The sequence below is a fragment of the Mesorhizobium sp. M8A.F.Ca.ET.202.01.1.1 genome (assembly GCF_004791595.1).
Lineage (GTDB): Bacteria > Pseudomonadota > Alphaproteobacteria > Rhizobiales > Rhizobiaceae > Mesorhizobium.
This window is the reverse complement of sequence record NZ_SRUN01000008.1, coordinates 1-113,471: the sequence shown is the minus strand read 5'-3', so window position 1 is coordinate 113,471 and position 113,471 is coordinate 1. Positions and strand designations below refer to the sequence as shown.

Below are 113,471 nucleotides of genomic sequence, written 5' to 3'. Positions count from 1 at the left end.
TCGTGGAACTCGACCCCGGCGGGAATGCCCTTGCGCATTTCATCGACAAAGGCGGCAAGCGCTTCGGGTTCATAAAGCGGCTCGCCCTGCGTGTCCCATTCCTGGATACCCCGGGAAGGCAGGATGAAGGCAGAGCGCCCTTTCGAGGCGGCGAGCTTCCCGGCGATGGTCCGGGCGACCTCGCGGCGGTCATCCGCATCGACGGTAACCGAGGCAATCAGCCTGTTGTGGGCGTGGAACGGGCGTTCGGAAAATTTAGCCGGCAAATCCTGCCAGGTCGGCAGGTCGACCATGTCGATCGCGCCGGGTGCCGCGATCTGCGGGACGCCGCGGGCGCCGGCATTCTCAAGCCGGTCGGCGCCGGAGCTGACGACGGAGCCGGCCAGATGGTTGGTGATCTCCTGCAGGCTGAAATCGAACACCGCGCAGAAATGATCCTGACCGGCGATCGATTCGAAGGCACGACCGCCCATGCCGGTGGTGTGGAAGACGGCGACGTCATAGCCGCGCCGTTCCAGCGCCGGCTTCAGCGTCTTCATGTAGCGCAGGCAGGAGCTGCCGAGCGAGGTCATGCCGACGGTCGGGCCTTTCGCCGGCGCGGAGGCGCGGGTTTCAAGCATCATCTTCGTCGCGCCGACGACCGCGCCGCAGGCCTGCGACAGGACGAGCTTGCAAATGGTGTTGAGGCCGTACAGCCCACCCGCCCAGAGGATCATCATCAGGTCTGGCGCGACCCGCTCGGGCGGGATCAGGTGCGAATAGGCGATGGTCGAGACGACGAATTTCGGCACGCCGAGCGGCAGGCAAAGCGCGACATCGAGCGCCAGATCGGTTCCCATCGAGCCGCCTATGGCGATGAAGGCGTCGATCTCGCCGTCTTGCTGGAGCTTGCGCACCAGTTGCACCGCACCGCCCGCCATCAGCGTCATGGCGGTGTTCTCATCGCCGCTGGAGATGATCTCGGCGATGGTGACATCCACGGCGCGGGCGACCGCGTGCTTGTCGTGATCGGGGCTGTAGGGCGGGTCGCCCAGCACGCTGACATCCAGCATAACGGCGCTGCCGCCCGATGCCTCGATGCATGCTTTCATGAACAGCAGTTCTTCGGCCTTGGTATCGCCGGTGCCGATGACCAGGATGCGGGGTTCGGACATCAGGCCTGCCTCCTCAGCGCTTGCAGATTGTCGCCATTGAGCCGCATCGAAATCTCGCGCGCGGCGGCCACCGCCGCAAGTCCCCGCTCGGCGATGTCGACCGCCGTCGTCCTGGCCTTCGGAGCCGCCACAGCGATGGTGCCGAGCGCGAACCCATCCGCCGCCAGGATTGCCGCCGCGACTGATATGACGCCTTCTTCCAGGCCCTGGTCGCAGATCGAATAGCCGCGCTCGCGCGCCTCGCCCATGGAGCGCGCGAGCGCGGCCGGTTCGGTCAGCGTATGCGCGGTGAAGGCCTCCAGGGGAGTGGCCAAACATGCCTTGACGGCCTCGTCCCTGGCGAAGGCCAGATAGATGATGCCGGAGGCGGTCGAATGCAGGGGCAGGAGTTGACCGATATCGACATTGACCCGGTTTGCCCGCGCCGGATGCTCGACATGGACGGTGACCAGCCGGTCGATGCCATACTCCGACAGATGCACGGTCTCGGCCGTGGCACTTGCCAGATCCCGCACCAGCGGCACCGCGGTCTGCAGGAAGGGAAAGCGGGCCTCGCGGATGCGCGCCAGCCGCGACAGGCCGGCGCCGAGCCGGTAGAGCCGCGTGACGGCATCCTGCTCGACGAGACCGTGGCCGGTCAGCGCCACCAGCAGGCGCCGCGTCGTCGCCTTGTCGAAACCCGACCGGCGCGCCAAGTCCGACAGTCCGAGCTCGGGCTCGGCCACGGTGAACAGCTCCAAGAGTGAAATCGCCTTGCCGACCGTACTCAACGCATTCCTCCCAGCAATGTGCGCCCCATAAGCGGCAATCAATTAACGTGTGAATTAACTTGACAGGAAGCCGCTTTGTTTGCAAGTCTATATTCAAAATAACGGTTCAAATAATGAACCATATCCAGAGCGTATGGGACAGGCCATTCGGCCGGCAAGCCAACCGGTTTGCAAACAGGAGGGACAAATGTCAGCAGTTTCGGAAGCGGCGCCGGCCAACAGGCTGCGCAAGAACAGTCTCGGCGTCGGCGCCATCACCTTCATGGTGATCTCGGCCGCCGCCCCGCTCACGGCGGTCGCCGGCGGCACGCCGCTCGGCATGCTGATGGGCAACGGCGCCGGCTTTGCCGGCACCTATCTGATCGTCACGGTGCTGCTGCTTCTGTTCGCGGTCGGCTATGTCGCCATGTCGCGCCATGTTGGCAACGCCGGCGCCTTCTATGCCTATGCCGCGCGCGGCCTGGGCGGCCTCGCCGGCGGCGCCACGGCGCTGATCGCCATCCTGTCCTACAATGCCATGCAGATCGGCGTCATGGGCCTGCTCGGTGCGGCAACCTCCGGGCTGTTCGCCAGCTGGGGCATCAACCTGCCCTGGTGGGTGTGGAGTTTCATCGCCATCGCCATCGTCGCCGTGCTCGGTTACCGCCAGGTCGACCTGTCGGCCAAGATCCTGACGGTGCTGGTGCTGTGCGAATACGCCGTGGTGCTGATCCTCGACCTGGTGATCCTCAAGACCGGCGGCGACAGCGGCCTCTCGGCGACCCCGTTCAGTTGGAGCCAAATCACCTCTGGCGCGCCGGCGATCGCCATCCTGTTCTGTTTCGCCGCCTTCATCGGCTTCGAGGCGACGACGATCTACGCCGAGGAAGCCCGTGATCCCAAGGTCACCATTCCGCGCGCCACCTACTTCTCGGTGCTGCTGATCGGCGTCTTCTACATGGTCACCGCCTGGCTGATGGCGGTGGGCGCCGGCGTCGACAAATTGCTGCCGGCGCTGCAGGGCCTGCAGGACCCGACCACCTTCCTGTTCGGCCTCTCCGACCGCTATGCCGGAACGCTGCTCACGCACGCGATGAGCATCCTGTTCGTGTCGAGCCTGTTTGCCGGCGTGCTGGCGTTCCACAATGCGGTTGCCCGCTACATCTATGTCTCCGGCCGCGAGAAGCTGTTGCCGCAGGCGATCGGCGTGACGCATTCGGCGCACCAGAGCCCGCATGTCGCTTCGGTGATCCAGAGCGTGCTGGCGGCTGTCGTCGTCGGGCTGTTCGCCGTGCTCGGGCTCGATCCGGTGCTGGCGCTGTTCTCGTGGCTGACCAATGTCGCGACGCTCGGCGTCATCGTCATGATGGCGGTCGCCTCGCTCGCCGTGGTGATGTACTTCCGCGCCAACCCGTCGGCCCAGGAGAACGCGCTCAAGACCACGATCCTGCCCGGGCTGACCTTCATCGCCTTCGTCGTCATCATCTACCTGATCGTCATCAATTTCGGCAGCCTGTCGGGGGCCGGCGGCTTCCTCGGTGCGTTCCTGCCGGGACTGGTGCTGATCGCCGGCGTGGTGGGCCTGCTGCTGGCAGGCGCGTTGAAGAGCCGCGATCCGGTGGCCTTCGACAATCTCGGCGTACCGCTCAAGGATTGAGCGAGATATCAGGGCGGCGTATCACGCCGCCCCGCAGACCCTCCTGAAGTGAGAATATAATGATCAGTCAAAGTGCCATCGACACACTGCGCAAGGCGGAGATCGGCGCGCGCGGCCTGTTCATCGATGGCGCCCAAGCGGAGGCGGCAAGCGGCGCGAGCCTGCTGGTGATTTCGCCGATCGACGGCCGGCCTTTCGCCAGCATCGCCGACGGCAATGCAGCCGACATCGACCGCGCCGTGCGCTCGGCACGCAAGGCGTTCGAGAAGGGTTCATGGTCGCGCGCCGCCCCCGCTTTCCGCAAGAAGGTGCTGACCAGGCTCGCCGAGCTGATCGAAAGACATGTCGACGAGCTGGCCGTGCTCGGCGTGCGCGACAACGGCACCGAGATCGGCATGGCCTACAAGGCCGAGCCGCTGTCGGCGGCCGGCACCATCCGCTACTACGCCGAGGCGATCGACAAGGTCTATGGCGAGATCGCGCCGACCGCCGACAACGTGCTCGGGCTGATCCACAAGGAGCCGCTCGGCGTCGTCGGCGTCATCGTTCCCTGGAACTTCCCGCTGATGATCGGCGCCTGGAAGATCGCGCCGGCGCTGGCAGCCGGCAATTGCGTGGTGGTCAAGCCGCCGGAGATCGCCTCGCTGACGCTGCTGCGGCTGGCCGAGCTGGCAGCAGAGGCCGGCCTGCCCGCCGGCGTGCTCAATGTCGTGACCGGCCGGGGTGCGGTCACCGGCGAAGCGCTCGGCCTGCATGGGGATGTCGACGCCATCGCCTTCACCGGCTCGGGACCGGTCGGCCGCCGGCTACTCGAATACTCCGCCCGTTCCAATCTGAAGCGCGTCTTCCTCGAACTCGGCGGCAAGTCGCCCAACATCGTCTTTGCCGACGCGCCGGACCTGAAACAGGCGGCTGTCGTCTCGGCCAACGGCATCTTCCGCAATTCCGGCCAGGTCTGCGTCGCCGGCTCGCGGCTGCTTGTCCAGGCCTCCGTCTATGACCGTTTCATGGACGAACTGCTCTCGGCGACCACAAGGCTGAAGGTCGGCGATCCGCTCGATCTCGCAAGCGATGTCGGCGCGGTGTCGAGCGCGGAGCAGCTGGACAAGAATCTTGGTTTCGTCGCCAAGGCCACTGAAGAAGGCGCGAGGTTGGTCACCGGCGGCGAACGGATCCTGGCCGAGACCGGCGGCAGCTATATGGCGCCGACGATCTTCGAGAACGTGACGCAGGACATGCAGCTTGCCCGCGAAGAGGTGTTCGGGCCGGTGCTCGGCGTGATGCGCTTCGAGACCGAGGAGGAAGCGGTGCGGCTTGCCAACTCGACGGTCTACGGGCTCGCCTCGGCGGTGTGGACATCAAATCTTGCCACCGCGCATCGCATGGTGCGCGCCATCAACGCCGGCGTTGTCCACGTCAACACCTATGGCGGCGCCGACGTCACCGTGCCGCTCGGCGGCGTCAAGCAATCCGGCTTCGGCCGCGACAAGTCGCTGCACGCGCTGGAGAAGTATCTCGAACTGAAGACGGCATGGATTGCCCTTTGAGGGGCCGCCGGGTTCGCTGAGGACCTCACCGCTTCTCGACGCCCGCAGTCTTTTACTCCCTTCTTCAAAATTTTTGAGAGAATATTCCCGGCTTCAAGGAGAATGGCGAAAGGCTGCTTTGATAAAATCGATAGAATTTCTGACGATGTGAACAAGCCTAGGCAATCCGCCTTGCTGCCATGACTTCACAACCGCAGAGATCAATCATGTCCGACCTCAACAACACTTTGTCCTCTTCCCCAAGGTCAACCCTGAACCGCCGCAGCGGTCTTGCTCTGCTGTTCGCATCGGCCGTCGCGATCGGCGCCCTGATGGCGCCGCATGCCTCCTTCGCCGAGGACAAGAAGGCGATCAAGGTCGGCATCATCAGCGGCGAGGACGAGGATGTCTGGCGCGTCGTGGTCGCTCAAGCCGCCGAGAAGGGCCTGAGCATCGAGACGGTGGTGTTCAACGACTATACCCAGCCCAACGAGGCACTGGAGCGCGGCGAGATCGACGCCAACGCCTTCCAGCACCAGCCCTATCTCGACAACCAGATCAAGACGCAGGGCTACCATATCGTGCGCGTCGGCTATACCGGCGTGTGGCCGATCGGCCTGTATTCCAAGAAGTACAAAGCGGTCGCCGACTTGCCCCAGGGTGCTGTCATCGGCGTGCCCAACGACCCGTCCAATGAAGGCCGGGCGCTGCGCGTGTTGCAGAATGAGGGCGTGATCAAGCTGAAGGACGGCACCGGCATCCTGGCCACCACCGCCGACATCGCCGAAAACCCCAAGAAGGTCGAGATCAAGGAACTCGACGCCGGCATCGTCGGCCGCTCGGTCGAGGACCTCGACGCAGCCGTGGTCAACACCGACTGGGCGCTGAAAAGCGGCTTGACACCGGAAAACCGCATCGCGCAGGAGCCGATCGCAGACAATCCGTACCGCAACTTCATTGCGGTCAAGGTCGGCAACGAGAACGAGGCCTGGGTGAAGACGCTGGTGGCGTCCTACCAGAACGAGGCGGTCAAGGCCGAGTTCGACAAGGTCTACAAGGGCACCGGCCTCAGCGCCTATTGAGCAATCCGGGCACGAAAGTGTCTGCTTTGACAAGAAAAGCGGTCCGCGCAACGCGCGGGCCGCAATCCTGTTTCGGGATCCGCGTATGAACAAGCATGTGACCGCAGCCATCGAGAACACGAACGACGCCGATGCACCGGCGCGGGACGTGGTGCGCCTTGTCGAGCTGAAGCGCCGCTTCGGCGCGACGGCGGCGCTCGACGGCATTTCCCTGACGGTGCGCAAGGGCGAGATCCTCGGCATCATCGGCCGCAGCGGGGCCGGCAAATCGACGCTGATCCGCTGCCTCAACGGGCTGGAGCGGCCCGATTCCGGCGAGGTGTTCATCGAGGGCCGCGAAATCAGCCGGCTCGGCGAGCGCGACCTGCAGCCGCTGCGGCGGCGCATCGGCATGATCTTCCAGCATTTCAACCTGCTGTCGGCCAAGACGGTCGAGGACAATGTGGCGCTGCCGCTGAAGATCGAGGGCCGGCCAAAGGCCGAGCGGCTGAAGCGGGCGGCGGAACTGCTCGATCTGGTCGGCCTGTCGGAAAAGGCGAAAGCCTATCCGGGGTCACTGTCGGGCGGCCAGAAGCAGCGCGTCGGCATCGCCCGGGCGCTGGCCGCGCGGCCGGCGCTGCTTCTGTCGGACGAAGCGACGTCAGCGCTCGACCCAGAGACGACGCGGTCCATCCTCGCCTTGCTCAAGGACATCAACCGGCAGCTTGGCCTGACCATCCTGCTGATCACCCACGAGATGGAGGTGATCCGCTCGATCGCCGACCGGGTGGCGGTGATCGACGCCGGACGCATCGTCGAGGAAGGGCCAGTCTGGTCTGTGTTCGCCGATCCACGGTCCGAGATCACAAGACGCCTGCTCGGCGCGATCCGGCCGCAACTGCCGCCGGAGCTGGCGGCGCGGCTGCTGCCCGCGGGTGGCACCGAAACGATCTTGCGCGTCGACGTTGCGGGCGAGCCTGCGCGCGGGCCGCTGCTGTCCGACCTTGCGAGAACCGTGCCCGGTGCCTTCCGGCTCGTCCATGGCGGCATCGACCATATTCAGCGAGAGCCGGTGGGGACGCTGTTCCTCTCCATCCCTGGCGGCGATGCGGGTCATCTCGCCGAGGTGATCGCTTTCCTGGAAGCCCGCCAGGCGCGGGTGGAGGTGCTTGGCCATGTCGCCGATCCTGTTTGAGCTTCTGCTGCGGTCGATCTGGGAGACGGTGCTGATGACGGCCGCCTCCGGCCTGATCTCGCTGGTGTTCGGCCTGCCGCTCGGCCTGGCGCTGATCGCCACCGAACGCGGCGGCATTGCCGAAAGCCCGTGGGTGAATCGCGTGCTCGGCGCCGTCATCAACGGCTTCCGCTCGGTGCCGTTCATCATCCTTCTGGTGGCGCTGATCCCGGTGACGCGGCTGATCGTCGGCACTTCGATCGGCACCTGGGCGGCCATCGTGCCGCTGTCGATCGCCGCCACGCCCTACTATGCGCGGATTGCCGAAGTGTCGTTGCGCGAGGTCGACCACGGGCTGATCGAGGCCGCCCGCGCCATGGGCGGCAACCGCTGGACGATCATCCGCGAGGTGCTGGTGCCCGAGGCCCTGCCCGGCATCGTCGCCGGCTTCACGGTGACGCTGGTGACGCTGGTCGGCGCCTCCGCGATGGCCGGCGCCATCGGCGCCGGCGGCCTCGGCGACCTCGCCATCCGCTATGGCTATCAGCGGTTTGAAACCTCGGTGATGGTGGCGGTGGTGATCGTGCTGATCATCCTGGTCTGCGGCATCCAGTGGGTGGGCGATCGGCTGGTGGCGCGGCTCGACCGGCGAGGGTGAGGCGGCTGATATTCAGGTTCGGCCGAACCTTCTGACTAAACAATCTTAGCGTTGGCGCCGCCCCTCACTGTCCTGCCGGACATCTCTCCCCGTAGAACGGGGAGAGAGAAGCTGGCCGTGACGCCGGCGCCCCTCTTGCAACGCCGATGATTGGCGAAATCGGCGACGGAGCGCCCCTCTCCCCGTCACTATACGGGGAGAGGATGCCGGCAGGCAGGTGAGGGGCAGCGCGGAGGATTGGCCGCTATGACGCTGTGGGGCGCGCACACACCAGGCTAGCCCCTCAACCTCGCGCCCTCCGGATCGAAGAACGGCATCGGCGCCACCACAGCGCGCACGGGCTGGCCGTCGATGGCGATGCTGAGTTCAGTGCCGATGGCCGTGAAGGGTAGCCGCAGATGCGCGGTGGCCAGCACCTTGCCGAGGGAGTAGCCATGGTCGCTGTAGGTGACCACGCCGACATCCCTGCCATCGGCCAGCACCCTGGCATCGGTCGCGGCCGGCTTGTCGCCGTCGAGGATCAGGCCGGTCCAGCGCTCGTCGAGGCCCTTGTCGCGGATCTTGAGCAGCGCCTCGCGTCCGATGAAATCGCCCTTGTCGAACTTGATCCAGCGGTCGAGGCCGACATGGAACGGCGTGCGGCTCTCGTCCATGTCGATGCCATGGGCGGGATAGGCCTTCTCCAGCCCGAGCGTGAACATAGCCAGCACGCCATAAGGTTTCAGGCCGAAAGCCTGGCCAGTCCGCATCAGCGCGTCCCAGACCGAGGTCGCCTCGTCCGCCGGCACGAACAGTTCGAAGCCGAGTTCGCCGGTCACGCCTGTGCGCGAAATCATGACCTTGGTTTCGCCGACGCGACCCGAGGTGAACGCCCAGCGCTTCAACCCATCGAGATCGGCATCCACGACCAGCGCCTTCAGGAGTTCGCGCGAACGCGGGCCCTGGATCGTGGGGAAAGCGACCGCCGCGGTGATGTCGGTCACATAGGCCTTGCGGCCCTCAGCATGATGCTGGAGCCAGGGCAGCATCTTCAGCCGGTTGACCGAGCCGGTCACCAGCATGAAATGCTCCGGCCCCAGCCGGAACACGGTGAGGTCGTCCATGATGCCGCCATCCTCGCGGCAGACGGTGGAGTACCGGACATTGCCCGGTTTCATCGCCGCGGCGTCGTTGACGATGACATGGTTGACCAGCGCCTCGGCGTCCGGACCCTTGATGTCCATCTTGCCCATGGTGCTGAGGTCCTGCACGCCGACATTGGCGCGGGTGTTCAGGTGCTCGTCGGCAATGCCGGAATAGTATCTGGCCGAGATGAAATCGCCGCCGACCCGGCCCATGGTCGCGCCCAGCCCGACGATGCTGCTGTAGAAAGGGGAACGCCGCTCGGCCAAGATAGTCAAGCAGCGCCGGTGGCGATGGTGAGGGCGACGGAAGCGGCAAGCACGAAACGACCCAAAAGACGCATGTTCGAGATCTCCGTTGACCGGATAAATCTACGGGCTTTCATGCTCCCGGCGGAGACGGAAACGACACGTCATGCGGCGATCACGGCGCGGGGCGGCTCATCCGAGTTTGGTCAGCTTCCTTGTGCCTCGATCCCGAACAGATGCTTGGCTTGCTCAGCTGTATAATAGCCAAGCTGGACATCCCGAGCGACCAGTTTCGGGTCGCGCTCACGCGGATCGCCATAGCCGCCGCCGCCCGGCGTGCCGACGCGCACGCGGTCGCCGGCCTTCAGCGGGATGTCCTGCTCCTTGGAGAGGTGCGGCGGTATGTGTTCTACGCCATCGCGGAAGACGGTCACGCTGTTGGGCTCGCCATCCCCACCGCCGAGCGCGCCCTGCGGGCCGAAACGGCCATGGTCCATGACGAAGGAGGCCCGCGCCTCGCCGCGCAGGATCTCGACCTCGTAGGCGAGGCCGAAACCGCCGCGATGCTTGCCGGCGCCACCCGAGCCTTCGCGCAAGGCATAGTGCCGGTAGAGCACGGGAAAAGCCTGCTCCATGATCTCGACCGGCGGCGATTTCGAAATGCCGATGGTCGAGCAGCCATTGGTCAGGCCGTCATTGCCCGAATTGCCGCCATAGCCGCCGCCGGAGATCTGGTACATGACATAGTCGCGGCCGCGCGCGGGGTCGCTGCCGCCCAAGGCGAAGTTGCCGCTGGAGCCGGCGGGAGCCGCCGTCACCTTGTCGGGCAGCGCCTGCACCATGGCGGCGAACACCGCCTCGGCGATGCGCTGCGAGACCTCGGCGGCGCAACCCGAGACCGGGCGCGGATACTTTGCGTCCAGGAAGGTGCCTTCCGGCCGCTTGACCTCGAGTGGCTCGAAGGCGCCGGCGCTGATCGGCACATCCGGGAAGATATGGCGCATGGCGAGATAGACCGACGACAAGGTCGTCGCCAGCACGCTGTTCATCGGCCCAGCGCAGGGCTTTGATGAGCCCGTGAAATCGAAGGTCAGCGCATCGCCCTTTTTCTCCACGGCGAGCGCGATGGTCAGCGGTTCGTTGACCACCCCGTCGGAATCGACGAAGGCCTTGGAGCGATAGGTGCCGTCGGGAATGGCGGATATGTTGGCGCGCATCTGCTCGGCGGCGCGTCGGCGCAGTTCGGCGATCGCCTTGGTAACCGTTTCATCTCCGTAACGATCCAGGATCCCGTTGAGCCTATCCTGGCCGATCAGCAGCGCGGCGGCCTGCGCCCTGATGTCGCCGATGCGCTGGTCGGCAACCCGGATGTTGGAGCAGATGATGGCGTAGATCTCTGGATCGAGCACGCCCTTCTTGAACAGCTTTACCGGCGGCAGCCGCAGGCCTTCCTGCTCGACGGCGGTCGCGGAAGCCGAGAACCCGCCCGGCACCGAGCCGCCAATGTCGGGCCAATGGCCGGTGTTGGACAACCAGCAGAAGATTTTTCCAGCGCGGTAGACAGGCATGACGAAGCGCACATCCATCAGATGCGTGCCGCCGAGATAGGGGTCGTTGACGATGTAGATGTCGCCCGGCTCCGGCGCCAGGCAGCGGCCGTCGGCGATCATCTCGATGACCGTTTTGGTCGAGTATTGCATGACGCCGACGAACACCGGCAGGCCCTGGCTGCCTTGGGCGATCAGCGAGCCATCGACGGCCGAATAGATGCCGTCCGAGCGATCATTGGCCTCGGCGATGACGGGCGAGAAGGCGGCGCGGGAAAAGGTCAGGTCCATCTCGTCGCAGACCTGCTGCAAGGCGGCCTGGAGAACCGAAAGCGTGATGGCGTCGAGACCGGTCATTGCTCAGTAATCCTCATGGCAGGTACCGGACATGGAAGGCCTGAGACGTCGCGCCGCCCCTCATCGCCCGGCAGGGCGATGAGGGGCAGCGCGAGGCCGACTGTAAAAGGACAGAAACTAACAGACGAATTTCCCATCATTCCTTGCCCACATCGATGATGATGTTGCCGTCGGCGTCGCAGCGCGCGCGGTCGCCGGGTTCGAGCACGGTGGTGGCGTCCATCTGTTCGAGGATCGCCGGCCCTTCGATGATCGCATCGAGCGGCAGCTTTTCCCTGATGTACACCGGCGTGTCGTGCCAGCGTCCGCCATACCAGACCGGCCGGATTTCGCGCCGCGCCTCTTCCAGCGTCTTTGCCCGCCCGGCCGGGTCGATCAGGCGTGACAAGTCGATCGCCGGGCGCATCCCGGTGACCGAGGTGTTGAGGTTGACGAGGTTGGCGCGGATTTCGGGCAGCTCGACCTTGAAGCGAGCGAAATAGGCTTTCTCGAACAGGCCCTGCAATGCAGCTCGCGTTACCGAGGAGGACGGCAACGGCACGTTGATGATGTGGGTCTGGCCGACGAACTGCATGTCCGCGGAGTGGGTGACGCGGATCGTTGCCGGCTTCACCGCTTCCTTGGCGAACAGTTCCTCACCTTCGTTCCGGTGCCGTTCCAATACTTGGTGGAGCCGGCTTTCATCAAGCAGGGCCACTGGCTGGTTGATGGTGTTGACGAAGTCGTGGCGCAGATCGGCGACGACGCAGCCGAGCGCATTGGTGATGCCGGGACGTGCCGGCACCAGCACTTTGGGCAGGCCGAGTTCGCGGGCGAGCGCCGTCGCATGCAGCGGCCCGGCGCCGCCGAAGGCGAACAGCGCGAAATCGCGGGGATCGTGGCCGCGCGATACGGATACCATGCGGATGGCGCCGGCCATCTTCATATTGCCGAGCCTGAGCACCGCGCCAGCCGCTTCGACGCCGGAGAGGCCGGTCGACTTGCCGATCCGGTCCTCGAAAATGCCGGTGACGCGCTCCGCTGTGACCGGATTGTCGACGGCCAGCAATTTCTTCGGCGCCAGCCGGCCGAGCACCAGGTTGGCGTCGGTGATGGTTGGCTCGGTCCCGCCGCGCCCATAGCAAATCGGGCCGGGATTGGCGCCCGCGCTTTCCGGACCGATCTGGATCAGTCCGGCCGCATCGACGCGGGCGATCGAACCACCGCCGGCGCCAACCGTATGCACCGCCACCATCGGGACATGGATCGGCATGGCGTATTCAATCTCGATCTCGTTCGAGACCGCCGGCTCGGCGTTGCGGATCAGCGCCACGTCGGTCGACGTGCCGCCCATGTCGTAGGTGACGAGGTTTTCGAAGCCGGCGCGCTTGCCCGTATAGGCGGCGGCGATGACGCCGGAGGCGGGCCCCGACATCACGGTCTTTGCCGATTCACGTGTGACGAAGCGGGCCGATATCATGCCGCCATTGCCGTTCATGATGAGGAAGTCTCTGATATAGCCCCTCGCGGCCAATTCCTTGCGCAGCCGCTCGACATAGCGCTCGAGTATCGGCTGCACCGAGGCATTGACCGAGGCGGTTACCCCGCGCTCGAATTCGCGTGCCTCCGACAGCAGCGCGTGGCCGGTGGTGATGTAGCCGTTCGGCCAGAACTCGGCGGCGATTTCGGCCGCCCGCCGTTCATGCGAAGGGTTGGCGTAGGAATGCAGGAAGTGGATAACGAGGGATTCGCAACCGGCGGCGATCAGCGCCTGTACGGCCTCACGCATTTCGACCTCGTCGAGCGGCGTGCGGATAGCACCTGATGCCTCGACGCGTTCGGACACCTCCAGCCGCAAATTGCGCGGGATGACCGGAACGAAGGTGCCCGTCATGCCATAGGGCTGCGGCCGCGTGCGCCGGCCAAGCTCGATCACATCGCGAAAACCGCGCGTGGTGATCATGCCGGTTTTCGCCAGGCGGCGCTCCAGCACCGCATTCGTGGTGGTGGTCGTGCCATGCACGATGAGATCGATGCCGTCGACCGGAAAGCCGGTGGCGCCAAGCGCCGAAACCACGCCAAAGGCCTGGTTGTCGACCGTGGTCGGGGTCTTGGCCAGATACACCTTGCCGCCGTCCTTGCCGTCGATCAGCAGCAGGTCGGTGAAGGTTCCGCCGACATCGATGCCGGCGACGACGCTGCCCAGGGAATCCGGCGGCTGCACCGAAAAATTCTCTTTCATTGTCGAAACCCGAAATGCTGGGACTACGGATATGCCGCAGTTTGGAAAGGTGTTTTACGGCGGCATCTTGACGCAAATATCGTTTGTATACTAATAAATTCTCGACACAAGAGCTTACCGCCTCGCAGTGTGTGCAAGGCACGCCGGAACCTGAATGGTTCGGGCGCGCACGGGAAAGTTTGGCGCCCGCGTCTGTAATTGGGCGAGAAGGTTGGAATTGATGAACACCACGCCCGCGTTCAATACCGCTGAAGCCCGCCCGCTGCAGTTTCCGATTCCGGCCAATGTCTATGCCGAAACCGTCGTCTCGGTGAAGCACTATACCGACCGGCTGTTCTCGTTCCGGATCACCCGTCCGCAGTCGCTGCGCTTCCGCTCGGGCGAGTTCGTGATGATCGGCCTGCCCAATGCCGAGAAGCCGGTGTACCGCGCCTACTCCGTCGCCAGCCCGGCCTGGGACGAAGAGCTGGAATTCTTCTCGATCAAGGTGCCGGACGGCCCGCTGACCTCGGAACTGCAGAAGATCCAGGTCGGCGACACCGTGATCATGCGCCAGAAGTCGACCGGCACGCTGGTCGTCGACGCGCTGACCCCGGCCAAGCGGCTGTTCATGATCTCGACCGGCACCGGCATCGCGCCCTTCGCCAGCCTGCTGCGCGACCCCGACACCTACGAGAAATTCGATCAGCTGATCCTGACCCATACCTGCCGCGACAATGCCGAGCTGATCTATGGCCAGGAACTGGTGGCGGCATTGGAAAGCGACCCGCTGATCGGCGAGCTGACCGCCGGCCGCGTCACGCTCTACAATTCGACGACACGCGAAGAGTCGGCGCGCATGGGCCGCATCACCGCGCTGATCGGCTCCGGCAAGTTCTACAGCGATCTCGGCATCGAGAAGCTCAATCCGGAAACCGACCGCATCATGATCTGCGGCTCGATGCACATGCTGAAGGACGTCAAGGAGCTGGCCGAAAGCCTCGGCTTCCAGGAAGGGTCGCTCAGCCACCCCTCGAGCTTCGTCGTCGAACGCGCCTTCGTCGGCTGAGGCCCGCGGGTCTCCCAGAAACCTTGTTTTGACCTTCCGGTCAAAAATCAGCTGCTTTCGCGGCCTTTTTCGGCTATCCCTCGCTTGAGGACTCGTGAAGCACGGCTTCGCGGGCTATCTTCGTGCGTGTCGCCCAAAAGTGTCGAACGGCTTTGGGAGGACGATGCGCCATCAGGCGCACGCCGCTGAATGAAAGGGCAGGAGATGAGCAGCACAATCCGCGAAGCCGATCTTGGCACCAAGGTGACGCCGCTGCCGGCACGCGCCGCCGCCAACACGCCGGTGCCGCTGGATCATCACATCGCGCGCAATCCCGGCCTGAAACTCGATCTCGGTTTTCTGGAATCGGTGCGCAGCGTCAACCGCTCGGCGCTGGAGCGCCGCGTCGCCAGCCTGACCAAGCGGCGCTCGATCAAGGCCGACAACCAGGCCGCCTGGCTGCTGCGGGCGATCGCCTGCATGGACCTGACGACACTGAACTCCAACGACACCGAGGAACGCGTGCGCCGGCTCTGCGCCAAGGCGATCAACCCGCTGCGCCGCGACATCATGGAAGGCCTCGGCATTGCGGGCGAAACCATCCGGCCGGCCGCCGTCTGCGTCTATCATCCCTTCGTTGCCACGGCCGTTGACGCCGTGCGCGGCACCGGCATCCATGTCGCCGCCGTCTCCACCGCCTTCCCGCACGGCCTGGCGCCGCTATCGACCCGCCTGCAGGAAATCGAGGCCTCGGTGAAGGACGGCGCCGACGAGATCGACGTCGTCATTCCGCGCGGCCTGGTGTTCGGCGCCAAGTGGCGGGAGCTCTACAACGAAATCGTCTCGATGCGTGCCGCCTGCGGGGACGCGCATCTGAAGGTCATTTTGGGCACCGGCGACCTCGCCACGCTGCGCAATGTCATGCTGGCCTCAATGGTGGCGATGATGGCGGGCGCCGATTTCATCAAGACCTCGACCGGCAAGGAAAGCGTCAACGCCACGCTGCCCGTCGGGCTTGCCATGGTGCGCGCCATCAGGGCCTATTTCGAGGAAACCGGCTATCTCATCGGTTTCAAGCCGGCCGGCGGCATTTCCACCGCGAAAGTGTCGCTCGACTGGCTGGTGCTGATGAAGGAAGAGCTCGGCCGGCCCTGGCTGGAGCCGGAGCTGTTCCGCTTCGGCGCGTCGAGCCTGCTCACCGACATCGAGCGCCAGCTCGAGCATCATCTGACCGGGCATTATTCGGCCAATCACCGCCACGCGATGGCGTAAGGCGAGCGAGGCCTTGAACGTGGAGCCCTACGGCGCCCCCCTGACAATTATCTGGAGCCCCGCCTGATGAACATTCTCGAACGCTATCACGCCATGGAATACGGCCCGGCGCCGGAGGCGCGCAACGAAGCTGATGCCTGGCTCGCGGCGCGCGATTTCGGCAAGGCGCTGTTCATCGGCGGCGATTGGAAGGCGGCGAGCGGCGGCAAGACTTTCGAGACCAGCGAACCGTCCTCCGGCAAGTTGTTAGCCAAGATTTCGGACGCCAACGCCGCCGACATCGACGCGGCCGTCGCGGCGGCCACGAAAGCGCTGCCGAAGTGGAGCGCCAGTTCAGGCTATCAGCGCGCGAAAGTGCTCTACGCCATCGGCCGCGCCATGCAGCGCCACCAGCGCCTGTTCGCGGTGCTTGAGACAATCGACAATGGCAAGCCGATCCGCGAGAGCCGCGATATCGACGTGCCGCTGGCCATCCGCCATTTCATCCATCACGCCGGCTGGGCACAGGCGCTGGACAGGGATTTCCCTGGCCACAAGGGTGTCGGCGTCGTCGGCCAGATCATCCCGTGGAATTTCCCGCTGCTGATGCTGGCCTGGAAGATCGCGCCCGCACTCGCGGCGGGCTGCACGGTGGTGCTGAAGCCGGCCGAATTCACGCCGCTCACATCAATCCTGTTCGCCGAGATCTGCGAACGCGCCGGTGTGCCGAAGGGCGTCGTCAACATCGTCCAGGGCGGCCCGGAAGCAGGAGCGGCGATCGTCAACCATCCCGGCATCCAGAAGATCGCCTTCACCGGCTCGTCCGAGGTCGGCAAGATCATCCGCAAGGCCACCGCCGGCTCGGGCAAGAAACTGTCGCTGGAACTTGGCGGCAAATCGGCCTTCATCGTTTTCGAGGACGCCGATCTCGACAGCGCCGTCGAAGGCCTCGTCGACGGCATCTGGTTCAACCAGGGCCAGGTCTGCTGCGCCGGTTCGCGCCTCTTGGTACAGGAAGGCATCGCCGACGCCTTGATCGCCAAGGTCAAGACGCGGATGAGCCGGTTGCGAGTCGGCAGCCCGCTCGACAAGAACACCGATATCGGCCCGCTGGTCGACCTGACCCAGCTCGACCGCGTCAAGGGACTGATCGCCGAGGGTGCCCGGCAGGGCGCCGTCTGCTGGCAGCCGGATGCAGCGCTGCCGTCTTCCGGCTACTATCATCTGCCGACGCTGGCAACGAGTGTTTCGCCGGCTAATATCCTTGCCCAGGAGGAGGTGTTCGGGCCTGTGCTTGCCACCATGACCTTCCGCAACACCGAGGAAGCGATCGAGCTTGCCAACAACACACGCTACGGGCTCGCCGCCTCGGTGTGGAGCGAGAACGTCAATCTCGCGCTCCATGTGGCGCCTCAGCTGAAGGCCGGCGTGGTGTGGGTTAACGGCACCAACATGTTCGACGCCGCCTGCGGCTTCGGCGGCTACCGCGAGAGCGGCTTCGGCCGCGAGGGCGGGCGCGAGGGCATGTTCGAATATCTATCGGCAAAATTGCCGCTCGGTTCGGTCATCAAGCCGGCGACGTCGTCCGCTCAGCCCGTCGAACAGGCGGATGGCTCAGCCATCGATCGCACGGCCAAGCTGTTCATCGGCGGCAAGCAGGTGCGGGCGGACGGCAATTATTCGATTGCCGTCGCCACCGCCAAGGGCAAGCTTGCCGGCGAAGTCGGGCTCGGCAACCGCAAGGATATCCGTGACGCCGTTTCAGCCGCGCGCGCCTGCAAGGCCTGGCCGGAGGCAACCGCCTATAACAGGTCCCAGGTGCTCTATTACCTGGCCGAGAACCTTTCCGGCCGTGCCAGCGAGTTTGCCGCCCGCCTCACCGAACTGACCGGGGCCAACGCCAAGGCGGCGCGGGACGAGGTCGAACAGTCGATTGAGCGGCTGTTCCTCTACGCCGGCCTCGCCGACAAGTTCGAGGGCCGGGTGCACCAGCCGCCGGCGCGTGCCGTGACGCTGGCGTTGCATGAGCCGGTCGGCGTCGTCGGCATCGTCGCGCCCGACAATCAGCCCTTGCTCGGCTTCATCTCGCTGGTCGCGCCGGCGCTGGCCATGGGCAACACGGTGGTGGCCGTGCCGTCGGAACGCCACCCGCTGCTGGCCACCGATCTCTATCAGGTCATCGAATATTCCGACGTGCCCGCCGGCGCCATCAACATCGTTACCGGCCGCACGGCGGAGCTTGCAGGCGTGCTGGCCAAGCATGACGACGTCGACGGGCTCTGGCTGTTTGCCGACGCCGACACCTGCGCCAAGGCGGAAGCCGACTCCGTCGGCAACCTCAAGCGCGTCTGGAGCGGCAATGGCCGCAGCCTCGACTGGGCCTCGGAAGAAGCCGCCGGTGACGCCTTGCTGCGCCGCGCCATCGAGGTGAAGAATGTCTGGGTGCCTTACGGCGACTGATGTTCGCACTTGGTGATCGCGTTCGGGCTTGACGCCCGGACGCATGTTCTTTAACGAGAAAAAACATCTTTATCAGTGAACTGGCACAGGCCGCACGATCGCGCCTGACTGGCACATGACGCCTTCGCCGGCCGCCGATAAAGGCAGTTGACCCAAGCAGGCGAGGAAAAGATATGGCGGATCTGGCAGGCAAGGTCGTTGTCATCACGGCGGCGGCGCAAGGCATCGGCAAGGCAAGCGCGCTGGCCTTCGCCAAGGCTGGCGCCACCGTCCATGCCACCGACATCAACGAGACGCTGCTGGCGGAACTCGCCAAGACCTCCGGCATCAAGACGCGCAAGGTCGACGTCCTCAATGACGAGGCGGTCAACTCGGCCTTCGCCGAGATCGGCCGTGTCGACGTGCTGTTCAACTGCGCCGGTTTCGTCCATTCCGGCTCGATCCTCGAGATGAAGGATGGCGACCTCGATTTCGCGCTCAACCTCAACGTTCGCGCCATGGTCCGCACCATCCGCGCCGTGTTGCCGGGCATGCTGGAGCGCGGCGACGGATCGATCATCAACATGGCCTCACTGGCGAGCTCGACCAAGGGTGTACCGAACCGCTTCGTCTATGGCCTGAGCAAAGCCGCGGTCATCGGCCTGACCAAGGCGGTCGCGGCCGACTATGTCGGCAAGGGCATACGCTGCAACGCCATCTGCCCCGGCACGGTCGAGAGCCCTTCGCTGGAGGACCGCATGCACGCGCAGGGCGACTACGAAGCCGCGCGTGCCGCCTTCATCGCCCGCCAGCCGATGGGCCGGCTCGGCACGCCGGAAGAGATTGCCGATCTCGCCGTCTACCTGGGCGGCGCCACCTACACATCGGGGCAGGCCTACAATATCGACGGCGGCTGGTCGATCTGAGCGCTGCCCGGAGACAATCGCGGGCACCGGGCGATCGGGTTTGGCGAAGGATCGGGAAGTCTGAAAATCCCGCTCGCCGGCTGTCAAAACAGGCTGCCTGCGCTTGTCGTGAAGCAGGCCGGTGGCTAGGGTCCGCCCGGTTCCGAAAGGGCTGATGCCTCGGCGGAGAGTTTGTAGAACGGCCGCGAGGCCGCAATCAGGAGAAGATGCATGAAACTGCTGCGCTATGGCGAGGTGGGAAGCGAACGTCCCGGCCTGCTCGATGCGGATGGAACGATCCGCGATCTCTCCGCCCATGTCGCCGATATCGCCGGCACCACGCTTCATCCGGCCTCGCTCGACATGCTGTCGAAGCTCGATGCAAAGTCGCTGCCGGCGGTTTCCGGCAAGCCTCGGCTCGGCGCCTGCGTGGCCGGCACCGGCAAGTTCATCTGCATCGGCCTCAACTATTCCGACCACGCCGCCGAAACCGGCGCCACCGTGCCGCCGGAGCCGATCATCTTCATGAAGGCAAGCTCGGCCATTGTCGGCCCCGACGATGACGTGCTGATCCCGCGCGGCTCGGAGAAGACCGACTGGGAAGTCGAGCTCGGCGTGGTCATCGGCAAGACCGCGAAGTATGTCAGCGAAGCCGATGCGCTCGACTACGTCGCCGGTTACTGCGTCTCCCATGACGTGTCCGAACGCGCTTTCCAGGCCGAGCGCCAGGGCCAGTGGACCAAGGGCAAGAGCTGCGACACGTTCGGTCCGACCGGCCCGTGGCTGGTGACCAAGGACGAAGTATCCGACCCGCAGAACCTCAAAATGTGGCTGACCGTCAACGGCAAGACGATGCAGAACGGTTCGACCAAGACCATGGTCTACGGCGTCGCCTATCTCGTCTCCTACCTCAGCCAGTTCATGTCGCTGCACCCCGGCGACATTATTTCGACGGGCACCCCGCCCGGCGTCGGCCTGGGCATGAAGCCGCCGGTGTTTCTCAAGGCTGGCGATGTGGTGGAGCTGGGCATCGAAGGCTTGGGGCAGCAGAAGCAGACGTTTAGGGCTGACGTTTAAGTCAGCGATCCTTGCGAAGCTTGCGCCGCCCCTCATCCGCCTGCCGGCACCTTCTCCCCGTATAGTAACGGGGAGAAGGGAAGCGCTCCAGCGTTGGCGACCCCCTCTCCCAGTTTTTCACGGGGAGAGGATAAGGGTGAGGGGCAGCGCCGACCTACGCTGAAACACTACTTCAGCACCTTCCCATCAGCGCCAAACCGATAGGTCCTCCCCGGATCGGGCGTCGCATAAAGCGTGGCGCCGGGTTCCGCGTCGTAGACGCCGAAAATCCGCACGGTGATCAGCCCGGCCTTCTCGCAGTCGAGATAGAGATTGGTGTCGGCGCCGAGATGCTCGGCATGGACGACCGTGCCCTTCCAGGCGCCGGATTTCGGATCGACGGTCAGATGCTCCGGCCGCACGCCGATGCTCTTGGCTGTCTCGCCGAGGCGGGCGCCGTCGACGAAATTCATCTTGGGCGAGCCGATGAAGCCGGCGACGAACTCGTTTGCCGGCGAATTGTAGAGCTCCATCGGGCCGCCGATCTGCTCGATTTTTCCCGCGTTGAGCACGACGATCTTGTCAGCCAGCGTCATCGCCTCGACCTGGTCGTGGGTGACGTAGATCATCGTCGCCTTGAGGCGGCGGTGCAACTGCGCGATTTCCAGCCGCGTGTTGACGCGCAACGCGGCATCGAGGTTCGACAGCGGCTCGTCGAACAGGAACAGTTTCGGCTCGCGCACCACGGCGCGGCCGATGGCGACGCGCTGGCGCTGGCCGCCGGAGAGCTCCGCCGGCCGCCTTTCCAGGTACGGTTCCAGCGACAGCATGGACGAGGCGATGCCGATGCGGCGGTCGATCTCCGCCGCAGGGGTGTTCGCCTGCTTGAGGCCGAGGCCCATATTGTTTTTCACCGTCAGATGCGGATAGAGCGCATAGGTCTGGAACACCATGGCGATGCCGCGTTTCGCCGGCGGCGTGACGGAGACGTCCTCGCCATCGATCAGCACCCGGCCCGAGGTCGAATCCTCCAGCCCGGCGATGACCCGGAGCAAGGTCGACTTGCCGCAACCCGAAGGGCCGACAAAGACGACGAACTCGCCATCCGTCACTTCGAGGTCGATGCCCTTCAGCACCTCGACCGGCCCAAAGGCCTTTTTTACATTCTCGATTTTTAGCGAGCCCACGGCTTCTTCCTGTCGTTAGAGTTTGACGGCTGCGCCGCTGCGAACGCTCTCGTCGGCCGCAAGGCAGACGGCGAGCGACCGCACCGCATCGTCCATGTGGCGGGTCAGGTCCAGGTCCTCGCGAATTGCCTTGAGGACAAAAGCCTGTTCGAGATCACACAAGTCCTGATGGCCGGGTTCGCCTTCCATCGACAGCATCTCGTCCGGCTTTAGGAACTTGCCGTCCGTGCCGGTCGCCGCACTGTGCAGGCGGATGGTCGAGGTTTTGGTGTGGGTGTCGATGTCGTCGGACTTCACGCCCTCCTTCATGACGATCGACACGCAGCCCTTGGGCGACATGACATCCTTCACAAAGAAGGCCGTCTCGGAAATCATCGGACCCCAGCCGGCCTCGTACCAGCCGACCGAACCGTCATCGAACAGCACCTGCAGATGGCCGTAATTGTACATGGAGGGCGCGACCTCGTCGGTCAGCCGCACGCCCATGCCGCGCACCTCGACCGGCTTGGCGTCGGTGATCTGCAGCATGACGTCGAGATAGTGCACGCCGCAATCGACGATCGGCGAGGTCGTCTGCATCAACTGCTTGTGCGTCTCCCAGGTCGGCCCTGAGGATTGCTGGTTGAGGTTCATGCGGAACACGTAGGGGCCGCCGAGCTTGCGCGCCTCGGCGATCAGCCTGATCCAGGACGGGTGATGGCGCAGGATATAGCCGATCACCAGTTTTTTGCCGTTGGCCTTGGCGGCGGCAACGACGCGCTTGGCGTCGGCCACCGTCGTTGCCAGCGGCTTCTCGACGAAGACATGGCAGCCGGCCTCGAACGCCTTCACCGCATAGTCGGCATGGCTGTCGGAATAGGTGGCGATGCAGGCGACATCCGGTTTTTCCTCGCGCAACGCGTCGTCGAACGAGCGTCTGATGCCATAGCCGGACAGCCCCTCCGGCAACGGCACGTCGGAACGGTTGATCAGGGCGGCGATCTCAAAGCCTGGATTGGTGTGATAGGCCAGCGCGTGACTGCGCCCCATATTGCCGAGCCCGGCGACGACGACACGAAGGGGTCTTTCTGAACTCACTTGACGGCTCCGGAAGTAATGCCGCGGATCAGCTGCCGCGAGAAAATGACGTAGAGGATCAGCACCGGCAGGATCGCCAGCGAGAGTGCCGCCAGGATGGCGTTCCAGTTGGTGACGAACTGGCCGAGGAAAAGCTGGGCGCCGAGCGTCACCGTCTTGGTCTCTTCGGACGGCGCCAGGATCAGTGGGAACCAGAGGTCGTTCCAGATCGGGATCATGGTGAAGACGGCGACGGTCGCCATGGACGGCCGCACCAGCGGCACCACCAGGCGGAAGAAGATGGTGTACTCCGACAGGCCGTCGATGCGGCCGGCATTCTTCAGATCGTCGGACACCTGCTTCATGAATTCGGACAGGATGAAGACGGCCAGCGGCAGGCCCTGCGCGGTGTAGACCAGGATCAGCGCCGTCAGCGTGTTGACCAGCCCGCTCGCCACCATCAGCTGCAGGATGGCGACAGTGGCGAGCCGGATCGGGATCATGATGCCGAGCGCCAGGTAAAGCCCCATCAGCGTGTTGCCGCGAAAGCGGTATTCCGACAGCGCGAACGCCGCCATGGCGCCGAACAGCAGCACGAAGAACAGCGAGCCGACGGTGACGACGAGACTGTTCTGGAAATAATGGATGAAATCGCCCTGGCCGATCACCGTGGTGTAGCCGATCATATCGAAGGTTTTCGGCGTCGGCGGCGTCAGCGGCGCGCCGAAGATGCCGGCGCGCGACTTGAACGAATTCATGATGACCAGAACCACCGGGAAAAGCGCGATCACCGTGTAGGTCAAGAGGATCGCGTGGGCGCCGATGGTGCGGGGGAGTGAACGGGTGGCGATGCTCATCTCTTGCCCCTCAGAACTGGTAGCGACGCAGGCGCGTCTGGATGAGGAAGAGGTAGACGCAGACACCGCCGAGGATGATCAGGAACATGATCGTGGCGATGGTCGCGCCCATGTTGGGATCGCCGACCTGCAGCTGGAAGCCGAAGAAGGCGCGGTAGAGGAAGGTGCCGAGAATATCGGTCGAATAGTTCGGCCCGGCGAGCGCGCCTTGCGCCGTGTAGATCAGGTCGAAGGCGTTGAAATTGCCGACGAAGGTGAGGATCGAGATGATGCCGATCGACGGCAGGATCAGCGGCAGCTTGATCTTCCAGAACTGCGACAGTCCGGTGATGCCATCGCATTCAGCCGCCTCGATCACCTCGTCGGGGATCGACAGCAGGGCGGCATAGATCAGCATCATCGGGATGCCGATGAACTGCCATACCGACACCAGGCTGAGCGCGGTCAGCGCGTATTGCTCCTTGCCGAGCCACGGCGTGAACAGGCTTTTCAGGCCGACGAAATCGAGCAGATGCGGCGCCACGCCCCACAGCGGCGACAGGATCAGCTTCCAGGCGAAGCCGACGATGACGAAGGACAGAATGGTCGGCACGAAGATCGCCGTGCGGTAGAAGGCCGAGAACCGAAGCTTCGGGCTGGACAGGAGGGCGGCCAAAAGCACGCCGACCGGGTTCTGCACCAGCATGTGGATGATGAAGAACCAGACATTGTTCCTGAGCGCATTCCAGAAATTGACCGACCAGTTGGGGTCGCCGAACAGGGTGCGGAAATTGTCCAGGCCGACGAAGACCTGGGACTGGTCAACGTTGCGGAACAGCGAGAGCTGCAGCGTGCCGGCCAGCGGCAGGATCATGATCGCCGTATAGACGAGCACCGCCGGCGCCAGGAAGACGGCGATATGCCAGCGGAACGGTCTTTTCGGTCGTGTTTGTGCGGCCATGAGTTCGGTCCCCGCCGTCTCTCGGTTCGGACGATATGATGCTAGATGACGCCTCGATGCACGGCCCGAATGTTCTTGCCGGTGAGGCAACAACAAAGCCTGCGACTGGTCAGCCAGCCTTCCCCAACAAGAGCAAGGGTAAGGCCGAGAGGCGATGCCGACAATCGCTATCTGAACTGCCAGGTAGTCCGGAACCGGCCGGGCATGCGCCCAGCCGGCTCCGTTGCCTGAGCTCTTACTTCGCCGGATGATACCAGCTGTCGAGACCGGTCTGCAGCTTCTTGGCCGCGGCTTCGGGCGTATCGGTGCCGTTGATGACGTTGGCCGATTCAACCCAGGTCTCGTTTTCGAGGTTCGGCGTGCCGCGCGACAGGATCTGGTAGGTCGAGCGGATCGTCGACTTGCACTTGCCGCGCCAGGAGACGAATTCCTGCGCCAGCGGGTCTTCCATCTTCACCGGCGCGGAGTTCAGGCTGAAGAAGCCCGGCAGCGCGTTGGCGTAGATGGTGGCGAAATCAGGCGAAGCCACCCAGGACAGGAAGGTCTTGGCCGCGTCGGCGTGCTTGGAGGCTGCGTTCAGGCCCATGCCGATGTCGGTATGGTCCGAGATGTAGCAGGTGTCGCCGGCCTTCTCGACCGGCGGCGGGAAGGCGCCCATCTTGAACTGGGCCTGGGTGTTGAACAGGCCGATTTCCCACGAGCCGGCCGGGTAGATGGCGGCGCGGCCGAGCGTGAACAGGTTCTGGCTGTCCGGATAGGTCTGAGCCTCGAAGCCGTCGCCCAGATAAGGCTTCCACTTGGCCAGTTCCTCATAGGGAGCGACCCAGTCCTTGTCGGTCAGCTTCTGATCGCCCTTGATCAGTGCCGCGCGGCCGTCCTCGCCCTTCCAGTAGTTGGGGCCGATGTTCTGGTAGCCCATGGTCGCGGCTTCCCAGAGGTCCTTGGTGCCCATCGCCATCGGGATGTAGGTGCCGTCGGCCTTGATCTTGTCGAGCGCGGCGAAGAATTCGTCGCGGGTCTGCGGCACCTTGATGCCGAGTTTATCGAAGGCGTCCTTGTTGTAGATGAAGCCATGGATGACGGAGGCCATCGGTACGCAGAAGCTCGCCTTCCCGTCATCGGTCTGCCAAGCGGACTTGGCGACGGGCGAGAAGTTTTCCATGCCGGGCAGCGCCGAGAGATCGGCAAGGTTGCCCTTCTTGAACAGTTCGAGCGACTTGTCGAACGGGCGGCAGGTGATCAGGTCGCCCGCCGAACCGGCGGCGAGCTTGGCGCCGAGCGCGGCATCATATTCCGTCGGAGCCGATGGGGCGAACACCACCTTGATGCCGGGGTTCTTGGCTTCGAAGGCCGGGATCAGCTTGTCCTTCCAGATGGCGAGGTCGTCGCCGCGCCAGCTTTCGATGTTGAGCGTTACGTCCTCGGCGTGAGCTAGCCCGGCCGAGCCGAGAATGCTTGTGCCCAGTAGCAGTGCCGTCAGTAGTTTCGTTGTCATGCTCAGTCTCCCTGTTGACCTTTTTCAGGTTCCGTTTTGATGAGAACAGAGGCGTTGCGCCCCTTGCTCCCCTCGATTGCTGAAAGCGCTGGCCGCAGCTTCTGGCCGGTCCCTTCCAACAGTTTCTCGGCCGCGTCGGCGCTGTCGGCGCCGGCGGCAAGCAGAATGGCTGTCTTGACCGCGCCGCCGCTCTTTTCGAGCAGGCTGGCGGCCTCTTCCTGGCCGCGGCCGCTGACGGCGGCGACGATGCGCGCCGCCCGGTCGCGCAGCTTCATGTTGTCGGCCATGAGGTTGACCATGTAGCCGTCATGAACATGACCAAGATGAATGGCGGTCAGCGTCGACAGCATGTTGAGCGCGATCTTCTGCGCCGTGCCGGCACCCATGCGGGTCGAGCCGGCAATGACTTCCGGCGGGGTTTCGAGCAGGATGGCGGTGTCGGCCTGCCGCAGCAGAGCCGAACCCCTGTTGTTGGCAATGCCGATGGTGACGGCACCCCGTCGCCGCGCATCCTCGATGGCGCGCACCGCGTAGGGGGTCGTGCCGCTGGCGGAAAGTGCGATCAGGCAATCGCCCGCGCCGATGCCGGCATTGGCGACCGCGGTCGAGGCCTCCTCCGTATCATCCTCCGGCCCGCCGGCCAGTGTCTTGAATGCTTCGTCGCCGCCGGCGATCAGGATGGCAATGCGGTCGCGCTGGATGCCGAACGTGCCCGGCAGTTCCAGCGCGTCGGCCAGCGCCATCAGGCCGGAGCTGCCGGCCGCGGCGTAGGCAAGCTTGCCGCCGCTGCTCAGGCAGCCGGCAATGATCTCGGCTGCCCTGGCGATGGAAGGAATGGCGTTGCGGACCGCTTTCGCGGCCTCGACCTGCGCATCGGCCAGCGAGCCGAGGATCGCTTCGGGCGCCTGGATATCCAGCCCCTCGGCATTCCCATGCAGCGCTTCGGTGCGCATTTCGGCCATCCCAGTTCCTCCAATCCACAAAACAATACCAAAAAAATACCACTTGTCCACACGCATTAACGAATTCGCGGACAGGGAATCGCTGAGCCGACGAATTACGCAAGTTTTTCAATAAAATACGGCTTAATCTTTTTGAAACGGAAATTAACTCTTGGCTATTGGTATTTTATTGGTATTATCCGCCCGGAGGAGAAATCGCGTGAAATTCGTGCTCGGTATCGATGGCGGCGGCACCAGCTGCAGGGCCGCCCTGGCAACAGTCGACGGCGCCGTCATCGGCCGCGCCAAAAGCGGCGCCGCCAACATCCGCACCGACCTCACCGGCGCCCGCTCGAACATCGTCGATGCGGCGCGGCAGGCCTTCATCGCCGCCGGTCAGGATCCGGACCTGATCCCGCAAACACCCGCCATTCTCGGCCTTGCCGGCGCCAATGTCGGAACCTACCGGCAGCAGCTCGAAGCGATCCTGCCGTTCAGCACCAGCCGCGTCGAGACCGATGCCGAGATCGCGCTCGAAGGCGCGGTCGGTTCTGGTGACGGCGCGATGGCGATCCTGGGCACCGGCACTGCCTATATGGCACGCAAGAATGGCAAATCGCGCGCCATCGGTGGCTGGGGGTTCCAGGTCGGCGACCAGGGCAGCGGCGCCCGCATCGGCCGCGACCTGCTTGAACAGACATTGCTCGCGCATGATGGCGTGCGCCAGGCATCGCCGCTGACCGACAGCATGATGGCCGTTTTTCGCAACAATCCCGAGGACGTGGTCGAGTTCACCACCAACGCCAAACCAGGCGATTTCGGCGGCTTCGCGCCGAAAGTGTTCGAGCACGCGCAAAAAGGCGACATCGTCGCCAACTGGATCCTCGACAAGGCGGTCGCCGATGTCGAGGCATCGCTCGGCGCGCTCGACCTCGCGGCCGGCGCGCCGCTCTGCCTGCTCGGCGGGCTGGCGCCGCTCTATGCGCCGCGCTTGTCGGCACGCTACCGCGCCCTGCTGAAGGAACCGCTCGACGATGCGCTAGGCGGTGCCGTTCAGATGGCGGCGCGTCTGTTCGCCAGGACGGAGGCCGCACGATGAGCGATGCCGCCGACCAGATCTTCGCCACGCTCAAACAATCCTCGCAAAGCGGTGCGCCGCTTTACCTGCAGCTCAGGAAGAGCATCGAGGACGCCGTCAATCGCGGCCTGATCGGCCCGGGCGACGCGCTGCCGTCCGAGCGCGACATCGCCACCAAGGCCGACATTTCGCGCGTCACCGTGCGCAAGGCGGTGCAGGACCTGGTCAAGGGCGGCATCCTGGTCCAGCGCCATGGCTCCGGCACATTCGTGGCGCCGCGCATGGAACGTGTCGAGCAGTCGCTGTCGCGGCTGACCTCCTTCACCGAGGACATGGCGCGGCGAGGCATGGCGGTGCGCTCCGCCTGGCTTGATCGGGGGCTCTACGCGCCCTCGCCCGACGAGATGATGGTGCTCGGCCTGTCGTCGAACGAGCTGGTGGCGCGCGTCGCGCGCCTGCGCATCGCCAATGACACGCCGCTGGCGATCGAACGCGCCTCGCTGTCGGCCAGCGTGCTGCCCGATCCGGCCGGCATCGGTTCCTCGCTCTACGCGGCACTGGAACTGACCGGCAACCGGCCGGTGCGCGCCGTGCAGCGTATCTCCGCCGCCAATCTCGGCGAGGGCGATGCGCGCCTGCTCGAAGTGCCGCCGGGTATTGCCGGCCTGCACATCGAGCGTATTTCCTATCTGGCGAGCGGCAAGGTGATCGAATTCACTCGCTCCATCTACCGGGGCGATGCCTATGATTTCGTCGCCGAACTGCGGCTGACAGGGCCGAGCGAAGAGGGCCGACCATGATCTCCAACACCACCCATATGCAGCGCGAGATCGAGGAAATCCCGCAAGCCGTCGCCCGCCTGCTCGACGGCTCGGGCGCGGTGCTGGCCGAAGCCGGGCGCGGCATCAGGGAACGCGACCCGCATTTCGTCGTCACCGTGGCGCGTGGCTCGTCCGACCATGCCGCCACCTTCATGAAATATGCCGTCGAACTGACCGCGGGCCTTGCCGTCGCCTCGGTCGGCCCCTCCATCGCCTCGATCTATGGCCGCAAGTTGCGGCTTGACGGCTCGGCGTGTCTCGCGATCTCGCAGTCGGGCAAGAGCCCCGACATCGTCGCCATGGCCGAAACCGCACGGGCCGGCGGCGCGCTGACCATCGCCGTCACCAACACCGCCGATTCGCCGCTCGCGCGCGCCTCGGACTATGCGATCGACATCCTCGCCGGCCCCGAGCGCAGCGTCGCGGCTACCAAGACCTTCATCAACTCCGCCGTTGCCGGTCTTGCCTTGATGGCGCATTCGACCGGCGACGAAGCGCTCCTCGCGGCACTTGCCCGCCTGCCCGAGCATTTCGGCAAGGCGATCGCCTGCGGCTGGATGAGCGTGCTCTCCGAAACGATCGAGAAGCAGAAGTCGTTGTTCATTCTCGGCCGCGGCCCGTCGGCGGCGATGGCCAACGAGGCGGCGCTGAAGTTCAAGGAGACCTGCGGCATGCATGCCGAGGCCTATAGCGCGGCCGAGGTCATGCATGGCCCGCTGGCGCTGATCGGCCCCGACTTTCCGGTGCTGGCGCTGGCCGCGCGCGACGCGTCCGAGCCCTCCGTCGCCGAAGCCGCCGACAGCCTGGCGGCCAAGGGCGCGCCGGTGTTCGTCACCTCGGCACTCGCCAATCGCGCCACGCGCCTGCCGCATGTCGCCACCGGTCATCCGCTGACCGATCCGCTGACGCTGATCGTCTCCTTCTACATGTTCGTCGAGGCCTTTGCCCGCCATCGCGGCCTCGACCCGGACGCGCCGCGCAACCTTCGCAAGGTGACGGAGACCGTATGAGCGATCGTTTTGCCCTGACCGGAGCCCGCATTTTCGACGGCGACGACTGGCATGAAGGTGCCGCCCTTGTCGTGCGCGACGGCCTTGTCGAGGCCATGCTGCCGCAAGGCGCACTTCCCGGGGATATCCGCGCCATCGACACCGGCGGCGGCATGCTGGTGCCGGGCTTCGTCGATATCCAGGTCAATGGCGGCGGCGGGGTGATGCTCAACGACCATCCCGATGTCGCCTCGATCGAAACCATCTGCCGCGCGCATGCGCCGTTCGGCACGACGGCACTGCTGCCGACGCTGATCACCGACACGCCCGCGATCACCGCTGCAGCCATCGCCGCCGGCGAAGCCGCAGCGCTGCAAAAGGTGCCGGGCTTTCTAGGCCTGCATCTGGAAGGGCCGCATCTCTCGATCGCCCGCAAGGGCGCGCATGATCCGGCGCTGATCCGGCCGATGACGGACGCCGACCAGGCCATGCTGATGGCGGCGCGCCGGAAGCTGCCGGTGCTGCTCACCACGATCGCGCCGGAATCGGTCGACCCGGCCCGCGTCACGGCATTGGCGAAGGCCGGGATCGTCGTCAGCCTCGGCCATTCGGACACGGGCCACGCCACGGCAAAAGCCTTCGCCGAGGCCGGCGCCAGTGTCGTCACCCATCTGTTCAACGCGATGAGCCAGATCGGCAATCGCGAGCCCGGGCTGGCGGGAGCCGCCATCGACATCGGCACCTTGTCCGCCGGCCTGATCGCCGACGGCATTCATGTCCATCCGGCGACGATCAGGATCGCTCTCGATGCCAAGCAGGGGCCGGGCAGGATCGTGCTGGTCACCGACGCGATGGCGACGATCGGCACCGACATGACGTCGTTCACCCTCAATGGCCGCACCATCTACCGCAAGGATGGGAGCCTGCGGCTTGCCGACGGCACGCTGGCCGGCGCCGACCTCGACATGATCTCGGCTATCCGGTTCATGCACCGCACCGTCGGACTCGACCTATCCGAAGCCTTGCGCATGGCTTCGCTCTATCCGGCGCAGGCGATCGGCCAGTCGCACCGGCTTGGCCGCTTTGCCAATGGCACGGCGGCGGACATCGTTGCGCTGTCGGACGATCTTGGCATAGGAAGCGTCTGGATCGGCGGCGACAAGGTGTTCGAGACTGCCGCTTCCCGCTGAGCGAGAGGGCATGCAGACAATCGATTGTGTCGTCGCCGGAGCAGGCGTCGTCGGCCTTGCCGTCGCCAGGGCGCTTGCCTTGTCGGGCCGCGAGGTGGTGGTGATCGAAAAGGCCGACGCGATCGGCACCGTCACCAGTTCACGCAATTCGGAAGTGATCCATGCCGGGCTCTATTATGCGCCCGGCAGCCTGAAGGCCCGGCTCTGCGTCGAAGGCCGCCGGCTTCTCTACGCCTACTGCGCCGAACACAATATCGGCCATCGCCGCGCCGGCAAGCTGATCGTCGCCAGCGAGCCAGGCCAGGCGGACGGGCTGCGGGCGATCGCGGCCAATGCCAGGCGCTGCGGGGTCGACGATCTTGAGTTTTTGACGCGCGGCGAGGCCGAGCGCCTGGAACCGGCGCTGAGCTGCGCCTCCGCGCTGCTGTCGCCGTCGACCGGCATCATAGACAGCCATGCGCTGATGCTGTCGCTGCGCGGCGACGCCGAGGCATCAGGCGCATCCCTGGCTTTCCTCACTTGCGTTGCCGGCGCGACGACCGAAGCCGGCCGGATCCGGATCGACACGCGCGATGCCAATGGCGAGACCTTCGCCTTGGAGGCCGGCGCTTTCATCAACGCAGCGGGCCTCGATGCGCAGGCGGTGGCCGGCCGGATCGAGGGTTTTCCAAGGGACCTCATCCCCCGGCAGTGGCTGGCGCGCGGCAATTACTTCGCGCTTCCCGGGCAGTCGCCCTTTTCGCGGCTGATCTATCCGGTTCCGGTCGAGGGCGGTCTCGGCGTCCATCTGACGCTCGACCTTGCCGGCAATGCGCGCTTTGGTCCCGACGTCGAATGGACCGACAGCGTGGATTACACGGTCGACCCCGGCCGAAGCGCTGTCTTCTACGAGGCGATCCGCAGCTATTGGCCCGACCTTGCCGATCATGCCCTGCAGCCGGCCTATGCCGGCATCAGGCCGAAGCTGTCCGGCCCGGGCCAGGCTTCAGCCGATTTCATGATCCAGGGTCCAGCCGATCATGGCGCGGGCCGGATCGTCAATCTGTTCGGCATCGAGAGCCCCGGCCTGACGGCGAGCCTGGCGATCGCCGACCATGTCGTCGAACTCTTGTACACAAGCTGAACCGGCGTCCTCGCCAGGGCGGGTTTCTGCCTAGCCGGCCTTGGCGGAGACATAGAGATCCTTGTAGCTGTCGCGAAGCAAGTTCTTCTGTACCTTGCCCATCGTGTTGCGCGGCAGTTCGTCGACGAAGATCACCCGTTTCGGGTGCTTGTACTTCGCCATGCGGCCGGCGATGGCGTCGAGGATTTCGGCCGCGGTGATACGCGAAGCGGGCGAGCGCACGATGACAGCGGTGACGCCTTCGCCGAAGTCCGGATGGGCAAGGCCGATGACGGCGCTTTCCAGGACGCCGTCGAGCGCGTCGATCTCGCTTTCGAGCTCCTTCGGATAGACGTTGTAACCGCCTGAGATGATCAGGTCCTTGCCGCGACCGACAATATGGACATAGCCGTCGGCATCGATCGTGCCGAGATCGCCAGTGATGAAGAAGCCGTCGGCGCGAAATTCCGCCCTGGTCTTTTCCGGCATGCGCCAGTAGCCGCCGAACACGTTCGGCCCCTTGACCTCGATCATGCCGACCTCGCCCTGGGCAAGCGGCTTGCCGGTGTCGGGATCGGCGATGCGCAGCGACACGCCGGGCAAGGGGAAGCCGACCGTGCCGGCGCGCCGCTCGCCCTCATAGGGATTGGAGGTGTTCATGTTGGTCTCGGTCATGCCGTAGCGCTCGAGGATGGCGTGGCCGGTACGCTCGCGCCATGCCTTGTGCGTTTCGGCCAGCAACGGCGCAGAACCGGATACGAACAGGCGGATGGTCTTCGCAGCCTCGCGATCCAGCCCCTCCTGCTGCAACAGCCTGGTATAGAAGGTCGGCACGCCCATCAGGGCGGTGGCGCGCGGCAGCAGCGAGACGACGCGGCCGGCGTCGAATTTCTGCTCAAACAGCATCGAGGCGCCGGCCATCAGGACGACATTGGTGGCGACGAACAGGCCGTGCGTATGGAAGATCGGCAGCGCGTGGATCAGCACGTCATCCCCGGTGAAGCGCCATTGCTCGACCAGGACCCGGGCATTCGAGGCGAGATTCTCGTGGCTGAGCATGGCGCCTTTCGAGCGGCCGGTCGTTCCCGACGTGTAGAGGATCGCCGCAAGGTCGTCCGCGCCGCGCTCGACATCATGGAAATCGGAGGTCTGCCGCGATGCCTGGTCCGCAAGGGATCCCTCGCCATTGCGGTCGAGCGTGACCACGACGGCACCGGACGGCTCGACCATCCCACGGATATCCGCCGACCGCGCCGGATCGCAGACAATCACCCGGGGTGCCGCATCGTCGAAGAAATAGCCGAGCTCGGCCAGCGTATAGGCGGTGTTGAGTGGCAGGAAGACGGCGCCGGCGCGCACGCAGGCGAGATAGAGCAAAACCATCTCCGGGCTCTTCTCGACCTGCACGGCAACCCGGTCGCCGGGCGCGACATCCATTTGCAGCAGCGCATGCGCGAGCTGCGCCGATCGCGCCAGCATGTCGCCATAGGTGAGCGTGCGGCCATCATCGGTTTCCATCAACGGATGCCCAGGCGAGGGCATCCGGGACCGGAATGCATCGAACAGATGATTGCTCATGAAATCTTCCTGGAGTGACGCAATTGTGGGTGACGGCAATGTCGACGCCGGCCGCGGGTCGGCACGCGGCGAAGCGTTCGCGTTTCCCGGCCCGGCCGTCAAGGCCGCAAACGGCTGCCCGGCGTCTACCGAAAAGATTCGAGAGATGGGACAGCGGAGCGCGACGGTCAGACAGCCGTCAACGCTGGGCGCGCTGACCCGGACCGGCGGCGGCCTTTGGCGTCTCGCCTTGCTTGAAGCGTTCCATGCACATGGCGGCGGTCAGCTGGTAGTGATCGATCAGGGCCTGGACGGCGCCGTCCGCATTTCCGTCCAGCGCATTTTCAGCAATGAGCCGGTGTTCGGCGAAATCGTCGCGCTGGACGCTCTCGCCGTCATTGGCCATCTGGCGATAGCGGTAGGCGTGATCGGAAAGCTGGTCGCAGAAGCCCACCAGCCAGTGCGACCGGCAGGCCGAGATCAGCACCCGGTGGAAGGTGCGGTGCAATTTCTCCCAGTCCGGATTGAGCGACGAGCTGCTTTGCGGCAAAAGACGTGAGGCACGCCCCAGGCGATGCAGCGCCAGCACCAATTGTTCTTCCCATTCGGCGGTGCGGTGGGCAATGGATTCGCGCAGCGCCCGCTCCTCGAGCCAGCAACGGGTGCGCGTCAGCTCCTCGAGTTCGGCCGCAGTGACCGGCATGATGAAGAAGCCGCGCTGGTCATGGCGGCCGAGGAGACCTTCGGAGGCAAGGCGATTGAGGGCTTCACGAACCGGAGAGGCGCCGGCGCCATACTTGGAAACGACCCACTCGACGCGCAGCTTGCTTTCGGTTTCCAGGGCGCCGGCGAGAAGATCATCACGCAATTGATGATAGACCGTGCTGGCAAGCGTACTCTTGGCTCCGGGCCCGTCGTCGTTCAGATTGGCAACTCCGTATGTCAAAAGCGACTCCTTGTCCCCAACTGTCGTCTTGGGCAATTCGAGTCCGAAAATTCCCCTTCTGTACCAGTACCATACAGCGCCACGCTCCAGCCGCTCAAGCAGAAGATCGCGCTATTGTACTTTAGAACAAAGAAATATACCCAATCCGCACGCCGATCGCGGGAATTCGAATATCTCTACAACCAGTGGAAACTTAACGTGTTTTGTATGCACGCACAAACATCTGTTTCTCCTGTGCCCGTGCGAGCATCTTTTCTGTCGCGCGCAAAAACAAGGAACAACGCGCCGAATCAGGCCTCCCGGGCGGCCTGATTCGGGCGTGCCTACGCTGAAGGGTGGTGATCGCACAAAGCCGGCGTGTTGGAATTGAAGCCGGATGACCGCGCTGTGTTAGCCGGCAGCCTTGTCGGCCGCGGTCCTGATCGCTTCGATATTGGCGCGGTAAGCCTCGACGCTGCCGCCCTTGAAGATGGCAGCACCCGCCACCAGCACGTCGGCGCCGGCCGATGTGACCAACGGGGCTGTTTCCGGCGAGACCCCGCCGTCGATCTCGATGCGGATCGGCCGGTCGCCGATCAGTGCCTTGACCCTTCTCACCTTGTCGATGATCCCCGGGATGAAGGCCTGGCCGCCGAAGCCCGGATTGACGGTCATGATCAGGATCAGATCGAGCCGGTCGAGCACATATTCGATCATTGTTTCGGGCGTCGCCGGATTGAGCGAGACGCCGGCCTTCTTGCCGAGGTTCCTGATGGTCTGCAGCGAGCGGTCGAGATGCGGCCCGGCCTCGGCATGCACCGTCATGCCGTCGCAGCCGGCCTCGGCGAAGGCGGCGAGGTAGGGATCGGCGGGCGCGATCATCAGGTGGCAGTCGAAAAAGGCCTTGGTGCGGTTGCGGATCGCCTTGATGACAGGCGGGCCGAAGGTGATGTTGGGCACGAAATGCCCGTCCATCACGTCGAGATGGATCCAGTCGGCACCTGCCGCCGCCACCGCCTCGACCTCGTCGCCGAGCTTCGAGAAATCCGATGCCAGCACCGACGGTGCGATCAAGGTTTTTTTGCTCATCTCGTGGCCTTTCCGGGCGTCCTTTTCATACGGGCGCTCCGAACCGACTGCCTAAAGCGCTCCTGGCGACTTGTCGAGGGCGCAAGCACGGCGGTTCCACAGGCAGGGGTAACGTCGCGGCGCGCGTTGGTCCTGGGCGGCCAATCACCGCCCGCGCGGGTCGTGAAGAAAAACCCGCCGGATTGCTCCGGCGGGTTCTCGTTTGGCATCGCGCAGATGGCTATTGCTGCTGGAGCTTCAGGACCCTGTTAGGAACCGGATCCTGTTGCTGGTCGATCTGCTGCCTGCGCTGCGGCAGCAATTGCAGCAGTTGGCCCGGATCGAGCTGCAGCGACGGCTGCCCGCGTATCGGCCGGCAGTTCGGATACCGCCCGATCGTACCCTCCGGGCAGTGTCGCCTGAAGATCGGCTGGCACTGGCCGTTGACCATCTGCGAGCCCGGCGCGCATTCGCTCTCTTGCCTGGGCTTGCGGCATGCGCCGTCGATCACCTCGGTCCCACGCGGACAGACGCATTCGCCGCGCTTGTTGTGGACTTGGCCGCGTATGTCGCACTGCTGGAGCACTGGACCTGGTCGACGACATGCGTTGCCCTGCACCTCGGTACCCCTCGGGCAGACGCAATTGCCGTTGGCGTCGTGGACCTGGCCACGGATGGTGCACTGGTCAGGCTGCGGCCGGACCGGGCGGCAGGCTCCGTCGCGCACCTCGGTGCCTTGCGGGCAGACGCAGTCCCCGTCCGCATTGTGGACCTGGCCACGGATGGTGCACTGCTCGGGCTTCGGCCGGACCGGGCGGCAGGCGCCGTTGCGCACCTCGGTGCCTTGCGGGCAGACACAGTCGCCATCGGCGTTGCGGAACTGGCCAGGGATGCGGCACTGCTGCGGTTTTGGCCGGATCTGACGGCAGGCGCCGTCCCGCAGCTCGGTGCCGCGCGGGCAGACGCAGTAGCCGTCGGCGTCGTGGACCTGACCACGGATGGTGCACTGCTCGGGCCTGTCGGTCCTGACGCATTTTCCGTTCTCCAGCTCCGTGCCGCGCGGACAGACGCAGCGTCCGTCCTCGGTGCGGATCTGGCCTTCGAGCAGCACGCAGCGCGGTGGCGGTGGCAACGGAAGAACGTTGGTGCCGCCGCCCGTGCACTGGCCGTTGCGGAAGGTGGTGCCTTCCGGGCAGACACAGCGGCCGGCGTCGTTCATGACAAAGCCCGGCGAGCACTCATTCTTCACCTCATGCGTGATGATGAAGGGATGGCACGCATAGGCCTTGCCGCGATCGCCCTGGACGTTGGTCGCATCCTTGGACAGCACATCGCCGCCGCCCTGCACACGTGTGTCGGGAGAGAGCACGCCAACGCAGTTCTGGCCACTGACGTTGCCCTGCAGGTTGGCAAGACGCCCATCGTCGGGGATGACCACCGTCACACGGTGCGACTGGCTTTCGCCGGCGCCGAGCGTCAGGTTGGCGATGCAGGAGGCCGGCAAGGTCGTCGGCTCCGGCGAGCAGCCGAAAGGCGGGTCGATCGAGGTGATCGCAACACCTTCCAGCCGGCCAAGCCCTTCCACGCCGATCGCATCGCCGATGCGGACCGGACCCGAGAAGGGGCTCGTCCCGTCATTTGTGATGGTGATGTCGAACGAGCAGGGCTGGCCGACGCGGCATTCGCGGTCGCCGGTCTTTTCGACACGGATCGTCGAAGGACCGCCGCCCTTGGCGCAGGCCTGGCCGATCGGATAGACGACATCGTCGCCCTGCGCCGGCCCGTAGGAGCCGCGCGCGCAGTTCTCGAACTCGCCATTGGCCGAGACCGTCACGTCGAAGTGCCTGGAGGTTCCGGGCGTCATGACGGCGCCTGGTATCTGGCACGACAACGCGTTGGCCGGAACCGGCCCGCACGCCCATTCCGCGCCGTCGGGGGTGACGGTCTGGATCTGCACGGGCGCTCCGCCCGACACCAGCGTGGTGGCATCGTTGACCCGCACCGGACCGGTGGGGGCAGCGGTGCCGACGCTGCTGACGGTGATGCGGCAGGAAACCGCGGCCGCACCGGCGAGCGAGCCGCTGCACACCTTGGTGATGCGCAAGGTCGGCTGGCCGCCGTTGGGATGGCGGATGCGTTCCTTGGCGCAGGCCTTGTTGTTGGTGAGGTCGACCTCACCGGGGATGGCCTTGACCTCGGCGCAGTTCTCGACCGTGTCGGACCGGTAGCCGGCCGGCACGACCGCCTTGACGAAGATCGGCGTCGAGGCGCCCGCCGGCAGCGATATGCCGGCATTGTCGCAGCGGAACTGGCCGGGGCCGTTCGGGCCGCATGTCCAGGGTGGGCTCGGCCCGAAGGTCGAGGATGTCGGCGCGCCGCTTGGGTAGTTGTCGATCACGATCAGCGGCCCGTTATAGGTCGATGCGCCGTTGTTGATGATGTCGATGATGAAGGTGCAGACGCCATCGGCGGTGCAGACTTCGGTGCGGGCACGCTTCTTGAGGATCAGGTCGACCTTCTTGTCGACCGGCGGCTGGCACTCCGGGTTGCGGTCGCCGCGGCGGCAGATCGGGATCGAGGCACAGCCACGGTCATTGGCCTGGCTGCCGAACAGCGGCTTGCCGCTGGCGCCGTAATTGTAGGTGGCGCAGTTGCGCAGCACGCTGCCTTGCCAGCCTCCGGCCGGCTTGAAGCCGAGCTTTAGGTCGACAAAGGCCCCCGGATTGAGCGTGGTCACCGGATAGGTGCACGTCATCGGGGTGGTACCCGGCGCGCAGACCCAGGGCGGATTGGGCCCTGAATCGAGCGTCGAGCCGGCCGGCAGCGTCACCTCGTCGAGCACGATCTTGCCGTTGTAGGGCGCGGTGCCGACATTGGTGACCCGGATGGTGAAGGCGCAGCCGCCACCCATCGTGCAACGTGTGACATCTGCATGCTTTTCAACCTTGAGGTCCGGTTCCTTGTCCTTGGGCGGGCACCTCTGGTCGCGCGGGATGATGATGTCGATGGTTTGCGTGCAGCACAGGCCCCAGCCTTCCTTCGGTCCGGCATAGGTCTCGATGCCGGTGACGACGAGATGGATGACGTCACCGGGTGAAGCGCCGACGATCTTCCAGTTGAGCACCCCGCCGCCCACCGGCACTTTCTGGGTGTCGGGGATGATGGTGATGCCTGGTGAGGTAGTCGAAACCTGCACCCACTTGCCGCCCATCTCCGGGCCGACAGGCATGTGATAGATGAAGGCGCCGCCGCCGGGCACGCAGTCGACCGTGCCGCGCTCGACCTTGAAGCATTCGTGGTCGGTTGGAGGCGGAGGTTGCCTGTCGCATTTGGTGAGGTCGATCCGGATCGAGGTCTTTTCGCCGGTCGCGATGTTGCCGTCATCCGGCTTGCCCGGATCCTGCGACGGGATGAGGGTGCCCGTACCGAGGCCGGAGGTAACCTTGATCAGGCCCTGGTTGTCGACATTGACCGGCGCCGGAAACGCGGCGTGGTCGATCTTTGCCGTAGTGCGGAAAGTGATGACGCGTTCGTTCGGTGCGCCCGAGCCATCGAGATCGCTGGCGGAAATCCGGAAATCGGAAACCGTTGCGGTGTCGTTGGGGCCGGTCGAATTGCTGATGACAGCACTCGGCAAGGCCCCGCCCGATGCATCGGTGCCGTCGCCGGAGACCGTCACGTTGACGATCGAAAGACCGTGCGGAAGCTGGTCCTTGAAGTCGAGCTTGGCTTTCTTCAGCGCCGCCTCGAGGCCCGGATTGGCAAAACCTTGCGGATTGCCGCGCAGCCCGAAGGTCAAGGTGTAGAAGACATAGTCGCAGCTGCGCTGGCCACCGGTCTTGGTGAAGAACGGCACGACACGTCCGGGTTCCGGGTTAATGATGCGCGGATTGTCGAGCTGCAGCGGCTGCACATCCGGGCTGGTGACTGCCTGGACGGTCTGGGCGGCGGATGCCGGCAATGCGGGCGCAAGGGCGACCGCGATACCGGCCGCCATCAGCCAGCGCGCACCGCGCCTGGCATATGACAGGGGTTTCATGATCGTCTCCATGACGGTTTTTTGCGTTTTGGTCGCGAGCGGGGATGGGGCAAGAATAGTCATCTTTGCCTCCTCAACGTTCGCAGCTGACGGCTGGGGTGCGGAGCGGCAAGGTCATCTTGCAGCAAGGGTAGTAGCCACCCTTGTCCTTGTCGGACTTCCTGTAGAAGCACAGCCCGACATCCACTCTGTCGCCCGGATAGTGGCCGGTGATGTCGATCGTGTACGGCTTGCCTGGCGCATGCGACATGGGTGAGGTCACCCCGACGCCTGGCGTCCTGGACTGGACCTTGATCGAATCGCCGCCGAAGCCGGCATGGTCATGGAGATAGAGATCGGCCTCGAGGCCGCGCGGCGTGCAGTAGAATTGCACGTCCTCGACATCGAGACACGGAGGCAGATTGCCGGGCGGTGGAAAGTCCGGCGGGTAGAAGGGAGGCTCATAGCCGCCCGGTATTTCCTCGTAATAGCCGGCACGGCCCTCGCAGGGATGCCAGACGGCGACGTCGCCGACATGGCCTTCCACTTCGGGATCCTCGAAATAGCCGTCGAAATCGACGAACCAGGAGCCGGAGGGCGGCACGTTGGCCGGCTTGACCAAGTCCCTGGGCGTGATCTGCACGCCATGGACCGCAAGCGGCCCGCCAGCCGCGAGTTTTTCGGCAAGCTCGGGGTTGTCGCGCAATTTGTCGCCGGTGTTGACCAAGGTCTGGGTGCAGACCGAGGTGTCGAGATTGCCGTCGGCATCGTAGCCATATTGCAGGTCGAGACCGCCGGCCGACTGCCTGTTGCCTTGCGGGAAGCCGACAGCATATTCCTGCGGCGCTTCGACCCAGACCGATTCCGTCGAGGGATCGTCGGGATTCTCTCTGAAGTAGCGGATTACCTCGCCCTTGCCGGAATCGGCGAAGCGGCTGTAGTCGTAGCGGTTTTCGACCGGGCCGCGCTGGGCGAGATACATGAAGCCGCTGTTGTCGAAGGCGATGTCGGTGACGGCGTAGTCCTTGTCGGCCTTGACCGTCAGTTCCCAGCGCGGATCGCCGGCGAAGGTGCCGTCGCGGGCGATGCCCACCGACCAGATTTCCGACTTTTCGCCAACCGAATAGTAGAGCCGGCCGCCATGATAGGAGACGGCCCTGACGCGGCGCTCATCCTGGGTGTAGCCCCAGCTGTCGGGGTCTTCGGTGTCGAAGGCCGCGCCCTGTATGTCCATTATAGCGCCATCATCAGCGACCGGGGCCAGCCCATGCGCCGGGCGGCCGGCGACACCATGGTCGAAAGTGTCGATCAGTCTGCCGTTGGCGTCGATGCGATGGATGAGGCCGGTGTCGAGATCGGAGGCGAAGAACTGGCGGTGGACGGGATCGAAGGTGAGATTGCCGATGCCGGGACCGCTGTTGGTGTCGAGATCGGCGAATTTGGCGACCTGGCCGGTGATGCCGTCGATCTTCCAGATGGTGCCCGGTCCGCCGCCGTTTTCGGTGCCGAACTGGCCATCCATGAAAGTGGCGCCCGCCGTGCCGCGGCGCTGCCGCTCCGGCCTGCCGTCCTTGTCGGCGTCCGGCGTGACGATCTCGATGCCATGCAGCGACGTGGCGGCGGCATAGAGGTTGGGAATGCCGGACGGCACACCGTCGCGCACGCCGTCATCGTAGGTGAGGCCGAACACCTCACCGATCTGGCCTGCCGTCACCTCGAAAGGCGGCGGCGTGAAGACGAGCTGGCCGGAGGCCGGACCGCCCAGGTGCGAAACGTCGAACACGCGCAAGGTGGCGCGCGAGGTGTCGATGAAGGTTTCGTCGACCGGATCGACGCCGGGCGGCAGCCCCTCGTCGAAATTGGGGATGATGGTGCCGGGAAAGCCGGTGACCGCCATCGAGCCGGGATAAATGATCTGGGTTTCCTGCGCCCTGGCCGCGCCGCCCAGCCACAGGCTGGCGGCAAGCGCGAGAGCCAGCAAGCCTGTGGCCTGCAAGGCACCGCGCAAGCGGCCGTCTAACTCTGAAGAAGGCACGAACGAGCCGCGGATGCGAGACATGACACTACCCCCGTAGTCCAGGGGAGAGACGTCCGGACTTGCCGCACAAATCAGGGCAAGTCGCGGCGGTCCGGCTCGTTCTTCCCTGATTGAATTGTCTGCTTTCCTCATAGTGACGATACGCCTGCTCCTGCGCAGGGTCAACGGAATCAGCGGAAAGCCCAGCGCATCGACCCCGTCCCGAAGGCGGTGGTCGCGCCGAGCTCCTGTTGGTCCCGGAGACCGCGGAGTCTCTGGGTTGCTGGTCATGGGGGCTTCCTTTCCGGGGCCGCACCATGCGGCACCTGGACATCAGTCGCTGGCCGGCGTGGAAAGGTTCATGGAAGCCTTGCGCAGAATGCTTGCGCGCGATGCCGCCTGTTCTTATATACGCGCCAAGCCGTGCGGCGCCGGACAACCGGTGGCCGGACGGGATTTCTTGTGAACAGGGGCTTTCATCGGAACGCCTTTACCGGGTCCTGAGAGCCTGCTTAGCGGAGAGACTAGAAAAATGGCAAAAGTAATCGGTATCGATCTCGGCACCACCAACTCCTGCATCGCCATCATGGATGGCAAGGAACCGAAGGTGATCGAGAATGCGGAAGGCGCGCGCACGACGCCTTCCATCGTCGCCATCTCGGGCGACGGCGAACGTCTCGTCGGCCAGCCGGCCAAGCGCCAGGCGGTCACCAATCCTGAAAACACCATCTTCGCGGTCAAGCGCCTGATCGGCCGCCGCTATGACGATCCGGTGACGGAGAAGGACAAGAAGCTTGTCCCCTACAAGATCGTCAAGGGCGACAATGGCGATGCCTGGGTCGAGGCCGGCGGCAAGAAGCAGTCGCCCAGCCAGATCTCGGCCATGATCCTGCAGAAGATGAAGGAAACGGCGGAAGCCTATCTCGGCGAGAAGGTCGAGAAGGCGGTCATCACCGTTCCGGCCTATTTCAACGACGCCCAGCGCCAGGCCACCAAGGACGCCGGCAAGATCGCCGGCCTCGAAGTGCTGCGCATCATCAATGAGCCGACGGCCGCGGCACTCGCCTACGGCCTGGACAAGAAAGAAGGCAAGACCATCGCCGTCTATGACCTTGGCGGCGGCACGTTCGACATTTCGGTGCTGGAAATCGGCGACGGCGTGTTCGAGGTGAAGTCGACCAATGGCGACACCTTCCTCGGCGGCGAGGATTTCGACATGCGCCTGGTCGAGTATCTGGCGGCCGAGTTCAAGAAGGAACAGGGCATCGACCTCAAGGCCGACAAGCTTGCCCTGCAGCGCCTCAAGGAAGCGGCCGAGAAGGCCAAGATCGAGCTGTCGTCGACGACGCAGACCGAGATCAACCTGCCCTTCATCACCGCCGACGCGACCGGCCCGAAGCACCTGACGCTGAAGCTGACCCGCGCCAAGTTCGAAAGCCTGGTCGAGGATCTCGTCCAGCGCACCATCGAACCGTGCAAGGCGGCGCTGAAGGATGCCGGCCTGAAGGCTGGCGAGATCGACGAAGTGGTCCTGGTCGGCGGCATGACCCGCATGCCCAAGATCCAGGAGATCGTGAAGCAGTTCTTCGGCAAGGAGCCGCACAAGGGCGTCAACCCGGATGAGGTCGTCGCACTCGGCGCCGCCATCCAGGCCGGCGTGCTGCAGGGCGACGTCAAGGACGTGCTTTTGCTCGACGTGACGCCGTTGTCGCTCGGCATCGAGACGCTGGGCGGCGTGTTCACCAGGCTGATCGAGCGCAACACGACCATCCCGACGAAGAAGAGCCAGGTGTTCTCGACGGCCGAGGATTCGCAGTCGGCCGTGACCATCCGCGTCTTCCAGGGCGAGCGTGAAATGGCCGCCGACAACAAGGCGCTCGGCCAGTTCGACCTGGTCGGCATTCCGCCTGCGCCGCGCGGCGTGCCGCAGATCGAAGTCACGTTCGACATCGACGCCAACGGCATCGTCAACGTCTCGGCCAAGGACAAGGGCACCGGCAAGGAGCACCAGATCCGCATCCAGGCCTCGGGTGGTCTTTCGGACGCCGACATCGAGAAGATGGTCAAGGACGCCGAGGCCAATGCCGACACCGACAAGAAGCGTCGCGCCGTTGTCGAGGCCCGCAACCAGGCCGAAGCGCTGGTGCATTCCTCGGAGAAGTCGCTGAAGGAATATGGCGACAAGGTCTCCGAAGCCGAGCGCACGGCGATTTCGGACGCCATCGCGGCGCTCAAGACCGCTGCGGAAGGCGATGACCCGGCCGACATCGAGGCCAAGAGCCAGACGCTTGCCGAAGCTTCCATGAAGCTTGGCCAGGCCATGTACGAGGCCTCGCAGAAGGAAGCGGCGGAAGCCGACGCCAAGGCGGATGCGGCCAAGGACTCCGACGTGGTCGATGCCGATTTCGAGGAAATCGACGAGGACGACGACAAGAAGAAGTCGGCCTGAACGGCCTGACGGCAAGATAATGCGAAAAGCCCGGCGCAGGCCGGGCTTTTTTGCAACCCTCGCGGAAAAAATAACAGAAAAACCCGGACAGGCGCACACCGGCACTGGCATCCGGGCGGCACCGATCCTAAATCGAGACAACATGCCGGCAAACGACGCAACAATGCATCAAGACGTTGATCCGGACTGCGGGAAAAAATGAAAGCTGATTTCTACGAAACGCTGGGCGTGCAAAAGGGCGCCGACGAGAAGGCGCTCAAGAGCGCTTTTCGCAAGCTCGCCATGCAGTTCCATCCCGATCGCAACCCCGGCGATCATTCCTGCGAGCACAAGTTCAAGGAAATCAACGAAGCCTATGAGACGCTGAAGGACCCGCAGAAGCGCGCGGCCTATGACCGTTTCGGTCACGCCGCCTTCGAGCAGGGCGGCATGAATGGCGGCGCGCAAGGCTTTGGCGCCGGCGGCTTCGCCGACATCTTCGAGGATATTTTCGGCGACATGATGGGCGGCCGCCAGCGCCGCTCTTCCGGTGGCCGCGAGCGCGGCGCCGACCTGCGCTACAACATGGAAATCTCGCTGGAGGAAGCCTTCGCGGGCAAGACCGCGCAAATCCGCGTGCCGGCTTCGATATCCTGCACGGAATGCTCCGGCAGCGGCGCCAAGCCCGGCACCCAGCCGGTTACCTGCTCGATGTGCAACGGCCACGGCAAGGTGCGCGCCACGCAAGGCTTCTTCTCGATCGAGCGGACCTGCCCGCAATGCCAGGGCCGCGGCCAGACGATCAAGGACCCGTGCCCGAAATGCGCCGGCCAGGGCCGCGTCACCGAGGAGCGCTCGCTCTCGGTCAACATCCCGGCCGGCATCGAGGACGGCACCCGCATCCGGCTGGCCAATGAAGGCGAGGCCGGCCTGCGCGGCGGGCCGTCGGGCGACCTCTATATTTTCCTGGCGGTCAAGCCGCACGAATTCTTCCAGCGCGACGGTGCCGACCTCTATTGCAAGGTGCCGATCTCGATGACGACGGCGGCCCTTGGCGGCTCCTTCGAGGTGACGACGCTCGACGGCACACAGACCAAGGTGAAGGTCACCGAAGGCACGCAGAACGGACGTCAGTTCCGCCTCAAGGGCAAGGGCATGCCGGTGTTGCGCCAGCCCAATGTCGGCGACCTCTACATCCAGACCGCGGTCGAGACGCCACAGAACCTGTCGCGCCGCCAGCGCGAGCTGCTGGAGGAGTTCGAACAACTCTCCTCGCAGGACAATTCGCCCCAATCGAGCGGCTTTTTCGCTCGCATGAAGGACTTTTTCGAGTCTTTCGGCGAACGTTGAGACGCGACCAAAGCTATCTTATCCACGACATAGGCATGGCCGTGCCTTGCCTTGCGTCACCCAGATGTTAAGTAGCTTCCAAGGGGCGCGCTGAGGAGAGCTTGCATGGCACGTGGTCACGGACTGCGGAAGGCGTTTGCCGAGAAGTTCGACGACGAACTCAAATTCTTCAAGGGCTGGATCGACAAGCCGAAGACTGTCGGCTCCATCGTTCCGACCAGTTCGATCACCGCGCGCAAGATGGCCTCGATCGTCAACCCGAAGTCCGGCCTGCCGGTGCTCGAGGTCGGTCCCGGCACCGGCGTCATCACCCGCGCCATCCTCGCCCAGGGCGTGCGGCCCGAAAACCTCTACGCGGTCGAATATTCCACCGATTTCGTGCGCCATCTGCGCCAGCTCTATCCCGGCGTCAACGTCATCGAGGGCGATGCCTTCAACCTCAACGCCACGCTTGGCGAGAGGCGCGGGATGATCTTCGATAGCGTCGTTTCCGGGGTGCCGCTGCTCAACTTCCCGGTCGCCCAGCGTATCGCCTATATCGAAAGCCTGCTCGATCGCATCCCGGCCGGACGGCCGATCGTCCAGCTGACCTATGGTCCGATGTCGCCGATCCCGGCGGGCCGCGGCGACTACACGGTCAAGCATTTCGACTTCATCTTCCGCAACATCCCGCCGACGCAGCTGTGGATCTACCGGCGCGAAGCGCATTAGCGGACGCGCTGAGCCGTTCGCGGTTCCTGATGCTGGCTGCATAGCTTGGCGATTGGCCGAAACATCCCTCATTTCGTCATCCACGGGCGGAGCAAGGAGCGCAGCGACGCGGCGCAGACCCCTGGCGTTGCTTCGCAGCCCAAGGGATCCATGCCGCGACCTCGACGTGCCGCGGCGAAGAAGAATTCTGCTCCGCTGCACTCTACGTCCAAGGTCACGGAATGGATCCCAGGGTCTCCGCGACGGAGCTTCGCTCCTGCTTCGCCCAGGGATGACGAAGTCGGGGGCTTCGGCCAATACCGAGCGTTTTATGGCGCCGATGCGTTGATTTGATCGAACCTTCGCTGTACGTGTCCCAGAACAAGGTTGGCCAATGGCAGTGATCCCGAAAATCCTCGTCTTCGCCGGCTCGGTGCGCACAGGCGCCTATAGCGGCAGGACCGCCGACGTGGCGCAGAAGGAACTTGCGGTGCAGGGCGCCGAGGTCACCCGCGTTTCGCTCGCAGACTATCCCTTGCCGATCCTCGACGAAGACCTGGAAATGGAAAGAGGCGTCCCCGAAAACGCCCAGAAGCTGGCGCGGCTGATCGCCGCTCATGACGGGCTGCTGATCGCGACGCCCGAATATAACGGCTCGATCCCGCCATTGCTCAAGAACACGATCGACTGGGTGAGCCGGGTGCGACGGGATGGCGGCCGATCGGTCAGGCCGCTTGCCGGCAAGGTCGCGGGCCTCTGCTCGTCCTCCAACGGACACTTCGCCGGCATACGCTGCATCAACCATCTGCGCGCCGTGCTGGTGCGCTGCCAGATGGAGGTGGTGACGCCCGAATGCTCGGTGCCGGAGGGTGGCGACGCCTTCGACGGGGACGGCCATTTCCGTGACGAAAGACTGCACAAATCGATGGAGCACCTATGCCGCACGCTGATCGAGACCTCGCGCATGCTGTCGACCAGGGTCGAGGTGTGACCGCCGCAACCATGCAGGCCCATTCCATGCAGGCCCAATCCATGCAAGAGCGACTGATCGTCGGCCTCGACGTGCCGACCGTGAAGGAGGCCGAGCAGGCGGTGCGCGAGCTCGACGGCGTCGTCTCCTTCTACAAGATCGGCTATCAGCTGGCCTTTGCCGGCGGGCTCGACTTTGCCAGGGAGCTGGCCAGCGGCGGAACGAAAATCTTCCTCGACATGAAGCTGCTCGACATCGACCACACGGTGGCCAAGGGCGTCGAGAACATCGTCAAGATGGGCATGACCATGCTGACCATCCATGCCTATCCCAAGGCGATGCAGGCGGCGGTGGAGGCAGCGCGCGGCAGCGAGCTTTGCCTGCTCGCCGTCAGCGTGCTGACCTCGATGGATGAGCAGGACATGATCGATGTCGGCTATGAATATGACCCGCACACGCTGGTGCTGAGGCGCTCGGAACAGGCGCTGCATGCCGGCATGGGAGGTATCGTCTGCTCGGCCGCGGAAGCCGAAGCGGTGCGCCGCATCGTCGGCCCGGACATGGCGGTGGTGACGCCCGGCATCCGGCCGGCCGGCAGCGACCATGGCGACCAGAAGCGCGTTGTGACGCCGGCGCAGGCGGTCCGCAACGGCGCCAGCCATCTGGTCGTCGGACGGCCGATCGTCGCGGCAAGCGACCGGCGCGCGGCGGCCGAGGCCATTCTGGAAGAAATGCGCTCGGCCTGACGAGCCAGCACGATAGGAGAAAAGAGAATGCCCAAGGGATACTGGATCGCACGTGTCGATGTGCGCGACGCCGAAGGCTACAAGGACTATGTCGCGGCCGCCAAGCCGGCCTTCGAGCGCTTTGGCGCGACTTTTCTCGCCCGCGGCGGTGAACACGAGAAAGCCGAGGGTCAGGGCCGCGCGCGCAATGTCATCATCGAATTTCCATCGCTCGCCGCCGCGCATGACTGCTATCACTCGCCGGAGTATCAGCGCGCGGTCGCCATCCGCCAGAAGGTCGCCGACGGCGAGATCGTGCTGGTCGAAGGCATTTAGGTCCGGGGGCGGCCGAGCGGAATTCCGCACCGTCGCAACGGATCGAAGTCACGGCATGTCCGCGCCGCGTCGCTCCTTGCTTAGCCGTCGGATGCCGATTGCGAGGGGGTGTCGCGCCGCCATCCCTGACGTCATGGGCGCAACCGGCTTGCGGCGGTTTCCGCCATCGCGTCGGTCAGGCCCAGCGCCCATTGCTGGCGGCAGTAGGCGCGGAAATCGAAGCACGGCAGGCCGGGGCAGACCTCGAACTCGATGAGATGAACCGTGTCATCTGCCTCGACGCGCAGGTCGATGGAAAACACGTCGCGCAGGCCGAGCCCGCTGATCAGCCGTTCGGCGATCACCCTGATCCTCGCATCGGCCACCGGCTGGCTGTCCGCGACTGGAGCGAGTTCGGGTTCGGCATAGTGCCCGGCAGTCTTCGCCGCCTCACCGGTGTCACCATAAAGCGCCAGGCTGTCCGCCATGGTCTGGAAGTCCGCGCCTGACTCGACAAAGGCGACGCCAAGCGCCTCGACGCCGGTTTCCGGCGTCAGGCCGAGGAAGCTGGCGCGCACATTGCGGCCGGCGACATAGGGCTGGACGACGACATCGTCGCGATAGGCCGCGAAAACACGGCGGCTGAGCTCCAGCGCGTGGCCGAGATCGGCTACGCGCGAATCCGGCCAGATGCCGATCTTGGCGCCGAGCCTGTTGGGCTTGACGAACCAGCCGGCAGCGGAGGCCGGCGGCTCGACCAGCCAGTTTCCATTGCGGGCAAGTCCCGCCTGCGGCGCCGGCAGGCCGAGCGCGCCAAGCACGGCGCCGGAGCGGAACTTGTCCTGGCAGAGCGCGAACAGCGAATCGTCCGCGCCGATCGTTCTCAGGCCATTGAGCCGCGCCAGCGCGGGTGCGCCGCCGCCACGGAAATAGGCGATGCCGTCGGTCAGCGTCCAGACCAGCGTCGTGGCCGGATCGGCTCCGGTGAGCGCGCTTGCGGCATCGTCCAGCTCCACCGCGGCGAAGGCGAGGCCGCGGCTGTCACAGGCTGCGGCGAGCGTGTCGAATTCGGGCGCGAGGTCGGTCGACTGCGCCAGGTAGGACGAAATCTCGGCGGCACGCTTCGGCGCATAGCCCTCGGCGACCAGGCGCTCGAAGCAAGCCTTCTCCGGCTCGTGGACGAGGATCAGTTCTGGCCTGCGGCTGGACATGCGATGATTGAATCCCGGCTATGTGATCGCCCAGCATCGCACGGCGCATGCCGTGGGCTTTCGCGAAACCGACCGTCCCGGACGGTTGCGTGACAACGCCGGCGAGGACGTTTATCGGCCACCTTCGTTCAGGCGATCAGCACGCGTGGCTCGAAGCGGCCGTTGACCTTGATGTCGAGGACGAACGTCATGCCGGCCTGCGGGTCGAGCTGGCGCTGCTTCTCGTCCTTGCCCTTCCAGGCCGACGTCACCGCCAGCCGGTCCGCCTTCGCGCCGGCGAAAGCCGGGCAGGAAGGCTGCGTCACCGGCATCGCAATTTCGCGCAACAATGTGCCGTCGGGCGAATAGGCCTTGACCGCCTTGCCGCCCCAGACGGCGTTCCACAGCACGCCATCGTGGTCGACGACCGACCCATCGACATAGCCCTTGGACGAGCGGTGATCGACGAACACATTTGGTTCTCCAGCGGGCAGGCCGGTCGCCGGATTACAGGCGACGCGCATCAGCAGGCCGGTCGAGGTGTCGGTGTAATAGGCGAGCGCGCCATCCCCGGAGAAACAGATCGAGTTCGACACGGTGATGCCGGAGAATAGCTTGCGCAGTTCGCCCTTGAAAAACCAGTAGATCGAACCGGCGCCCTTTGCCTCGCTCTTGCCCATCGTCCCCATCCACAAGGCGCCGCAGGGATGGACACGGGAATCGTTGGAGCGGGTAAGGGGGTTGTCTGCCTCGACAGGCGTATGCAGCGTCATCCGGCCGGTCGCGACGTCGCGGACGAAGAGGCCGGTCTCGGTGGCGATCAGCTGACGCTTGTCGTCGATGATGGCGATGGCGCTCGCCATCTGGCCAAGCTCGTGGATCTTCAGCGCACCGCCGGCCACGGATTTCTCCAGGAGCCGACAGTTGACGATATCGAACCAGTACAACGCATCGGTGGCGGGATCGTAGCTTGGCCCTTCGCCGAGCTCGCAGACATGGTCGGAGAAAACCGAAACCTCGCTCATCATGCGTCTCCGAATGCCGCGTCCCAGGCAGCGACGGCGGCGTGTGCGCGCGCCGCTACGTCGTCGACGCTCGTGCCAGGCTTGAACAGGCTGGAGCCAAGCCCGAAGACCGTCACGCCAACCGCCTTGTAGCCGGCAAAATCCTTGTCCGAAACGCCGCCGACCGCGCCGACCAGCGTCTGCGCCGGCAGTACGGCCCGGATCGCGGAAATGCCCGATGCGCCGAGCACGCTGGCGGGAAAGAATTTCAGCGCCGAAGCGCCGAGCCGGATCGCCTGGAAAGCTTCTGTAGGGGTGAACACGCCAGGCATGGTGACCATGCCATATGTCTTGGCGCGGCCCATCACCTCGGCATCGATGTTGGGGCTGACCAGCAATCGACCGCCGGCCCGGTGCAGGCTGTCGACATCGGCCGCCGTCAGCACGGTGCCGGCGCCGACCAGGGCCGTTTTCGGCAGCACTTCGACAATCCTGGCGATCGACGAGAACGGTTCGGGCGAGTTGAGCGGCACCTCGATCGCCTCGATGCCGGCGTCGAACAGCGCCTGGCCCATGGCGATCGCCTCGGTGGGCTTCAGGCCGCGCAGGATGGCGACCAGGCCGCGCTTGAGTTTGGGAAAAGGTGCGGTCTGGCTCATAGGGCTGCTCCGGTTCTGGCGATCATGCCGTTCTCGCGCGCGGCTTCGATCAGCCCGGCGCGTACTGCTTCGTCGGCGTCGACGGTGCGCAGGCCAAGCCCGGCAAGGCCGAGCGCCGCCTGGTAGAGCACGGCCAGCGCGCCCGAGGCAACCAGCACCACCGATGTCGCGCCGGCGCCGTGCCGGCGCCGGGCGGAGGCAATCTCGCCGCCGATCAGCAGGCCGGACAGGCAGGCGGCCGCATCATCGGCCTTCAAATCCTGGAGCAGGCCGGCGGCGCGGATGGCAAACAGCCGCGAGGTGACGTCACCACCCTCGCCCAGTGCGATTTCGCACCAGCGGCGGAAGAACGGATTGTCGGCAGCAACCGGGCTGGGATGTTCGCCCAGCGAATGGCGCAGGATCGAGTGCGCGGCAAGCACGGAAAACAGCTCGCCCGTCGGCCAGGTGCCAAAGCCGGTGACGGCGCCGTCCTCGACCAGCACCCATTTCGAATGGGTACCGGGCATGCAGACGAGATGGCGGCCCTTGGCCGGCAGGCCGGCGCCGGCCAACTGCGTTTCCTCGCCGCGCATGACGTCGGGCGCGTCGGCCAGGCGCTGGGCAAGGCCGGGAACGATACGGATGTCACGTTTCTGATCAGGCACACGGGCGGCGCCGCCGAGAATGGCGCCGAGCGGCGACGGCACGCTGACATAGGGCGCCTCGAGCCAACCCTGGCGCGAACCGGCCATGCCGCAGATGATGACGGGCAATTCCTCCGGCGCACCCATCGCCGTCAGATGGCTCTCCAGAACGTTGGCGAAGCCCTTTTCGCGCGCGGTGATCAGGCCGTCGTCGCCGCGACGCTCGGCAAGCACCTTGCCGGCGCCGTCGATCAGCCAGGCCCGGAGCCGGGTCGTGCCCCAATCGAGCGCGGCAACCGCCGGAACGTTGCTGGCTGGGCTCACAGGAAGCCTCCATCGACGATCAGCATCTGCGCGGTCAACATGCGCGAAGCGTCCGAGGCCAGGAACAGCACCGTGCCAACCATGTCGTCCGGCCGCATGACGTCCCTGATGCACTGCTTGGCGACATGGGCGGCGAGCGCCTGTTCGGTCACCCAGCGCTCCTGCTGCCGCTCGGTGATCACCCAGCCGGGCGCGACGGCGTTGACGCGGATGCGATCGGGCCCGAGCTTGCCGGCCAGCCCCTTGGTGAGGCCGAGTATGCCCGCCTTGGCAGCGGTATAGGCCGGCATGTCGGGATGGTTGATCAGGTAGGAGGTCGAGGTGAAATTGATGATCGAGCCGCCGCCGGCCCGCTTCATGCCTGACACCACCGCCTGCGCGGTGAAGAAATGCGGCCTGAGATTGATGGAGAGATTGTTGTCCCAGAATTCGACGGTGACGTCCTCGACTTCATGGCGTTCGTCCCAGGCGGCGTTGTTGACCAGCACGGTGACGTCGCCATGCGCGTCGGCGGCCCGGGCGGCTGCAGCGCGCAAGGCCTCGACGTCGCGCAGATCGGTCTTGAGGTAGAGCGGACGCCGGCCGAGCTCTTTCTCAACGCGGTCGGCGAGCGTGATGCTCGGCGCATCGGCGATGTCGATGAAGGCGACCTTGGCGCCCTGGCGCGTGAACCCTTCGGTCAACGCCGCACCGATGCCGGAGCCGCCGCCGGTGATCAGCACCGAAGCGCCTTCGAGGTCGGCAAACCGCGCCGATGGCATCATGATTTTCGTCTCCCGGGTCAACCGGCGCGCATCCTAGCCAGACACGTCCGGCGGGCAAGGGCGAAAAGACGCATTTTCGGGCTTATGTCTGACAAAAAGGCGATGGTGCCATGCTCGACCCGCGAAGTGGCGTCGCCACATGGCGGGCGGCGCCGAAGTCCTGGGCTCAGATCGCTTTGGCGCGCAAGGCGCCACGGAAGGAATCACGGAGGTAGCCCAATGTGGCATCGGCATCGGCCGGTTTGCCGAACAGATAGCCCTGTCCGCCGGCGCAACCGAACTGGACCAGCCGGTCGGCCTGCGCTTCCTCTTCGATGCCTTCGGCGACGACGTCCATGCCGAGCCCTTCGCACATGGCGAGGATGGCGCGGATGATGTGCTCGGATGGCCGGTCTTCGAGAATGGAGGCGACGAAGGCGCGGTCGATCTTGAGCTTGTCGAAATGGAATTCACGCAGCCGGCCGAGCGAGGACTGGCCGGTGCCGAAATCGTCGAGCGAGACGCGGATGCCGACGCGGCGCAGATCCTCGACGATCTGCGCCGCCGAGGCAGGGTCGTTCATCAGGCCGGTCTCGGTGATCTCGATCTCCAGCCGGCGCGGATCGAAGCCGGTGCGGTCGAGGATCGCCAGTATGTGCAGGCCGGTGTTCTGGTCGACGAGCTGCGAGGGCGACAGGTTGAAGGACAGGAACAGGTCCTTCGGCCAGCTCCTGGCGGCTTCGGTCGCCTTGCGCAGCACCAGCTGCGACAGCGGACCGATGATGCCGCGCTCCTCGGCGATGGGGATGAAGACGGTCGGCGGCACCGCGCCGAGATCGCGATCGGTCCAGCGCGCCAGCGTCTCGAAGCCGATGGTGCGGCGCGTGGTGAGGTCGACGATCGGCTGGAAATGCGGCTCCACCTCGCCGGCGGAGACGGCGCGGCGCAGCGCCTGCTCGATGCGGGTGACGCGCTTGGCGGCCTCTTCCATCTCACGGGTGTAGACGACGACGCGGCCGCGGCCGGAACGCTTGGCATGGTAGAGCGCCGTTTCGGCCTTGTTGATGAGGATCTCGGTGGTCTCGTCGCCCGAATAGAACAGCGAGCAGCCGACCGAGGCCGAGAGCCTGGCGGTGCGCTCGCCGACATCATAGGGCGCCGACAGGATCTCGATCAGCATGCGGGATTTTTCAGCCGCCGCATCCTCCGAGAACACCAGCGGGTAGAGGAAGGCGAATTCGTCGGCACCGATGCGGCAGACCGTCGAATGGCCGTCCATCGAGGCACGCAGCCGCATGGCGACCTGGATCAGGATGTCGTCGCCGGCCTTGTGGCCGAACAGATCGTTGATCGGCTTGAAGCCGTCGAGGTCGAGAATGCCGACGGTGAAGGGCGCGGGATCGTCGGCGCGGTCGCTGATCAGGCGGTCGACCTTGTCGAAGAAGCGGCGATGATTGCCAAGCCCGGTCAACGGATCGGTGAACGCCAGATCCGTGCTTTCCCTGTTTGCCTGACCGGTGCCAAACGGAGCTTGCATCGGTGTCCCTGTTCGTCCCTGTTTTGTCGTCGGAATTTATTTCGAGACTGGCAGCAAACCCTTTAGGAAACGTATCGCTTGAATCGATTTTTCGAGACCCGCCAACGATCCCACGACGCTATCTGAAGCGCTGCAGGTGATCGACAAGCGCGCGCAGCTTCGGCGCCAAGTTGCGGCGGCCGGGATAATAGAGATAGAAGCCGGCAAAGCGTGGGCAGTAGGACTCCAGGATGGGCACCAGCTCGCCCCGGTCGAGCCAGGGACGGAAGCTCCGTTCCATGCCGAAGGTGATGCCGGCGCCGGCGACAGCGAGCCTGATCATCAACGTCATGTCGTTTGTCGTGATCTCCGGGGCGACGGCGACGCTGAACTCCTTGCCGTCGACCGCGAATTCCCATCGGTAGGGCGCAACCCCGGGAGCGGGACGCCAACCAATGCAGCGACGGGCCGCAAGCTCGCTCGGATGCGCAGGCTCACCAAATCGATCGCGGTAGGCTGGCGCGCAGACAGCCAGCTGCCGCTCGTCACCGGCAACGGGAACCGCGATCATGTCCTGCTCGATGACTTCGCCCAGCCTGACGCCGGCATCGTATCCCTGGGCAACGATATCGAATTCATCGTCCGTCACCGTGATGTCGATCTGAACCTCCGGATTGGCCTCGGCGAAGGCTGCCAGGAACGGCCCTGACAGGAAGCCCTCGGCGATCGACGAAACAGCGAGCCGCAACTGCCCGCGCGGGCGCCCACGCAAGCTGCCGGCGGCCTCGACCGCGGCACGCATGTCCGCGATGGCCGGCGCGATTTCGGCGCGGAGCCGCTCCCCCGCCTCGGTGAGGCTGACGCTGCGCGTCGTGCGCCGCACAAGCGCTATGCCGATGGTCTCTTCCAGCCGCCTGATCGTCTGGCTGACGGCCGAGCGGGTGACACCCAGCCGGTCGGCGGCGGCGCGAAAACTCCGCTCCTCGGCGACAAGCGCAAAAACGGAGAGCGCGTTGAGATCCATTGGTTAGCGTGGCTTTCCATAGCGTCAAGAAATGGCTGTCTTAACGCGACAATGGGGCAATTCTATCTTCCTGGCAACCGACGCAAGGCGGCGGTCAATCCAGGAACAGGAGACAAGCATGCCCCTCGACAAGACCGTCCTCATTACCGGCGCATCAAGCGGAATCGGCGCGGGGATTGCCCGCGAACTCGGCGCCGCCGGGGCGAAAGTCATGCTCGGCGCGCGGCGCACAGACCGGCTGGAGGCGCTCGCCGAGGAGATCACCGCGCACGGTGGGGAGGCCAGGATCCGCGGCCTCGACGTCACCGACCGTAACGATGTCGCTGCCTTTGCCGAGGCGGCGCGACAAGCCTGGGGACGCGTCGACGTGATCGTCAACAATGCCGGCGTGATGCCGCTTTCGCTGATGGCCTCCCTCAAGGTCGACGAATGGGACCGCATGGTCGACGTCAACATCAAGGGCGTGCTGCACGGGATCGCCGCGGTGCTGCCGGAGATGACCGCGAGAGGCTCCGGCCACATCATTAACATCGCTTCGGTCGGCGCGCTCTCGGTCGCGCCAACGGCAGCGGTCTATTGCGCGACCAAATACGCGGTGCGGGCGATTTCCGACGGCCTCAGGCAGGAGAACGACGACATTCGGGTGACCTGCATTCATCCCGGCGTGGTCGAGAGTGAATTGGCCCATTCCATCACCGATCCGCTGGCGGCCGAAGCCATGAAGACCTACCGGGCGATCGCCTTGCAGCCGGACGCGATCGGCCGCGCGGTGCGCTTCGCCATCGAGCAGCCCGACGACGTCGATGTCAACGAGATCGTCATTCGGCCGACGGCCACAAGGTAGCGGCCATGACGTCGTCGTTTTCCCTGCTTGCATCGCTCATGCTTCTCTTTGGCGCGGTCCCCGTGCAGAAAGGTCTCGCCCAGATGAATCCCGACCAGCAAATCATTGCTCAAAGCCATCCCTATGCAGGCATGTGGGTGACAGCCGATGGCCATGTCCGTCACAAGCTGCTTCCAAATGGCCGGTACGACGAAGCGCGTGGAACCCGGGAGAGCGCGTATCGGGGGCGTTACGAAGTCCGGGGGCATCACATCGACTATTGGGACGATACCGGATTCACCGCCGATGGCACGTTCATCGACGGCGTGCTGCATCACGGCGGCATGATCTTGTATCGGAAGGAGTAGCGTCTGCCGGCTGGATCAGCCGCCGAGCCGGACGCGGTACAGTTCCAGAGGAGCGCCACGGGTCTCCGCCACCGGCTCCAGCCATTCCGGCACGCTGCCGCGCATCAGCCCGGCCAGAAAACCGTCCGGCGCCCTGGCAGCGAACAGCCGGCTTTCAGGGTTGTCGAGGCAGAGCGCGACAAGGCCGACATGGTGACTTTCGACGATGGCTTTGGCGTCGGTGGCCGAGCCCAGCAATGCATCGAACACGAGCAGGTTTCCGGCGACGTTGCGATGGTAGGGCCCGGCGAACACGCGATGACCGGTAAAGGCGAGGATGGGCGAGCCAAGATTGGAGATGGCAAGCACCGTGGTGGGGGCCATCGCGCCAAGCACGGCGAACGAGGCCTTGCTGTTGCAGGGCGCATCGATGCTGGCGTCCCTGGCGGGTGCAGCAGTTGCGAAGGCGCTCGAGGCGGCCTCGGCGGCACCCGACCAGATGGCATTGACCGAGATCAGCCAGGCCGCCGCCATCCTGAGTACCGAGCCGCTGGACGGGCTGGCTTCGGCCCGCTGTCGCCATTTGGCGATCCAGGCCGAAAGCGGGATCACCGCAAAGGCGATGGAGAAGGTCGAGCCGCGCACTTCCCAGGCGCTGACCAGGACCGCCACGACCAGCAGTGCGGCGACGAGGCTGTCCTGCCGCCGCCAGCCGCCATGGCTGAAACGGAGCGCCATCAGCACGATGGCCACCAGCGGCGTGGCAAAACGCGCCACGGCCCTTGCCGGATCGTCGACGACAAGCTGGACGATCGACTGCGCCTCCTCGATATAGCCGAGCCACATCTGCTGCAGGCGCGGGTCGAGATGGGCATAGGGCGCCGCCAGGCATTGCGGGAACAGCAACGCCACGACGAGGGCGAGAGCGACGGCAAGCAGGCCAAGCGACATCAGGCGCTGGGCGGCCGTCGCGTTGGCTGCCCTCCATGAAGCAATGATTGCCAGACCGGTGCCGGCAAGCGCTGTGACGGCGAACTGCACGAGCGAGAACGTGTCGCACTGGGCCTGGCCCCAGGACGAGACGGGGATGGTGGCGGCGAAGACCAGAGCCGAGACGCCGGCGACGCCGAGGCCGAAATCCCTGGCGATCAGCCTTTCGGCGTCACCATTGCCGAGAAACAGCAGAGCGACGACGGCGCCGAGGGCCCCGGCATAGGGCGCGCTTTCCATGCCGATGGCCAGGGTCAGCGTGGCGCAGATGCCCGCGACAAGGGCAGCCGGCCGATACGTGGGCGCCTCGAGCAGCAAGGCCAGGCTCGCCAGCGTCAGCATCAGCTGGACATTGTGATGATCGAGCGCGCCTGGGGAAAAAATCCCGATGTAATACAAGGCCGCCCCGCCGACGACGGCGGCGGGCAGCACAGCGGGCGGGCCGGCGAAAGCGCGCGCGGCGCGGATGATGAACAAGACCGCGATAAAGAACTGCAGGGCCGGCCAGACTATTTGCACGATCTGTTCGGCCAGGGCGGCGCTGCCAGTCAGGCTCGAAACGGCAAGGATGCTCAATGCCAGCGGCGCGTCGAGCAGCCGCGACCAGTGCATGACGAAGCCGCCCTCCAGCCCCATTCTGTATTGGTGCAAGTCGAACCAGCCTTGGCCCGCCAGCAGGTCGCGGACTTCGACCAGTTGCAGCAGGCTGTCATTGTCGCCCGCCGGATTGGCCAGTTGCGGGAATCCCTGCTGGGCATTGAGGCCGAGCAGCAGCAAGGCGGCAAGCAACGCGAACGCGATATCGGACTTCCCTGTGGAAGTTCCCGTTGCTGTGCTCATGCCGATCGCCCTTGGCGGGAATGCCGGGCCTTTCCAGGCCAATCGACACTCGTGAAGTCGGTCTTAAACCTAGCCTTAACGGCTTCAATAAATAGTAAAACCGCCTGAACGCGGCCGGTTTCCGGAGCGCGACCGCATGGTCGACAAGGCATTCGGAGACGAAAATGCCGCAAGACATCAGCCATGAACCCGTCATCGCCGTGCTCCTGCCCTGCTATAATGAGGAGCTGACCATCGCCGAGGTGGTGCGGCGGTTCCGCGAGACGCTGCCCGCGGCAACCATCTATGTCTACGACAACAATTCGAAGGATCTGACGGCGCTGCGCGCCCGCGCGGCCGGCGCCATCGTGGTTCGCGAGCCGCGCCAGGGCAAGGGCAATGTGGTGCGGCGCATGTTCGCCGACATCGACGCCGACATCTACCTGATGGCCGATGGCGACGGCACCTACGCGCCCGAGGACGCGCCGCAATTGATCAACACGCTCCTGACCGAGCGTTGCGATATGGTGGTGGGCACCAGGCGCGGCGTCACCGACGATGCCGGCAGGGCCGGCCATGCCTTCGGCAACCGGGCCTTCAACAGCCTCTACAAATGGCTGTTCGGCAGCGATTTCACCGACATTTTCTCCGGCTACCGCGTCTTCACCAGGCGTTTCGTCAAGAGCTTCCCCGCCGTCTCCGGCGGCTTCGAGATCGAGACCGAAATGTCGGTGCACGCCTCGCAGCTCAAATTGCCGGTCAGCGAGATTGCGCTCGACTACGGCCGCCGGCCGGAAGGCTCGTCGTCGAAGCTGTCGACCTTCCGCGACGGCGCCAGGATCCTGTGGATGTTCGCCATGCTGATGAAGGAGACGCAGCCGTTGCGCTTCTTCGGCGCCTTTTCGCTGTTCTTCCTGGCCTCGAGCCTGTTCCTGATGGCGCCGGTGCTGGTCGAATTCGCCGAGACCGGCCTGGTACCGCGCATGCCGACCTGGGTGCTGTCGGTCGGCCTGCTGCTTCTGTCCATGCTGGCGGCGGTGACCGGACTGATCCTCGATTCGGTCTCGCGTGGGCGCGCCGAGCAGAAGCGGATCTTCTATCTCTCCATGCCTTCGGGCCGTGTCGAGCGCCGCACCGGCGACGTGGTTCGGAAGCCGCAACCGGGCAAGGCCTCGCGTGCGGCCTGACCGATGCAACGCGTCGTCCGCTTTGTCTTCGCCGGCGGCATCGGCTTTGTCGCCGACGCCGCGGCGCTATGGCTGCTGCTCGCCGTCACGCCGCTCGGGCCCTTCGTCGCCCGGATGCTGTCGATCGGCTTCGCGCTCTGCGTCACCTGGCAGATCAACCGGCACCTGGCCTTCTCGCCGTCGAGCAGGGGCGTGAGACAGGAAGGCGCCCGCTATGGCGGCGTCGGCGTCGCCACCAGCATCGTCAACTATGCCGTCTACTCGGCCGTCCTGCTGGTGCTGCCGGCGGCGCCACCACTGGCGGCGCTTGCCATCGCTTCGCTGGTGGCCATGACGCTGTCCTTCCTGGGTTACTCGCGGCTGGTCTTCGACCGTTAACGGCGTGGCCCGATTGGCAGAAGGCGCCGGGACCCTTATATCGCTTGCGTTGACTGCGCTGGGGATCCGCCATGAAGCTGAAAATCGCCGTCCAGATGGACCATGTCTCGACCGTGTCGATCGCCGGCGACACCTCGTTCGCGCTGTCGCTGGAAGCGCAGCGGCGCGGCCATCAATTGTTCCACTACACGCCCGACCGCCTGTCGCTGCGCGACGGCAAGGTGTTTGCCCGCATCGAGGAGATGCAGGTGCGCGACGAAAAGGGCAGCCACTACTCGCTGGGCGAAAAGGTTCGCACCGACCTATCGGAGATGGACGTCATCCTGCTGCGCCAGGACCCTCCCTTCGACATGAACTACATCACCACCACGCATATCCTCGAGCGCATCCATCCGAAGACGCTGGTCGTCAACGACCCGGCCTGGGTGCGCAACAGCCCGGAAAAAATCTTCGTCACCGAGTTTTCCGATCTGATGCCGGACACGCTGATCACCAAGGATCCGCTCGAGGTGGCCGCCTTCCGCAAGGAATTCGGCGACATCATCGTCAAGCCGCTCTACGGCAATGGCGGCGCGGGCATCTTCCATCTGCACGAGGCCGACCGCAACCTCGCCTCGCTGCTCGAAATGTTCGGCCAGCTGTTCCGCGAGCCCTATATCGTGCAGCGCTACCTGAAGGATGTGCGCAAGGGCGACAAACGCATCATCCTGATCGACGGCGAGCCGGTCGGCGCCATCAACCGGGTGCCGGCCGAGCACGATTCCCGCTCCAACATGCATGTCGGCGGCCGAGCCGAGAAAACCGAGCTGACGGCGCGTGAGCGCGATATCTGCGCCCGCATCGGGCCGTCGCTCAGGGAACGCGGCTTCATCCTGGTCGGCATCGATGTCATCGGCGACTACATGACCGAGATCAATGTGACCTCGCCGACCGGAGTGCGCGAGGTACAGCGTTTTGGTGGCGCCGACATTGCCAGCCTGTTCTGGGACGCTGTCGAAGCGAAGCGGACATAATCCGTTTTCATTTTGTGTTAACCATGTTCCGCTTTTTGCAGCCGGCTACAACCGGGGCGCAACCGGTCCGGTTACCGGTTCCCCTGATGTTCCTGATTTGATCAAGGCTCTTCGACCCGGCGCTGTTCGCGCTCCCTGACATCAGCCGTCTCGGCCAGCACCCAGTCCCTGAACAGCCTGATCTTCGGGGTGTTGCGGCGGCTTTCGGAATGCACCAGCCAGTAGCCGTCGCCGTCGGACCCCATGGCCTCGAACGGCTGAATGAGCTGTCCTGTCGCCAGCAACGAGCTGTAGAGGTTGCGGGTGAGGATGGCGACGCCCTGATCGGTCAGCGCCGCCATCGCGTCGTAGGCCTGCGTGCCAAGCTCCGGGCCGGCTATGATGCGATCGGGCTCGAAGCGGGCGCCGGCTGCTTCGAACCAGATCTTCCACCAGGGATCGGTCGAACAGCATAGTGGCAGCTTGTAGAGATCCTCGGGCCGGCGGATGCCTCCCACGCTCCGCACCAGCCTCGGGCTGAGCATCGGCGTGTAATCCGCCTTGAACAGATAGTGGGCTGCCAGGCCCGGCCATTTCCCGGTGCCGGTGCGAATGCCGATATCCATGCCGTCGCGCCCAAAATCGGCCAGCCGGGACGATGTGTCGACTTTCACGGCAAGGTCCGGATGCATCAGCTGGAATGCTCCAAGGCGCACGGCGAGCCAGGTCGAGGCAAAGGTCTGGACCGTGGTGACCGACAAGACGCCGGTGGCGCCGCCCTTGGTCGCCACCCACGCATCGGCCAGCGCCGAGAAGGCACCCGATGCGTGCGGCGCCAGCTGCTCGCCGGCCTCGGTCAAGGCGATCTGCCTTGTTTTTCTTACGAAAAGCGGTGTTCCGGCGCGTTCCTCCAGCACCTTGATCTGGTAGCTCGCCGCCGACTGGGTCATGCCGAGTTCTTCGGCCGCCTTGGTAAAGCTGCCCAGCCGCGATGCGGCTTCAAACACCCTGATGGCGCCCAATGGCGGCAGGTCCCAGCTCATCACACATCAATCCTGTTGATGCATGATAAGCGACGTTCGATTGGAAGCCAAGAGCCGGCAAGCGCACACTCAAACCATCGACCGAACCCGAAAGGACATGGCCATGAACACTTCCACGCGGCGCGTCACAGTCCGTCATCCGATGCTGGACCTCTTCGTTGCTCCCTTCCGATCGCGGTCGCGCCGCCTGCTCGATCAGCGCGCGCTGTCCGACCATTTCAAGCGCGACATCGGCCTGCTCGACGGCCACGCGCCTTATGGCAGCATCCGCTAGACACGATTGGCGCACGGAGACGGAGAGAATGATGACCGTGCCCGCGAAAGCCCTGGCGCAGAGCCGTCGGACGGTCGAGTCGTATGAGGACTACGCGGTCCGTTATGACGAGATTGTCGGACATGTTCCCCACCCGAACGACCAGGCCGCGCTCAAGCGCGCCGCGGCGATCGCCGGGCCGGGCGGCCGAATCCTGGAGATCGGGTCCGGACCTGGCCGCGATGCGGACTTCCTGGAGGGCCTCGGCGTCAAGGTCCGGCGGACCGACGCGACGCGGCGCTTTCTCGAACTGCAGGCAGCACGCGGCAAGACCGGCGATCTGCTCGATGTGATCACCGACGAGCTTGGCGGTCCCTATGACGCGGTGGTGGCGCTTGCCGTGCTGATCCATGTGCCGCGCGACCAGATCGACCCGGTTCTGGAGAAGATCGCGCGGGCGTTGCGGCCCGGTGGTGCCTCTGTCGTCTCGATGCGCGACGGCGACGGCGAAACAAGCGGCAGATACCATACGGTCGACTGGCGCAAGGACGCCTTCGCGGCGCGCATCGAGGCCGCCGGCATGGAGCTTGTCAGCCACAGCTTCCGCGTCGGCAGGAAGGAGCGAGGGTGGAACACTTTTCTGGCGGTGAAGCCGTCGTGATCTGCACGGACTCCCGGAACATTCGCCTCCATCCTGCGCGGCTCGCATCGTCACGCGCTCGGTGAGGCGCCTTGCGGGCAGTTGCGAGCCCGTCGACGGTAGGCGCACGCCTCTCTTTGTTCCTGTATTGTTCTTGCCTTGGGCTAAAATCTGTGGTTGTCTCGCGTTGACGTCGCTCGCGGCCGGCTCACAAAGGCTGGGGAGAGACGGCATCGGGGGCAAAGAATGGTGGCGCGGGTTCGTACGGTCGCTTTCCAGGGCATCGAGGCCGTGCCGGTCGACGTGCAGGTGATGATCGCGCCCGGCAAGGTCGGCATCCAGATCGTCGGCCTGCCCGACAAGGCGGTGGCCGAGAGCCGCGAGCGGGTGCAGGCGGCGCTGCATGCGTCGGGCCTGTCGATGCCGTCGAAGAAGGTCACCGTTAACCTGGCGCCGGCCGATCTGCCCAAGGAAGGCAGCCACTACGATCTGCCGATCGCGCTTGGCCTGATGGCCGCCCTTGGCGCCATTCCGGGCGACATGCTGGCCGGCTATGTCGTGCTTGGCGAATTGTCGCTCGACGGCACGATTACCGCCGTGGCCGGCGCGCTGCCGGCGGCGATCGGCGCCAATGCCGAGGGCAAGGGCCTGATCTGCCCGTTCGCCTGCGGACCGGAAGCTGCTTGGGCGGGCGCTGATTTCGACATATTGGCGCCGCGCAGCCTGATTGCCATCGCCAACCATTTCCGCGGCACGCAGGTGCTGTCGCGGCCCGAGGCCGGCATCCGCGCCGCGCCGCGCGACCTGCCCGACCTCGCCGACATCAAGGGCCAGGAGACCGCCAAGCGGGCGCTGGAGGTGGCGGCTGCCGGCGGCCACAACCTGCTGATGGTCGGTCCGCCCGGCTCTGGAAAATCGATGCTGGCGCAGCGGCTGCCTTCGATCCTGCCGCCGCTGGCGCCGAAGGAGCTCCTGGAGGTCTCGATGATCGCCTCGGTGGCCGGCGAGCTCGGCGAAGGCAAGCTGACGGACCGGCGACCGTTCCGCGCTCCGCACCACTCGGCCTCGATGGCGGCGATGGTCGGTGGCGGCATGCGCGCCCGGCCGGGCGAGGTGTCGCTCGCCCATCACGGCGTGCTGTTCCTCGACGAGTTCCCCGAATTCACGCCGCAGACGCTCGATGCGCTGCGCCAGCCGCTGGAGACCGGCGACTGCATGATCGCGCGCGCCAACCACCGCGTCACCTATCCGGCACGCATCCAGCTGGTGGCGGCGATGAACCCGTGCCGATGCGGCATGGCCGGCGAGCCGGGTTATCGGTGCGTACGCGGCGAACGCTGCCGCACCGACTATCAAGCGCGCATCTCAGGACCGCTGCTCGACCGCATCGATCTTCGTATTGAAGTGCCGGCGGTCTCGGCCAGCGACCTGATCCGCCCCGACAGGGCGGAGAAGAGTACTGACGTTGCACTCCGCGTCGGCCGCGCGCGCACGCTCCAGCGCGAGCGCTTCGAACGGCTCGGCGTCAACAGCGCCACCACCAACGCGCATTGCGCGCCGGCTGTCATCGAGGCGATCGCCATGCCCGATGCCGCCGGCCTGTCGCTGCTCAAGGACGCCAGCGAAAAACTCGCCTTTTCCGCCCGCGCCTACCACCGGGTGTTGAAAGTGGCGCGCACGCTGGCCGACCTCGACGCCAGCGAAACCGTCGGCCGCATCCATCTGGCCGAGGCGATTTCCTATCGCATGAGCGCGGAGCGTGTGGCGCAGGCGGCGTAGAGACCGCAGCACTGGGCACAACATTGCCGGCTCTACGCTCGCGAGGCGACCTCGAGGCACCGGCCGGGCCGGTGACGGCTGGCAGATAACGTTTCGAAGCTGCGCGATGCGCTTGGGCTGAACTGAGCCCATTCAGGAGGGTCCGTGGGCCGGTTCCGGTCCAAGCTTGCGCCAGCTCAGCCCTGTTTCGCCTTCAACTCCAGCCGCCGCTTATGCAGCACCGGCTCGGTGTAGCCATTCGGCTGGCTGGTTCCCTTGAACACCAGGTCGCAGGCGGCCTGGAAGGCGATCGAACTGTCGAAATCCGGCGCCATCGGCCGGTAGAGCGGATCGCCGACATTCTGCAGATCGACGATGGCCGCCATGCGCTGCAGTGAATCCCTGACCTGGATTTCCGAGCAGACCTTGTGGCGCAGCCAGTTGGCGATGTGCTGCGAGGAGATGCGCAGCGTGGCGCGGTCTTCCATCAGGCCGACATCGTTGATGTCCGGCACTTTCGAGCAGCCGACGCCCTGGTCGATCCAGCGCACGACATAGCCCAGAATGCCTTGCGCGTTGTTGTCGAGTTCGCGCTGGATCTCGTCGGGTGTCCAGTTCGGCCGCACGGCCACCGGCACCGACAGGATATCGTCGAGTTTCGCCTTCGGCCGGCTCTTCAGCGCCGCCTGGACGGCGTGGACATCGACCTTGTGATAGTGCGTGGCGTGCAGCGTCGCGGCCGTCGGCGACGGCACCCAGGCAGTGTTGGCGCCGGCCTTGGGGTGGGCGATCTTCTCGACCAGCATCGCCGCCATCAGATCGGGCATCGCCCACATGCCCTTGCCGATCTGGGCATGACCGGCCAGCCCGCATTCGAGACCGGTGTCGACATTCCAGGCCTCGTAGGCGGAAATCCAGGCGGCCTGCTTCATGTCGCCCTTGCGGATCATCGGGCCGGCTTCCATCGAGGTGTGGATCTCGTCGCCGGTGCGGTCGAGGAAGCCGGTGTTGATGAACACCACGCGCTCCCTGGCGGCGCGGATCGCTTCCTTGAGGTTGATGGTGGTGCGCCGCTCCTCGTCCATGATTCCCATCTTGATGGTGTTCTTCGCCATGCCGAGCAGCGCCTCGACGCGGTCGAAGATCTCGACCGCGAAGGCGACTTCCTCCGGTCCGTGCATCTTCGGCTTCACCACATACATCGAACCGGCGCGGGAGTTCATCCGCCGCCCCTTCGGCCCGACATCGTGCAGCGCGATCAGCGCCGTCATCGCCGCGTCCATGATGCCTTCCGGCACCTCGTTGCCGTCACGGTCCAGAATCGACGGATTGGTCATGAGGTGGCCGACATTGCGCACCAGCATCAACGAGCGGCCAGGCACGGTGAGTTGGCCGCCGGCGGGTCCAGTGTAGGCGCGGTCGGGGTTGAGCTTGCGGACAAAGCTCTTGCCGCCCTTGCTGATCTCTTCGGCGAGGTCGCCCTTCATCAGGCCGAGCCAGTTGCGGTAGACGACGACCTTGTCCTCAGCGTCGACAGCGGCGACCGAGTCCTCGCAGTCCTGGATGGTGGTCAAAGCCGATTCCAGGATGACGTCGGCGATTCCAGCCGGGTCGGTGCGGCCGATCTGGTTGGCGCGGTCGATCAGGATCTCGATATGGAGGCCGTTCTTGACCAGAAGCACGGCTTCCGGATTCTCGGCATCGCCGCGATAGCCGGCGAACTGTTTCGGGTCGGCAAGGGTGGTGGCGCCGGCGCCCTCGCCGAGCTTCAGCGCGCCATTGGCGATCGAGAGCCCGTTGACGCCTGCCCATTTGCCCGTGGTCAGCGGTACCGACTGGTCGAGGAAGTCCTTTGCCCAGGCAATCACCTTGGCGCCGCGCGCGGGGTTGAAGGCCTTGCCCTTCTGCGCGCCGCCGGTCTCGGGAATGGCGTCGGTGCCGTACAGCGCATCGTAGAGCGAACCCCAGCGCGCATTGGCGGCGTTGAGCGCATAGCGCGCGTTCATTACCGGCACGACGAGCTGCGGCCCGGCGACGACGGCGATTTCCGGATCGACATTTTCGGTCGAGACGCTGAAGGCCGGACCTTCGGGAACGAGATAGCCGATCTCCTTCAGGAACGCCTTGTAGGCGCCCATGTCGATCGGCGCGCCCTTGTCTTGGTACCAGCCGTCGAGCTTCTCCTGCATGGCATCGCGTTTCGCCAGCAGCGCCCGGTTCCTGGGCGCCAGATCATGGACGATGGAGGAGAATCCGTTCCAGAAGCGCGCCGCTTCGATGCCGGTGCCGGGCAACGCTTCGTCGACAACGAAGTCATGCAGCTCGCGAGCAATGCGCAATCCGGCGATCTCGATGCGATCGGTCATCAGGCTAACTCCAGATGAAAGGCTTTGCGGGGCGTTTGGCATGTTGGGGGTGCAGGGTCAATTCAGCTTAGGGTGAAGGTGGGGCATTTTGGGCCTTCTTTGAAGACACATCCGTGCGGATGTGTTCTTCATCTGTTTGCGTGCGCCATTCTGAACCGTTCGCTCTACCTCCAACGTCACGGAATGGATCCTAGGGTCTCCGCAACGTCGCTTCGCTCCTGCTCCGCCCTAGGATGACGAACGCGCAGGATTCAGGTCAGGCCGAGTCGAAAATGGTGGCGTCCGAGAACCGGAGCGGAGCGTACTTAAGGTACGTGAGCACCGGAAGCGCAGGACGCCGCCATTTGCAGGCCGGCCTCACCTGAATCTAAACCGCGATCCTTGGCCTGCCCGAGGCCACTGCCACGACATGCGCTTCGATGAACATGCGCTGCGCTTCGACGGTCGAGACACGGAACTCCGTCGCGACCTCGATCTCGGCGCTGTCGGTGCCGGCATCCCGGGCGCGTTGGGCGACAATGGCCCGCACGTCGGCCTCGGCGGCCGCGATCGCCGCCGCTTCGTCGAGGAAGTCGCGCACCGTTTCGCCCGAGGCAAGCCGGAACAGGCCTTCCTTGGGCTGGCTGACGCGGGCCTCGGCCGAAACCCTGACCTGGCCGACGACGGCGCCGAGCGCGTTGGCGACATCGGTATCCCGGGGCACCACGCAGTCATTTCCGACCAAGGGCGCCAGACCGGCGTAATGCAGGGGGGCCGAAGCGCCCAGCCCAATGACGGGACGGTCGAGCGCGACGCTGAGGCGAGCGATGCCTGGATGCGCATCGACGGCGCGCTGCACCAGCGCGTGCGCCACGGTGGCCGCACCATCGAGCCCGTCCTCGGCAAAGGCGGTTTCCAGGATGTATTCGGCCGACCAGCGCGTCAGCGTCACCAGCACGCGTTCCGAAATCACCTCCGGTGATGCGGCGATCGGCTGGCCACGGCCATCGCGCCTGCGGGCGAACAATTCGGCGCCAAGGCGAGCGGCGGCGACATCCCAATTCGCCTGCTTGCCGAGCACATGAGCGGCGTCCGATGGCGTGAAGCCTGAGATATGCACCAGCCCGCGCGAGACCAGGCGGTTCAGGGTGGCATTCTGGGCGTTCGATGTCAGCAGCCTGTCGAGGGCAAGCGGCGTCGCGCCGATCGCCTCGTAGAGCTTTGCCTCCGGGACGGTCAGCCCCGCCGCGAGCCGGTCCGGCACGCCGGTGCGGACCGCGAAGCGGCCATCCATGCGGCCGGTGTTGGGGGCGCGCAACTGGCGTTCGAGCTCCGCCGTCACCGCCTCGCCATGCGCCATGCCAGCCAGCGCCAGCGGCACCAGCCGGCGCGGCCCGAGCAGGATTTTCGGGTTGAGCGCGCCATCCTCCAGCGTCACCTCGGAATCACCGCCGAGGCCGAACGTGCGCATGGCGACCGCCTCGACCATGGTGCGGAAGCCACCGACGGTGGCGCCTTCCGGATCGAGCCGCGGCCGGCCGCCATCGAGCACGGCGACGTCGGTGGTGGTACCGCCAATGTCGGACACCACCGCATTGTCGAGCCCGGTCATGTGGCGGGCGCCGACGAGGCTGGCGGCGGGGCCCGAGAGGATCGTCTCGATCGGCCGCTGGCGGGCAAACGCCGCCGAAACCAGCGCGCCATCGCCACGCACCACCATCAGGGGCGCGGCGATGTCGCGCGCCGCGAGAAAGCCCTCGGTCGCCGCCACCAGCCGGTCGATCATCGAGATCAGCCTGGCGTTGAGCAGCGTGGTGAGCGCCCGGCGCGGACCGCCGAGCTTGGCCGACAGTTCATGGCTGGCCGTGACCGGCAGGCCGGTCCTGTCGCGGATCAGCTCGCGGGCGGCGATCTCGTGCGCGGGATTGCGGGTGGCGAAATAGGCGCAGACGGCAAAGCCGGACACCGAGGCGCCGAGTTCCGTTAGCATCGCCTCCAGCCCGGACAGATCGAGCTTTGCCGCATTGCCATGCACATCATGGCCGCCCGGACAAAACACCACCGGGTCGGTGCCAAGTGCGGTCTTCAAGCCATCGCGGGCAAGATCGGCCTCGGAAAAGCCGATCATGACCAGTGCCACCCGGCCGCCCTGACCCTCGACCAGTGCGTTGGTGGCGAGCGTCGTCGACATCGAGACCAGCTTGATGTCAGCCGGATCGGTGCCCGCTTTCTCCAGCACCGCATCGACGGCGCCAGAAATGCCGACGGCCAGATCATGCCGCGTGGTCAGCGCCTTGGCCTTGGCCAGCACCTTGCCCTTGTTCGCTCCCTGCTGGGGACCTTCGGTCTCGGACCACAGCACGGCATCGGTGTAGGTGCCGCCGGTGTCGATGCCGAGGAAGAGAGGTTTTGGCTTGGTCATTTTGGGGCGGGGTCCGGGCAGATTGTTTGGTTGCCTGCCCTTAGCGGATACGGGCTTGCGGATAAAGCCGGGAGAGATGGGCCACAAGCGATCTCCCCCCTCGTGGGGGAGATGTCCGGCAGGACAGAGGGGGGCGCTGTCCCGCCGACCTTGCCGCGGTTATGGCAGCATCAGCCAAGCCCGGCCGCCATAACAATATGCTGGCACACATTATCGATGTCGCGAATGACGTCGTCGTTCCAGAAGCGCAGAACGATTCAGCCGTCTTGCTCCAGGCGCAATGTCCTGGCTTGGTCGCCGGTGATTGGGTCCGCATGCTGGGAGCCATCGACTTCGACGACAAGTTTCTTCTCCGGACAAGCAAAGTCGACAATGTAGCCGGCGATTGGAAATTGCCGGCGGAAGCCAAGCCCCATCAAACAGTGCGCGAAGCTCGTTCCACAGCTTCAATTCAGCTGGTGTCGTGACCTTGCGCATCGATCTGGCGTTTGCGCGATGTCTTGGAGGCAAAGGCGTATGAGGCGTTGCACTATTCGCTGCGTGTTGGAGGCAGCGCTCTACGGCGCCCCCTCTGTCCTGCCGGACATCTCCCCCACGAGGGGGGAGATTGGCTACTCACCTATCCCACAAACCCCACCTTCTTATGACTGCCATCGCAGAACGGTTTATTCGCGGAATGGCCGCAGCGGCAAAGGAAGACCTTGGTGGTGCGGTCGACCGTGTGACCGGTGCCGGTGACGATCTCGACATTGCCTTCGAGCTTGAGCGGACCGTTGGGGGTCGGCGTCGCCTTCAGCGGCCCGTCACGGGCCTCCAGCGCGGGCGTGTCCTTCAACGCCGGTTCGCCGGTGGCGGCAAAGCCCGCCTTGATGTGGCTGTTGTCGCAGAACGGCTTGTTCTGCGAGGCGCCGCAGCGGCAGAGCGTGGCGCGATAAAAAGTCTCGTCACCAAGCACGATCTCGGCATGCACCGCCAGCGGACCATTTTCTCGTAGCCGCACGGTGTTGACCACTGGTGGCTTTTCCTGCGGCCCGCCATCCTTGCGCACATAGGTGATGGCGCCCGAGGGGCAGTTCTCGGCTAGCGCGACGATCTTTTCGACGCTGGCCGCCTCGGGATGGATCCATTGGCCCGGCGCATTGGGCACGAAGACATGCGGGTCGCCCAGCACGCAATTGCGCGAATGGATGCAGCGCTTGCCGGAAAATCCGACGTCGATCTTGTCGCTTTCGACCGTGCCGGCCACTGGCGTGCTCCCTGTTTGCCTGGAGCACGCCGCGCCTGAATACGCGGCGTGCCTTGGGTATTTGGACAGGCTATGGCTCCCAGCAGGAAAACCGTCAAGCGGGCAAACCGGTCAGGGGACCAGATCGATCTCCTCGGTCTCGCCGCCGCTGCAGGTATAGCAGCAATCCTCGCATTTTTCCTTGTTGCCGGGGCCGACGCCCCAATAGGTGCCTTCGTCGCCGTCGACCCAGGCGCCATAGCAGATCGATTCGCCTTCGTTGCAGGAAATCGGCAGCTGCTTGGTCTCGCCGTCGTCGAGATAGAAATCCTTGCCATCGCCCGGCCAGACATAGTCGCGGTCCTGGCTGTAGAGCTCGAGGCGCATGGCATTGGGGTGGCTGTTCTTGACGGCGAAGGTGACGTCGCCGGCATGGGCGGCTGGGACAAACAGGACGGCAAGCGAAAACGCGGCGGCAAGCCGGCGCGCGGATGTGAAAGACATGGAAACCCCCGATGTAGAATCGGCCCCCACGGCCGATGGGGGGATCATGGCATGACGCGGGCCGGCGCTAAAGGGATGATGCCGGCAATCCCTGCCAAATCATCGCGGCATTTCGCCTTATCGCTGCCAAAAGGGCAGCTTGGTCGCCTTATCGCTGCCAGAAGGGCAGCTTGGCGGTTTCTTCCTCGACCTGCCGTGTCGTCAAGCCGATGTCGTCGATCAGATGCGGATTGGCCTGCGCCATCTGCTTCAGCTGCCAGCGAAAGTGTGCCTGCTCGCGCCAGGCAGCGATGGTGTTTCGCAAGCTCGCCAGGCTGTAGCGCCGATGCGGCGCGTGCGTGGAACTTGCGGGCATTCCCGGCCGCAGTGCCTGCGGGACCGAAGCAAGGATATGGTTCATGACAACCTCCGTGGGGCCGGACTTGATGGCCCTCGAGCTGAAAGAGGTTGAATTCTGCCGGATACGAACGCTGCCGTAATTAAACCCTCCCAAATAGTTCTCAAAAGTTCCAAACCGGCGTCTAACGCTTTGTTTTCACGCAATTCCCTGGCAATGCGCTACACGCTTCTCCGCTTCGCGTTTTGCCTCGAATTGCTCTATAGATGCGCCGATGCAGGGAGAGCGCTTTGCCTTTGGCCCGTTCGTGCTCGATTCCGGTGCGGGAACGCTGCTCCGGAACGATGCCCCCGTGGCCATCGGCTACCGCGGGCTGAAGCTGCTCGCGGCGCTGGTCGCAAGATCCGGTGAAATCCTCGAGAAGGCCGAATTGATGGACGCGGCATGGCCCGGCACGGCCGTCGAGGAAGGCAACCTCACCGTCCAGATCGCGCAGCTGCGCAAGCTGCTTGGCCCGCCCGGCATTGCGGGTGAAGGGAGCGGCGAATGGATCGCCACCGTTCCACGCGTCGGCTATCGTTTCACGGCGGCCGTCGAACACCTCAATGGCGCCAAGCGAAAGCCGTTGCCGCTGCCTGACAAGCCATCGATAGCGGTGCTGCCCTTCGTCAATTTCAGCAACGATGCCGGGCAGGACGCCTTCTGCGACGGCTTGACCGAAGACCTGATCACCGACCTGTCGAGGATCTCCGGCCTGTTCGTCATCGCGCGCAATTCAACCTTTGCCTACAAGGGAAAGGCGATGGACGTGCGCGAGATCGCCAGGGAGCTTGGCGTCCGCTATCTGCTGGAGGGCAGCGCGCGGCGCGATGCGGGGCGCGTGCGCATCAACGCGCAGCTGGTCGACGCGGCGAGCGGCGATCATCTGTGGGCGGAGCGCTTCGACCGCGGCCTGGACGATATCTTTGCCGTCCAGGACGAGGTGACCGCCAAGATCGTGGAGGCGCTACTCGGCCGGCTGCGCGCGCCGCCGCCACGCAACCGGCCCACCAATCTCGACGCCTACGATCTGTGCGTGCGGGCGCGCAAGCTGATCGACGCTTCGCCGCAGACGGCGCGCGAAGCGCATCTGATGCTGACGCGCGCGGTCGCGCTCGATCCCGGCTACGCCGAGGCCTATCGCTGGCTCGCCATGAACCACTGGATGGGATGGGTGCATTGGGGCGAGCCGATCGACCCCAACCGCCGCATTGCCCTGGATCTGGCTCGCAAGGCGGTCGCGATCGATCCCAACGATGCCGGCTGCCACTGGGTGCTCGGCAATCTGCTTGCCTATGAGCATGATTTCGCCGAGGCGGATGCCGAATTCGCCAGGGTCTTCGAACTCGACCCCAACGAGGCCGACGCCTGGGCGACATTGTCCGACATAACGACGCTCGCCGGGCGGGTCGAGGAGGGCCTGGAGCAGATCCGCAAGGCGTTCCGGCTGAACCCGTTTCCGGCGAGCTGGTACTATCTGACGCTCGGCCAGGCGCAATATGCGGCGCGGGACTATGAAGCAGCCATCGAGACTCTGCGCCGGGACGAGACCTACCGCACCAGTTCACGCCGCTTCCTGGCGGCGAGCCTTGCGCAACTTGGCCGGCTCGACGAGGCGCGCGCCGAGGTCGAGCTGTTCCTCGTCGGCAACCCGCATTTCACCACCAGCCATTGGGTCTGGACCGAGCCCTTCCGCGACGACGCGACGCGCGCGCATTTCATCGAGGGCTTCCACAAGGCCGGCCTTCCAGACTGACGCGTCGGAATAACCGCCTGCACGAGATCCCTGATCACGGCACCAGGTCGATCGTCTCTGTCGTGTGTTCCACGCAAATGAAGCAGCAGGTATCGCAAGGCTGGTCGTTGTTCGGCCCGACGCCGGCGGAAATCTTGTCATTGCCCTCGACCCAGGCGCCATAGCAGATGCGTTCGCCCTGATTGCAGGAGATCGGCACTGATTTCTGCGAGCCCGGATCGACGAGAAACACCTTGTCGTTGCCCGGCCAGACGGTCTCGCGGTCGCGGCTGAACAGCTCGACCGCGACCCCTTCCTTGCGCAGGTTCTTGATGAAGAAGGCCATGTCGGCGGCCTCGGCCGAATTGGCCAGGACCAGTGCCGCCAGCGCAACCATGCGAAACAGCGTCACCGCCGACCTCCCCCGAATCATCGCGGGCAGGTTCGCACGCCTGCCGGGAACTAGGAAGACACGCGGCCGTCCGCGGTGATCTCACGCCCCAGCCTCACCACTTCACGCACCAGCAGATCGAGATCGTCACGTCGGGTGCGATGGTTGGTGATCGCCACGCGCAGCCAGTGCCCACCATGCACGGTGGTGTCGGAGAGTGCCGCGATGCCTTGCTCCTGCAGCCGCAGCATGATCTCGGTGTTGAGCGCCTTCAGCGCTTCGCCCGCCAAACCGGGCTGGTAGCGGAAGCAGACGATGTTGATGGTCGGGGCCGCCGCCAGCTCCAGCGAAGGCTCGGCCTCGATCAGCCCGGCCAGATAGGAGACCTGCGCGATGTTCTGGTCGATCAGGCGGCCGAATTTTTCGACGCCATGCTCTTTCAACGCCATCCACACTTTCAGGGCGCGAAAGCCGCGCGAGGTCTGCAGGCCATAGTCGTGCAGCCATTCGCCGGAGGCCAGGCCGCGCGGCGTCGATTCCAGATATTCGGGCGTCACCGCGAAGGTCCGGCGGTGCGCGGCGGCATCCCTGACCAGCGCACAGCCGACCTCGAAGGGCGCGTGCAGCCATTTGTGCGGATCGAGCGCGATCGAATCGGCCCATTCGACGCCAGCGACGCGATGCTTGTTATCAGGCGCGATGGCGATCAGCGCGCCGATGCAACCGTCGACATGGAACCACAGGCCCTCCTCATGCGCGAGTTTGGCCAGCGCCTTGAGGTCGTCGATCGCCCCGGTGTTGACCGTGCCGGCATTGCCGATGACGCAGGCCGGCTTGAACCCGGCTGCCCGGTCCTCCGATATCGCGCTGCGCAGTGCCGATATGTCGATGCGCAGCCCGGTGTCGGTCGCGATCCGGCGCAGCGCCCGGTTGCCCAGGCCGAGCGCTTCCATGGCCTTGCGGTGGCAGGAATGGATCTGGTCCGAGCCGTAGAAGCGCAGCGGTTTTTCGATCGCGGCGACGCCGTGCTCACGCACGTCGATGCCCGCCTTGGTATTGCGCGCCACCGTCAGGCCGATGATGTTGGCCATCGAGCCGCCACTGACCAGCGTGCCCGAGGCCGATGCCGGAAAGCCGAGCATCTCCTTGCACCAGTTCACCACCTGGCTGTCCATCAGCCCGGCGGCATGATTGCCGCCGCCGAGATTGGAGCCCTGGATCGCCGCCAGGAAATCGCCGAGCGCGCCGGTGAAGTTGCTCGATCCCATGTACCAGGACCAGAAGCGCGGGTGGGTGTTGCCCATGGGATAGGACATCACGGTGCGGGAGACGTCCTCGTAGACAGCGGCAAGCGGCGCCGGCGAGCGCGGCAACGGGGCGGTGAAAAAGTCCCGCACCTGGCCGGGCATCTCCCGCCATACGGGGCGGTCGCGCAGCTCGCGCAGATAGTCGACGGCATCATCGACGACCCGGTGCGACAGGGCCTGGACATCGGCCCAGTCGGCGGGGTCGAGCGTTTCCTCGACCACCATGTCGAGTTGTTCGTGCGCGACGTCCATGACAACCTCCCGTCAAGCCGCCGGGAATTGGCAGCCGGGCGTCGAGCGCGACAGCGCCATCTCGCCGGCGTCCATTTCGGCCTCGATGCCGTCGAACAACGGTGTCGACATGTAGCGCTCGCCAGTGTCGGGCAGCATGCACAGGATCACCGATCCGGCCGGCGCCTTCTCAGCGACCTGGCGCGCAACGGCGAAGGTGGCGCCGCCGGAAATGCCAGTAAAGATGCCTTCCTTCTGAGCCAGCGCCCGTGCCCATTTGATGCCCTCCGGCCCAGCGATCGGCATGACCTCGTCATAGAGGCTGGCGTCGATCGCTTCCTGCAGGACATTGGGGATGAAGTCCGGCGTCCAGCCTTGGACGGGATGCGGCTCGAAGGCCGGATGGCTGGCGGCGGGAGCGCCATCGGCACCGCGCGGCTGCGCCTTTCCGCTGCCGATCAGTTGCGCATTGGCCGGCTCGGAGAGCACGATGCGGGTATCGGGCCGTTCGCGGCGCAGGACCCGCGCCACGCCGACGACCGTGCCGCCGGTGCCATAGCCGGTGACGAAACAGTCGAGCCGCGAGCCAGCGAAATCGTTGACGATTTCGCGCGCGGTCGTCGCCTCGTGGATGGCGGCATTGGCGGCCGTCTCGAACTGGCGGGCAAGGAACCAGCCATTGGCCTGGGCCAGCTCGACCGCCTTCTTGTACATGCCAAAACCCTTTTCGGCGCGAGGCGTCAGCACCACCTTGGCGCCGAGCATGCGCATCAGCTTGCGGCGCTCGACGGAAAAGCTGTCGGCCATGGTGACGACCAGCGGATAGCCTTTTTGCGCACAGACCATGGCAAGGCCAATCCCGGTGTTGCCGCTGGTCGCCTCGACCACGGTCTGACCCGGCTTCAGCGCACCGCTGCGTTCGCCCTCCTCGATGATGTTGAGCGCCAGCCGGTCTTTCACCGAGGCTGCCGGATTGAAGAACTCGGCCTTGACGTAGATGGTCGCATGGACCGGCGCGAGATTGTTGATGCGCACCGCCGGCGTGTCGCCGACCGTGTCGAGAATGCTGTCGAACAGGCGGCCGCGCCCGGCGGTGGTCCTGATTTTCTGTTTGTTCAACATCGTTGATCTCCTCGATCGTGTTCATCTTCACGGGCCGGTTACAAACCGGCGCGTTGGGCGGCGAGGTTTCGAGACCTTGCCGCGCTAGGACTGACGTGCCGGCGATGCGGCAATGAGCGCGGCTGGCGCGAAATTCGCCGCCGGATGCGCCATGTCGTGTTTGGTGATAGAGCAAGGGCCGACAGGCCAGCGTGGGAGCAGGCGTGGAAACGGACGTGGAATCCGCACCATCGAGACAGGACGGCGGCATGCCGTGCCTGTCGGTGCGGCTGCTCGGACCGCCGACGATCACGCATAACCGCGTGCCGATGGCACTGCCGGCGTCGCGCAAGCTGCGGGCGCTGCTTGCCTATCTGGTGCTGGCGCCACATCCAGTAGGGCGCGGCCGCCTGTGCGAGCTTCTGTGGGATGTGCCCAACGATCCGCGCGGCGAGTTGCGCTGGTGCCTCAGCAAGTTGCGCGGCGCTCTCGACACGCCGGAGCGGCGCCGTGTCCGCTCGCAAGACGATACTGTCTCGCTCGATCTCAGCGGCTGCCTCGTCGATGTACTGGAGATCGGCCACGCCGCCACGCAGGGGATCGACGCGCTCGATGCGGAGCGGTTGCGAGCGCTGGCAAAACTCTTCGCCGGCGATTTCCTCGAAGGCCTGGAGCTCGAACGCAGCCCGCACTTCAACAGCTGGCTGATCGGCCAGCGCCGCCGCTTCCGGTCCATCCACGCGGCGGTGCTGGAACAGCTCGTGGCGAGCCTGCCAGCGGACTGCGACGAGGCGATCGCGCATCTCGACAGATGGGTGGAACTCGCGCCTTTCGACGGGCGCGCGCATGCGACGCTGCTGGCGAGCCTCGCCAGGCGCGGCGAGATCGCCGCGGCCGAAAAGCACTTGGCGGCGGCGGCACGGCTGTTCCAATCGGAAGACCTGGATTTCGCGCCGCTCCGGTCAGCCTGGCGGATGATCCGTGACGAGCAGCCGGCTGTCTGGTCGCGGGTACAGCCGGACTCCCAGTCCACGGCGGCGCAATTGGCGCCCCCGAGCGACCCTGGCCCGGTCGAGCCGAGCCATGCATCGCTGGCAGTGATGCCGTTCGTCGAGGAATCCGGCCCGCGCGGTGGGCTGGCCGACGGCCTCACCCACGACATCATCACCCGTCTCGCCAAGCTGCGGGATTTCTTCGTCATCGCGCGCGGATCGGTGTTCGCGCTGGCCGACAGGGGTATCGCGCCCGAGGAGGCAGGCCGCCGGCTGAAGGTCGACTATGTCGCCACCGGCACGGTGCGCAACGCCGCTGGCCGTCTTATCGTCACCGTCGAACTCATCGAGGTGCGCACGGCAAGGATCGTCTGGGCCGAGACCTTCGAGCGCCGGCCGGACGACATCTTCGCAGTGCTCGACGATATCGGCGACAGCATCGTGTCGTCGATCTCGGCCGAGATCGAAACGGTCGAGCGCAACCGCGCCCTGCTGAAGGCGCCCAACTCGCTCAATGCCTGGGAGGCCTATCACCGCGGCCTCTGGCACATGTACCGCTTCACCCAGGCCGAGAACGAAACGGCGCGGCATTTCTTTGCCACGGCCTTGCAGCTCGATCCGACCTTCGCCCGCGCCTATGCCGGCCTGTCTTTCACCCACTGGCAGAACGCCTTCCAGCGCTGGGGCGACCGCGACCGCGAAAGCGCGCTGGCGTTCGAGAGCGCCGGCCAGAGCCTGCTGGTCGACGACCACAATCCGGCCGCGCACTGGGCGATGGGGCGGGCGCTGTGGCTGCGCGGCGAACAGGACGGGTCGCTCTCCGAATTGGGGCGGGCCGTGGACCTCAGCCCGAATTTCGCGCTCGGCCATTACGCGCTGTCCTTCGTCCACTCGCAATCGGGCGACCCGCGGGCGGCGATAAGCTCGTCGGACCATTCGCGGCATCTCAGCCCCTTCGACCCGTTGCTGTTCGGCATGCTGGGGTCACGCGCCATGTCGCATGTCCGGCTCGGCCAGTTCGAGGAGGCGGCCGAATGGGCGCTGAAGGCGGCGGCGCGGCCCAATGCCCATACCATCATCCTGGCGATCGCCGCGCACTGTCTGGCACTTGCCGGCCGGCTCGACGAGGCACGCGGCTTCGCCGCCGCCATCCGCAAGACGTTGCCTGACTACCGCGCCGACGATTTCATCGGCACGTTCCGCTTCGAGCCCGACGCCGAGGCGCTGTTCCGGCAAGGCGCCAGGCGGATCGGGCTCAGCTGATTCCAGGCTTGAGCGGCCCTCGTTAACGCTTCCGGAAGGAGTTGCTTAACCGTTCACCGCTATGTGACCTCCGGGGGGTCCATGGCAAAGTGAGTATGATGAGCAACAGCCCCGACAAGCGCAGCGAATGGCGCGCCATTCTTCACGTGCAGGCCCGTATTGCCGTGCTGTTTGTCCCCGTTGTGGCCAGCCTGCTGCTCATCGCCGCGCTTGCCGGCAACGATCGCAAGTCGGTTCCCGACGTCGACCGAACGGTTACCGGGTCGGTGCGGTAAATCAGGCCGAACCGGCTTTTTCCCGGCTCTCCGGGCGCTCAATAAAACCTTGGGATCGGACCGTTCTGGGGCGTGGTACGGTCGCCGAGGTCGAGAAAGATCTCGTCGACATAGCACCAGCCCCAGCCTTCCGGCGGGTCATAGCCCTCTATGACGGGATGGCTGGTGGCATGAAAATGCTTGGTGGCGTGGCGGTTGGGCGAGTCGTCGCAGCAACCGACATGGCCGCAGGTGCGGCAGAGCCGCAGATGCACCCACCACGAGCCGCTCTTCAGGCATTCCTCGCAGCCAAGCGCGCTCGGCGTCACGTCCTTGACATCAGCCGCGTGTCTGCACTCGTCAGCCATCACACTCTCCCCACCGGTTGAGGCGCGTCGGCATGGCTGCCTTCCCGCGCAAGAAATGCATGCAATGCCGCCACCACTTGGGCGCCTTCGCCTACGGCAGCCGCGACCCGTTTGACCGACCCGGAGCGCACGTCGCCGATGGCGAACACGCCGCTGCGGCTCGTCTCCATCACGCCATGCGCCGATGCTATGTCCGATCCGGTGCGGATGAAACCCCTGGCATCCAGCGCCACGTCGGATTGAGCGAGCCAATCGGTGTTCGGATCGGCGCCGATGAACAGGAAGAGATGGCGGATCGGGCGCGTCGTCACCGCGCCACTCGAGCGGTCGCGCCAGCGGACAGTGGCAAGATTGCCTTCCTCGCCGTCCAGCGCCTCGACCTCGGCGCCGGTCAGCACCTCGATGTTCGGCTGCGCCCTGATGCGCTCGACGAGGTAACGCGACATCGACGCCTCGAGACTGCCGCCACGCGCCAGCAGCGCCACCTTCCTGACATGGCTGGCCAGGTAGACGGCCGCCTGTCCAGCCGAATTGCCGGCGCCGACCAGCGCGACTTCCTGGCCGCCGCAAAGCCGTGCCTCGATGGGCGAGGCCCAATAATGCACGCATGTGCCCTCGAACTCGGCGAGATTGGCGACATCGAGGCGGCGGTAGCGCGCGCCGCTGGCGATCACCACCGAGCGCGTGCGCACCGTCTCGCCGTCGCCGACCGCAAGCTGGTAGCGCGCGCCGTCGGTGGCGGCGCCGAGCAGCTTCACCTCGTCGGGGATGACCATCTCGACGCCGAATTTCTGCGCCTGGTTGTAGGCACGCGCCATCAGCGCCATGCCGGTGATGCCCGTGGGGAAGCCGAGATAGTTCTCGATGCGCGCGGAAGCGCCCGCCTGGCCGCCAAAGGCGCGGCAATCGAGCACGATGGTCGATAGCCCTTCGGAGGCCGCATAGACCGCCGCCGCGAGCCCGGCCGGCCCGGCGCCGACAATGGCGACGTCATAGACCTTGCTGGCGTCGACCGGCCGCAACAGGCCGATGCAGCGGGCGAGGTCTTTCTCCGCGGGATTGAGCAGCAGCCTGCCGTTCGGGCACAGCACGACCGGCAGGTGGTGCTGATCGACATGGAAGTGCTCGAACAGGGTCTTCGCGCAAGGATCGGTTTTGGAATCGAGCACGCGGTGGGGCTGGCCGCTGCGCGCGAGAAACCCCTGCAGGCGCAGGACATCGCCATTGTCGGCCGGCCCGACGATGATGGGACCGATCGTGCCGCTCTCGAGCAGCCCGACGCGGCGCAGGATCAGCGCCCGCATGATGCGCTCGCCGAGATTGGCCTCCTGCACCATCAGGTCGCGCAGCCTCTGCGAGGAAATGACGAACGCCTCGACCGCCTCGGCGGCCTCGGCATTGACCAGCGAGGGACGGGCCGAAAGCTGCGCCAGCTCGCCGACGAAGCTGCCGGGGCCATGGGTGACGATCGTCTCGCGCCGGCCGAGCTTGCCGTCCTGGGTGATGTCCACCTTGCCCGACAGGATGACGATCAGCCCCGGGGACACATTGCCGGCCTCGAAAATGGGCTCGCCGGCGGCATAGGCGCTGGCCTCGCCGAACCGGCGCATGCGTTCAATGTCCGCCTCGGCCAGCGTTGGGAAGGCCTGGTCGCGGCGGGCGCCGAAGATCGCGGTGCTGGATTGAGACATGGTTGCGAGCGTAGCGAAGCGAGCGCGCGGTTTGAAGCGGTTTGTTCGGGGACTGGCCAGGAGGCGAGGTCATCGTCTTGAGCTTCTGAACCAATCGAACGGTTCGAAACGGGATTTTGGTGCCCAGAAGAGGACTCGAACCTCCACTCCTTGAACCGTGCACGTCTACGGCGGCTATGAAACAGTCGGCAGAAGTTTGCGTTGGCGCTGCAAGACTGTTCCTTGGTACAGACACGATCCGTCTCTGGCGCCGATTTGCGAGCGAAACCCGGCATGCCCCAGTTCAATCTGGCTTTCTATTGCTACCCGAAAAAGGAAGCGATCGAGGATTTCCGTAGGGCTGCTGCATTGATCGAGGCGCGCGCGCCGGACATCAAGGTCCGCGTGCTTTCGACGGCATCCGCGCTGACGATGTTGCGGACGATGACATTGGCCGGGAGGCCTACCCTGTCCATCGAGATGGATCGGCTGAAATGGCTTAAGCCGCTGCGCGGAACGCGCCTCGTCCATCAGCGCATGGGCAAGATCGGGGAACTGTCCGCCCTCGATACAGCAGGACTTCCAGTTCCCAGGTGGACGGAGATCGTGCCTGGGACAAATCTCGATCCAGCAGCGTGGGGCCCTTACGTGGTCGTGAAACCCTCGCGTGGCAAGCAGGGGGCGTTCGTGCGCATCACCAAGACCGGACGCGTGCGTTACATCGCGCCGGCGGACTATCCGCAAGATCATCCGGGCAGACGCGCGCCGATGATTGCCCAGCAATATGTCCATACCGGTCCATGGCCGACGGCGTACCGCGTGCTGAGCTATCTCGGCAGGCCCCTTGCCGCCATCCGGTATGAGGGCCGGCGTGACCTCAGCCCGGTGAGCGATCCCGGCGGTTTCCGATCGGCCCCTGGCGCGTCGATCGTGGCCTCGGCCAAGGGATGCTCGATTGGTCTTGCGGCGGACCAGGACGTGCTTGACCTTGCCGTTCGCAGCCATGCCGTTTTCCCGACCATTCCGTCGCTCGGCGTGGACATCCTGCGCGACGCCGCGACAGGCGAACTGTTCCTCATCGAAATCAACCCGGTCGGCGACAGCTGGATGCTGTGCGGCCATGCCGGGCGTAACATACAGGAGCAGTTCGGCCTCGATTTCTACGAGCAGTTCGGCGCGCTCGACATCATCGCGGAGGCTTCGATCGAGGCCACACGCAGGCTGGCCGTCTGAGGCTTTCGCCTTGCACAAATCAATAAAAAAGCCCGGACGAAACCGGGCTTTTTTATTAAGTCTCTGAACCACGAACGGTTCGAAACGGGAATTTGGTGCCCAGAAGAGGACTCGAACCTCCACTCCTTGCGGAACACGGACCTGAACCGTGCGCGTCTACCAATTCCGCCATCTGGGCTGGTGCGGGCTCAATAAGCGGGCAAGCGATTGCTGTCAACGCGCTTTTTTCGAGGGCTGATGCTCGCCGGCTCAGTTTCGAGCGTCAGCGCCGCCCCTCATTGCCCTGCCGGGCATTTCTCCCCGTACAGTGACGGGGAGAAAGAAGCCAGCCGCAACGCTGGCGCCCTTTTTGCAACGCCGGCGATTGGCGAAATCGCCGATGACATCGCCCCTCTTCCCGTCACTATACGGGGAGAGGATGCCGGCAGGCAGGTGAGGGGCGGCGCCACGTTCCCAATTGGCGCAAATAACTGCCCGTCAGCCCTCCAGCACTTCCTTCGACGCCACGGTCGAATCGGCGTTGAGCGTGTAGATGACCGGCACGCCGGTGCCGAGCTCCAGCTTGACGATCTCCTCGCCCGACTTGCCGTCCAGCGCCATGATCAGTGCGCGCAGCGAATTGCCGTGGGCGGCGACCAGCACGGTGCCGCCGCGCAGCACGTGCGGCTGCAGATCGTGCAGGTAATAGGGCCAGACGCGGGCGCCGGTGTCCTTCAGGCTTTCGCCGCCGGGCGGCGGCACATCGTAGGAGCGGCGCCAGACATGCACCTGCTCCTCGCCCCATTTCTGGCGCGCGTCGTCCTTGTTGAGGCCGGAGAGGTCGCCATAGTCGCGCTCGTTCAGCGCCTGGTCGCGGATGGTCTGCAGGTCGCTCTGGCCGACCGCGTCGAGAATGTGCTGACAGGTCTTCTGCGCCCGGACCAGCGCGGAGGTGAAGGCGATGTCGAATTTCAGGCCGCGCGCCTTGAGTTTTTGGCCGGCGGCCTTGGCCTCGGCATGGCCCTGCTCGGTCAGGTCGACGTCACGCCAGCCAGTGAACAGGTTCTTCAGGTTCCATTCGCTCTGGCCGTGGCGCACGAGCACGAGGGTTCTCGACATTTTTGCTCCTCTGGGGTCTGGGCAATTCCAGGAAAGGTGCGTAGCGGCTTTCCCGCAGGACTTGCGTAAGACGAAGATGGTTCAGGGTCGTTTCAGGCAAGCCCAAGAACGTCCCGCATTGAGTAAAGGCCCGGTTTTTTTCCCCGCGCCCACAGTGCGGCCTTGACCGCGCCGCGGGCGAATATGGCGCGGTCCTCGGCATGATGGGACAGGGTGATGCGCTCGCCGGTGCCGGCCAGGATCACGCTGTGGTCGCCGACCACAGAGCCGCCGCGCAGCGTGGCAAAGCCGATCGAGCCGGTTTTTCGCACACCCGTATGGCCGTCGCGTGAACGCACATCATTGCCGGCAAGGGCGATGCCGCGCCCCGCGGCTGCAGCCTCGCCGAGCAGAAGCGCGGTGCCCGACGGCGCGTCGACCTTGTGCCTGTGGTGCATTTCGAGGATCTCGATGTCGAAATCGTCGGCATCGAGCGCGCGCGCCGCCTGTTCGACCAGCACCGCCAGCAGGTTGACGCCGAGGCTCATATTGCCCGACTTGACGATGGTCGCGTGGCGCGCGGCGGCAGCGATTTTCGCATTGTCGTCGGTCGAGCAGCCGGTCGTGCCGATGACATGGACGATGCGCGCCTGCGCCGCGTAGCCGGCGAACGCGACCGTCGAGGCCGGGGTGGTGAAATCGAGCACGCCATCGGCCTTGGCGAAGACCGGCAGCGGATCGCTGCCGATCGGCACGTCGATGCGGCCGACGCCGGCCAGTTCGCCTGCATCCTTGCCCAGATGGGGCGAATCCGCGCGCTCGACCGCACCGATGACGCGGGCGCCCGGAATGGCGTGGATGGCGCGGATCAGCGTCTGGCCCATGCGGCCGGCCGCGCCCACCACCACAAGGCCCATATCGCTTGCCGGCTCGCCTGATGTTGCCGATGTTTCGCTCATGCCGTGCTCCCGGCGATGTTCTGGGTCTCTAATTCCTGGACCGAAGTCTCGGCCGGCGCGCTGTCGTCCACAAGCCCCAGGCCCTTGACGCCCTGTATGCGGTGGAAACGGGCATAGATGCTGTGCGGGTCGGCCATCAGCGTCGCATGCGTGCCTTCCTCGACCAGCCGTCCCTCTTCCAGCACGATGATGTGGTCGGCATTGACTACCGTCGACAGCCGATGCGCTATGACGATCGTCGTGCGGCCTTCCATGACATGCGTCAGCGCCTCTTGGACGCGCGCCTCCGCCTCGTTGTCAAGCGCCGAGGTTGCCTCGTCGAGCAGCAGGATCGGCGCCTGGCGCACGATGGCGCGGGCGATCGAGACGCGCTGGCGCTGGCCGCCGGAAAGGGTCGAGCCACCTTCGCCGACCGGCGTGTCGTAACCTTGCGGCTGCTGGCGGATGAACTCGTCGGCTGCCGCCTGTTTTGCCGCCTGCTCGATCTCGGCGTCCGTGGCCGACAGGCGGCCGTAGCGGATGTTGTCGCGGATCGTGCCCTCGAACAGATAGGGCGCCTGCGCTACATAGGCGATCGACTGCCGCAGCGAATGCTTGGTCACCTTCGAGATGTCCTGGCCATCGACCACGATACCGCCCTGGTCGACGTCGTAGAAGCGCTGCAAGAGCGCCACCAGCGTCGATTTGCCGGCGCCCGACGCACCCACGATCGCCGTCACCTTGCCGGCGGCGGCGGTAAAGCTCAGGTCCCTCAGCACCGGCATGTCGGCGTTGTAGCCGAACGTCACATTGTCGAAGCGCACCTCGCCTGTGGTGATCCTGGCCTCGACCGCATCGGGCGCGTCGCCCTGTTTCGGTTCCAGGTCGAGCAACTCGTAGATCATGCGCGCGTTGACCAGCGCACGTTCCATGCCCACCTGTGTGCGCGCCAGGCGTCTTGCCGGGTCGTAGGCCATGATCAGCGCGGTGATGAAGGAAAACACCGCGCCCGGTGGTTGCCCAAGCACCAGCGCCCGGTAGCCGGAATAGGCAAGCACGGCGGTAATAGCGAGACCGCCCAGAATCTCTGAAATCGGCGACAGCCGCTCCGAGACGCGGGCGATCTTGTTGTTACGCTGTTCGGCCGTATCCGCCATGATGCCTATGCGGCGCGCCAGCTCCTGCTCCAGGGTGAAGGCCTTGACGATGGCGATGCCTTGCGTGGCCTCCTGCACGGAACCGTTCAGCCGCGAATTGATCAGCACGGATTCCCGGTTGATACGCCGCAATCGGCGGGTGATGTAGACGACGGCCCAGATCAGCGGCGGGCCGATCAGCAGCGAGCTGAGCGACAACACCGGATCCTGGTAGATCATGACGCCGACGAGAGCGACCAGCGTGACCGCATCGCGGCTGATGGAGGTCAGTGTCAGCGACAGTAGATCGCGGACGCCGCCGACATTCTCGTTGACCTGTGCCGCCAGCCGACCGGAACGCGTATCGTTGAAGAAGTTGACGCCGAGCTTCATCAGATGGTCGAAGCTGCGCTTCTGGTAGCGCGCGACCAGATTGTTGCCGATCTTGGCCAACGCCACGGCCTGGCCGTAACCGGCGAAGCCGCGCAGCAGGGAAGCTCCCATGAAACCGGCGCAGATCCAGACGATCATGTCGCCGCGCCGTTCGTAGAATATCTGGTTGATCATCGGGGCCATGATCCACGCCGTGAAGGCAGTGGTGCCGGAAACAATCAGCAAGCAGGTGACGGCGACGACATAGGACCAGCGATGATCGCGGCCATTTTCGGAGAGGATGCGGCGCAGCACGGCGTTGACCTCGCCAATGCTGGCTTTCTGCTTGTTTGGAGCTTGAAGTGTCAAATCGGGAGCTTCGTGGGTTTTCCGCCTGGGACAGGCTGCAATTCGGCACTCCTCTTAGCGCCATGAGGCCGGCTTGCCTATGCCCGCGGCTGATTAACTTCGTCGCGGGCGGCTCAAGCGCCCACGCGGCAATAGGCACATCCCGTCGAGGAGCTAGGCCTGCCAGCGCCGGCCCGAGGTCTGGACGCCGAACAGCGAGGGGTTCCTGGCATAGGCGGCAAGGCCGAGAAGGGCTGCCAGCGGGTGGGTGATGACATAGACCGGCATGGTGCGCATCAGCGCGCTGTGCGGCGCCTTGTCCTCGAAGGCGGCGCGGAAATTGCCCTCCTTCAGCGCCGGCACGATCTTTTGCGCGATGCCGCCGGTGAGGAACACGCCGCCACGGCTCATGAACACCAAGGCAAGGTCGCCAGCGGTACGGCCGAGACAGGTAACGAAGGTCTCCAGCGCTTCCTGCGCCACCGGATCGGTCTTGGCCAGCGCCGCGGCGGTGACCTCGGCCGGCGTGGTGAAGGGCGATGGCTTGCCGTCCGCCTTGGCCACGGCGCGGTAGACGTTGACGAGGCCGCGTCCGCACAGGATCTGCTCGCCCGAAATGCGCCCCTCGAGCTTCTCGATATGCGGGAAGACCTCGAAATCGCGCGGCGTGCGCGGCCCGATGTCCATATGGCCGCCTTCGCCGGGTACGGGTATCCAGTGATGCAGCGCGTGGACCAGCCCGGCGACGCCGAGCCCGGTTCCCGGACCCAGCACGACGCGGCCGGCATTGGGCTCGGGCGTGCCGCCGCCGATCTTTTCCATATGCTCTTCGCCGAGCGCGACGACGGCCAGCGCCTGCGCCTCGAAATCGTTGAGCACGACGATGTCGCTCAAGCCCAGATTGGCGAACATCTGCCTCGGCTTGACGACCCAGGGACAATTGGTGAGCTCGATCTCGTCGCCGTCGACCGGACCGGCAACCGCTAGCACCGCCGAATTGGGCCGGACCGAGGAGCGGTCGAGCACAGCCGCCTGGATCGCTTCGTCGATGGTGTTGTAATTGGCGGTCTGGACGATGGTCGGCTCGCCGGCCTCGGAATTGGCGTCGAGCACGATCGAAAAGCGCGCATTGGTGCCGCCGATATCGCCAATCAGGATCGGAAACCGCAGCAAAGTCTCGTCATCTGCTGTGCTTGGCATGCTCTCGTCCGTTCCCCGTCCGGGCTACGTGCCGCTGTTTGCCCGTTGACTAGCGCATGGCCCTGCAAAGGGAAAGCCGCTTGCTTTCAGTTCCAGGGCAATCGCTTCAAATTTGAATCCGATCCTTGCGCCGTCGGCGCCGCCCCTCACCTGCCTGCCGGCACCCTTTCCCCGTATAGCGACGGGGAGAGGGGCGCTGTCATCGATGGTTTCGCCAATCGCTGACGTGGCAAGGAGGGCGCCAAGGCTGCGGCCAGCCTCCTTCTCCCCGTCCCTATACGGGGAGAAGTGCCCGGCAGGGCGATGAGGGGCAGCACCGACCTCGGCAATCAATCGTCAATTCCCCGGCGGCCGTGGACGCGGCACCGGCACGCCGACCTCGGGTGTCGCGGTGAAGGCGTTCAACGCGCTTGGCAGGCCTTCCGTGCTGCTGGCCGTGGTGGCGGGCAGCGACGGCGCTTCGGGTTCGGGCGCCGCCACCGCGACCGGCACAGCGCTACCGTTATAGGTCGCCGCCTCCGCCGAGGCAGGCCCGGGCGCGTCGAGCACGGCGCGGCATTCCCTGGGCAGGTTGGCCATCGTCATCAGGTCGCGGGCCTTGGGCGCATCGGGGTTCTTGTTGGGCCGCCAGGGTTCCTGCGTGAACCACCAGGCCAGCGGCTTGCCGCAGCCATCATCATCGGGCGTCGCTTCCTGCCCCTTGCAAGTGGGCGAACCGGGCTGGCAGCCGATGCGCATGTGGAAATGGTAGTCATGGCCCCAGAACGGCCGGATCTTGCGCAGCCATGAGCGGTCGCCCTTGACGGTGTCGCAGAGCTTTTTCTTGATGCCCGGATTGACCAGGATGCGCTCGACTTGCGGGTAGCTTGCGGCCCGCTTCAGCAAAGCCGTGTGCGCCGGCGTCCACAGCGCGTCCTTCACCAGATGGGTCTTGTCTTCGACCATCAGCGTGGCGCTCATGGTCTCACGCTGCGCCCTGGTCATCGTGCGGTCGGGCATCGGCGTCAGCCAGATGTCGGCGTCGAGCCCGATCTGGTGCGAGGCATGGCCGGTCAGCATCGGGCCGCCGCGCGGCTGCGCGATGTCACCGATCAGCAGGCCCGGCCAGCCATCGGCAACGGCGTCGCGCGACAGTCTTTCGATCAGCGCGATCAGCGCCGGATGGCCCCAGCGGCGGTTGCGCGAAGGCCGCATCACCTGCCAGGTCGGGCCATCCATCGGAATGGCGACGCCGCCGGCAAAACAGCCCTTGGAATAGAAGCCGAAGGATTGCGGGGCGGTGGCCGTCGGCAGCTTCTCGGCGCCAAACAAGTCTTTCGCCCGTTCCTCGGCCGCTGCCGGCTGCGCGAGACCGGTCAGGGCAAGCAAGCCAAGAGCGGCCGCCAGCAGTGATCTCTTGCCGAAAGACGACCGCGTCGCTGTCTTCATGAAACCGGATCCCACCAAACCCCAAGCCCGAATCATAGCACGCAACATGCGACGCTTCGATCGCTCTAACCTTTTGGCGCAATTCCGGACGGAAAACCGTTTCACACTTTTCCTGGAATTGCTTGTCCCTTCATTGGGCTGCGCGGCTCGCCGTCGCGCCAGTCGCCGCTTGCCCACATATGGTCGAAAGCGGCGCGGTAGTCGGGAAAGCGAAACCGATAACCCGCCGCCTTGAGCGCCGCATTGGCGACCCTCTTGTTCTCGCCATAGAAAGACCGCGCCATGGGCGAAAGTTGGGCGGTCTCGAAGGGAATTTCGGGCGGCGCCTCGATCCCCATCAGCGATGCGGCATAGGCGACGACATCCTGCGGCGGCGCCGGCTCATCATCGGTGACGTTGAAGATGCCACCCCTATTGCCGACGATCAGATGCCAGAGCGCGCCTGATATGTCGTCACAATGGATGCGGTTGAACACCTGGTCCGGCTTGACCAGCCGCCTCGCGGTGCCGTTCTCCAGATTGACCAGCGCGTTGCGGCCCGGACCGTAGATGCCGGAGAGCCGCAGGATCGCCACCGGCCGGTCGATTTCCCGGCCGAGCTTCTGCCAGGCCTGCTCGGCCTCGACCCGCATGACCGAACGCTTCGAGACCGGCCGGCATAGGGCCGTTTCATCGACCCAGGCACCACCATAGTCGCCATAGACGCCGACGGTCGAGAGATAGCCGATCCACTCCAGCCCCGGCATTTGAGCGATTGCTTGCCGGGCGGCATTCAGCACCGGATCGCCGGCGTCTTCCGGGGCGACCGAGATCACCAGATGGGTGGTTTTCTCCAGCACTTCGCCGATATCGCTCGTCAGCTTACCGTCGAACAGCAGCGGGGCGATGCCGGCCTGGCGCAGCGCATCGAATTTTTCCTCGGAGCGTGTCGTGCCGAAGATGGTGGCGGCCCCTGTATTGGCGCGGGCAAAAGCCTTGCCCGAATAGCCGGCGCCGAAGATGAGAACCCGCTTTTCGCTCATGCATGCGTCCTGGTTGGCCGCGCCAGGCGCCATTCGTCGCGCACCATAGCATCGTCCTCGGTTTCCAGGCCGTTCGCGGCCCGTTCGGCATATTCGGTTTCCGGCACCAGCCGCGCCAGCGCCCAAATTGCCGCGCCCCGCACCAGCGGCGAGGCGTCGCCGAGCAGATCCCGAACGATGTCGGCAAGCGCGCCCTCGCCGGAATTGCCGGCGGCGATCAGCACGTTGCGGACAAAGCGGTCGCGGCCGATGCGCTTGATCGGCGAGCCGGAGAAGAAGGCACGGAAGGCAGCATCGTCGAGGGCCAAAAGGTCGGCGAGCGCAGGCTCGCGCAAATCGTCGCGCGCGGCGAGCTTGGCCTCCGAAGCCGCACTGGCGAACTTGTTCCACGGGCAAGCGGCGAGGCAGTCGTCGCAGCCATAGATGCGGTTGCCGATCGCCTCGCGGAATTCATGCGGGATCGGCCCCTTGTTCTCGATGGTGAGGTAGGAGATGCAGCGCCGCGCATCGAGCCTATAAGGCGCCGGGAACGCGTCGGTCGGGCAAGCGTCGAGGCAGGCGCGGCAAGAGCCGCAATGGTCGATCTCGGCCTCGTCGGGTGCCAGTTCGGCCGTGGTGAAGATGGTGCCGAGGAACAGCCAGGAGCCGTGCTCGCGGCTGACCAGATTGGTGTGTTTTCCCTGCCAGCCGAGCCCTGCTGCCTCGGCCAGCGGCTTTTCCATGACAGGTGCGGTGTCGACGAACACCTTCACGTCGCCGCCGGCGCGTGCGACGATCTTGCCGGCGATTTCTTTCAGCCGGCCCTTCATCACCTCATGATAGTCGCGGTTTTGCGCATAGACCGAGATGGCGCCACGGTCGCGCTTCGACAACAGGTCGCGTGGATCATGGTCTGGCCCGTAGTTCATCGCCAGCACGACGATCGAGCGCACGTTGGGCCAAAGCGTGGAGGGCTCGCTGCGGCGCGCAATCGTTTCGGCGATCCAGTCCATGGAGCCGTGAAAGCCGTCGGCGACGAATTCGGCGAGTCTCGCCGGCGCCAACGGAATCGCGTCGGGAGAGGTGACGGCGACGGCATCGAAGCCGGCGCGCCGTGCCTCCGCGTCGATCAGCGCACGCAGTTTTGCCGCGTCAGAAGTCGAGGTCCGCATAGTGCGACACCGGCGACAGGCCGCGCACGCGGTCGGTCAAGAGCGGCCGGAACGAAGGCCGCGACTTCACCCGCGTGTACCATTCGCGCGCGGCGGGGTGTTCGCGCCAGTCGATCTCGCCGAGATAGTCGAGCACCGACAGCGTCGCGGCGGCCGCGAGATCGGCATAGGTGACCCTGCCACCGGCCAGCCAGTGACGGGTGCCGGCCAGCCAGTTGGTGTATTTCATGTGCTGGCGGATGTTGGCGCGCGCGGCGCGGATGGCGCCCGAATCGGGCGAGCCGCCGCCCGCGGTTTCCGGCATCACCGGCTTCAGCACGCGCTCGCGCACCAGATGGCGGGTGACCTCGCTTTCGGCCTTGTTGAGATACCAGTCGATCAGCCGCCGGATTTCGGCGCGCTGCATCGGATCCTCGGCGAACAGCCGCTTGTCGCGCTTCAGCACACCGCGGGTCTCGTCGAGATATTCCGAGATCACCGTCGCGCCAATGATCGGCACGTCGCCCTCGGCCAGCAGGATCGGCAGCGTGCCGGCCGGGTTCAGCGCCAGGAACTCCTTGCGCCGCGTCCACGGCTTTTCCTCGATCAGCGCCAGCTCCTCGCCATACTCGCCAAAGGCGAGGCGGACGAAGCGGCAGGTAGCGAACATGGGATGGTGGAAAAGCGTCAGCATGGTTCCGCGATGATAAAGCGCACGAGTGTGGACTGGCGAATCGCCGGGCGCACCGGTAAGTCTTGGCCGCCCGGTTTGCGGGCCGTCAGGGGTGTTGCGACCTATAGGGGCACTTCGGCGCCATGACAAGCAAGCCATTCCGTTAGCCATCACGCCAATGCCGAGGTAGAAATGGAAAGCCAGACCATCGTCGAAGCCCTGCTGCTCGGCCTGCTGGAGGGGTTGACCGAATTCATACCGGTATCCTCGACCGGCCATATCCTGCTCGCCGGCCATTTCCTCGGCTTCCAGTCGACCGGCAAGGCCTTCGAGATCCTGATCCAGCTCGGCGCCATCCTGGCGATCCTCAGCGTCTATTTCCGCCGCCTGTGGCAGATGCTGCTCGACCTGCCGCATGACCGGCTGACGCGGCATTTCGTCATCGGCATCCTCATCGCCTTCCTGCCGGCGGCGATCATTGGCGCGCTGGCGCACGATTTCATCAAGACGGTGCTGTTCGAATCGCCACGACTGATCTGCATCATGCTGATCATCGGCGGCGTGGTGCTGCTGGTCGTCGACCGCATGAACCTCAAGCCGGTCTATCGCGACGTCGAGCGGTTTCCGACCCGGCTTTACCTGCAGATCGGCCTGTTCCAGTGCCTGTCGCTGATCCCCGGCACGTCGCGCTCGGGCTCGACCATCGTCGGAGCGCTGCTTCTGGGCGTCGACAAGCGGGCGGCGGCGGAATTTTCCTTCTTCCTTGCCATCCCGACCATGGTCGGCGCCTTCGCCTTCGACCTGTTCAAGAACCGCAACGTGCTGACCTCGGCCGACCTGCCGATCATCGCCATCGGCTTCGTCGCCGCCTTCGTCACGGCGCTGTTCGTGGTGCGCCTCCTGCTCGATTACGTCTCGCGCAACGGCTACTCGCTGTTCGGCTGGTGGCGGCTGGTGGTGGGTATTGTCGGGCTGGTTGCGCTGATGATCTGGGGTTGATTGCAGCGACCGGTTCGGTTGGGGCCGCCGAACGTTAGCGCTGCCCCTCACCTGCCTGCCGGCATCCTCTCCCCGTATAGGGACGGGGAGAGGGCGCTGTTGTCCGCGATTTCGCCAACTACAGCGGTTGCAAGAAGGTCGCCGTCGCTGCGGCCAGCTCACTTCTCCCCGTCACTATACGGGGAGAAGTGCCCGGCAGGGCGATGAGGGGCAGCACTAACTTCAACGAATGGATTGCCTCCGGCAACGAGCCTAGCTTCGTCCATAAAACGCATTCGGGACATGCACGGGCCAACGCCAGGGCAGCACTGCGACCATGTCGAAGCGCATCGACAGCCTGCCATAGTCCGGCTGGCGCGACAGCCAGATGTCGGCCGCGCCCTCGATGCGGCGCTCCGATTCGTGGCCGATCGCCTCCATGGCCTCGATCAGCGTGCGGCGCGCCTTGACCTCGACGAACAGCACCAGATCGCCGCGCCGGGCGATCAGGTCGATCTCGCCGAAGCGGGTGCGATGGCGGCGCGCCAGGATCCGGTAGCCTTTCAGCATCAGCGCGGCAGCCGCCAGCCATTCGCCGCGATGGCCGCGCCGGTAGGCCTTTTGACGGCTGGCGCTCGGGCGTTCAGCCATCGCGGCCTTCTCTAAGTTCAAGCAGCCGCCGGTAGAGCGCCTGCTTCTGGCCGCCGGTCATTTTCGCCGCTTCCGCCGCCGCCTTGGAGGCCGGCATCTCCGCCGCCAGCGACAAAAGCAGGCGGTCGATGTCTTCCGGTTCGTCGGCCTTGGCCTCGGCGGGACCGATGCAGACGACGATCTCGCCCTTCGGCGTGTCCGCCGCCGCGTAATGATCGGCAAGCTCCCGCAGCGTGCCGGTGCGGATTTCCTCGAAAGTCTTGGTCAATTCCCGGCCGATGGCGGCTTTGCGGTCGCCGCCCAGCGCCTGGACCATGGCGCCGAGCGATTCGGCCAGCCGGCGCGGCGATTCGAAGAAGATCAGCGTCGCCGGTACCGCCCTCAGCGCCTCCAGCCGCGACAGCCTCTGACCAACCTTGACCGGTAAGAAGCCGGCGAACAGGAAGGCGTCGGACGGCAGGCCCGACGCCGTCAGCGCGGCAAGCGGCGCCGACGGGCCGGGAATCGGCACGACGCGAATGCCCTGGTCGAGCGCCTCGCCGACCAGCCGGTAGCCGGGATCGGAAACCAGCGGCGTGCCGGCGTCGGAAATCAGCGCCACGCTCTGGCCTGCCGCAAGTGCCGCGATCAGTTTCGGCCCGGCCTCGCCGGCATTGTGCTCGTGATAGGCCGTGGTGCGTCGGCGGATGCCGTAGCGGTCGAGCAGCACCCGCGACACACGCGTGTCCTCGCAGGCGACGATGTCGGCGGCGGCCAGCGTCTCCAGCGCGCGCAGCGTGATGTCGGCCAGATTGCCGATCGGCGTCGCCACCAGATAAAGCGCCGGATCGAGCGGGCGGGCCGCGATTTCGGTCTGCCCGACCACATAGCTGCGCTTGCCCGTCTCGCCAGTCACCGATGCCGTCTCCGTTCAAGCCTGTTTGGCCTGCCAAAACTTGTTTGGCCTGCCAAAACTTGTTTGGCATGGCTGGCGCCGGCTTGCAAAACTCACGCCGATGTAAGGTGGCCGCCATTCCTTCGCCACAGTAGGGAACGAAACCGGTTTTGGCAGATTTAGCCCCTGATTCCCTTGGGGAGGACAGGAATGGACAGCCTGACGATTCAGGACGCTTTCGCGCCCTACTATGCCGGTCGCAGCCGGATTGCCGCACGCCAGGACAAGCGGCTGCCAGCCCGGAACGACACCAGCCTGACCAAGCAGGCCGCGAGTGCCTTGCCGACCAATGTCAGGCTTTCCGACAACAAACCCGACAGCACGACGGAGCACTGACCGGACGATGCCCAATCGCTTCGATATCTTCATCACCCGTCTTGAAACGAAAAACGCCCGCAACGGCGCACCCCTGCCCTCTTTGGGCGACCAGCACCGTGGCCGCCGCGACAAGGACAACGCAAAGCCAGTCCGGAATGGCGAGGCGCACGCCGAGAAAGAGCGCGGAAAGCACCGCCACAAACACGACGCCTGATCTGATTCAGATCGGCGAGGCGGCCGCCCAAGGTGGCGAACGCTGGGCCAGGCGCTCAGTCCAGATATCGTGAAACGCGCGCTTTCAGAAGCTCGATCAGCTCCGGGTCCATGAATTTGTAGTCATCCGGAATGTCGAGGCAGATCACCTTGGCCGCCTTCAGGCTGGCCTTGAATTTCTTCTGCAGTTTGGTGCGGTGGGTTTTCTCCATGACAAAAATGATGTCAGCCCAGGCGACCAGTTCGTGCGTCAGCGGATTGTCGGCATCGTGATTGGTGCCGGCCGATTCGACCTCGATGTCGCGGCGGGTGGAAAACACCTGCTCGGCGGTCGGGCTGCGCAGCCGGTTCTGGCTGCAGACGAAGAGGAGTTTTTTCAAAGGATTAGGGCGCCAGGTCCGCCACCACGGCGTCGAGCACGATCATGCCGGCGGGCGTGGCGCGCAGCCGCGTGTTGCCGATCGGCGCCACCAGCCCCTCGCCTTGCAGCACCGACAGCCGCGCGCTCGACAGGCCGCGCCCGGAAAACGCTTCGTAGCGGGTGAGGTCGATGCCTTCGGCGAGCCTGAGCCCCATCAGCAGGAATTCGTCGGCCTCTTCGGAGCGAGTCAGGAGCTCGCCGCCGGTTATGCCATGGCCCTTGGCCTCGACCAGGTTGGCCCAGGTTTCCGGCATTCTCTCAGCAATCGTCACCACCCGATGGCCGTTCTCGACGAAGCGGCCATGCGCGCCGGGGCCGACGCCGACATATTCGCCGTAGCGCCAGTAGGTCAGATTGTGCCGGCTCTCGGCGCCTGGCCGCGCGTGGTTGGAAATCTCATAAGCCGGCAAACCATGCGCCGACGTGATCTCCTGCGTCAGCGCATAGAGGTCGGCGGCGTGGTCGTTATCGGGAATGGCGAATTTCTTCGCCGCGTGCAGCGCATGGAAGGGCGTGCCTTCCTCGATGGTCAGCTGGTAGAGCGACAGATGGTCGGCGGCATGGCCGATCGCCTGTTCGAGTTCCGCCTGCCAATCCTCCGGCGTCTGTCCGGGGCGGGCATAGATCAGGTCGAAGGACAGGCGCGGAAAGATTTCGCGCGCGAGCGCGATGGCGTGCAGGGCTTCCTCGACGTTGTGCAGCCGGCCGAGGAAGCGCAGATCCTTGTCGTTCAGGGCCTGCACGCCGAGCGAGACGCGGTTGACCCCCGCGATCCGGTAACCACGAAACCGCTCCGCCTCGACCGAGGACGGGTTGGCCTCAAGCGTCACCTCGATGCCGTCAGGCACCGCCCAGTTCTTGGCCACCGCGTCCAGAACCCTGGCCACGGTTTCTGGCTTCATCAGCGACGGCGTGCCACCGCCGAGGAAGATGCTGGTCACTTCGCGCGGCCCGGTGCGCTGGCGCATCGTCGCAAGCTCGGCCTCGAAGGCGGCGGCAAAGCGCTCCTGGTCGACCGGCTGGTGGCGGACATGGCTGTTGAAGTCGCAATAGGGGCACTTGGCCGCGCAGAACGGCCAATGCACGTAGACGCCGAAGCCGGGACTGCGGTCGAGCGCCATGGTGGTGCTGGACCCGATCATTCCGAACCAAGCCGAGCGCGCGCGAATTTCTGGAAGGCGCGGGCGCGATGCGACAGCGCCGTCGCCTGGCCTGGCTTCCAGCCGTGCTTTTCCTCCGCATTCATCTCGCCGAAGGTTTTGTCGAAGCCATTGGGCAGGAATACCGGATCGTAGCCGAAGCCGAGTTCGCCGCGCGGCGGCCAGACCAGAGCGCCCTCGGCCTCGCCGCGATAATATTCGGCCTCGCCGTCGGGAAAAGCGAGGCAGATGACGGCGACGAAGCGGCCGGTGCGCCGTTCGGGCGTGGCCGCGCCGACTTCCTGCAGCGCCACTTCGGTGCGCTGCATGGCCATGGCGAAATCGCGCGATCCTTCCGGCGTCTCGGCCCAGTTGGCGGTGTAGACGCCTGGCGCGCCATCGAGCGCGTCGACGCAGAGGCCGGAATCGTCCGACAGCGCCGGCAGGCCGGTCGCCTTCGCGGCCGCGAAGGCCTTGATGTAGGCGTTTTCCTCGAAGGTGGTGCCGGTCTCGTCCGGTTCGGGCAGGCCATACTCCTTGGCCGACTTCGCCTCGAAGCCGAACGGACCCATCAGGTCGGCGAATTCGCGCAGCTTGCCTTCATTGTGGCTGGCGACGACGATCTTCTTGCCATGGAGTGAATGCATCAAAGGCCCCAGATTCTCGGCTCGGCGAACTCGATCGAATTGCCCGAGGGGTCGCGTATATAGATCGAACGGCCACCTTGCGGCCATTCGAATTCGCTTTCGATGGCGATTTTCTTCGCTTGAAGATGGGCTTTCCAGCCGTCGATTTCAGCGGCGGTTGCGGCAAAGCACAGATGGCCTTCGCCAACCGCGCCGTGCGGCGGTACTTTCAGCTTCGCGTCCGGTGCGTGCGGAATTTTGGTCGCCTCGGCGTTGAAGATGAGCAGAACGCACGGGCCGCAGCGGAAGAAGAGGTGGCGGCCTTCCACCTTGCCGAGGAGGATGAGGCCGAGGATGTCGGTGTAGAAGCGCTCGGCGGCAGGCAGGTCGGTGACGTAGAGGGCCGATTCCAGGATTGCGGAAGGTGTCACGAGGCGCCCCCCTCTGCCCTGCCGGGCATCTCCCCCACGAGGGGGGAGATTGGCTGTATCAGTAGCTTTCGCCACTTTTCAACGTTGAAGGGCAGGCACGGCCAGCCAAACTGCCAATCTCCCCCCTCGTGGGGGAGATGCCCGGCAGGACAGAGGGGGGCGCCTGGACTCGGCATCAAAATCCTACGCCACCGCCATCTGCTGCAGGCTGACCAACCGGGAAATGCCCTTCTTGGCCAATCCCATCAAGTCCGCGAACTGCGCCTCGGAAAAGGGCTCGCCCTCGGCGGTGCCCTGGATCTCGACGATGCCGCCCTTGCCGGTCATGACGAAATTGGCGTCGGTGCCGGCCGAGGAATCCTCGATATAGTCGAGATCGATGACCGGCTGGCCGTCATGGATGCCGCAGGAAATCGCGGCGACATGATCCTTCAGCACCTTCGAAACGCTGGCCATCTGCCGCGCTTCCATCCAGCGCAGGCAGTCATGGAGCGCCACCCAGCCGCCGGTGATCGAAGCGGTGCGGGTGCCGCCATCGGCCTGGATGACGTCGCAGTCGACGGTGATCTGCTGTTCACCCAGCGCCTGCAGGTCGACCACGGCGCGCAGTGAACGGCCGATCAGGCGCTGGATTTCCAGCGTGCGGCCGCCCTGCTTGCCGGCGGAAGCCTCGCGGCGCATGCGCTCTCCGGTCGAGCGCGGCAGCATGCCGTATTCAGCCGTGACCCAGCCCTTGCCGGAATTGCGCATCCAGCCCGGTACCTTTTCCTCGAGGCTCGCGGTGCACAGGACATGCGTGTCGCCGAATTTCACCAGGCACGAGCCTTCGGCATGCTTGGAGACGCCGCGCTCGAAGGAGATGGCGCGCATTTCGTCGAATTGGCGTTTGGAGGGGCGCATTCAGGCTTCTTTCCAGTCATTTTTCGGAATCGTGGCCGGCTTGTAGCCCCACCAAGCCCATGGCGCAAAGGAAAATGGCCGAGCGATCCGGCACCGGGTGATCTGGCACAGACACCGGGTGATCTGACACAGACACCGGGTTGCGCGCGGGTAACGGAAGTCTATATCCTTGAGCCGGAGGTTTTTGGCGCAATGACCAAGGCAGTCGATCCCGCGTCGCGGTCGCCCGCGCTTCAATCGCTCGACATGCGCTCGCGCGACATCTTCCGGCGCATCGTCGATTCGTACCTCAGGGATGGCGAACCCGTGGGCTCGCGCAGCCTGTCGCGCATCCTGCCGTCCTCGCTGTCGCCCGCCACCATCCGCAATGTGATGAGCGACCTCGAGCATCTCGGGCTGATCTACGCGCCGCACATTTCGGCCGGGCGTCTGCCGACGCAGGCCGGCCTGCGTTTCTTCGTCGACGCCTTCATGGAACTCGGCGACCTTTCCGACGAGGAGCGCCGCACCATCGAAGCGCAGGTGCGGGCCTCCGGCTCGGGCGCGACGCTGGAGCACATGCTGACCGAGGCCAGCCAGATGCTGTCGGGCATGTCGCGCGGCGCCGGGCTGGTGCTGGCCGCCAAGAACGAGGTGGCGCTGAAGCACATCGAATTCATCCAGTTGGAGCCGACCAAGGCGCTGGCCGTGCTGGTGTCCCAGAATGGCGATGTCGAGAACCGCGTCGTCGACCTGCCGGCCGGCATCACAGTCTCGCAATTGCACGAGGCCTCTAATTTCCTCAACGCCCATATTCGCGGCCGCACTTTGGCCGAGGCGCGCACCGAGATCGCCCGCATCAAGGAAGAGACAAGGGCGGCGCTCGACACGCTGTCGCAGGACCTCGTCGAGAAGGGACTGGCGGTGTGGGCGGGCGCCGAAAGCGGGCTGCCGGCGCGGCTCATCGTGCGCGGCCGCGCCAATCTGCTCGAAAACGTCACCGCCCAGGCCGACATCGAATTGCTGCGCCATCTGTTCGAGGACATGGAGACGCAGGACGGCCTGATCCAGTTGCTCGACCTCGCCGAGGAGGGATCGGGCGTGCGCATCTTCATCGGTTCGGAAAACAAGCTGTTTTCGCTGTCGGGCTCATCGCTGGTGGTGGCCCCCTATCGCGACAAGGACGCGCGCGTCGTCGGCGCGCTCGGCGTCATCGGCCCGACCCGGCTCAACTATGCCCGCATCGTGCCGATGGTGGATTACACGGCGCAGCTGATTTCCCGCATGCTGCGCTAAGGTCCTAAAATCGAGACAGGCCGCAAAGGAGAAAAAGAATGGCGCTGGAATCATTCAAGGCCCAGATCAGTCTGCTGCTCGAAGAGATGGTCAACCAGCCGGAAGACCAGCACGAAATTCAGGAACAGCTGCGCGAAAAACTGCGCGAAATGCGCGCCATGGGCCTGCCGTTGCCCGCCGATCTCGTTGCCCTGGAAAAACGCCTGGATGACGATTTTTACGCTGCCGGGACCTGATTCCTGACGTTTGCTTCGAACCATCGTGCGTGAGGGAACCCAGGGACAGACCGATCGTTAATTTCCTTCACGATCGAGTGGAGGAAATGATGCGATTGGCCGGACTGGCGATGTCCGCACTGTTTCTCACGACCGCGGCTCTCGCCCAGCAGGCCGATCAGCCTGCGCTCAAAGGCGCGGCGGCTTTCGGCGACTGGCGGGCGGACAGGCCCGGTGTACGCCGGCTGATCAAGCCGGAAGACCTGCCTAAACCCTATGCCACCAAATCCGCCTCGAACGGCGCCGGCATTGTCGACATGCCGGCGGATGCGAAGCCACGCCTGCCGTCCGGGTTTTCGGCCGAGCTGATCGCCTCGGGGATCGACAATCCGCGCGTCGTGCGCGTCGCGCCGAACGGCGACCTGTTCGTCGCCGACAGCGAAGCCAACCAGATCCGCGTTTATCGCCTGACGAAGGACAGCGCGAAACCCGCCGAAAACGGCATCTTCGCCGGCGGCCTCAACCAGCCCTATGGCATTGCCTTCTATCCCTTGGGCAACGATCCGCAATGGGTCTATGTCGCCAGCAGCGACAGCATTGTGCGCTTTGCCTATCGCAATGGCGACCTGAAGGCCTCGGGCGGTTCGCAAACCATCGTCGACAACATTCCGGCGAACCACCACTGGACGCGCGACATCGCCTTTTCGCCCGACGGCAAGACACTTTACCTCTCCGTCGGCTCCGGCTCGAATGTCGCCGAGAATATGGGCAAAAGACCCAGAGGCGGGCTCGACGCCTGGGTCAAGTCCAAGCCGCTCGGCGCCAGTTGGGGTTCCGAGGCGGGCCGGGCCGAGGTGCGGGCCTTCGACCCGGACGGCAAGAACGGCCGCGTCGTCGCCACCGGGCTACGCAACTGTTCGGGCATGACCGTGCAGCCGGCAACCGGCGCGCCGTGGTGCGTCGTCAACGAACGCGACGCACTCGGCGACAATGTGCCGGCCGAATACGCGACATCGGTCAGGGAAGGCGCCTTCTATGGCTGGCCCTGGTATTACATCGGCAACAATGAGGACCCGCGCCACAAGGGCGAGCGTCCCGACCTCGCCGGCAAGGCTGATATTCCCGACGTGCTGATGCAGGCGCATTCGGCGCCGCTCAACATCGCGTTCTATGATGGCAAAAGCTTTCCCGAGGAGTATCGAGGCGATGCCTTCGTGACCCTGCACGGCTCCTGGAACCGCGGCAACAGGACCGGCTACAAGATCGTCCGCCTCCTGTTCAAGGACGGCAAGCCGACCGGGGAATATGAAGATTTCATGACCGGCTTCGTGGCCTCCAATGGCGAGGTGTGGGGCCGGCCCGTGGGCGTGGCGGTGGCCGGCGACGGATCGTTGATCGTGAGCGAAGACGGCAACGGCACGATCTGGCGCGTGACTTATAACGGCGGCCGATCCTGACCCGTCCTTGCGGCCGGACCATTGCCGTCTGGTGTAAGCGAATCCCGCGCGCAGGGCGTTCTCCCGGAGCCCGCCTCGTGCGACAAGGGCATACTCGCCCTTGGACGCCGACACCATGACCCTCACCGGATTCCTTGCCTACAGCGCCGCTCTCGGCATCGCCGCCGCCATTCCCGGCCCCGGCATCACCGCGCTGGTCGCGCGTGCGCTGGGCTCGGGCTTTCGCTCTTCGCTCGCCATGTCCTTCGGCCTGATGCTCGGCGACCTCACTTATCTGACGGCCGTGGTGCTGGGCCTCGCCTTCGTCGCACAGGAATTCGGCATGGTTTTCCTGGCGATCAAATGGGCCGGCGTCGCCTATCTCGCTTTCCTCGGCTGGCGCTTCTGGACCGCCGGTATCACGCCCGAAACCATCGAAGCCAGGAAGGGCAAGGGCGGATTGCCGTCGAGCTTCGCCGCCGGGCTCACCGTGACGCTCGGCAATCCAAAGACGATGATCTTCTACCTCGCCATCACGCCGACCATCGTCGACCTGAAGACGATCACGCTTGCCGATTACGGCATTCTCGTCGCACTGACGGTGGTCGTCCTGTTCGTCGTGCTGGTGCCCTACCTGGCACTCGCCGCCAAGGCACGCTGGTTCCTGAAGTCGCCGCGCGCGCTCAAGGTGCTGAACCGCACCGCCGGCGCGTTCATGGTTGGCGCGGCGGCGGCGATCGCTGCTCGTCAGTAGGTCGTTTCGGCCAAACCATTCCGTGGCCCGGCTGTTTCGAGAAATGCCTTTCCGAGGGCCAGGCGTTTTCAGCACACGCCCCCCTCGGATATTTTCGAGCCGCAGCCTATCTTGCGCGGTTGAAAGCCCTATTCTGTCGGCTACTGCCAATTGCCTGAAATCCAGGGAGCGAAACCAATGAACAAGCCCGTCACTTCCGCCCGCGTGCCCGGCCGCGGCCGCATCTACAATTCCATCACCGACACGATCGGCGATACGCCCCTGGTACGGCTCGACAAGTTCGCCAAGGAGAAGGGCATCGTCGCCAATCTGGTCGCCAAGCTCGAATTCTTCAATCCGATCGCCTCGGTCAAGGACCGTATCGGCGTGGCGATGATCGAGGCGCTGGAGGCAGCCGGCAAGATCACGCCCGGCAAGACCACGCTGATCGAACCGACATCGGGCAACACCGGCATCGCGCTGGCCTTCGCCGCCGCCGCCAAGGGCTACAAGCTGATCCTGACCATGCCGGAGACGATGTCGGTCGAGCGCCGCAAGATGCTGGCGCTGCTCGGCGCCGAACTGGTGCTGACCGAAGGCCCGAAAGGCATGAAGGGCGCCATCGCCAAGGCCGACGAACTGGCCGCGACGATCCCCAACGCCATCATTCCGCAGCAGTTCGAAAACCCGGCCAATCCGGAAATCCATCGCAAGACGACAGCGGAGGAAATCTGGAACGACACGCAGGGCGAGATCGACATCTTCGTCGCCGGCATCGGCACAGGCGGCACCATCACCGGCGTCGGCCAGGTGTTGAAGAAGCGCAAGCCCGCGCTGCATGTCGTCGCCGTCGAACCGGATGCCTCGCCGGTGCTGTCGGGCGGCCAGCCCGGCCCGCACAAGATCCAGGGCATCGGCGCCGGCTTCGCGCCCAAGATCCTCGACACCACGGTCTATGACGAGATCGTCAAGGTCTCGAACGAGGATTCCGTCGCCAATGCGCGCCTCATCGCCCGCCTCGAGGGCGTGCCGGTCGGCATCTCGTCGGGCGCGGCGCTGCAGGCAGCGATCGTCGTCGGTTCGCGGCCGGAGAACAAGGGCAAGACCCTGGTCGTGGTCATCCCCGATTTCGCCGAGCGCTATTTGTCGACGATCCTGTTCGAGGGGCTTGGGGCTTAGGGTTTCGAACTCCCGTCTTTCCTTCTCCCCTTGTGGGAGAAGGAAAGGCCCCGTGAGCCTGGCCCGCAGAAAAACCTGCCGTGGCGCGCCGTACCCGACTTGAGCAGACCGCTGCTTCCGGTGCAAACCTCCAGCGGCCCTGGTTCGGGCCGGGGGAGGATTTCATGTACAAGCTTTACACGCGTCCCGGCAGTGGCGGCTTTGTCGTCGAGGCGGCGCTGACGCTGATCGATGCGCCTTTCGAACAGATCGACGTGCCGAAGAGCGAGGCGCCCGATCCGGCCTTCCTCGCCATCAGCCCGTTGAACCAGGTGCCGGTGCTGACCTTGCCGGACGGGCGCTCGGTCACCGAATCGGCGGCGATCTGCATCCTGCTCGCCGAACGCCACCCACAGGCCGGCCTGGCGCCGGCGGCCGAGGAACCGGCGCGCGCGGAGTTCCTGCGCTGGATGGCGTTCATGTCCTCGGTGCTCTACCCGGCGGTGCTGCGGCTCTACTATGCCCATCGCTACACGGCGGATGCCGAGGGTACGAAGGCGGTGAAACAGGCTGCGGTCGCCGAGATGGACCGCGCTTTTGCAGTCGTTGATGCCGCCTTGCGCGGCCGCGACTGGCTCGTCGGCGATAAGATGTCGCTGGCCGACATCTATCTCGTCATGCTGGTGGCCTGGCATCCCGACATCGACAGAGCGCGGGCGGCCTGGCCTGATATCGAACGCCTGTGGACGGGGCTGCGCCAGCACCCGCTTATGAAGACGCTCAACACCTCGCACGAGATGTGGCCGGTCTGATCGGCCGAAAAAGCCGCCCGCGCGCACGACCTCACTGTATGAACGCGGTGCGTTTTGCTTGCAGGAAGCGGCGCACCGCCGGATCGCGCTCGAGGCCGATCGCGCGATCATAGGCCTCGACCGCCTGCGGTCCCTGGCCGAGCCTGGCCAGGAGACCGGCACGCGCGGCCCAGTAGGGCTGATAGTCATTGAGCCGCTTGTCGTCACCCAGCACGTAAAGGGCGGCCAACCCCGCCACCGCGCCCTCGGTCTCGGCGATCGCCACCGCGCGGTTGATCGCCACCACCGGCGATCCCGCAATCGAAAACAGCGCGTCGTAGAGTTCGCGAATCGCGATCCAGTCGGTGCGACCGGTGAGCCGCCGCGCCGCATGGACGGACTGCACGGCCGCCTCCAGCTGGTAGCGGCCGATGACGCCCTTGGTGGCGGCACCGCGAAGACATGCTTCGGCCTCGTCGACCAGCACATGATCCCACAATGCATGGTCCTGATCGGCGAGCGGCACATAATCGCCGGCCGTATCGCGACGCGCCGCGCGGCGCGCCTCGGCGAACAGCATCAGCGACAGCAGGCCCAGCGCCTCCGGTTCGTCCGGCAGCAGCGAGGCCACCAGCCGACCGAGCCAGATGCCTTCGGTGGCGAGGTTGCGGCGTCGCGTCTCGGTACCGGCCGGATCGGACCAACCCTCGGCGAAAGCGGCGTAGATCGCCTCCAGCACCGCATCCAGCCTTTCACCGAGTTCGGCCCGCTCCGGCACGCGGAACGGAATGCCGGTCTCGCGGATGCGGCTCTTGGCGCGCACCAGGCGCTGGCCCATCGTGGCCGGCGAGAGCAGGAAGGCGGAAGCGATCGTCGCGGCATCGAAGCCGAGGATGGTCTGCAGGATCAGCGGCGCCCGCACGCCGGGTTCGATCGCCGGATGGGCGCAGGCGAACATCAGCCGCAATCGTTCGTCGGGCAGGTCTTCGTCGGTCATGCGCGCCTCCGCCTCCTCGGCAATCAGCTTGAGATGGTCACGGCCGGCTTCGCTGGTCAGCCGCCGCCGCACCGCATCGACACGCCGCCGCCTGGCCACGGCGAGCAACCAGGCTTCCGGCTTTTCCGGCACGCCGGAGCGCGGCCAGCGTTCGAGCGCCGCGGCAAAGGCGTCGGCCAGCGCATCCTCGGCGGCGGCCACGTCGCGCGTGCGCGCGGCGAGCCAGGCGACCAGCTTGCCATAGCTCTGCCGGGCGGCGGCCTCGGCGACCGCCCGGGCGATCTCCGGGCGACTGTCCATCACGCCGTCACTTCTTGGGCATATAGTCGGCCATTTCCCAGATCGGCCGCAGCTCGACCGTGCCGGTGCTGGCCGCCGGACAGCGTGCCGCCCAGTCGATGGCGGTATCGATGTCGGCCGCCTCGATCATGTAGAAACCGGCAAGCTGCTCCTTGGTGTCGGCATAGGGGCCGTCGATCACGTTGGTCTTGCCGTCGGCGATCCGCACCGAGGTGGTCGCCTGGGTCGGACGCAGCCTTTCGCCGGCCAGCCACGCCCCGGACTTCTTCAACGCCTCGGTATAGGCGGCATAAGCCGCGCTCATCTGCTGGGCTTTCTCAATCGGCGTGTTCGCCAGCGCGGCTTCGTCGTTGTTGATCAAAAGCATGTATCGCATGGGTCTTCTCCCGTGGTTTCGAGGGCCGCGTCCTTGCGGGGCCAGACGTATGTCGCGCGGCGGTGGCCGATTTCGACAGGTTGCGGAAAAAACTTTCGTCTCCGGCCGCGCCTTGTGCAAGCGGGCATGCGTTTCAAAGGCTCGGGGGCCGGCATGGAGCCGCCGGAAGGTGCGGTGAGATGGCTGGTGGATTTATGCGCCCAAAATGGGCGCGCGGCGTCGCGTCATGCTCGCCCTCCGGCGCCACCGGCAATGGCTGGAAGCTGTACACGGATGGCTTGCATCAAAGGATGGGGAAGGCGGCTTGGGACGGTCGGTCACGCTGGCCTCGGCTGCTTATGTCCTGTGACACTAAGCCAGCCGATGGCGGTCTCAAAGACGCGGCAATGTCGCACGCTGTCTGCCGGCGAAAGCCGGACGTTCGGCGCGATAGGTCGTGGCGCGGGACGAGGCACCCGGCCTGCAGATGCGGCTGTTGTGGCGGCTCTCGAAAGTCATGGTCAGTGCGCGCCCAGCGAGGTGCCGCGACGGGCGCAGGCCGGACCGGGGCCGCGCATGTAGTAGCGCTCGGGCCGATAGGTCGGCGCGACGAATTCGCGGATGGCGGCGGCATAGCCGATGAGGTGCGTGAGGAAGTTCATTTTACCCGGTCCCTGTCCCGATTTTCGGATGTCCCTTCCGAATTGCGAGAACGATAGCATCAAGGCGTGAATACTCAGTGAACGCGATGTTAATTTTTGGTCGAAAACCCGTCGCTTCGTGGCCGGAATGCGGCTGATTCGGGGTGTTTCGGTGCCCCTTGTCGTCATTTCGGCTGGTGTGACTTTTGCATCACATATGTTTCGTTTGAATGTCGCCTTGGCGCGCTTTTGTTTCAACTTTCGAACCGTCGCTGGAATTTCCTTGCCGGATGGCCGGTGGGGTCGGAACCGGCCCGGGCAACGGACGTTGGGATCACGGCATTGCCGGCTCACAGGTGCTGCCTGTCGGCAGGCCGGAATCCCGCCACAAGCAAGAGCAATGGAAAGGCTGAAATCATGGGCTTCTTTTCGAAGGACATCAAAACACTGGACGATCTCTTCGTGCACACGCTGCGCGACATCTATTATGCCGAGAAGCAGATCGAGAAGGCGTTGCCGAAGATGATCGACAAGGCAACCGATCCGCAATTGAAGGCCGGCTTCGAAAAACATCTCGAACAGACCAAGGGCCATATCGAACGCGTCGAGGAGGTGTTCGAGCTGCACGGCGTGAAGGCCAAGCCGGTGAATTGCCCGGCCATTGACGGCATTCTCGAGGAGGCCGACGACGTCAGCAGCGATGTCGATGACAAGGATGTTCTCGACGCCGCGCTGATCGCTTCCGCCCAGGCCGTCGAGCACTATGAGATGACCCGCTACGGCACCTTGATCGCCTGGGCCAAACAGCTCGGCCGCAGCGATTGCGCCAATGTGCTGGCCAAGAACCTCAGGGAAGAGCAGGCGACGGATCGCAAGCTGACCGAAATGGCGGAAAGCAAGATCAACCTGCAAGCCGCCGAATAGGGGCTGACAGCCGGGGCCGGCGGCAACCGCGCCGGCCACGGCCGGATCGCGTTGGAACCGAGCGGGGTGGTCGTCCGTTGCAGCTGATCTTTCTCAAGGGGAATCATCATGGCGCCGCGCCCGGCCTGGAAAGGCTATCTGAAGCTCTCGCTGGTCACCTGTGCCATCGAACTGACCAATGTCGTCACCCATGCCGAGAAGGTCTCGTTCCGTATCCTCAACCGCAAGACCGGCAATACGGTGAAGCGGATCTACGTCGATGCCGAGACCGGCAAGCCGATCGAGGATGGCGACGAGATCAAGGGCTACGAGATCGACAAGGGCGATTTCGTCCGTATAGAGGAGGATGAGATCGAGGCGGTGCAGATCGAATCCTCGCACACGATGAGCCTCGACGGCTTCGTCGACAAGGCCTCGATCCAGCAGATCTATCTCGACACGCCTTACTATGTCGCGCCGGCCGACACGGTTTCGGAAGAGGCCTTCGCCGTCATCCGCGACGCCATGGCGGGCAAGAAGATGGCGGGGCTTGCCCGCATCGTTCTGTACAGCCGCGAACGGCCCGTGGTCATCGAGCCGCTCGGCAAGGGCATGGTGCTGACGACGCTGCGCTACGACAACACGGTGCGCCAGCCGGAAAGCGTCTTCGGCGACATCAAGGCGGTGAAGACCGACCAGGAGATGACCGATCTCGCCGAACTCATCATCGACAAGAAGAAGGCGAAGTTCGATCCGTCGAAATTCGAGGACAAATATGAGGACGCCCTGCTCGAACTGATCCGCGCCAAGAAGGCGGGGCACAAGGCGCCGAAGGCCAAGGCCGCTCCCAAGCCCTCCAACGTCGTCAATCTGTTCGACGCGCTGAAGAAGAGCCTCTCGTCTGACTCCGGCCCGTCGAAACCATCATCCCAGGCGAAAGCCAAGCCGGCGACCAAAAGCGCCAAGGCGAAAAGCGTTGCGCCGAAGCGCAAATCGGCCTGAGGATACGAGATGGCAAGCCTCGAACAGTATCATTCGAAGCGCGACTTCAAGAAGACCGCGGAGCCGGCCGGCAAGGTTACGCGCGGGCAGAAGGGCGGCGGCATCTTCGTGATCCAGAAGCATGCCGCGACAAGGCTGCATTACGATTTTCGCCTCGAGCATGACGGCGTGCTGTGGAGCTGGGCGGTGACGCGCGGTCCTAGCCTCGACCCGCACGAAAAGCGGCTGGCCGTGCATGTCGAGGATCATCCCATCGACTATGCCGGCTTTGAAGGCACCATCCCCAAGGGCGAATATGGCGGCGGCTCGGTGCTCGTCTGGGACGAAGGAACCTGGACGCCCGAGGACGATCCCGCGAAGATGATGAAGAAGGGGCACATCAACTTCGAACTCGAGGGCCACAAGCTGCGTGGCAAATGGCATCTGGTGCGGCTGCGGCCGCGCCCGGGCGAAAAACGAGACAACTGGCTGCTGATCAAGTCCGACGATGCCGCCGCGCGCCCCGGCGAGGATATTCTCAACGACGAGCCGAAGTCGGTGAAATCAGGCCTGACGATCGAGGAGGTCGGCGAAGGCAAGGCGGCCAAGGGCGAGAAACCCAAAGTCTGGCACTCGAACAAGCCGGCCACCGGCAAGGCCAAGGCCGGGGCCAGGAAACTCGACTTCATCGAACCGCAGCTCGCCACGCTGGAGCGGGACGCACCGTCGGGCCAGGACTGGCTGCATGAGGTGAAGTTCGACGGCTATCGCATGCAGGCGCAGATCGCCGGCACCGACGTGCGGCTCTTGACCCGAACCGGCCTCGACTGGACGGAAAAATTCGGCGGCGAGATCGCGGCCGAACTCGCCGGGCTGAAATGCAGCGATGCTATCATCGACGGGGAGATCGTAGTGCTGGCCGACAGCGGCGTGTCGTCCTTCGCGCTGCTGCAGCAGGACCTGTCGGCGAAGCGGACGAACCGGTTCATCTACTATGTGTTCGACCTGATGCGGCTCGACGGCAAGGATTTGCGCAGGGAACCGCTGGTCGAGCGCAAGCAGGCCTTGCAGGACCTGCTCGGCGAGCAGGCCGCCAATGCGGCGGTGCGTTTCTCCGACCATTTTGCCGAACCCGGCAAGATCATGCTGGAACATGCCTGCCGCATGGGGCTGGAAGGCGTCGTCTCAAAACGCTCCGATGCGCCCTACCGCGGCGGGCGCGGTCCGGCATGGGTCAAATCGAAGTGCACGGCGCGGCAGGAATTCGTCATCGGCGGCTATCTGCCATCTGACAAGACGGGACGCGGCCTGCGTTCGCTGCTGGTCGGCTATTTCGAAGACGGCCGCCTGCACTATGCCGGCCGGGTCGGCACCGGCTTCTCCACCAAGGGCGCCAACGAGCTGAAAAAGAGGCTCGATGCGCTGACGTCGGACGCCTCGCCCTTCGATGCGGCGGTGCCGAAAGGCAAGGGCCTTGTCTGGGTCAGGCCGGAACTGGTCGGCGAAGTGGAGTTTCGCAGCTGGACCTCGGACCGTATAATACGCCATGCTTCGTTCCAGGGGCTGCGCGAGGACAAGCCGGCGGAGGAAGTCGTGCAGGAAAAGCCGAAGGCGGCGACAGGCCAGCCAGCGACAGGCAAGGGCCCGGCAAAGGCCAAGCCGGCGGCAAGCAGCGCCGGTAGGCCTGCCGGCGGGATGACGACCTCCGTAAAGCTCTCCCATCCCGACAAGCTTTTGTGGCCCGACGAGAAGATATCGAAGCAGGACCTGCTCGACCATTACGCGCTGGTCTGGCCGCGCATGGAACAGTTCGTCGTCAACCGGCCGCTAAGCCTGGTGCGCGCGCCGGACGGCGTTGGCGGGCAGCGCTTCTTCCAGAAACACGCCTCCCCCGGAATGAGCGACAAGATCGCCCGGATGAGGGACCCCGGGGATGGCGAGGAAATCCTGTTCATCCGGGATTTCGACGGGGTCGCGGCTCTCGTCCAGTATGGTGTGGTCGAGATCCACATCTGGGGCTGCACGATCGACAAGCTCGAACAGCCGGACCAGATCGTCTTCGACCTCGACCCCGATGAGGGCGTCGATGTGAAGGCGGTGCGCGAGGCGGCGCTCGACATCAGGGGCAAGCTCGACGAGCTGTCGCTGCCCAATTTCGTCAAGACATCGGGCGGCAAGGGCTTTCATGTCGTCGTGCCGCTGAAACCGTCGGCGGATTGGGCCGAAGTCAAAGACTTCGCCCATGATTTCGCCAGGGCGCTGGAGCAGGGTGCCCCCGACCGCTACACGGCGACGCTGTCGAAGAAGGCGCGTACGGGAAAAATCTTCGTCGACTATCTGCGCAATGGCAGCGGCGCGACCACCGTGGCACCTTACTCCTCACGGGCCAAGAAGGGCGCGACGGTGTCGATGCCGGTGACCTGGCCCGAGATCGAGGCCGGCCTGGCGCCGAATGCCTTCCCGATCGGCGACAAGACGACGTTGGCGAAGCTGGCGGAAGCCGACCCATGGAAGGACTTTTTCAGGCAGGGGAAGGCTTTGAAGCGGACCCCATGATTTCGTCATCCTAGGGCGGAGCGACGCAAAGCGTCGCGCAGAACCCTAGGATCCATGCCGTGACTTCGGCCGCAGATCGGGGCAGAGCGGAGTTCTGGACCGTATTATCGTTGGGAAGTTCCCGGCATGGATCCTCGGGTCTGCGCTGCGTCGCTGCGCTCCTTGCTTCGCCCGTGGATGACGAAGCAGGTTCACCCCAAAAACACCCTTTCGAACGCCTGCTTGCCCGGCGGCGAAAATACCACCGCGCGGCTGTCCTTCTCGCGGCGTGCCCATTTCTCGGCAAGGATCTTGTCGAGGATGGCGGCGCCCAGCGTGCCGGCGAGGTGCGAGCGCCGCACGCTCCAGTCGAGGCAGGCGCGGCACACCGGCCGCCTAGGCTTGGTGTAGACATCGATGCCGATCGCCGCGAAGTGCGAGGCCGCCGAGGGGCCGAGCCTGATCTCCTGGCCGTCGCGGACCAATATGTTCTTGTCGACAAGACGATCCAGCATCGCAACGGCCTGTTCGCCGGCAAGGTGATCGTAGCAGACGCGCGCGATGCGCATCGCGCCGTCGCGGGGGCCCGGCCGCACGCGCTTTGGGCCTACGGCTTCGGCCACGCCGGTGATGGCTTCGATCATGCCGGCCACTTGCGGGCCGGCCAGCCCGTAATAGCGATGCCGGCCCTGACTGGCCACGGTCAGCAGTCCGCCCTCCATCAGTTTGGACAGATGCGAGGACGCGGTCGGCAGCGACACGCCGGCCTCCAGCGCCAGTTCGCTCGCGGTCAATGCCGTGCCACCCATCAGGGCGTTCAGCATGTTGGCGCGGGCCGGATCGCCGACCAGGCTGGCGATGCGGGCAATATCGGGTCCTTCGCGCATGGTTTGATCCTCATCGAAGCATTCTTGTAAGATAACCAGTATTCTCGGTCCAGCTCAAGGAGCCGGCATGATGGCTCCTGACACCAGACTGACTAGCACAGAGATGCGCGTGACGTTTCGACCGCCCTCGAACCGTCGTTGCAAAACCCCAAGGAGACCGAGATGACCATCACCTGCTTCATCCGCTATGAGATCGACCCGTTCGGCAAGGCCGCCTTCGAGGAGTATGCCCGCAATTGGGGCCAGGCCATTCCGCGCTGCGGCGCCGATCTGATCGGCTATTTCGCGCCGCACGAGGGCTCGGCCACGACGGCCTATGCCGCCTACAACATCGAAAACCTGGCGGCCTACGAAGCCTATCGCGCCCGGCTTGCCGCCGACCCCGCCGGCAAGGCAAACTACGAGTTCGCCCGCCGCGAACGGTTCATCCTCAAGGAGGACCGCATGTTCCTGAAACTGGCGTCCGGCCCGCACGCGCCGCTGGCGAAGGTATGATCGCCGTCATCTTCGAGGTGCAGCCCGCGGAAGGCCGGCGCGAGGCTTATCTCGGCATCGCCGCCGAGTTGCGTCCGCTGCTCGACGGCATCGATGGATTCATTTCCGTCGAGCGCTTCCAGAGCCTGGCCGACCAGAACCGGGTGCTGTCGCTGTCATTCTGGCGCGACGAGGAGGCGGTCAAGGCCTGGCGCAATACGGAAGAACACCGGCAGGCGCAGCAGGCCGGGCGCGGCGGTATCTTTGCCGGCTATAGATTGCGGATCGCCCATGTGGTGCGGGACTACGGGCTGGCCGAGAGGGACGAGGCGCCGGCGGACAGCCGGGCGGTGAATGGGTAGCGCCTTCCCTTCTCCCCTTGTGGGAGAAGGTGGATCGGCGCGTCAGCGCCGAGACGGATGAGGGGTGTTCCAGCGGAGTGAGACGTTGGTGTTCCCTGGAACACCCCTCATCCGACCTCGCTTCGCGAGGCCACCTTCCCCCACAAGGGGGGAAGGAAGAAGCGCGCCTCACGCATTCCCGATCAGCACGCCGGCCGCGAACACCAGGGCGCCGCCCAGCACCACCTGGAAGGCGGCGCGCAGGAACGGGGTCTGCATGTAGCGGTTCTGGACGAAGGCGATGGCCCACAATTCGAAGAACACCACCACGGCGGCAACGGCGGTGGCCGTCCAGAAATGCGGGATGAGGTAGGGTAGCGCGTGGCCGAGCCCGCCCGCGGACGTCATGACGCCGGTGGTGATGCCGCGTTTTACCGGCGAGCCCCTGCCCGACAATTTGCCGTCGTCGGAAGCGACCTCGGTGAAGCCCATTGAAATGCCGGCGCCGATCGAGGCGGCCAGCCCGACCAGAAAGGTCTGCCAGGTATCATGGGTCGCAAAGGCGGCGGCGAAGATCGGCGCCAGCGTCGAGACCGATCCATCCATCAGACCAGCCAGCCCGGGCTGCACGTAGGTCAGGATGAACTGACGCTGTTCGGCGGCGGCCTCTTCGTCCTTCACGTCGCCCGGTACGTGCGTCTGCTCCAGCGCATGAGCCGAGCTTTCATGGCCCTGTTCGGCCGCGGCCAGGTCGCCGAGCAGTTTGCGGGTCGAGGCGTCGGTGGTGCGCTTGGCCGCCTCGACATAAAACAGATAGGCCTGCCGCTCCATCGCCTCGGCCTGGCGGCGCACGGCCTCGACGCCGAGCGGCCGCACCAGCCAGTCGGGCTTGCGCTCATAATAGCCCTTCACATGTTCACGGCGGATCAACGGAATGCGCTCGCCGAAGCGCTTGCGGAAGAGTTCAATCAGCGAGTCGCGATGGCCATCCTCTTCCTCGGCCATCGCCTCGAACACCTTTGCCGATTGCGGGAAAGTCTCGGCCAGCCCGTCCGCATAGGCCCGGTAAATGCGCCCGTCATCTTCCTCCGATGAAATGGCCAGCGCCAGGATCTCCTGTTCGGAGAGCGATTCGAAGGGGCGGCGGCCGAAGCCGAAAACACGGGAAAGCATGAGAAAATCACCCTAGTTTAGAATGGTTCTAAACTAAGGTTTACGGCGTCCGTGGTCAATCGCGCGCTTGGCCGGCGGTTCAAGAATAGTTGAAGCCCCGGTCTGGGTATCGCTCTTCATTATCAGTGAATGTTCGCCTATATTTGGGAACCAAGTCATAAAAGGAACGAGCTGATGACGGCAAAGACGCCTCCGCACGCCTATGACCCGAAACCGGTCCTCGATCTCATCGCCAGCATCGAGGCCGACCTGCAGCGCCTGAAGGGCCTGGTCGAGCAGCAGGTCGAGAAATTCGACCCCGCCAATCCACACAACAAGGCGCCGGACGGCAAGCTGACCGAGGAAGGCGTCGAGTGCTGCTACCGCATGTTCGACGAAGGCAAGTCACGCTATACGGTGGCCCAGCAGATGAAGATCTCGTTCGCCGCCGCCACGCATCGGTTCAACGGCTGGCGCAAGCTGGGCGGGAGCAAACGGCAGCGGACGTTGCTGGGTTAGGATTGGGCTAAGGGCCCTTGGGGCAGGACGCGGCCAATTGCCAAGGCTAGCGCCACCCCTCATTGCCCTGCCGGGCATTTCTCCCCGTATAGTGACGGGGAGAAAACAGCTGTGTCCGAACCGGATAGATAGGTAACAGAATGGACCGATAGCATGGGTGACAGTTTTCTTGTCCGCCGGGAGGACCGGCGATGGTTTGGCGAGAAACTGGGATCATGGACGAGCGGCTACGGTTTGTT

At 65.1% G+C, this 113,471-nt stretch carries 103 protein-coding genes, 1 tRNA gene and 1 pseudogene (1 of these 105 running past the window's edge); 48 read left to right on the top strand and 57 right to left on the bottom strand.

Features of this window, described 5'->3' with window-relative positions; all coding sequences use genetic code 11:
- Together EN845_RS18490 and EN845_RS18485 are read right to left on the bottom strand one after the other, a co-directional pair.
- On the bottom strand, positions 1–1,154 hold the 5' portion of the coding sequence (locus tag EN845_RS18490; RefSeq protein WP_167531391.1) for a Tm-1-like ATP-binding domain-containing protein. It extends 118 nt beyond the left edge of the window; the window shows 1,154 of its 1,272 coding nt (coding positions 1–1,154); it begins with the start codon at positions 1,152–1,154; the stop codon falls past the left edge of the window.
- Positions 1,154–1,924, bottom strand: a complete 771-nt coding sequence (locus tag EN845_RS18485; RefSeq protein WP_127871147.1) for an IclR family transcriptional regulator — start codon at positions 1,922–1,924, stop codon at positions 1,154–1,156. Before EN845_RS18485 ends, EN845_RS18490 begins: the two co-directional genes overlap by 1 nt.
- A 187-nt stretch (positions 1,925–2,111) precedes the next feature.
- Here EN845_RS18485 and EN845_RS18480 point away from each other — a divergent pair, with 187 nt between their 5' ends.
- The 5 genes from EN845_RS18480 to EN845_RS18460 all read left to right on the top strand — a co-directional run bounded on the left by EN845_RS18480 (position 2,112) and on the right by EN845_RS18460 (position 7,979).
- Complete coding sequence (locus EN845_RS18480) at positions 2,112–3,560, top strand: APC family permease (RefSeq protein WP_127871146.1); 1,449 nt, start codon at positions 2,112–2,114, stop codon at positions 3,558–3,560.
- Positions 3,561–3,619: 59 nt separating this feature from the next.
- Positions 3,620–5,107: an aldehyde dehydrogenase gene (locus tag EN845_RS18475; RefSeq protein ID WP_127871145.1), complete on the top strand. Its 1,488-nt coding sequence runs from the start codon at positions 3,620–3,622 to the stop codon at positions 5,105–5,107.
- Positions 5,108–5,313: 206 nt separating this feature from the next.
- The gene (locus EN845_RS18470) at positions 5,314–6,168 is read left to right on the top strand and encodes a MetQ/NlpA family lipoprotein (protein WP_127275369.1); all 855 of its coding nucleotides are present in this window, start codon (positions 5,314–5,316) and stop codon (positions 6,166–6,168) included.
- An 85-nt stretch (positions 6,169–6,253) separates the two neighbouring features.
- Positions 6,254–7,342 (top strand): methionine ABC transporter ATP-binding protein, encoded by a 1,089-nt coding sequence (locus EN845_RS18465; protein WP_127871144.1) that lies wholly within the window; start codon positions 6,254–6,256, stop codon positions 7,340–7,342.
- Complete coding sequence (locus EN845_RS18460) at positions 7,323–7,979, top strand: methionine ABC transporter permease (protein WP_127871143.1); 657 nt, start codon at positions 7,323–7,325, stop codon at positions 7,977–7,979. Before EN845_RS18465 ends, EN845_RS18460 begins: the two co-directional genes overlap by 20 nt.
- Before the next feature lie 275 nt (positions 7,980–8,254).
- On the opposite strand, the gene EN845_RS18450 is transcribed toward EN845_RS18460, so the two are convergent.
- From EN845_RS18450 to EN845_RS18440, 3 genes are all read right to left on the bottom strand, one after another.
- Complete coding sequence (locus EN845_RS18450; protein WP_127871294.1) at positions 8,255–9,370, bottom strand: aminomethyltransferase family protein; 1,116 nt, start codon at positions 9,368–9,370, stop codon at positions 8,255–8,257.
- 185 nt (positions 9,371–9,555) lie between these two features.
- Positions 9,556–11,253, bottom strand: a complete 1,698-nt coding sequence (locus tag EN845_RS18445; RefSeq protein WP_127871142.1) for a hydantoinase B/oxoprolinase family protein — start codon at positions 11,251–11,253, stop codon at positions 9,556–9,558.
- A 136-nt stretch (positions 11,254–11,389) separates the two neighbouring features.
- Positions 11,390–13,474, bottom strand: a complete 2,085-nt coding sequence (locus EN845_RS18440) for a hydantoinase/oxoprolinase family protein (protein ID WP_127871141.1) — start codon at positions 13,472–13,474, stop codon at positions 11,390–11,392.
- Between the two features lie 220 nt (positions 13,475–13,694).
- Between EN845_RS18440 and EN845_RS18435 the strand changes: the two genes are divergently transcribed.
- The 5 genes from EN845_RS18435 to EN845_RS18415 all read left to right on the top strand — a co-directional run bounded on the left by EN845_RS18435 (position 13,695) and on the right by EN845_RS18415 (position 20,173).
- Positions 13,695–14,522, top strand: a complete 828-nt coding sequence (locus EN845_RS18435) for a ferredoxin--NADP reductase (protein WP_127275363.1) — start codon at positions 13,695–13,697, stop codon at positions 14,520–14,522.
- 204 nt (positions 14,523–14,726) lie between these two features.
- Positions 14,727–15,773, top strand: coding sequence for a deoxyribose-phosphate aldolase (deoC, locus tag EN845_RS18430; RefSeq protein ID WP_127871140.1), 1,047 nt, complete (start codon positions 14,727–14,729; stop codon positions 15,771–15,773).
- Between the two features lie 66 nt (positions 15,774–15,839).
- Positions 15,840–18,212 carry an aldehyde dehydrogenase family protein gene (locus EN845_RS18425; protein ID WP_127871139.1) on the top strand — a complete coding sequence of 791 codons (2,373 nt, stop codon included), beginning with the start codon at positions 15,840–15,842 and terminating at the stop codon, positions 18,210–18,212.
- Between the two features lie 173 nt (positions 18,213–18,385).
- Complete coding sequence (locus EN845_RS18420; RefSeq protein WP_127871138.1) at positions 18,386–19,117, top strand: SDR family oxidoreductase; 732 nt, start codon at positions 18,386–18,388, stop codon at positions 19,115–19,117.
- A gap of 210 nt (positions 19,118–19,327) precedes the next feature.
- On the top strand, positions 19,328–20,173 hold the full coding sequence (locus EN845_RS18415; protein ID WP_127275359.1) for a fumarylacetoacetate hydrolase family protein: 846 nt from the start codon (positions 19,328–19,330) through the stop codon (positions 20,171–20,173).
- 167 nt (positions 20,174–20,340) lie between these two features.
- Here EN845_RS18415 and EN845_RS18410 read toward each other — a convergent pair whose 3' ends face one another.
- From EN845_RS18410 to EN845_RS18385, 6 genes are all read right to left on the bottom strand, one after another.
- Positions 20,341–21,339 carry an ABC transporter ATP-binding protein gene (locus EN845_RS18410; protein ID WP_127871137.1) on the bottom strand — a complete coding sequence of 333 codons (999 nt, stop codon included), beginning with the start codon at positions 21,337–21,339 and terminating at the stop codon, positions 20,341–20,343.
- 15 nt (positions 21,340–21,354) lie between these two features.
- Complete coding sequence (locus EN845_RS18405) at positions 21,355–22,416, bottom strand: Gfo/Idh/MocA family oxidoreductase (RefSeq protein WP_127871136.1); 1,062 nt, start codon at positions 22,414–22,416, stop codon at positions 21,355–21,357.
- Entirely contained in the window at positions 22,413–23,252 is an 840-nt protein-coding gene (locus EN845_RS18400; protein ID WP_127871135.1) for a carbohydrate ABC transporter permease, read from the bottom strand. Before EN845_RS18400 ends, EN845_RS18405 begins: the two co-directional genes overlap by 4 nt.
- Before the next feature lie 10 nt (positions 23,253–23,262).
- Complete coding sequence (locus tag EN845_RS18395; RefSeq protein WP_127275355.1) at positions 23,263–24,192, bottom strand: sugar ABC transporter permease; 930 nt, start codon at positions 24,190–24,192, stop codon at positions 23,263–23,265.
- Between the two features lie 235 nt (positions 24,193–24,427).
- The gene (locus EN845_RS18390) at positions 24,428–25,687 is read right to left on the bottom strand and encodes an ABC transporter substrate-binding protein (RefSeq protein WP_127871134.1); all 1,260 of its coding nucleotides are present in this window, start codon (positions 25,685–25,687) and stop codon (positions 24,428–24,430) included.
- 2 nt (positions 25,688–25,689) lie between these two features.
- Positions 25,690–26,649, bottom strand: coding sequence for an N-acetylmuramic acid 6-phosphate etherase (locus EN845_RS18385; protein WP_127871133.1), 960 nt, complete (start codon positions 26,647–26,649; stop codon positions 25,690–25,692).
- 199 nt (positions 26,650–26,848) lie between these two features.
- Between EN845_RS18385 and EN845_RS18380 the strand changes: the two genes are divergently transcribed.
- From EN845_RS18380 to EN845_RS18360, 5 genes are read left to right on the top strand one after another with little or no spacing between them, the layout of a single operon-like run.
- Positions 26,849–27,727, top strand: a complete 879-nt coding sequence (locus tag EN845_RS18380; RefSeq protein ID WP_127871132.1) for an N-acetylglucosamine kinase — start codon at positions 26,849–26,851, stop codon at positions 27,725–27,727.
- Positions 27,724–28,506 (top strand): GntR family transcriptional regulator, encoded by a 783-nt coding sequence (locus EN845_RS18375; RefSeq protein WP_127871131.1) that lies wholly within the window; start codon positions 27,724–27,726, stop codon positions 28,504–28,506. Before EN845_RS18380 ends, EN845_RS18375 begins: the two co-directional genes overlap by 4 nt.
- A complete protein-coding gene (locus EN845_RS18370; RefSeq protein WP_127275350.1) occupies positions 28,503–29,537 on the top strand; it encodes an SIS domain-containing protein in 1,035 nt (344 codons plus the stop codon). Before EN845_RS18375 ends, EN845_RS18370 begins: the two co-directional genes overlap by 4 nt.
- Complete coding sequence (nagA, locus tag EN845_RS18365) at positions 29,534–30,706, top strand: N-acetylglucosamine-6-phosphate deacetylase (RefSeq protein ID WP_127871130.1); 1,173 nt, start codon at positions 29,534–29,536, stop codon at positions 30,704–30,706. Before EN845_RS18370 ends, nagA begins: the two co-directional genes overlap by 4 nt.
- Positions 30,707–30,716: 10 nt before the next feature.
- A complete protein-coding gene (locus tag EN845_RS18360; protein ID WP_127871129.1) occupies positions 30,717–31,829 on the top strand; it encodes an NAD(P)/FAD-dependent oxidoreductase in 1,113 nt (370 codons plus the stop codon).
- Positions 31,830–31,859: 30 nt separating this feature from the next.
- Here EN845_RS18360 and EN845_RS18355 read toward each other — a convergent pair whose 3' ends face one another.
- From EN845_RS18355 to EN845_RS18335, 5 genes are all read right to left on the bottom strand, one after another.
- Positions 31,860–33,386, bottom strand: coding sequence for a malonyl-CoA synthase (locus tag EN845_RS18355; RefSeq protein WP_127871128.1), 1,527 nt, complete (start codon positions 33,384–33,386; stop codon positions 31,860–31,862).
- A gap of 178 nt (positions 33,387–33,564) precedes the next feature.
- Complete coding sequence (locus EN845_RS18350) at positions 33,565–34,311, bottom strand: GntR family transcriptional regulator (protein ID WP_127275346.1); 747 nt, start codon at positions 34,309–34,311, stop codon at positions 33,565–33,567.
- 390 nt (positions 34,312–34,701) lie between these two features.
- Entirely contained in the window at positions 34,702–35,379 is a 678-nt protein-coding gene (gene rpe, locus EN845_RS18345) for a ribulose-phosphate 3-epimerase (RefSeq protein ID WP_127871127.1), read from the bottom strand.
- 220 nt (positions 35,380–35,599) lie between these two features.
- Positions 35,600–39,460 (bottom strand): hypothetical protein, encoded by a 3,861-nt coding sequence (locus tag EN845_RS18340; RefSeq protein WP_127871126.1) that lies wholly within the window; start codon positions 39,458–39,460, stop codon positions 35,600–35,602.
- Between the two features lie 10 nt (positions 39,461–39,470).
- Complete coding sequence (locus EN845_RS18335) at positions 39,471–41,684, bottom strand: hypothetical protein (RefSeq protein ID WP_167531390.1); 2,214 nt, start codon at positions 41,682–41,684, stop codon at positions 39,471–39,473.
- Between the two features lie 241 nt (positions 41,685–41,925).
- Here EN845_RS18335 and dnaK point away from each other — a divergent pair, with 241 nt between their 5' ends.
- From dnaK to EN845_RS18305, 6 genes are all read left to right on the top strand, one after another.
- On the top strand, positions 41,926–43,842 hold the full coding sequence (gene dnaK, locus EN845_RS18330) for a molecular chaperone DnaK (RefSeq protein WP_127277750.1): 1,917 nt from the start codon (positions 41,926–41,928) through the stop codon (positions 43,840–43,842).
- A 198-nt stretch (positions 43,843–44,040) separates the two neighbouring features.
- Complete coding sequence (dnaJ, locus tag EN845_RS18325) at positions 44,041–45,171, top strand: molecular chaperone DnaJ (protein WP_127871124.1); 1,131 nt, start codon at positions 44,041–44,043, stop codon at positions 45,169–45,171.
- A gap of 105 nt (positions 45,172–45,276) precedes the next feature.
- Complete coding sequence (gene pmtA, locus EN845_RS18320; RefSeq protein WP_127277748.1) at positions 45,277–45,882, top strand: phospholipid N-methyltransferase PmtA; 606 nt, start codon at positions 45,277–45,279, stop codon at positions 45,880–45,882.
- 373 nt (positions 45,883–46,255) lie between these two features.
- Positions 46,256–46,852, top strand: coding sequence for an NADPH-dependent FMN reductase (locus tag EN845_RS18315; protein ID WP_127871123.1), 597 nt, complete (start codon positions 46,256–46,258; stop codon positions 46,850–46,852).
- A gap of 11 nt (positions 46,853–46,863) precedes the next feature.
- Positions 46,864–47,577: an orotidine-5'-phosphate decarboxylase gene (pyrF, locus tag EN845_RS18310; RefSeq protein WP_167531400.1), complete on the top strand. Its 714-nt coding sequence runs from the start codon at positions 46,864–46,866 to the stop codon at positions 47,575–47,577.
- A 27-nt stretch (positions 47,578–47,604) separates the two neighbouring features.
- Positions 47,605–47,892: a DUF1330 domain-containing protein gene (locus EN845_RS18305; protein ID WP_127871122.1), complete on the top strand. Its 288-nt coding sequence runs from the start codon at positions 47,605–47,607 to the stop codon at positions 47,890–47,892.
- 131 nt (positions 47,893–48,023) lie between these two features.
- On the opposite strand, the gene EN845_RS18300 is transcribed toward EN845_RS18305, so the two are convergent.
- The 7 genes from EN845_RS18300 to EN845_RS18270 form a co-directional block, all read right to left on the bottom strand.
- Positions 48,024–49,082 carry a D-alanine:D-lactate ligase-like protein gene (locus tag EN845_RS18300; protein WP_127871121.1) on the bottom strand — a complete coding sequence of 353 codons (1,059 nt, stop codon included), beginning with the start codon at positions 49,080–49,082 and terminating at the stop codon, positions 48,024–48,026.
- A gap of 128 nt (positions 49,083–49,210) precedes the next feature.
- A complete protein-coding gene (locus EN845_RS18295) occupies positions 49,211–50,086 on the bottom strand; it encodes an SMP-30/gluconolactonase/LRE family protein (protein ID WP_127277745.1) in 876 nt (291 codons plus the stop codon).
- Entirely contained in the window at positions 50,086–50,724 is a 639-nt protein-coding gene (locus EN845_RS18290) for a 2-dehydro-3-deoxy-6-phosphogalactonate aldolase (RefSeq protein ID WP_127277744.1), read from the bottom strand. Before EN845_RS18290 ends, EN845_RS18295 begins: the two co-directional genes overlap by 1 nt.
- Positions 50,721–51,674, bottom strand: coding sequence for a 2-dehydro-3-deoxygalactonokinase (locus EN845_RS18285; RefSeq protein ID WP_127871120.1), 954 nt, complete (start codon positions 51,672–51,674; stop codon positions 50,721–50,723). The genes EN845_RS18290 and EN845_RS18285 overlap by 4 nt, the downstream gene beginning before the upstream one ends.
- Positions 51,671–52,438 (bottom strand): SDR family oxidoreductase, encoded by a 768-nt coding sequence (locus EN845_RS18280; protein WP_127277982.1) that lies wholly within the window; start codon positions 52,436–52,438, stop codon positions 51,671–51,673. Before EN845_RS18280 ends, EN845_RS18285 begins: the two co-directional genes overlap by 4 nt.
- A gap of 166 nt (positions 52,439–52,604) precedes the next feature.
- Positions 52,605–53,954 carry an EAL domain-containing protein gene (locus EN845_RS18275; protein WP_127277981.1) on the bottom strand — a complete coding sequence of 450 codons (1,350 nt, stop codon included), beginning with the start codon at positions 53,952–53,954 and terminating at the stop codon, positions 52,605–52,607.
- 118 nt (positions 53,955–54,072) lie between these two features.
- Positions 54,073–54,957: a LysR family transcriptional regulator gene (locus tag EN845_RS18270; RefSeq protein ID WP_127277980.1), complete on the bottom strand. Its 885-nt coding sequence runs from the start codon at positions 54,955–54,957 to the stop codon at positions 54,073–54,075.
- A 118-nt stretch (positions 54,958–55,075) separates the two neighbouring features.
- Here EN845_RS18270 and EN845_RS18265 point away from each other — a divergent pair, with 118 nt between their 5' ends.
- Both EN845_RS18265 and EN845_RS18260 read left to right on the top strand, forming a co-directional pair.
- Positions 55,076–55,801 (top strand): SDR family oxidoreductase, encoded by a 726-nt coding sequence (locus EN845_RS18265; protein WP_127871119.1) that lies wholly within the window; start codon positions 55,076–55,078, stop codon positions 55,799–55,801.
- A gap of 5 nt (positions 55,802–55,806) precedes the next feature.
- On the top strand, positions 55,807–56,148 hold the full coding sequence (locus tag EN845_RS18260; protein WP_127871118.1) for an Atu4866 domain-containing protein: 342 nt from the start codon (positions 55,807–55,809) through the stop codon (positions 56,146–56,148).
- Positions 56,149–56,163: 15 nt separating this feature from the next.
- On the opposite strand, the gene EN845_RS18255 is transcribed toward EN845_RS18260, so the two are convergent.
- On the bottom strand, positions 56,164–57,957 hold the full coding sequence (locus EN845_RS18255) for a GtrA family protein (RefSeq protein WP_127871117.1): 1,794 nt from the start codon (positions 57,955–57,957) through the stop codon (positions 56,164–56,166).
- Between the two features lie 164 nt (positions 57,958–58,121).
- Between EN845_RS18255 and EN845_RS18250 the strand changes: the two genes are divergently transcribed.
- The 3 genes from EN845_RS18250 to gshB all read left to right on the top strand — a co-directional run bounded on the left by EN845_RS18250 (position 58,122) and on the right by gshB (position 60,514).
- Positions 58,122–59,123 carry a glycosyltransferase gene (locus tag EN845_RS18250; protein WP_127871116.1) on the top strand — a complete coding sequence of 334 codons (1,002 nt, stop codon included), beginning with the start codon at positions 58,122–58,124 and terminating at the stop codon, positions 59,121–59,123.
- Positions 59,124–59,126: 3 nt separating this feature from the next.
- Entirely contained in the window at positions 59,127–59,501 is a 375-nt protein-coding gene (locus EN845_RS18245; protein ID WP_127871115.1) for a GtrA family protein, read from the top strand.
- A gap of 71 nt (positions 59,502–59,572) precedes the next feature.
- Complete coding sequence (gshB, locus tag EN845_RS18240; RefSeq protein ID WP_127871114.1) at positions 59,573–60,514, top strand: glutathione synthase; 942 nt, start codon at positions 59,573–59,575, stop codon at positions 60,512–60,514.
- Positions 60,515–60,615: 101 nt separating this feature from the next.
- On the opposite strand, the gene EN845_RS18235 is transcribed toward gshB, so the two are convergent.
- Positions 60,616–61,536 (bottom strand): LysR substrate-binding domain-containing protein, encoded by a 921-nt coding sequence (locus EN845_RS18235; protein ID WP_127277973.1) that lies wholly within the window; start codon positions 61,534–61,536, stop codon positions 60,616–60,618.
- A gap of 103 nt (positions 61,537–61,639) precedes the next feature.
- Here EN845_RS18235 and EN845_RS35530 point away from each other — a divergent pair, with 103 nt between their 5' ends.
- From EN845_RS35530 to EN845_RS18225, 3 genes are all read left to right on the top strand, one after another.
- The gene (locus EN845_RS35530) at positions 61,640–61,810 is read left to right on the top strand and encodes a hypothetical protein (RefSeq protein ID WP_167531389.1); all 171 of its coding nucleotides are present in this window, start codon (positions 61,640–61,642) and stop codon (positions 61,808–61,810) included.
- A gap of 31 nt (positions 61,811–61,841) precedes the next feature.
- On the top strand, positions 61,842–62,450 hold the full coding sequence (locus EN845_RS18230) for a class I SAM-dependent methyltransferase (protein WP_127871113.1): 609 nt from the start codon (positions 61,842–61,844) through the stop codon (positions 62,448–62,450).
- Between the two features lie 225 nt (positions 62,451–62,675).
- Positions 62,676–64,208, top strand: coding sequence for a YifB family Mg chelatase-like AAA ATPase (locus EN845_RS18225; RefSeq protein WP_127871112.1), 1,533 nt, complete (start codon positions 62,676–62,678; stop codon positions 64,206–64,208).
- A 176-nt stretch (positions 64,209–64,384) separates the two neighbouring features.
- Here the strand turns inward: EN845_RS18225 and EN845_RS18220 are convergent, their stop codons facing one another.
- The 6 genes and pseudogenes from EN845_RS18220 to EN845_RS18195 form a co-directional block, all read right to left on the bottom strand.
- A complete protein-coding gene (locus tag EN845_RS18220) occupies positions 64,385–66,553 on the bottom strand; it encodes a malate synthase G (protein ID WP_127871111.1) in 2,169 nt (722 codons plus the stop codon).
- A gap of 367 nt (positions 66,554–66,920) precedes the next feature.
- Positions 66,921–68,954 (bottom strand): hydantoinase/oxoprolinase family protein, encoded by a 2,034-nt coding sequence (locus tag EN845_RS18215; protein WP_127871110.1) that lies wholly within the window; start codon positions 68,952–68,954, stop codon positions 66,921–66,923.
- Positions 68,955–69,124: 170 nt separating this feature from the next.
- Positions 69,125–69,431 (bottom strand): annotated as a pseudogene (locus tag EN845_RS18210) (endonuclease domain-containing protein).
- Between the two features lie 142 nt (positions 69,432–69,573).
- Positions 69,574–70,200: a CDGSH iron-sulfur domain-containing protein gene (locus tag EN845_RS18205; RefSeq protein ID WP_127871109.1), complete on the bottom strand. Its 627-nt coding sequence runs from the start codon at positions 70,198–70,200 to the stop codon at positions 69,574–69,576.
- A gap of 111 nt (positions 70,201–70,311) precedes the next feature.
- Positions 70,312–70,683 carry a hypothetical protein gene (locus tag EN845_RS18200; RefSeq protein WP_127279667.1) on the bottom strand — a complete coding sequence of 124 codons (372 nt, stop codon included), beginning with the start codon at positions 70,681–70,683 and terminating at the stop codon, positions 70,312–70,314.
- 148 nt (positions 70,684–70,831) lie between these two features.
- Entirely contained in the window at positions 70,832–71,083 is a 252-nt protein-coding gene (locus EN845_RS18195; protein ID WP_127871108.1) for a DUF1127 domain-containing protein, read from the bottom strand.
- 211 nt (positions 71,084–71,294) lie between these two features.
- Between EN845_RS18195 and EN845_RS18190 the strand changes: the two genes are divergently transcribed.
- Entirely contained in the window at positions 71,295–72,815 is a 1,521-nt protein-coding gene (locus EN845_RS18190; RefSeq protein ID WP_127871107.1) for a winged helix-turn-helix domain-containing tetratricopeptide repeat protein, read from the top strand.
- Positions 72,816–72,849: 34 nt separating this feature from the next.
- Here EN845_RS18190 and EN845_RS18185 read toward each other — a convergent pair whose 3' ends face one another.
- Genes EN845_RS18185 through EN845_RS18175 form a run of 3 tightly spaced genes read right to left on the bottom strand, consistent with a single transcriptional unit; the run spans position 72,850 to position 75,845 of the window.
- A complete protein-coding gene (locus EN845_RS18185) occupies positions 72,850–73,206 on the bottom strand; it encodes a hypothetical protein (RefSeq protein WP_127871106.1) in 357 nt (118 codons plus the stop codon).
- A gap of 50 nt (positions 73,207–73,256) precedes the next feature.
- The gene (locus EN845_RS18180; protein WP_127871105.1) at positions 73,257–74,744 is read right to left on the bottom strand and encodes an aspartate aminotransferase family protein; all 1,488 of its coding nucleotides are present in this window, start codon (positions 74,742–74,744) and stop codon (positions 73,257–73,259) included.
- A gap of 12 nt (positions 74,745–74,756) precedes the next feature.
- The gene (locus EN845_RS18175) at positions 74,757–75,845 is read right to left on the bottom strand and encodes a pyridoxal-phosphate dependent enzyme (protein WP_127871104.1); all 1,089 of its coding nucleotides are present in this window, start codon (positions 75,843–75,845) and stop codon (positions 74,757–74,759) included.
- Between the two features lie 248 nt (positions 75,846–76,093).
- Between EN845_RS18175 and EN845_RS18170 the strand changes: the two genes are divergently transcribed.
- Entirely contained in the window at positions 76,094–78,079 is a 1,986-nt protein-coding gene (locus EN845_RS18170; protein ID WP_127871293.1) for a BTAD domain-containing putative transcriptional regulator, read from the top strand.
- Positions 78,080–78,177: 98 nt separating this feature from the next.
- Entirely contained in the window at positions 78,178–78,354 is a 177-nt protein-coding gene (locus EN845_RS18165; RefSeq protein ID WP_168247798.1) for a hypothetical protein, read from the top strand.
- 38 nt (positions 78,355–78,392) lie between these two features.
- On the opposite strand, the gene EN845_RS18160 is transcribed toward EN845_RS18165, so the two are convergent.
- A complete protein-coding gene (locus EN845_RS18160) occupies positions 78,393–78,701 on the bottom strand; it encodes a UBP-type zinc finger domain-containing protein (RefSeq protein ID WP_127871103.1) in 309 nt (102 codons plus the stop codon).
- Positions 78,701–80,392 (bottom strand): cyclic nucleotide-binding domain-containing thioredoxin-disulfide reductase, encoded by a 1,692-nt coding sequence (locus EN845_RS18155; protein WP_127871102.1) that lies wholly within the window; start codon positions 80,390–80,392, stop codon positions 78,701–78,703. Before EN845_RS18155 ends, EN845_RS18160 begins: the two co-directional genes overlap by 1 nt.
- 273 nt (positions 80,393–80,665) lie before the next feature.
- On the opposite strand from EN845_RS18155, the gene EN845_RS18150 reads away from it, so the two are divergent.
- Positions 80,666–81,604, top strand: a complete 939-nt coding sequence (locus EN845_RS18150; protein WP_127871101.1) for a hypothetical protein — start codon at positions 80,666–80,668, stop codon at positions 81,602–81,604.
- Between the two features lie 93 nt (positions 81,605–81,697).
- Here the strand turns inward: EN845_RS18150 and EN845_RS18145 are convergent.
- The 9 genes from EN845_RS18145 to EN845_RS18100 form a co-directional block, all read right to left on the bottom strand.
- Positions 81,698–81,782 (bottom strand) — tRNA-Leu (locus EN845_RS18145).
- 299 nt (positions 81,783–82,081) lie between these two features.
- Entirely contained in the window at positions 82,082–82,702 is a 621-nt protein-coding gene (locus tag EN845_RS18135; protein ID WP_127279288.1) for a 2,3-bisphosphoglycerate-dependent phosphoglycerate mutase, read from the bottom strand.
- Positions 82,703–82,794: 92 nt separating this feature from the next.
- The gene (dapB, locus tag EN845_RS18130; RefSeq protein WP_127871100.1) at positions 82,795–83,640 is read right to left on the bottom strand and encodes a 4-hydroxy-tetrahydrodipicolinate reductase; all 846 of its coding nucleotides are present in this window, start codon (positions 83,638–83,640) and stop codon (positions 82,795–82,797) included.
- On the bottom strand, positions 83,637–85,496 hold the full coding sequence (locus EN845_RS18125) for an ABC transporter ATP-binding protein (protein WP_127871099.1): 1,860 nt from the start codon (positions 85,494–85,496) through the stop codon (positions 83,637–83,639). The genes dapB and EN845_RS18125 overlap by 4 nt, the downstream gene beginning before the upstream one ends.
- 153 nt (positions 85,497–85,649) lie before the next feature.
- On the bottom strand, positions 85,650–86,675 hold the full coding sequence (locus tag EN845_RS18120) for a glucokinase (RefSeq protein ID WP_127871098.1): 1,026 nt from the start codon (positions 86,673–86,675) through the stop codon (positions 85,650–85,652).
- A 336-nt stretch (positions 86,676–87,011) separates the two neighbouring features.
- Complete coding sequence (gene mepA, locus EN845_RS18115) at positions 87,012–88,103, bottom strand: penicillin-insensitive murein endopeptidase (protein ID WP_127871097.1); 1,092 nt, start codon at positions 88,101–88,103, stop codon at positions 87,012–87,014.
- A gap of 101 nt (positions 88,104–88,204) precedes the next feature.
- Positions 88,205–89,125: an SDR family NAD(P)-dependent oxidoreductase gene (locus EN845_RS18110; protein ID WP_127871096.1), complete on the bottom strand. Its 921-nt coding sequence runs from the start codon at positions 89,123–89,125 to the stop codon at positions 88,205–88,207.
- A complete protein-coding gene (gene queG, locus EN845_RS18105; RefSeq protein ID WP_127871095.1) occupies positions 89,122–90,276 on the bottom strand; it encodes a tRNA epoxyqueuosine(34) reductase QueG in 1,155 nt (384 codons plus the stop codon). Before queG ends, EN845_RS18110 begins: the two co-directional genes overlap by 4 nt.
- A complete protein-coding gene (locus EN845_RS18100) occupies positions 90,257–90,949 on the bottom strand; it encodes a glutathione S-transferase family protein (RefSeq protein WP_015314714.1) in 693 nt (230 codons plus the stop codon). The genes queG and EN845_RS18100 overlap by 20 nt, the downstream gene beginning before the upstream one ends.
- A gap of 171 nt (positions 90,950–91,120) precedes the next feature.
- On the opposite strand from EN845_RS18100, the gene EN845_RS18095 reads away from it, so the two are divergent.
- A complete protein-coding gene (locus EN845_RS18095; protein WP_127871094.1) occupies positions 91,121–91,927 on the top strand; it encodes an undecaprenyl-diphosphate phosphatase in 807 nt (268 codons plus the stop codon).
- 252 nt (positions 91,928–92,179) lie between these two features.
- On the opposite strand, the gene EN845_RS18085 is transcribed toward EN845_RS18095, so the two are convergent.
- On the bottom strand, positions 92,180–92,557 hold the full coding sequence (locus tag EN845_RS18085) for a YraN family protein (protein ID WP_015314716.1): 378 nt from the start codon (positions 92,555–92,557) through the stop codon (positions 92,180–92,182).
- Positions 92,550–93,452 (bottom strand): 16S rRNA (cytidine(1402)-2'-O)-methyltransferase, encoded by a 903-nt coding sequence (gene rsmI / locus EN845_RS18080; protein ID WP_127871092.1) that lies wholly within the window; start codon positions 93,450–93,452, stop codon positions 92,550–92,552. Before rsmI ends, EN845_RS18085 begins: the two co-directional genes overlap by 8 nt.
- A gap of 189 nt (positions 93,453–93,641) precedes the next feature.
- Here rsmI and EN845_RS18075 point away from each other — a divergent pair, with 189 nt between their 5' ends.
- Together EN845_RS18075 and EN845_RS18070 are read left to right on the top strand one after the other, a co-directional pair.
- The gene (locus tag EN845_RS18075; RefSeq protein WP_127871091.1) at positions 93,642–93,827 is read left to right on the top strand and encodes a hypothetical protein; all 186 of its coding nucleotides are present in this window, start codon (positions 93,642–93,644) and stop codon (positions 93,825–93,827) included.
- A gap of 7 nt (positions 93,828–93,834) precedes the next feature.
- Complete coding sequence (locus EN845_RS18070) at positions 93,835–94,023, top strand: hypothetical protein (RefSeq protein WP_127871090.1); 189 nt, start codon at positions 93,835–93,837, stop codon at positions 94,021–94,023.
- A 55-nt stretch (positions 94,024–94,078) separates the two neighbouring features.
- Here the strand turns inward: EN845_RS18070 and EN845_RS18065 are convergent, their stop codons facing one another.
- The 5 genes from EN845_RS18065 to rph all read right to left on the bottom strand — a co-directional run bounded on the left by EN845_RS18065 (position 94,079) and on the right by rph (position 97,539).
- Complete coding sequence (locus tag EN845_RS18065) at positions 94,079–94,402, bottom strand: low molecular weight protein tyrosine phosphatase family protein (protein WP_127871089.1); 324 nt, start codon at positions 94,400–94,402, stop codon at positions 94,079–94,081.
- 4 nt (positions 94,403–94,406) lie between these two features.
- Positions 94,407–95,585 carry a radical SAM family heme chaperone HemW gene (gene hemW / locus EN845_RS18060; RefSeq protein ID WP_127871088.1) on the bottom strand — a complete coding sequence of 393 codons (1,179 nt, stop codon included), beginning with the start codon at positions 95,583–95,585 and terminating at the stop codon, positions 94,407–94,409.
- Positions 95,582–96,229, bottom strand: a complete 648-nt coding sequence (rdgB, locus tag EN845_RS18055) for an RdgB/HAM1 family non-canonical purine NTP pyrophosphatase (RefSeq protein WP_127277909.1) — start codon at positions 96,227–96,229, stop codon at positions 95,582–95,584. The genes hemW and rdgB overlap by 4 nt, the downstream gene beginning before the upstream one ends.
- A complete protein-coding gene (locus EN845_RS18050) occupies positions 96,229–96,639 on the bottom strand; it encodes a VOC family protein (protein WP_127871087.1) in 411 nt (136 codons plus the stop codon). The genes rdgB and EN845_RS18050 overlap by 1 nt, the downstream gene beginning before the upstream one ends.
- 183 nt (positions 96,640–96,822) lie before the next feature.
- Positions 96,823–97,539 carry a ribonuclease PH gene (gene rph / locus EN845_RS18040; RefSeq protein WP_127277911.1) on the bottom strand — a complete coding sequence of 239 codons (717 nt, stop codon included), beginning with the start codon at positions 97,537–97,539 and terminating at the stop codon, positions 96,823–96,825.
- A 192-nt stretch (positions 97,540–97,731) separates the two neighbouring features.
- On the opposite strand from rph, the gene hrcA reads away from it, so the two are divergent.
- The 6 genes from hrcA to EN845_RS18010 all read left to right on the top strand — a co-directional run bounded on the left by hrcA (position 97,732) and on the right by EN845_RS18010 (position 103,168).
- A complete protein-coding gene (gene hrcA, locus EN845_RS18035) occupies positions 97,732–98,814 on the top strand; it encodes a heat-inducible transcriptional repressor HrcA (protein ID WP_127277912.1) in 1,083 nt (360 codons plus the stop codon).
- 38 nt (positions 98,815–98,852) lie between these two features.
- Entirely contained in the window at positions 98,853–99,050 is a 198-nt protein-coding gene (locus EN845_RS18030) for a hypothetical protein (protein ID WP_127277913.1), read from the top strand.
- An 86-nt stretch (positions 99,051–99,136) separates the two neighbouring features.
- A complete protein-coding gene (locus EN845_RS18025) occupies positions 99,137–100,486 on the top strand; it encodes a sorbosone dehydrogenase family protein (protein WP_127871086.1) in 1,350 nt (449 codons plus the stop codon).
- A gap of 115 nt (positions 100,487–100,601) precedes the next feature.
- Positions 100,602–101,219: a LysE family translocator gene (locus tag EN845_RS18020; RefSeq protein WP_127871085.1), complete on the top strand. Its 618-nt coding sequence runs from the start codon at positions 100,602–100,604 to the stop codon at positions 101,217–101,219.
- Positions 101,220–101,396: 177 nt separating this feature from the next.
- Entirely contained in the window at positions 101,397–102,377 is a 981-nt protein-coding gene (gene cysK / locus EN845_RS18015) for a cysteine synthase A (RefSeq protein WP_127871084.1), read from the top strand.
- Between the two features lie 164 nt (positions 102,378–102,541).
- Positions 102,542–103,168, top strand: a complete 627-nt coding sequence (locus EN845_RS18010) for a glutathione S-transferase family protein (RefSeq protein ID WP_127871083.1) — start codon at positions 102,542–102,544, stop codon at positions 103,166–103,168.
- Positions 103,169–103,199: 31 nt separating this feature from the next.
- Here the strand turns inward: EN845_RS18010 and EN845_RS18005 are convergent, their stop codons facing one another.
- From EN845_RS18005 to EN845_RS17995, 3 genes are all read right to left on the bottom strand, one after another.
- Positions 103,200–104,444 carry an RNA polymerase sigma factor gene (locus EN845_RS18005; protein ID WP_127871291.1) on the bottom strand — a complete coding sequence of 415 codons (1,245 nt, stop codon included), beginning with the start codon at positions 104,442–104,444 and terminating at the stop codon, positions 103,200–103,202.
- Positions 104,445–104,451: 7 nt separating this feature from the next.
- On the bottom strand, positions 104,452–104,820 hold the full coding sequence (locus EN845_RS18000; RefSeq protein ID WP_127279426.1) for a YciI family protein: 369 nt from the start codon (positions 104,818–104,820) through the stop codon (positions 104,452–104,454).
- A 500-nt stretch (positions 104,821–105,320) separates the two neighbouring features.
- The gene (locus tag EN845_RS17995; RefSeq protein ID WP_013892047.1) at positions 105,321–105,461 is read right to left on the bottom strand and encodes a hypothetical protein; all 141 of its coding nucleotides are present in this window, start codon (positions 105,459–105,461) and stop codon (positions 105,321–105,323) included.
- A 396-nt stretch (positions 105,462–105,857) separates the two neighbouring features.
- Here EN845_RS17995 and EN845_RS17990 point away from each other — a divergent pair, with 396 nt between their 5' ends.
- The 3 genes from EN845_RS17990 (at position 105,858) to ligD (ending at position 109,880) form a co-directional block, all read left to right on the top strand.
- Positions 105,858–106,364, top strand: a complete 507-nt coding sequence (locus EN845_RS17990; protein ID WP_127279425.1) for a ferritin-like domain-containing protein — start codon at positions 105,858–105,860, stop codon at positions 106,362–106,364.
- A 108-nt stretch (positions 106,365–106,472) separates the two neighbouring features.
- Positions 106,473–107,345 (top strand): Ku protein, encoded by an 873-nt coding sequence (locus tag EN845_RS17985; protein ID WP_127871082.1) that lies wholly within the window; start codon positions 106,473–106,475, stop codon positions 107,343–107,345.
- Between the two features lie 9 nt (positions 107,346–107,354).
- Positions 107,355–109,880 carry a DNA ligase D gene (gene ligD, locus EN845_RS17980; RefSeq protein ID WP_127871081.1) on the top strand — a complete coding sequence of 842 codons (2,526 nt, stop codon included), beginning with the start codon at positions 107,355–107,357 and terminating at the stop codon, positions 109,878–109,880.
- Between the two features lie 191 nt (positions 109,881–110,071).
- Here the strand turns inward: ligD and EN845_RS17970 are convergent, their stop codons facing one another.
- A complete protein-coding gene (locus tag EN845_RS17970; protein ID WP_127871080.1) occupies positions 110,072–110,746 on the bottom strand; it encodes a winged helix-turn-helix domain-containing protein in 675 nt (224 codons plus the stop codon).
- A 162-nt stretch (positions 110,747–110,908) separates the two neighbouring features.
- Between EN845_RS17970 and EN845_RS17965 the strand changes: the two genes are divergently transcribed.
- Together EN845_RS17965 and EN845_RS17960 are read left to right on the top strand one after the other, a co-directional pair.
- On the top strand, positions 110,909–111,241 hold the full coding sequence (locus tag EN845_RS17965; RefSeq protein ID WP_127871079.1) for an NIPSNAP family protein: 333 nt from the start codon (positions 110,909–110,911) through the stop codon (positions 111,239–111,241).
- Positions 111,238–111,582: an antibiotic biosynthesis monooxygenase gene (locus EN845_RS17960; protein WP_127871078.1), complete on the top strand. Its 345-nt coding sequence runs from the start codon at positions 111,238–111,240 to the stop codon at positions 111,580–111,582. Before EN845_RS17965 ends, EN845_RS17960 begins: the two co-directional genes overlap by 4 nt.
- Before the next feature lie 168 nt (positions 111,583–111,750).
- Here EN845_RS17960 and mbfA read toward each other — a convergent pair whose 3' ends face one another.
- Positions 111,751–112,734, bottom strand: a complete 984-nt coding sequence (gene mbfA, locus EN845_RS17955; protein WP_127871077.1) for an iron exporter MbfA — start codon at positions 112,732–112,734, stop codon at positions 111,751–111,753.
- Between the two features lie 174 nt (positions 112,735–112,908).
- Between mbfA and EN845_RS17950 the strand changes: the two genes are divergently transcribed.
- Positions 112,909–113,232: a hypothetical protein gene (locus EN845_RS17950; protein WP_127280438.1), complete on the top strand. Its 324-nt coding sequence runs from the start codon at positions 112,909–112,911 to the stop codon at positions 113,230–113,232.
- Positions 113,233–113,471: the final 239 nt, after the last annotated feature.

What these genes read in the sequence shown, in the direction of transcription:
- EN845_RS18480 (WP_127871146.1), top strand. Translation starts at nt 2,112, where the DNA reads ATGTCAGCAGTTTCGGAAGCGGCGCCGGCCAACAGGCTGCGCAAGAAC.
- EN845_RS18475 (WP_127871145.1), top strand. Translation starts at nt 3,620, where the DNA reads ATGATCAGTCAAAGTGCCATCGACACACTGCGCAAGGCGGAGATCGGC.
- EN845_RS18470 (WP_127275369.1), top strand. Translation starts at nt 5,314, where the DNA reads ATGTCCGACCTCAACAACACTTTGTCCTCTTCCCCAAGGTCAACCCTG.
- EN845_RS18465 (WP_127871144.1), top strand. Translation starts at nt 6,254, where the DNA reads ATGAACAAGCATGTGACCGCAGCCATCGAGAACACGAACGACGCCGAT.
- EN845_RS18460 (WP_127871143.1), top strand. Translation starts at nt 7,323, where the DNA reads ATGTCGCCGATCCTGTTTGAGCTTCTGCTGCGGTCGATCTGGGAGACG.
- EN845_RS18445 (WP_127871142.1), bottom strand. Translation starts at nt 11,253, where the DNA reads ATGACCGGTCTCGACGCCATCACGCTTTCGGTTCTCCAGGCCGCCTTG.
- EN845_RS18440 (WP_127871141.1), bottom strand. Translation starts at nt 13,474, where the DNA reads ATGAAAGAGAATTTTTCGGTGCAGCCGCCGGATTCCCTGGGCAGCGTC.
- EN845_RS18435 (WP_127275363.1), top strand. Translation starts at nt 13,695, where the DNA reads ATGAACACCACGCCCGCGTTCAATACCGCTGAAGCCCGCCCGCTGCAG.
- deoC (WP_127871140.1), top strand. Translation starts at nt 14,727, where the DNA reads ATGAGCAGCACAATCCGCGAAGCCGATCTTGGCACCAAGGTGACGCCG.
- EN845_RS18425 (WP_127871139.1), top strand. Translation starts at nt 15,840, where the DNA reads ATGAACATTCTCGAACGCTATCACGCCATGGAATACGGCCCGGCGCCG.
- EN845_RS18420 (WP_127871138.1), top strand. Translation starts at nt 18,386, where the DNA reads ATGGCGGATCTGGCAGGCAAGGTCGTTGTCATCACGGCGGCGGCGCAA.
- EN845_RS18415 (WP_127275359.1), top strand. Translation starts at nt 19,328, where the DNA reads ATGAAACTGCTGCGCTATGGCGAGGTGGGAAGCGAACGTCCCGGCCTG.
- EN845_RS18400 (WP_127871135.1), bottom strand. Translation starts at nt 23,252, where the DNA reads ATGAGCATCGCCACCCGTTCACTCCCCCGCACCATCGGCGCCCACGCG.
- EN845_RS18395 (WP_127275355.1), bottom strand. Translation starts at nt 24,192, where the DNA reads ATGGCCGCACAAACACGACCGAAAAGACCGTTCCGCTGGCATATCGCC.
- EN845_RS18390 (WP_127871134.1), bottom strand. Translation starts at nt 25,687, where the DNA reads ATGACAACGAAACTACTGACGGCACTGCTACTGGGCACAAGCATTCTC.
- EN845_RS18385 (WP_127871133.1), bottom strand. Translation starts at nt 26,649, where the DNA reads ATGGCCGAAATGCGCACCGAAGCGCTGCATGGGAATGCCGAGGGGCTG.
- EN845_RS18375 (WP_127871131.1), top strand. Translation starts at nt 27,724, where the DNA reads ATGAGCGATGCCGCCGACCAGATCTTCGCCACGCTCAAACAATCCTCG.
- EN845_RS18370 (WP_127275350.1), top strand. Translation starts at nt 28,503, where the DNA reads ATGATCTCCAACACCACCCATATGCAGCGCGAGATCGAGGAAATCCCG.
- nagA (WP_127871130.1), top strand. Translation starts at nt 29,534, where the DNA reads ATGAGCGATCGTTTTGCCCTGACCGGAGCCCGCATTTTCGACGGCGAC.
- EN845_RS18360 (WP_127871129.1), top strand. Translation starts at nt 30,717, where the DNA reads ATGCAGACAATCGATTGTGTCGTCGCCGGAGCAGGCGTCGTCGGCCTT.
- EN845_RS18355 (WP_127871128.1), bottom strand. Translation starts at nt 33,386, where the DNA reads ATGAGCAATCATCTGTTCGATGCATTCCGGTCCCGGATGCCCTCGCCT.
- rpe (WP_127871127.1), bottom strand. Translation starts at nt 35,379, where the DNA reads ATGAGCAAAAAAACCTTGATCGCACCGTCGGTGCTGGCATCGGATTTC.
- EN845_RS18340 (WP_127871126.1), bottom strand. Translation starts at nt 39,460, where the DNA reads ATGACTATTCTTGCCCCATCCCCGCTCGCGACCAAAACGCAAAAAACC.
- EN845_RS18335 (WP_167531390.1), bottom strand. Translation starts at nt 41,684, where the DNA reads ATGACCAGCAACCCAGAGACTCCGCGGTCTCCGGGACCAACAGGAGCT.
- dnaK (WP_127277750.1), top strand. Translation starts at nt 41,926, where the DNA reads ATGGCAAAAGTAATCGGTATCGATCTCGGCACCACCAACTCCTGCATC.
- dnaJ (WP_127871124.1), top strand. Translation starts at nt 44,041, where the DNA reads ATGAAAGCTGATTTCTACGAAACGCTGGGCGTGCAAAAGGGCGCCGAC.
- pmtA (WP_127277748.1), top strand. Translation starts at nt 45,277, where the DNA reads ATGGCACGTGGTCACGGACTGCGGAAGGCGTTTGCCGAGAAGTTCGAC.
- EN845_RS18315 (WP_127871123.1), top strand. Translation starts at nt 46,256, where the DNA reads ATGGCAGTGATCCCGAAAATCCTCGTCTTCGCCGGCTCGGTGCGCACA.
- pyrF (WP_167531400.1), top strand. Translation starts at nt 46,864, where the DNA reads ATGCAGGCCCATTCCATGCAGGCCCAATCCATGCAAGAGCGACTGATC.
- EN845_RS18305 (WP_127871122.1), top strand. Translation starts at nt 47,605, where the DNA reads ATGCCCAAGGGATACTGGATCGCACGTGTCGATGTGCGCGACGCCGAA.
- EN845_RS18300 (WP_127871121.1), bottom strand. Translation starts at nt 49,082, where the DNA reads ATGTCCAGCCGCAGGCCAGAACTGATCCTCGTCCACGAGCCGGAGAAG.
- EN845_RS18295 (WP_127277745.1), bottom strand. Translation starts at nt 50,086, where the DNA reads ATGAGCGAGGTTTCGGTTTTCTCCGACCATGTCTGCGAGCTCGGCGAA.
- EN845_RS18290 (WP_127277744.1), bottom strand. Translation starts at nt 50,724, where the DNA reads ATGAGCCAGACCGCACCTTTTCCCAAACTCAAGCGCGGCCTGGTCGCC.
- EN845_RS18280 (WP_127277982.1), bottom strand. Translation starts at nt 52,438, where the DNA reads ATGATGCCATCGGCGCGGTTTGCCGACCTCGAAGGCGCTTCGGTGCTG.
- EN845_RS18275 (WP_127277981.1), bottom strand. Translation starts at nt 53,954, where the DNA reads ATGCAAGCTCCGTTTGGCACCGGTCAGGCAAACAGGGAAAGCACGGAT.
- EN845_RS18270 (WP_127277980.1), bottom strand. Translation starts at nt 54,957, where the DNA reads ATGGATCTCAACGCGCTCTCCGTTTTTGCGCTTGTCGCCGAGGAGCGG.
- EN845_RS18265 (WP_127871119.1), top strand. Translation starts at nt 55,076, where the DNA reads ATGCCCCTCGACAAGACCGTCCTCATTACCGGCGCATCAAGCGGAATC.
- EN845_RS18260 (WP_127871118.1), top strand. Translation starts at nt 55,807, where the DNA reads ATGACGTCGTCGTTTTCCCTGCTTGCATCGCTCATGCTTCTCTTTGGC.
- EN845_RS18255 (WP_127871117.1), bottom strand. Translation starts at nt 57,957, where the DNA reads ATGAGCACAGCAACGGGAACTTCCACAGGGAAGTCCGATATCGCGTTC.
- EN845_RS18250 (WP_127871116.1), top strand. Translation starts at nt 58,122, where the DNA reads ATGCCGCAAGACATCAGCCATGAACCCGTCATCGCCGTGCTCCTGCCC.
- EN845_RS18245 (WP_127871115.1), top strand. Translation starts at nt 59,127, where the DNA reads ATGCAACGCGTCGTCCGCTTTGTCTTCGCCGGCGGCATCGGCTTTGTC.
- gshB (WP_127871114.1), top strand. Translation starts at nt 59,573, where the DNA reads ATGAAGCTGAAAATCGCCGTCCAGATGGACCATGTCTCGACCGTGTCG.
- EN845_RS18235 (WP_127277973.1), bottom strand. Translation starts at nt 61,536, where the DNA reads ATGAGCTGGGACCTGCCGCCATTGGGCGCCATCAGGGTGTTTGAAGCC.
- EN845_RS35530 (WP_167531389.1), top strand. Translation starts at nt 61,640, where the DNA reads ATGAACACTTCCACGCGGCGCGTCACAGTCCGTCATCCGATGCTGGAC.
- EN845_RS18230 (WP_127871113.1), top strand. Translation starts at nt 61,842, where the DNA reads ATGACCGTGCCCGCGAAAGCCCTGGCGCAGAGCCGTCGGACGGTCGAG.
- EN845_RS18225 (WP_127871112.1), top strand. Translation starts at nt 62,676, where the DNA reads ATGGTGGCGCGGGTTCGTACGGTCGCTTTCCAGGGCATCGAGGCCGTG.
- EN845_RS18220 (WP_127871111.1), bottom strand. Translation starts at nt 66,553, where the DNA reads ATGACCGATCGCATCGAGATCGCCGGATTGCGCATTGCTCGCGAGCTG.
- EN845_RS18215 (WP_127871110.1), bottom strand. Translation starts at nt 68,954, where the DNA reads ATGACCAAGCCAAAACCTCTCTTCCTCGGCATCGACACCGGCGGCACC.
- EN845_RS18200 (WP_127279667.1), bottom strand. Translation starts at nt 70,683, where the DNA reads ATGTCTTTCACATCCGCGCGCCGGCTTGCCGCCGCGTTTTCGCTTGCC.
- EN845_RS18195 (WP_127871108.1), bottom strand. Translation starts at nt 71,083, where the DNA reads ATGAACCATATCCTTGCTTCGGTCCCGCAGGCACTGCGGCCGGGAATG.
- EN845_RS18190 (WP_127871107.1), top strand. Translation starts at nt 71,295, where the DNA reads ATGCAGGGAGAGCGCTTTGCCTTTGGCCCGTTCGTGCTCGATTCCGGT.
- EN845_RS18180 (WP_127871105.1), bottom strand. Translation starts at nt 74,744, where the DNA reads ATGGACGTCGCGCACGAACAACTCGACATGGTGGTCGAGGAAACGCTC.
- EN845_RS18175 (WP_127871104.1), bottom strand. Translation starts at nt 75,845, where the DNA reads ATGTTGAACAAACAGAAAATCAGGACCACCGCCGGGCGCGGCCGCCTG.
- EN845_RS18170 (WP_127871293.1), top strand. Translation starts at nt 76,094, where the DNA reads ATGCCGTGCCTGTCGGTGCGGCTGCTCGGACCGCCGACGATCACGCAT.
- EN845_RS18165 (WP_168247798.1), top strand. Translation starts at nt 78,178, where the DNA reads ATGAGCAACAGCCCCGACAAGCGCAGCGAATGGCGCGCCATTCTTCAC.
- EN845_RS18160 (WP_127871103.1), bottom strand. Translation starts at nt 78,701, where the DNA reads ATGGCTGACGAGTGCAGACACGCGGCTGATGTCAAGGACGTGACGCCG.
- EN845_RS18155 (WP_127871102.1), bottom strand. Translation starts at nt 80,392, where the DNA reads ATGTCTCAATCCAGCACCGCGATCTTCGGCGCCCGCCGCGACCAGGCC.
- EN845_RS18150 (WP_127871101.1), top strand. Translation starts at nt 80,666, where the DNA reads ATGCCCCAGTTCAATCTGGCTTTCTATTGCTACCCGAAAAAGGAAGCG.
- EN845_RS18135 (WP_127279288.1), bottom strand. Translation starts at nt 82,702, where the DNA reads ATGTCGAGAACCCTCGTGCTCGTGCGCCACGGCCAGAGCGAATGGAAC.
- dapB (WP_127871100.1), bottom strand. Translation starts at nt 83,640, where the DNA reads ATGAGCGAAACATCGGCAACATCAGGCGAGCCGGCAAGCGATATGGGC.
- EN845_RS18120 (WP_127871098.1), bottom strand. Translation starts at nt 86,675, where the DNA reads ATGCCAAGCACAGCAGATGACGAGACTTTGCTGCGGTTTCCGATCCTG.
- mepA (WP_127871097.1), bottom strand. Translation starts at nt 88,103, where the DNA reads ATGAAGACAGCGACGCGGTCGTCTTTCGGCAAGAGATCACTGCTGGCG.
- EN845_RS18110 (WP_127871096.1), bottom strand. Translation starts at nt 89,125, where the DNA reads ATGAGCGAAAAGCGGGTTCTCATCTTCGGCGCCGGCTATTCGGGCAAG.
- queG (WP_127871095.1), bottom strand. Translation starts at nt 90,276, where the DNA reads ATGCGGACCTCGACTTCTGACGCGGCAAAACTGCGTGCGCTGATCGAC.
- EN845_RS18100 (WP_015314714.1), bottom strand. Translation starts at nt 90,949, where the DNA reads ATGCTGACGCTTTTCCACCATCCCATGTTCGCTACCTGCCGCTTCGTC.
- EN845_RS18095 (WP_127871094.1), top strand. Translation starts at nt 91,121, where the DNA reads ATGGAAAGCCAGACCATCGTCGAAGCCCTGCTGCTCGGCCTGCTGGAG.
- EN845_RS18085 (WP_015314716.1), bottom strand. Translation starts at nt 92,557, where the DNA reads ATGGCTGAACGCCCGAGCGCCAGCCGTCAAAAGGCCTACCGGCGCGGC.
- EN845_RS18075 (WP_127871091.1), top strand. Translation starts at nt 93,642, where the DNA reads ATGGACAGCCTGACGATTCAGGACGCTTTCGCGCCCTACTATGCCGGT.
- EN845_RS18070 (WP_127871090.1), top strand. Translation starts at nt 93,835, where the DNA reads ATGCCCAATCGCTTCGATATCTTCATCACCCGTCTTGAAACGAAAAAC.
- hemW (WP_127871088.1), bottom strand. Translation starts at nt 95,585, where the DNA reads ATGATCGGGTCCAGCACCACCATGGCGCTCGACCGCAGTCCCGGCTTC.
- rdgB (WP_127277909.1), bottom strand. Translation starts at nt 96,229, where the DNA reads ATGCATTCACTCCATGGCAAGAAGATCGTCGTCGCCAGCCACAATGAA.
- rph (WP_127277911.1), bottom strand. Translation starts at nt 97,539, where the DNA reads ATGCGCCCCTCCAAACGCCAATTCGACGAAATGCGCGCCATCTCCTTC.
- hrcA (WP_127277912.1), top strand. Translation starts at nt 97,732, where the DNA reads ATGACCAAGGCAGTCGATCCCGCGTCGCGGTCGCCCGCGCTTCAATCG.
- EN845_RS18030 (WP_127277913.1), top strand. Translation starts at nt 98,853, where the DNA reads ATGGCGCTGGAATCATTCAAGGCCCAGATCAGTCTGCTGCTCGAAGAG.
- EN845_RS18025 (WP_127871086.1), top strand. Translation starts at nt 99,137, where the DNA reads ATGATGCGATTGGCCGGACTGGCGATGTCCGCACTGTTTCTCACGACC.
- EN845_RS18020 (WP_127871085.1), top strand. Translation starts at nt 100,602, where the DNA reads ATGACCCTCACCGGATTCCTTGCCTACAGCGCCGCTCTCGGCATCGCC.
- cysK (WP_127871084.1), top strand. Translation starts at nt 101,397, where the DNA reads ATGAACAAGCCCGTCACTTCCGCCCGCGTGCCCGGCCGCGGCCGCATC.
- EN845_RS18010 (WP_127871083.1), top strand. Translation starts at nt 102,542, where the DNA reads ATGTACAAGCTTTACACGCGTCCCGGCAGTGGCGGCTTTGTCGTCGAG.
- EN845_RS18005 (WP_127871291.1), bottom strand. Translation starts at nt 104,444, where the DNA reads ATGGACAGTCGCCCGGAGATCGCCCGGGCGGTCGCCGAGGCCGCCGCC.
- EN845_RS18000 (WP_127279426.1), bottom strand. Translation starts at nt 104,820, where the DNA reads ATGCGATACATGCTTTTGATCAACAACGACGAAGCCGCGCTGGCGAAC.
- EN845_RS17995 (WP_013892047.1), bottom strand. Translation starts at nt 105,461, where the DNA reads ATGAACTTCCTCACGCACCTCATCGGCTATGCCGCCGCCATCCGCGAA.
- EN845_RS17990 (WP_127279425.1), top strand. Translation starts at nt 105,858, where the DNA reads ATGGGCTTCTTTTCGAAGGACATCAAAACACTGGACGATCTCTTCGTG.
- EN845_RS17985 (WP_127871082.1), top strand. Translation starts at nt 106,473, where the DNA reads ATGGCGCCGCGCCCGGCCTGGAAAGGCTATCTGAAGCTCTCGCTGGTC.
- ligD (WP_127871081.1), top strand. Translation starts at nt 107,355, where the DNA reads ATGGCAAGCCTCGAACAGTATCATTCGAAGCGCGACTTCAAGAAGACC.
- EN845_RS17970 (WP_127871080.1), bottom strand. Translation starts at nt 110,746, where the DNA reads ATGCGCGAAGGACCCGATATTGCCCGCATCGCCAGCCTGGTCGGCGAT.
- EN845_RS17965 (WP_127871079.1), top strand. Translation starts at nt 110,909, where the DNA reads ATGACCATCACCTGCTTCATCCGCTATGAGATCGACCCGTTCGGCAAG.
- EN845_RS17960 (WP_127871078.1), top strand. Translation starts at nt 111,238, where the DNA reads ATGATCGCCGTCATCTTCGAGGTGCAGCCCGCGGAAGGCCGGCGCGAG.
- mbfA (WP_127871077.1), bottom strand. Translation starts at nt 112,734, where the DNA reads ATGCTTTCCCGTGTTTTCGGCTTCGGCCGCCGCCCCTTCGAATCGCTC.
- EN845_RS17950 (WP_127280438.1), top strand. Translation starts at nt 112,909, where the DNA reads ATGACGGCAAAGACGCCTCCGCACGCCTATGACCCGAAACCGGTCCTC.